This is a genomic window from Flaviaestuariibacter amylovorans, assembly GCF_039541815.1.
Classification (GTDB): Bacteria; Bacteroidota; Bacteroidia; order Chitinophagales; family Chitinophagaceae; genus Flavisolibacter; species Flavisolibacter amylovorans.
This window is the reverse complement of sequence record NZ_BAABGY010000014.1, coordinates 1-113854: the sequence shown is the minus strand read 5'-3', so window position 1 is coordinate 113854 and position 113854 is coordinate 1. Positions and strand designations below refer to the sequence as shown.

103 protein-coding genes and 1 tRNA gene (1 of these 104 cut by a window edge) are annotated in these 113854 nt (G+C 61.1%); 54 read left to right on the top strand and 50 right to left on the bottom strand.

Features of this window, described 5'->3' with window-relative positions; all coding sequences use genetic code 11:
• Positions 1 to 512: the 5' end (the start) of a sterol desaturase family protein gene (locus ABD937_RS19275; RefSeq protein WP_345257514.1), read on the bottom strand. 721 nt of this gene lie to the left of the window's left edge; 512 of the gene's 1233 nt are visible here — the first part of the coding sequence; the start codon lies at positions 510 to 512; its stop codon lies beyond the left edge, outside the window.
• A 354-nt stretch (positions 513 to 866) separates the two neighbouring features.
• Here ABD937_RS19275 and ABD937_RS19270 point away from each other — a divergent pair, with 354 nt between their 5' ends.
• Positions 867 to 1649: a WecB/TagA/CpsF family glycosyltransferase gene (locus tag ABD937_RS19270; RefSeq protein ID WP_345257513.1), complete on the top strand. Its 783-nt coding sequence runs from the start codon at positions 867 to 869 to the stop codon at positions 1647 to 1649.
• 77 nt (positions 1650 to 1726) lie between these two features.
• Here ABD937_RS19270 and ABD937_RS19265 read toward each other — a convergent pair whose 3' ends face one another.
• Positions 1727 to 2176 carry a helix-turn-helix transcriptional regulator gene (locus ABD937_RS19265; protein WP_345257512.1) on the bottom strand — a complete coding sequence of 150 codons (450 nt, stop codon included), beginning with the start codon at positions 2174 to 2176 and terminating at the stop codon, positions 1727 to 1729.
• Between the two features lie 468 nt (positions 2177 to 2644).
• Here ABD937_RS19265 and ABD937_RS19260 point away from each other — a divergent pair, with 468 nt between their 5' ends.
• From ABD937_RS19260 to ABD937_RS19230, 7 genes are all read left to right on the top strand, one after another.
• Positions 2645 to 2974: an ArsR/SmtB family transcription factor gene (locus ABD937_RS19260; RefSeq protein ID WP_345257511.1), complete on the top strand. Its 330-nt coding sequence runs from the start codon at positions 2645 to 2647 to the stop codon at positions 2972 to 2974.
• A 54-nt stretch (positions 2975 to 3028) separates the two neighbouring features.
• Positions 3029 to 3862 carry an arsenite methyltransferase gene (locus ABD937_RS19255; RefSeq protein WP_345257510.1) on the top strand — a complete coding sequence of 278 codons (834 nt, stop codon included), beginning with the start codon at positions 3029 to 3031 and terminating at the stop codon, positions 3860 to 3862.
• 31 nt (positions 3863 to 3893) lie between these two features.
• Positions 3894 to 4988 (top strand): ACR3 family arsenite efflux transporter, encoded by a 1095-nt coding sequence (gene arsB / locus ABD937_RS19250; protein ID WP_345257509.1) that lies wholly within the window; start codon positions 3894 to 3896, stop codon positions 4986 to 4988.
• 10 nt (positions 4989 to 4998) lie between these two features.
• A complete protein-coding gene (locus tag ABD937_RS19245) occupies positions 4999 to 5775 on the top strand; it encodes a metallophosphoesterase family protein (protein ID WP_345257508.1) in 777 nt (258 codons plus the stop codon).
• A gap of 178 nt (positions 5776 to 5953) precedes the next feature.
• Positions 5954 to 6232, top strand: a complete 279-nt coding sequence (locus ABD937_RS19240; RefSeq protein WP_345257507.1) for an ArsR/SmtB family transcription factor — start codon at positions 5954 to 5956, stop codon at positions 6230 to 6232.
• On the top strand, positions 6229 to 6858 hold the full coding sequence (gene merTP, locus ABD937_RS19235; RefSeq protein WP_345257505.1) for a mercuric transport protein MerTP: 630 nt from the start codon (positions 6229 to 6231) through the stop codon (positions 6856 to 6858). Before ABD937_RS19240 ends, merTP begins: the two co-directional genes overlap by 4 nt.
• Before the next feature lie 10 nt (positions 6859 to 6868).
• On the top strand, positions 6869 to 7078 hold the full coding sequence (locus ABD937_RS19230; RefSeq protein WP_345257504.1) for a GDCCVxC domain-containing (seleno)protein: 210 nt from the start codon (positions 6869 to 6871) through the stop codon (positions 7076 to 7078).
• A 149-nt stretch (positions 7079 to 7227) separates the two neighbouring features.
• Here the strand turns inward: ABD937_RS19230 and ABD937_RS19225 are convergent.
• The 7 genes from ABD937_RS19225 to ABD937_RS19195 form a co-directional block, all read right to left on the bottom strand.
• A tRNA-Asn gene (locus ABD937_RS19225) sits at positions 7228 to 7301 on the bottom strand.
• Positions 7302 to 7839: 538 nt separating this feature from the next.
• Positions 7840 to 8178, bottom strand: a complete 339-nt coding sequence (locus ABD937_RS19220; RefSeq protein ID WP_345257503.1) for a Rieske (2Fe-2S) protein — start codon at positions 8176 to 8178, stop codon at positions 7840 to 7842.
• A 105-nt stretch (positions 8179 to 8283) separates the two neighbouring features.
• Positions 8284 to 9474: a GTPase HflX gene (hflX, locus tag ABD937_RS19215; RefSeq protein WP_345257502.1), complete on the bottom strand. Its 1191-nt coding sequence runs from the start codon at positions 9472 to 9474 to the stop codon at positions 8284 to 8286.
• 198 nt (positions 9475 to 9672) lie between these two features.
• Positions 9673 to 10401, bottom strand: coding sequence for an outer membrane beta-barrel protein (locus tag ABD937_RS19210; protein WP_345257500.1), 729 nt, complete (start codon positions 10399 to 10401; stop codon positions 9673 to 9675).
• 486 nt (positions 10402 to 10887) lie between these two features.
• A complete protein-coding gene (locus ABD937_RS19205) occupies positions 10888 to 11058 on the bottom strand; it encodes a LamG-like jellyroll fold domain-containing protein (protein ID WP_345257499.1) in 171 nt (56 codons plus the stop codon).
• A gap of 184 nt (positions 11059 to 11242) precedes the next feature.
• The gene (locus tag ABD937_RS19200; protein WP_345257498.1) at positions 11243 to 11560 is read right to left on the bottom strand and encodes a TFIIB-type zinc ribbon-containing protein; all 318 of its coding nucleotides are present in this window, start codon (positions 11558 to 11560) and stop codon (positions 11243 to 11245) included.
• Between the two features lie 119 nt (positions 11561 to 11679).
• The gene (locus ABD937_RS19195) at positions 11680 to 13269 is read right to left on the bottom strand and encodes a class I SAM-dependent methyltransferase (RefSeq protein WP_345257497.1); all 1590 of its coding nucleotides are present in this window, start codon (positions 13267 to 13269) and stop codon (positions 11680 to 11682) included.
• Between the two features lie 200 nt (positions 13270 to 13469).
• Between ABD937_RS19195 and ABD937_RS19190 the strand changes: the two genes are divergently transcribed.
• The 11 genes from ABD937_RS19190 to ABD937_RS19140 all read left to right on the top strand — a co-directional run bounded on the left by ABD937_RS19190 (position 13470) and on the right by ABD937_RS19140 (position 26426).
• On the top strand, positions 13470 to 13829 hold the full coding sequence (locus ABD937_RS19190) for a four helix bundle protein (RefSeq protein ID WP_345257495.1): 360 nt from the start codon (positions 13470 to 13472) through the stop codon (positions 13827 to 13829).
• Positions 13830 to 13918: 89 nt separating this feature from the next.
• Complete coding sequence (locus ABD937_RS19185) at positions 13919 to 14611, top strand: NUDIX hydrolase (protein ID WP_345257494.1); 693 nt, start codon at positions 13919 to 13921, stop codon at positions 14609 to 14611.
• A 347-nt stretch (positions 14612 to 14958) separates the two neighbouring features.
• Positions 14959 to 15879: an NUDIX domain-containing protein gene (locus ABD937_RS19180; protein ID WP_345257493.1), complete on the top strand. Its 921-nt coding sequence runs from the start codon at positions 14959 to 14961 to the stop codon at positions 15877 to 15879.
• Entirely contained in the window at positions 15876 to 17342 is a 1467-nt protein-coding gene (locus ABD937_RS19175) for a nicotinate phosphoribosyltransferase (protein ID WP_345257492.1), read from the top strand. Before ABD937_RS19180 ends, ABD937_RS19175 begins: the two co-directional genes overlap by 4 nt.
• A 175-nt stretch (positions 17343 to 17517) precedes the next feature.
• Positions 17518 to 18168, top strand: coding sequence for a hypothetical protein (locus ABD937_RS19170; protein ID WP_345257491.1), 651 nt, complete (start codon positions 17518 to 17520; stop codon positions 18166 to 18168).
• Complete coding sequence (locus ABD937_RS19165) at positions 18152 to 19282, top strand: AAA family ATPase (protein ID WP_345257490.1); 1131 nt, start codon at positions 18152 to 18154, stop codon at positions 19280 to 19282. The genes ABD937_RS19170 and ABD937_RS19165 overlap by 17 nt, the downstream gene beginning before the upstream one ends.
• The gene (locus tag ABD937_RS19160; protein ID WP_345257489.1) at positions 19255 to 20001 is read left to right on the top strand and encodes a hypothetical protein; all 747 of its coding nucleotides are present in this window, start codon (positions 19255 to 19257) and stop codon (positions 19999 to 20001) included. Before ABD937_RS19165 ends, ABD937_RS19160 begins: the two co-directional genes overlap by 28 nt.
• Positions 19985 to 22387 carry a hypothetical protein gene (locus ABD937_RS19155; RefSeq protein ID WP_345257488.1) on the top strand — a complete coding sequence of 801 codons (2403 nt, stop codon included), beginning with the start codon at positions 19985 to 19987 and terminating at the stop codon, positions 22385 to 22387. The genes ABD937_RS19160 and ABD937_RS19155 overlap by 17 nt, the downstream gene beginning before the upstream one ends.
• The gene (locus tag ABD937_RS19150; protein WP_345257487.1) at positions 22362 to 24098 is read left to right on the top strand and encodes a hypothetical protein; all 1737 of its coding nucleotides are present in this window, start codon (positions 22362 to 22364) and stop codon (positions 24096 to 24098) included. Before ABD937_RS19155 ends, ABD937_RS19150 begins: the two co-directional genes overlap by 26 nt.
• 78 nt (positions 24099 to 24176) lie before the next feature.
• Positions 24177 to 25220 (top strand): NAD(P)-dependent alcohol dehydrogenase, encoded by a 1044-nt coding sequence (locus tag ABD937_RS19145; protein WP_345257485.1) that lies wholly within the window; start codon positions 24177 to 24179, stop codon positions 25218 to 25220.
• Between the two features lie 108 nt (positions 25221 to 25328).
• Positions 25329 to 26426, top strand: coding sequence for a hypothetical protein (locus ABD937_RS19140; protein WP_345257484.1), 1098 nt, complete (start codon positions 25329 to 25331; stop codon positions 26424 to 26426).
• A gap of 41 nt (positions 26427 to 26467) precedes the next feature.
• On the opposite strand, the gene ABD937_RS19135 is transcribed toward ABD937_RS19140, so the two are convergent.
• From ABD937_RS19135 to ABD937_RS19115, 5 genes are all read right to left on the bottom strand, one after another.
• Positions 26468 to 26689 (bottom strand): hypothetical protein, encoded by a 222-nt coding sequence (locus ABD937_RS19135; RefSeq protein ID WP_345257483.1) that lies wholly within the window; start codon positions 26687 to 26689, stop codon positions 26468 to 26470.
• Between the two features lie 40 nt (positions 26690 to 26729).
• Positions 26730 to 27677, bottom strand: coding sequence for a hypothetical protein (locus ABD937_RS19130; protein ID WP_345257482.1), 948 nt, complete (start codon positions 27675 to 27677; stop codon positions 26730 to 26732).
• 71 nt (positions 27678 to 27748) lie between these two features.
• Positions 27749 to 28741 carry a type I glyceraldehyde-3-phosphate dehydrogenase gene (locus ABD937_RS19125; protein WP_345257481.1) on the bottom strand — a complete coding sequence of 331 codons (993 nt, stop codon included), beginning with the start codon at positions 28739 to 28741 and terminating at the stop codon, positions 27749 to 27751.
• Positions 28738 to 29973, bottom strand: a complete 1236-nt coding sequence (locus ABD937_RS19120) for an MFS transporter (RefSeq protein ID WP_345257480.1) — start codon at positions 29971 to 29973, stop codon at positions 28738 to 28740. The genes ABD937_RS19125 and ABD937_RS19120 overlap by 4 nt, the downstream gene beginning before the upstream one ends.
• A gap of 189 nt (positions 29974 to 30162) precedes the next feature.
• The gene (locus tag ABD937_RS19115; protein WP_345257479.1) at positions 30163 to 30690 is read right to left on the bottom strand and encodes a hypothetical protein; all 528 of its coding nucleotides are present in this window, start codon (positions 30688 to 30690) and stop codon (positions 30163 to 30165) included.
• Positions 30691 to 30915: 225 nt separating this feature from the next.
• Between ABD937_RS19115 and ABD937_RS19110 the strand changes: the two genes are divergently transcribed.
• The 5 genes from ABD937_RS19110 (at position 30916) to ABD937_RS19090 (ending at position 38826) form a co-directional block, all read left to right on the top strand.
• The gene (locus tag ABD937_RS19110) at positions 30916 to 31524 is read left to right on the top strand and encodes a TetR/AcrR family transcriptional regulator (RefSeq protein ID WP_345257477.1); all 609 of its coding nucleotides are present in this window, start codon (positions 30916 to 30918) and stop codon (positions 31522 to 31524) included.
• A 131-nt stretch (positions 31525 to 31655) separates the two neighbouring features.
• Entirely contained in the window at positions 31656 to 32834 is a 1179-nt protein-coding gene (locus tag ABD937_RS19105) for an efflux RND transporter periplasmic adaptor subunit (RefSeq protein WP_345257476.1), read from the top strand.
• A 102-nt stretch (positions 32835 to 32936) separates the two neighbouring features.
• Positions 32937 to 36110, top strand: coding sequence for an efflux RND transporter permease subunit (locus tag ABD937_RS19100; protein WP_345257475.1), 3174 nt, complete (start codon positions 32937 to 32939; stop codon positions 36108 to 36110).
• Between the two features lie 15 nt (positions 36111 to 36125).
• Positions 36126 to 37538, top strand: a complete 1413-nt coding sequence (locus tag ABD937_RS19095) for an efflux transporter outer membrane subunit (RefSeq protein WP_345257473.1) — start codon at positions 36126 to 36128, stop codon at positions 37536 to 37538.
• 46 nt (positions 37539 to 37584) lie between these two features.
• Positions 37585 to 38826, top strand: coding sequence for a multidrug effflux MFS transporter (locus tag ABD937_RS19090; protein WP_345257472.1), 1242 nt, complete (start codon positions 37585 to 37587; stop codon positions 38824 to 38826).
• A gap of 12 nt (positions 38827 to 38838) precedes the next feature.
• Here the strand turns inward: ABD937_RS19090 and ABD937_RS19085 are convergent, their stop codons facing one another.
• Both ABD937_RS19085 and ABD937_RS19080 read right to left on the bottom strand, forming a co-directional pair.
• Entirely contained in the window at positions 38839 to 39972 is a 1134-nt protein-coding gene (locus tag ABD937_RS19085) for a fatty acid desaturase (protein WP_345257471.1), read from the bottom strand.
• 317 nt (positions 39973 to 40289) lie between these two features.
• Positions 40290 to 40463: a hypothetical protein gene (locus ABD937_RS19080; protein WP_345257470.1), complete on the bottom strand. Its 174-nt coding sequence runs from the start codon at positions 40461 to 40463 to the stop codon at positions 40290 to 40292.
• A gap of 417 nt (positions 40464 to 40880) precedes the next feature.
• On the opposite strand from ABD937_RS19080, the gene ABD937_RS19075 reads away from it, so the two are divergent.
• The 3 genes from ABD937_RS19075 to ABD937_RS19065 all read left to right on the top strand — a co-directional run bounded on the left by ABD937_RS19075 (position 40881) and on the right by ABD937_RS19065 (position 42765).
• On the top strand, positions 40881 to 41876 hold the full coding sequence (locus tag ABD937_RS19075; protein ID WP_345257469.1) for a hypothetical protein: 996 nt from the start codon (positions 40881 to 40883) through the stop codon (positions 41874 to 41876).
• Between the two features lie 137 nt (positions 41877 to 42013).
• Complete coding sequence (locus tag ABD937_RS19070) at positions 42014 to 42454, top strand: hypothetical protein (RefSeq protein ID WP_345257468.1); 441 nt, start codon at positions 42014 to 42016, stop codon at positions 42452 to 42454.
• Entirely contained in the window at positions 42451 to 42765 is a 315-nt protein-coding gene (locus ABD937_RS19065; protein ID WP_345257467.1) for a hypothetical protein, read from the top strand. The genes ABD937_RS19070 and ABD937_RS19065 overlap by 4 nt, the downstream gene beginning before the upstream one ends.
• Positions 42766 to 43771: 1006 nt before the next feature.
• Here ABD937_RS19065 and ABD937_RS19060 read toward each other — a convergent pair.
• Positions 43772 to 44008, bottom strand: coding sequence for a hypothetical protein (locus ABD937_RS19060; RefSeq protein WP_345257466.1), 237 nt, complete (start codon positions 44006 to 44008; stop codon positions 43772 to 43774).
• Positions 44009 to 44135: 127 nt separating this feature from the next.
• On the opposite strand from ABD937_RS19060, the gene ABD937_RS19055 reads away from it, so the two are divergent.
• The 3 genes from ABD937_RS19055 to infB all read left to right on the top strand — a co-directional run bounded on the left by ABD937_RS19055 (position 44136) and on the right by infB (position 49157).
• A complete protein-coding gene (locus tag ABD937_RS19055; RefSeq protein ID WP_345257465.1) occupies positions 44136 to 44609 on the top strand; it encodes an LSm family protein in 474 nt (157 codons plus the stop codon).
• An 86-nt stretch (positions 44610 to 44695) separates the two neighbouring features.
• Positions 44696 to 45943, top strand: a complete 1248-nt coding sequence (gene nusA, locus ABD937_RS19050; protein ID WP_345257464.1) for a transcription termination factor NusA — start codon at positions 44696 to 44698, stop codon at positions 45941 to 45943.
• A 208-nt stretch (positions 45944 to 46151) separates the two neighbouring features.
• Positions 46152 to 49157, top strand: a complete 3006-nt coding sequence (gene infB, locus ABD937_RS19045; protein ID WP_345257463.1) for a translation initiation factor IF-2 — start codon at positions 46152 to 46154, stop codon at positions 49155 to 49157.
• 70 nt (positions 49158 to 49227) lie between these two features.
• Here infB and ABD937_RS19040 read toward each other — a convergent pair whose 3' ends face one another.
• Entirely contained in the window at positions 49228 to 49824 is a 597-nt protein-coding gene (locus ABD937_RS19040; protein ID WP_345257462.1) for a hypothetical protein, read from the bottom strand.
• Between the two features lie 57 nt (positions 49825 to 49881).
• A complete protein-coding gene (locus tag ABD937_RS19035) occupies positions 49882 to 50730 on the bottom strand; it encodes a hypothetical protein (RefSeq protein WP_345257460.1) in 849 nt (282 codons plus the stop codon).
• Between the two features lie 197 nt (positions 50731 to 50927).
• On the opposite strand from ABD937_RS19035, the gene ABD937_RS19030 reads away from it, so the two are divergent.
• On the top strand, positions 50928 to 51899 hold the full coding sequence (locus tag ABD937_RS19030) for an SDR family oxidoreductase (protein ID WP_345257459.1): 972 nt from the start codon (positions 50928 to 50930) through the stop codon (positions 51897 to 51899).
• A 26-nt stretch (positions 51900 to 51925) separates the two neighbouring features.
• Here ABD937_RS19030 and ABD937_RS19025 read toward each other — a convergent pair whose 3' ends face one another.
• The gene (locus ABD937_RS19025) at positions 51926 to 52222 is read right to left on the bottom strand and encodes a hypothetical protein (protein WP_345257458.1); all 297 of its coding nucleotides are present in this window, start codon (positions 52220 to 52222) and stop codon (positions 51926 to 51928) included.
• Positions 52223 to 52817: 595 nt separating this feature from the next.
• Between ABD937_RS19025 and ABD937_RS19020 the strand changes: the two genes are divergently transcribed.
• From ABD937_RS19020 to ABD937_RS19005, 4 genes are all read left to right on the top strand, one after another.
• Positions 52818 to 54197, top strand: coding sequence for a peptidylprolyl isomerase (locus ABD937_RS19020; RefSeq protein WP_345257457.1), 1380 nt, complete (start codon positions 52818 to 52820; stop codon positions 54195 to 54197).
• A gap of 205 nt (positions 54198 to 54402) precedes the next feature.
• Positions 54403 to 56241, top strand: coding sequence for a PAS domain-containing sensor histidine kinase (locus tag ABD937_RS19015; protein WP_345257456.1), 1839 nt, complete (start codon positions 54403 to 54405; stop codon positions 56239 to 56241).
• A 332-nt stretch (positions 56242 to 56573) separates the two neighbouring features.
• The gene (locus tag ABD937_RS19010) at positions 56574 to 58421 is read left to right on the top strand and encodes an amidophosphoribosyltransferase (protein WP_345257455.1); all 1848 of its coding nucleotides are present in this window, start codon (positions 56574 to 56576) and stop codon (positions 58419 to 58421) included.
• A 348-nt stretch (positions 58422 to 58769) separates the two neighbouring features.
• Positions 58770 to 59267 carry a SixA phosphatase family protein gene (locus tag ABD937_RS19005; RefSeq protein WP_345257454.1) on the top strand — a complete coding sequence of 166 codons (498 nt, stop codon included), beginning with the start codon at positions 58770 to 58772 and terminating at the stop codon, positions 59265 to 59267.
• A gap of 193 nt (positions 59268 to 59460) precedes the next feature.
• Here the strand turns inward: ABD937_RS19005 and ABD937_RS19000 are convergent, their stop codons facing one another.
• The 3 genes from ABD937_RS19000 to ABD937_RS18990 form a co-directional block, all read right to left on the bottom strand.
• Positions 59461 to 59862 (bottom strand): hypothetical protein, encoded by a 402-nt coding sequence (locus ABD937_RS19000; RefSeq protein ID WP_345257453.1) that lies wholly within the window; start codon positions 59860 to 59862, stop codon positions 59461 to 59463.
• A gap of 564 nt (positions 59863 to 60426) precedes the next feature.
• Positions 60427 to 61329, bottom strand: a complete 903-nt coding sequence (locus ABD937_RS18995) for a DMT family transporter (protein ID WP_345257451.1) — start codon at positions 61327 to 61329, stop codon at positions 60427 to 60429.
• Between the two features lie 32 nt (positions 61330 to 61361).
• Positions 61362 to 62474, bottom strand: a complete 1113-nt coding sequence (locus ABD937_RS18990) for a glycosyltransferase (RefSeq protein ID WP_345257450.1) — start codon at positions 62472 to 62474, stop codon at positions 61362 to 61364.
• 223 nt (positions 62475 to 62697) lie between these two features.
• Between ABD937_RS18990 and ABD937_RS18985 the strand changes: the two genes are divergently transcribed.
• Positions 62698 to 62940, top strand: coding sequence for a hypothetical protein (locus ABD937_RS18985; RefSeq protein ID WP_345257449.1), 243 nt, complete (start codon positions 62698 to 62700; stop codon positions 62938 to 62940).
• 5 nt (positions 62941 to 62945) lie between these two features.
• Here ABD937_RS18985 and ABD937_RS18980 read toward each other — a convergent pair whose 3' ends face one another.
• The 7 genes from ABD937_RS18980 to ABD937_RS18950 all read right to left on the bottom strand — a co-directional run bounded on the left by ABD937_RS18980 (position 62946) and on the right by ABD937_RS18950 (position 69889).
• Positions 62946 to 64205, bottom strand: coding sequence for a pyridoxal phosphate-dependent aminotransferase (locus ABD937_RS18980; RefSeq protein ID WP_345257448.1), 1260 nt, complete (start codon positions 64203 to 64205; stop codon positions 62946 to 62948).
• A gap of 255 nt (positions 64206 to 64460) precedes the next feature.
• A complete protein-coding gene (locus ABD937_RS18975) occupies positions 64461 to 65045 on the bottom strand; it encodes a YceI family protein (protein ID WP_345257447.1) in 585 nt (194 codons plus the stop codon).
• Positions 65046 to 65394: 349 nt separating this feature from the next.
• Positions 65395 to 65769 (bottom strand): MGMT family protein, encoded by a 375-nt coding sequence (locus tag ABD937_RS18970; RefSeq protein ID WP_345257446.1) that lies wholly within the window; start codon positions 65767 to 65769, stop codon positions 65395 to 65397.
• 171 nt (positions 65770 to 65940) lie between these two features.
• Positions 65941 to 66135 carry a C1orf53 family protein gene (locus tag ABD937_RS18965; protein WP_345257445.1) on the bottom strand — a complete coding sequence of 65 codons (195 nt, stop codon included), beginning with the start codon at positions 66133 to 66135 and terminating at the stop codon, positions 65941 to 65943.
• Positions 66116 to 66829: a tRNA (guanosine(46)-N7)-methyltransferase TrmB gene (trmB, locus tag ABD937_RS18960; RefSeq protein ID WP_345257444.1), complete on the bottom strand. Its 714-nt coding sequence runs from the start codon at positions 66827 to 66829 to the stop codon at positions 66116 to 66118. The genes ABD937_RS18965 and trmB overlap by 20 nt, the downstream gene beginning before the upstream one ends.
• Positions 66830 to 67025: 196 nt before the next feature.
• Positions 67026 to 67688, bottom strand: a complete 663-nt coding sequence (locus ABD937_RS18955; protein ID WP_345257443.1) for a sterol desaturase family protein — start codon at positions 67686 to 67688, stop codon at positions 67026 to 67028.
• A gap of 362 nt (positions 67689 to 68050) precedes the next feature.
• Positions 68051 to 69889, bottom strand: a complete 1839-nt coding sequence (locus ABD937_RS18950) for a glycoside hydrolase family 9 protein (RefSeq protein WP_345257442.1) — start codon at positions 69887 to 69889, stop codon at positions 68051 to 68053.
• Positions 69890 to 70066: 177 nt separating this feature from the next.
• Here ABD937_RS18950 and ABD937_RS18945 point away from each other — a divergent pair, with 177 nt between their 5' ends.
• Entirely contained in the window at positions 70067 to 71083 is a 1017-nt protein-coding gene (locus ABD937_RS18945; RefSeq protein ID WP_345257441.1) for a fumarylacetoacetate hydrolase family protein, read from the top strand.
• A gap of 211 nt (positions 71084 to 71294) precedes the next feature.
• Positions 71295 to 73844, top strand: coding sequence for a T9SS type A sorting domain-containing protein (locus ABD937_RS18940; protein ID WP_345257440.1), 2550 nt, complete (start codon positions 71295 to 71297; stop codon positions 73842 to 73844).
• Between the two features lie 525 nt (positions 73845 to 74369).
• Here the strand turns inward: ABD937_RS18940 and ABD937_RS18935 are convergent.
• Together ABD937_RS18935 and ABD937_RS18930 are read right to left on the bottom strand one after the other, a co-directional pair.
• A complete protein-coding gene (locus ABD937_RS18935; protein ID WP_345257439.1) occupies positions 74370 to 75068 on the bottom strand; it encodes a head GIN domain-containing protein in 699 nt (232 codons plus the stop codon).
• A 376-nt stretch (positions 75069 to 75444) separates the two neighbouring features.
• Positions 75445 to 76140, bottom strand: coding sequence for a GIN domain-containing protein (locus ABD937_RS18930; RefSeq protein WP_345257438.1), 696 nt, complete (start codon positions 76138 to 76140; stop codon positions 75445 to 75447).
• 95 nt (positions 76141 to 76235) lie between these two features.
• Between ABD937_RS18930 and ABD937_RS18925 the strand changes: the two genes are divergently transcribed.
• On the top strand, positions 76236 to 77117 hold the full coding sequence (locus tag ABD937_RS18925; protein WP_345257437.1) for a flavin reductase family protein: 882 nt from the start codon (positions 76236 to 76238) through the stop codon (positions 77115 to 77117).
• A gap of 320 nt (positions 77118 to 77437) precedes the next feature.
• Here the strand turns inward: ABD937_RS18925 and ABD937_RS18920 are convergent, their stop codons facing one another.
• The 3 genes from ABD937_RS18920 to ABD937_RS18910 all read right to left on the bottom strand — a co-directional run bounded on the left by ABD937_RS18920 (position 77438) and on the right by ABD937_RS18910 (position 80336).
• Positions 77438 to 78934: a PH domain-containing protein gene (locus ABD937_RS18920; protein ID WP_345257436.1), complete on the bottom strand. Its 1497-nt coding sequence runs from the start codon at positions 78932 to 78934 to the stop codon at positions 77438 to 77440.
• Complete coding sequence (locus tag ABD937_RS18915) at positions 78900 to 79439, bottom strand: PH domain-containing protein (protein ID WP_345257435.1); 540 nt, start codon at positions 79437 to 79439, stop codon at positions 78900 to 78902. Before ABD937_RS18915 ends, ABD937_RS18920 begins: the two co-directional genes overlap by 35 nt.
• 192 nt (positions 79440 to 79631) lie before the next feature.
• Positions 79632 to 80336, bottom strand: a complete 705-nt coding sequence (locus tag ABD937_RS18910) for a DUF4197 domain-containing protein (protein WP_345257434.1) — start codon at positions 80334 to 80336, stop codon at positions 79632 to 79634.
• Positions 80337 to 80675: 339 nt separating this feature from the next.
• On the opposite strand from ABD937_RS18910, the gene ABD937_RS18905 reads away from it, so the two are divergent.
• The 7 genes from ABD937_RS18905 to ABD937_RS18875 all read left to right on the top strand — a co-directional run bounded on the left by ABD937_RS18905 (position 80676) and on the right by ABD937_RS18875 (position 87358).
• Positions 80676 to 81104, top strand: a complete 429-nt coding sequence (locus ABD937_RS18905; RefSeq protein ID WP_345257433.1) for a hypothetical protein — start codon at positions 80676 to 80678, stop codon at positions 81102 to 81104.
• A gap of 54 nt (positions 81105 to 81158) precedes the next feature.
• Positions 81159 to 81569, top strand: a complete 411-nt coding sequence (locus ABD937_RS18900; protein WP_345257432.1) for a hypothetical protein — start codon at positions 81159 to 81161, stop codon at positions 81567 to 81569.
• 68 nt (positions 81570 to 81637) lie between these two features.
• Positions 81638 to 83191, top strand: coding sequence for a lysine--tRNA ligase (lysS, locus tag ABD937_RS18895; protein ID WP_345257431.1), 1554 nt, complete (start codon positions 81638 to 81640; stop codon positions 83189 to 83191).
• Positions 83192 to 83367: 176 nt separating this feature from the next.
• Positions 83368 to 83685, top strand: a complete 318-nt coding sequence (locus ABD937_RS18890; RefSeq protein ID WP_345257430.1) for a hypothetical protein — start codon at positions 83368 to 83370, stop codon at positions 83683 to 83685.
• A 50-nt stretch (positions 83686 to 83735) separates the two neighbouring features.
• Positions 83736 to 85418 (top strand): choice-of-anchor J domain-containing protein, encoded by a 1683-nt coding sequence (locus ABD937_RS18885; RefSeq protein ID WP_345257429.1) that lies wholly within the window; start codon positions 83736 to 83738, stop codon positions 85416 to 85418.
• A 21-nt stretch (positions 85419 to 85439) separates the two neighbouring features.
• On the top strand, positions 85440 to 86390 hold the full coding sequence (locus ABD937_RS18880) for a PorP/SprF family type IX secretion system membrane protein (RefSeq protein WP_345257428.1): 951 nt from the start codon (positions 85440 to 85442) through the stop codon (positions 86388 to 86390).
• Positions 86391 to 86485: 95 nt separating this feature from the next.
• Complete coding sequence (locus tag ABD937_RS18875) at positions 86486 to 87358, top strand: glycosyltransferase family protein (protein ID WP_345257427.1); 873 nt, start codon at positions 86486 to 86488, stop codon at positions 87356 to 87358.
• 228 nt (positions 87359 to 87586) lie between these two features.
• On the opposite strand, the gene ABD937_RS18870 is transcribed toward ABD937_RS18875, so the two are convergent.
• The 8 genes from ABD937_RS18870 to ABD937_RS18835 form a co-directional block, all read right to left on the bottom strand.
• Positions 87587 to 88408, bottom strand: coding sequence for an SDR family oxidoreductase (locus tag ABD937_RS18870; protein WP_345257426.1), 822 nt, complete (start codon positions 88406 to 88408; stop codon positions 87587 to 87589).
• Positions 88409 to 88832: 424 nt separating this feature from the next.
• Entirely contained in the window at positions 88833 to 89822 is a 990-nt protein-coding gene (locus tag ABD937_RS18865) for a potassium channel beta subunit family protein (RefSeq protein WP_345257425.1), read from the bottom strand.
• A gap of 292 nt (positions 89823 to 90114) precedes the next feature.
• A complete protein-coding gene (gene lptC, locus ABD937_RS18860) occupies positions 90115 to 90750 on the bottom strand; it encodes an LPS export ABC transporter periplasmic protein LptC (RefSeq protein ID WP_345257424.1) in 636 nt (211 codons plus the stop codon).
• A gap of 150 nt (positions 90751 to 90900) precedes the next feature.
• On the bottom strand, positions 90901 to 92316 hold the full coding sequence (locus ABD937_RS18855) for a hypothetical protein (RefSeq protein ID WP_345257423.1): 1416 nt from the start codon (positions 92314 to 92316) through the stop codon (positions 90901 to 90903).
• Between the two features lie 13 nt (positions 92317 to 92329).
• Complete coding sequence (locus tag ABD937_RS18850) at positions 92330 to 93133, bottom strand: type III pantothenate kinase (protein ID WP_345257422.1); 804 nt, start codon at positions 93131 to 93133, stop codon at positions 92330 to 92332.
• Positions 93134 to 93351: 218 nt separating this feature from the next.
• The gene (locus tag ABD937_RS18845; RefSeq protein WP_345257420.1) at positions 93352 to 93990 is read right to left on the bottom strand and encodes an LON peptidase substrate-binding domain-containing protein; all 639 of its coding nucleotides are present in this window, start codon (positions 93988 to 93990) and stop codon (positions 93352 to 93354) included.
• 402 nt (positions 93991 to 94392) lie between these two features.
• On the bottom strand, positions 94393 to 95712 hold the full coding sequence (locus tag ABD937_RS18840; protein ID WP_345257419.1) for a TldD/PmbA family protein: 1320 nt from the start codon (positions 95710 to 95712) through the stop codon (positions 94393 to 94395).
• 9 nt (positions 95713 to 95721) lie between these two features.
• Positions 95722 to 97365 (bottom strand): TldD/PmbA family protein, encoded by a 1644-nt coding sequence (locus ABD937_RS18835; RefSeq protein ID WP_345257418.1) that lies wholly within the window; start codon positions 97363 to 97365, stop codon positions 95722 to 95724.
• A 134-nt stretch (positions 97366 to 97499) separates the two neighbouring features.
• Between ABD937_RS18835 and ABD937_RS18830 the strand changes: the two genes are divergently transcribed.
• From ABD937_RS18830 to ABD937_RS18820, 3 genes are all read left to right on the top strand, one after another.
• A complete protein-coding gene (locus ABD937_RS18830; RefSeq protein WP_345257417.1) occupies positions 97500 to 98072 on the top strand; it encodes a pentapeptide repeat-containing protein in 573 nt (190 codons plus the stop codon).
• 56 nt (positions 98073 to 98128) lie between these two features.
• On the top strand, positions 98129 to 98632 hold the full coding sequence (locus ABD937_RS18825; RefSeq protein ID WP_345257416.1) for a hypothetical protein: 504 nt from the start codon (positions 98129 to 98131) through the stop codon (positions 98630 to 98632).
• A gap of 122 nt (positions 98633 to 98754) precedes the next feature.
• Positions 98755 to 99027 (top strand): glycine zipper domain-containing protein, encoded by a 273-nt coding sequence (locus tag ABD937_RS18820; RefSeq protein ID WP_345257415.1) that lies wholly within the window; start codon positions 98755 to 98757, stop codon positions 99025 to 99027.
• A gap of 167 nt (positions 99028 to 99194) precedes the next feature.
• Here ABD937_RS18820 and ABD937_RS18815 read toward each other — a convergent pair whose 3' ends face one another.
• From ABD937_RS18815 to ABD937_RS18805, 3 genes are all read right to left on the bottom strand, one after another.
• Complete coding sequence (locus ABD937_RS18815) at positions 99195 to 100934, bottom strand: ABC transporter ATP-binding protein (RefSeq protein ID WP_345257414.1); 1740 nt, start codon at positions 100932 to 100934, stop codon at positions 99195 to 99197.
• 685 nt (positions 100935 to 101619) lie between these two features.
• Entirely contained in the window at positions 101620 to 102378 is a 759-nt protein-coding gene (locus tag ABD937_RS18810) for a glycosyltransferase family 2 protein (RefSeq protein WP_345257413.1), read from the bottom strand.
• A complete protein-coding gene (locus ABD937_RS18805; RefSeq protein WP_345257412.1) occupies positions 102375 to 103604 on the bottom strand; it encodes an O-antigen ligase family protein in 1230 nt (409 codons plus the stop codon). Before ABD937_RS18805 ends, ABD937_RS18810 begins: the two co-directional genes overlap by 4 nt.
• Before the next feature lie 138 nt (positions 103605 to 103742).
• Between ABD937_RS18805 and meaB the strand changes: the two genes are divergently transcribed.
• The gene (gene meaB, locus ABD937_RS18800; protein WP_345257410.1) at positions 103743 to 104651 is read left to right on the top strand and encodes a methylmalonyl Co-A mutase-associated GTPase MeaB; all 909 of its coding nucleotides are present in this window, start codon (positions 103743 to 103745) and stop codon (positions 104649 to 104651) included.
• A 749-nt stretch (positions 104652 to 105400) separates the two neighbouring features.
• Here meaB and glf read toward each other — a convergent pair.
• Entirely contained in the window at positions 105401 to 106537 is a 1137-nt protein-coding gene (gene glf / locus ABD937_RS18795; protein WP_345257409.1) for a UDP-galactopyranose mutase, read from the bottom strand.
• 320 nt (positions 106538 to 106857) lie between these two features.
• On the opposite strand from glf, the gene ABD937_RS18790 reads away from it, so the two are divergent.
• Both ABD937_RS18790 and ABD937_RS18785 read left to right on the top strand, forming a co-directional pair.
• Positions 106858 to 107931 (top strand): glycosyltransferase family 4 protein, encoded by a 1074-nt coding sequence (locus tag ABD937_RS18790; protein ID WP_345257408.1) that lies wholly within the window; start codon positions 106858 to 106860, stop codon positions 107929 to 107931.
• A 38-nt stretch (positions 107932 to 107969) separates the two neighbouring features.
• Positions 107970 to 109256, top strand: a complete 1287-nt coding sequence (locus ABD937_RS18785) for a glycosyltransferase family 4 protein (RefSeq protein WP_345257407.1) — start codon at positions 107970 to 107972, stop codon at positions 109254 to 109256.
• Positions 109257 to 109453: 197 nt separating this feature from the next.
• Here ABD937_RS18785 and ABD937_RS18780 read toward each other — a convergent pair whose 3' ends face one another.
• The 3 genes from ABD937_RS18780 to ABD937_RS18770 all read right to left on the bottom strand — a co-directional run bounded on the left by ABD937_RS18780 (position 109454) and on the right by ABD937_RS18770 (position 111688).
• Complete coding sequence (locus tag ABD937_RS18780; protein WP_345257405.1) at positions 109454 to 109681, bottom strand: hypothetical protein; 228 nt, start codon at positions 109679 to 109681, stop codon at positions 109454 to 109456.
• Positions 109682 to 109969: 288 nt separating this feature from the next.
• Positions 109970 to 110854 carry a M48 family metallopeptidase gene (locus tag ABD937_RS18775; protein WP_345257404.1) on the bottom strand — a complete coding sequence of 295 codons (885 nt, stop codon included), beginning with the start codon at positions 110852 to 110854 and terminating at the stop codon, positions 109970 to 109972.
• Between the two features lie 219 nt (positions 110855 to 111073).
• On the bottom strand, positions 111074 to 111688 hold the full coding sequence (locus ABD937_RS18770; RefSeq protein ID WP_345257403.1) for a ribonuclease HII: 615 nt from the start codon (positions 111686 to 111688) through the stop codon (positions 111074 to 111076).
• A 338-nt stretch (positions 111689 to 112026) separates the two neighbouring features.
• Here ABD937_RS18770 and ABD937_RS18765 point away from each other — a divergent pair, with 338 nt between their 5' ends.
• Both ABD937_RS18765 and ABD937_RS18760 read left to right on the top strand, forming a co-directional pair.
• Entirely contained in the window at positions 112027 to 113085 is a 1059-nt protein-coding gene (locus tag ABD937_RS18765; protein WP_345257402.1) for a COX15/CtaA family protein, read from the top strand.
• A 460-nt stretch (positions 113086 to 113545) separates the two neighbouring features.
• Positions 113546 to 113854: IS110 family transposase (locus ABD937_RS18760; protein WP_345257401.1), on the top strand; the 309-nt coding region annotated here is incomplete at its 3' end.

Here is a 113854-nt window from a genome sequence, read left to right as displayed (position 1 = left end):
CAGACAATAATACCCGGTCCACCTTCCAGTATTTGGTGAAGCGCATGCCGCTTCTCCCCATTCAGAAAATAGAGTCTTTCGGAGCTGTGGTGAATCGCGTGGAGTGGCCAGAGGACCAGGTATTTATGACTTAAGAGGTGAACGATGTAGAGAAAGAAATCGATGATCGTCAGGGCGAATATGACCTGTATCCATATGGGTGCGTTGACCGGGAACCAATTTAAGACCGGAAGAAAAGCGGATGGCCAAACAAAAAGGTACTGTGCCAGTAGCTTAATTAGGTAGTTCACGATATAATAGGTCAGGTCGAGGTTCCTGTCACCATTGCCTCGGAGCCATTCCTTATCGTATGGAATCCATTTTTCAAGTAGTAGCATGATGATACCAAATGAAAGAATAATGGATAGGCAAAGCCACGGGTAAAGAGGGCCTATCGTCATCCCCCTGACTAACACAATGAACGAAGTCAATACGGCAATCGGATAAAAGGAATATTGTGTGATTTGCTTCATTTCAGCTTTTTAGCAAAGCTGCTCCGATTGAGGAGAAACTACTTGAACAAACCTGCTATTCTTGGTGCAACACTCACACAGTCTCTTTCAAAATAATACCATAGGGCGGTGTCGGACCACACCTTTATTGATGAACTTGGGGCCGTAGCCCGTTAGCGTGATGTTTTTGTACTACCGGTTTCGATGGTATGGGGTAAAATTTGCTCGTTTGTTTAGAGTCTTCTGAAACAAGCCTTCTGCATAGTTCGAAAATAGAAAATGCACAATTATTGTCATTGATCGTTCAGAGAAAACGCAACGTTCTTATTTTGAAGCTCATTGCGAACTATTGATCACTAATTGAAGACCGATCCGATGCAGCAGTATAATATTTTGTCAATCGTCGAGAAAGTGAATTTGTCGGGGTCATGGGAGAATGCCGAAAAGGTGCTCAATCAGGTAATTTCTCAATCGCAGCGGCCTATAGTCCTCTCATTTATCAACGCACATGGTTTTAACCTATGTCATTCTGACCCGGAATATTTTTCAGCTTTACTAAACGCAGATGTTCTTCTGCGTGATGGTAGGGGCATCGAAATGCTCTATAAAGGCATTGGTAAAAACCCAGGCGAGAACTTTTGCGGCACCGATTTTATTCCCCATCTACTAAGGCTTCGTCCTGGCGCCCGTGTCGCTTTGCTGGGGACCCGTCAGCCCTTTCTCGAAAAGGCTGCCCATGAGCTAGAGAAGATCGGGCTACAGGTTGTTTTATGTTGCGACGGTTTCCAGCTAAGCGAACATTATGCTGCTCTCGTACAAAGTCGGCAACCTGATATTGTATTACTGGGGATGGGAAATCCCAAGCAGGAAAAGGTCGCTGAGGCTTTACGGCAGGAGCTCAACTTCCCTGCCTTGTTGATTAACGGAGGTGCTATTATTGACTATCTGGGTGGAAAGGTTGCGCGTGCTCCGTTGCAGATGAGACGTATGGGTTTAGAATGGCTCTTTCGCTTATGGCTGGAACCTCGCCGAATGTTTAGACGGTATGTATTGGGTAACATGCACTTTTTGTGGCGTATGTTCCAAGTTAAACGCATGGTTTCGGCCACCGGAAAGGCCGATGCAGCGAACGGCTCCTTACAACAGCGAGCTGCCTGATCATACCACTTACTGTTCGCGCATTAGTGAGTTTAGTAGCTGTAGACCAAGCTTATCCAACACGAGAATGCCAGGAGTTATTTAAGCACTTCGGAAGGAGCAACACCGAACATATCAGTAAAGGTGCGGCTCAAATGCGCTCCATCCGAGAAGCCCGCTTCAAACGCAGCGTCTGTGAAGTTTGCTCCTTTCTGAATGGCCAGCATAGCCGTTTGTAAGCGGCACCAGAGTACGTAGCGCCGATAAGGAATACCGGTTTGGATTTTGAAAAGATGTGCAAAACGGCTTTCCGAAAGAAAGCATTTTGCTGCTACTGACTTAATTGAAGTCTGGTCCTGCAGTGATGAGCGAATATGGTCTATTGCAACTGTTATTCGGGGATCGACCGTATCGGCAAGAATAGGTTGGTGTCCTGCCAGAGAGTCAAGTAGGAATTGGACAGCTTCGTTCAGCTTCGGAACAACGCCGGGTGCGGTCGAACATGCCCATCCGCTCAAATGATCCATTACTAGATCAACGATGTGCATTGGAAGATGCCTCAAGCCGTACTGTTGTAGTTCTAGTTTTTTGACTAGTCGCATTGCGTCTTCGGTCTCCGCATCAAAATAGATGAAAAGAGTTGGTTCGGGGTTTCCGGTAAACTGGTGCTCAACGTCTGCTGCTATAGCACAAAACTGACTTTCTTCTGGATGGATACCATCTCGTGAAACACGAAAGGGCCGTTAAACGAAAGGATAATTTCAACCGCATGGTGCACATGTAATTGTGTTTTTACATCAGGTCGCGCGTACGCGGCCCAGCCCCCTTCTATGATAAAGTTGAATGGTCGATTCATTTCTCGGGTCGTGGTCTAATGTAAAGGTTTATTAGATCGGAAGGTAGTGAATGGCCTCATTTTCCAAATGAATGTCTGTCGCTCTTGTCTGAAGCTAATATTTAGAAAAAAGTTTTACCGATTTATTGGTATAATGTAATATTGCAATAGAATAGAAAGTATGGGGATCACTAAATCTGAAATGTATACGGCGAAGCAGAACGCTCTGGCAACGATGCTCAAGGCCATCGCGCACCCTGCTCGCATCGCCATCCTTCAGCACCTCATCAAAGCGAACGCCTGCATCTGCGGAGACCTGGTGGAGGAACTGGGCCTTGCGCAGGCGACGATCTCCCAGCACTTGAAGGAACTCAAAGCCGCGGGCCTGATCCAGGGAACCGTGGAAGGGACCAGCGTCTGCTACTGCATCAATCCGAAGGTATGGGGCCAGTTCAAGAAGGAGCTGGACGCTTTGTTCGGCTCGTACAAGGGTGGGGATGGCTGCTGCTGACCCCTTTTTTAAGCTGATCAATCGCAATATTACAATAAATTAAAAATAAACGCTATGCAAACGGAACAAGAACTGAAGAATCTGGTGCGCGAGAAGTACGCCCAGATCGCCGCTCAGGATAAAGATACCAACGCTGCTTCCTGCTGCGGCGCAGGTGGCTGCTCCACGGAAGTTTACAACATCATGTCCGACGATTACACCCAACTCGAAGGCTACAACGCCGACGCTGACTTGGGTCTCGGCTGCGGCCTTCCAACCCAGTTTGCCATGATCACGCCTGGTCAGACCGTGATCGACCTCGGATCGGGTGCGGGTAACGACGCCTTCATCGCCCGCCATGAGGCAGGGGAGAGCGGTAAGGTGATCGGCATTGACTTTACTCCTGAGATGATTGAAAAGGCCCGTCATAACGCAGAGGTCCGCGGCTTCAATAATGTAGAGTTCCGCCAGGGCGACATCGAGAAGATGCCCGTAACGGCCAACACCGCCGACGTAATCGTGAGCAACTGTGTTCTGAACCTGGTGCCCAACAAGGATGGTGTCTTCAAAGAGATTTTCCGCGTGCTGAAGCCTGGTGGCCACTTCTCCATCTCCGACATCGTGCTGGTAGGTAACCTCCCTGCCAACATCCGTAACGCCGCGGAAATGTATGCGGGCTGCGTAAGCGGAGCCATCCAGCGCGAGGTGTACCTGGAGCTGATCAAAGTAAACGGCTTCACCAGCATCCTGGTGCAGAAGGAAAAGCAGATCATCATTCCCGACGACATCCTGCGCAACTACCTCTCCGAGTCCGAGCTGGAGTCCTTCAAGCGCTCCGACGTCGGCATCTACAGCATCACGGTGTACGCTCAGAAGCCTTGTTGCGACCCCGCCGTTGGCTGCTGCTAACCCTCTTATCCTGTCATACTAACAAGCTACCATGTCAGCAAACAACTGTGCCCCCGCCCTCGAACGTAAGCGGTTGGGGTTTCTAGACCGTTACCTCACTCTTTGGATCTTCCTGGCTATGGCCATTGGCGTCGTCATTGGTTACTTTTTCCCATCGTCCTCAGGCTTCATCAACTCCTTTTCGAGCGGTACCACCAACATCCCGCTGGCCGTGGGTCTGATCCTTATGATGTACCCGCCGTTTGCTAAAGTGCGCTACGAGCAATTGGGCCAGGTGTTCCGCAACACGAAGGTGCTGGGCGCCTCTCTGTTCCTCAACTGGATCGTCGGCCCGATCCTCATGTTCGTGCTGGCCATCGTTTTCCTTCACGACTACCCCGAATACATGGTGGGGCTTATCCTCATCGGCCTCGCCCGCTGCATCGCCATGGTGATCGTATGGAATGAGCTGGCCGAAGGGAGCCGCGAGTACGCTGCGGGCCTTGTGGCCCTCAACAGCATCTTCCAAGTGCTCCTGTACAGCGTGTATGCGTACGTTTTCGTGACGGTGCTACCGCCCCTCTTCGGCATCCAGAGCACCGAGGTTAATGTAACCATGGGGCAGATCGCCGAGAGCGTGGCCATTTACCTGGGACTTCCGTTCGTGGCGGGTTTACTCACGCGCCTGATCCTGAAAAAGGCAAAAGGCGAAGATTGGTACCAGAACAAATTGCTTCCCGTAATCTCACCGATAACTCTCATCGCGCTGCTCTTTACCATCGTGGTGATGTTCAGCCTAAAGGGCGAGCTGATCGTGCGCATCCCGCTGGACGTGGTACGGATCGCCATTCCGCTGGTTATCTACTTTGCCATCATGTTCCTGGTGAGCTTCTTCATCGGTAAGAAGATGGGCGCTGACTACTCCCGCAACGCCTCCATTGCCTTCACGGCAGCAGGTAACAATTTCGAGTTGGCCATCGCCGTAGCCATTGGGGTCTTCGGCATCAACAGCGGCCAAGCGTTCGCTGGTGTGATCGGCCCACTTGTCGAGGTGCCTGCGCTAATCGCCCTGGTGAACGTGGCCTTCTGGCTCCGTAAGAAGTACTACCACTCCGACACAACCGAACCTATTTCTACAAAAGCATAATTCAACGACCATGAGAATAGCTCTGTTCAGTGACATTCACGCCAACCTCCCTGCGCTGGAAGCCTTCTTCAAAAGTGTGGAGGACCAAAAGCCCGACGCCATTTACTGTCTCGGTGACCTGGTGGGGTACAACATCTGGCCGAACGAGGTGGTGAACGAGATCCGCCGCCGCGGCATCCCCACCATCGCAGGTAACTACGATCAGGGTATCGGCCTCATGAGCGACGAGTGCGGCTGCGCCTATAAGACCGACACCGAAAAGGACATGGGTAAGATCTCCATCTCCTATACCAACTCACTGGTGAAGCTCGAGGAGCGCCGCTACCTGCGAACCCTCCCCGCGCACATCCGTGTGGAGTTCCGGCTGAGCGAAGGCAAAAAGCTAAACCTGGTGCTGGTGCACGGGTCGCCCCGCAAGATCAACGAATACCTATTCGAGGACCGCGACGAGAAGAGCCTCCTGCGGATCATGGAAGGTGCTGACGCCGACATTATGTGCTTTGGCCATACGCACAAGCCCTACCACCGCATCCTGCCGACGGAACCAGGTGATCAACCCCACTACCGTCATGCGATAAACATCGGCTCCGTCGGTAAGCCCAAGGACGGCGACCCGCGTGGCTGCTACGTGATCCTTACTATCAACCCCGACAGCTCCATCGCTTCGAAGGCGACGGTGCAGGTTGAGTTCGTGCGCTTTGAGTACGACGTAGAGAAGGCGGCTAAGGCTGTTGAGGACAGCCCGCTACCGAATGAGTACGCGGACATGTTGCGTAAAGGATACTGATCCCACGAAACACTTAAAATAGGCAGGCAAACGCTATTCAAGGAAACATTTAAGCAAATGCTTAAATGTTTTTTACTTTTGCGTCATGGAATCGACGTGTATAAGACTACTTGCAGACCAGGAGCAGATCCAAGCCTGTAGAAATCGCTTAGAATCCGTACGGCCGTCGCTTCAGGGTATGGCTTCGATTCTGGACCTTGTTGGCAATGAGGTTCGCCTGAAGATTCTGTTTTTGCTCGGAGAAGAGAAGGAGCTTTGTCCCTGTGACCTAGCCGATATTCTGAGTATGACCGTGCCCGCAGTGTCGCAGCACCTGCGTAAGCTCAAAGACGGTGGATTGGTTACTGCCAGAAAAGATGGCCAGACGATCTTCTACTCACTCATTGAGAAACACCTTGCTGTTCTCAATCCGCTGTTCGCACTGATCACCAACCCCGAAAAACTGGAAACCGTATGACCTCAACGAAATCCCGCGGAACAATGCTGGGCGCTGGCGTCTTATCCGCCCTGGCAGCGTCGCTCTGTTGCATTACGCCGCTGGTGGCACTACTGGCGGGAAGCAGCAGCATTGCTGCCAGTATCTCTTGGATCGAACCAGCAAGACCGTATCTGATCGGCTTGTCCGTCCTGGTGCTGGCATTGGCCTGGTACACGAAGCTGAAGCCCGCAAAGCTGGCTACGGACGACTGCGGGTGCGTTGCGCCGACGAAGCCCACCTTCTGGCAGTCAACGGCCTTCCTTGTGCTGATTACCGTGTTTGCCGCAGGGATGATGGCCTTCCCGATGTACGCTTCAACGTTTTACCCAAAAGCCCAGTTGAAGCCATCCGCTGCAGCTACCGCATCTACCAAACAGGTGAAGTTCATGATCGCGGGGATGACTTGCGCTGGATGTGAAGAGCATGTCAACGTGGAACTGGCCAAAGTGAAAGGGGTCACTGCTTTCACGACATCCTATGCGTCCCGCAGTAGCCTGGTAACTTTCGATCCCGCTCAGACCAACGAAGATGCGGTTGCTGAGGCAATAAAGCGCACGGGGTATAAGGTTAAAGGCTACGAAGCGCTCTCGCCAACCAAAAATTAAGCGGAATCAAATGAATGTTGTATTAGAATCAACGATAACATGCCCTAAGTGCGGAGCCTCTAAAACAGAGACCATGCCGATGGACGCTTGCCAATACTTCTACACCTGTACCAGCTGTAGGACCCACCTGAAACCGCAGCCAGGTGACTGCTGCGTGTTTTGCAGCTACGGAACGGTAAAGTGTCCGCCGATCCAACAGAATCAGTCCTGCTGTGGGTAGGAAATCCAGGATTTTTGATCAATTCATAGGCGTGGTGCATTGCCAATAGTATCAATCGAGGAGTAATACCACATGCGTCACTGTGGTGCAAATTGTGGTGCAAATGAAAAAAGGTTACCGCTTTTGGCGTGTAACCCTTTGATTTTCAGCTCCCCCTTCAGGACTTGAACCTGAGACCCTCTGATTAACAGTCAGATGCTCTAACCAACTGAGCTAAGGAGGAATTTCCCTCATCTTTCAGCACCGTGGAGCCGGTGCCTTCCGTTTCGGGACAGCAAAAATAGGGGTTTCTGAATTTCCGGAACGCTGCCGCGTAAAATTTTTTTCTAACCCCCTCAGCCGGAAGGCCTTGCAGGCCAGACCCACCCCTCCACCAGCCGCCATAAAGAACCCCCGGCCAAGGCCGGGGGCAAACTTCGTAGTACGGTGTTTCAGGTTGCATTTTCAGTAGGGACGGTCGGGTTCTTCAGGACTGGATCTTCGGTTTTCGGTTAGGATCTGGACAGGTCTTCATCGGATACAGGAGCGGATTTCAAAGGATTGGATCGGTTCTCAAAGGATAGGATCGGTCTTTTCAGGATTGGATCGGCTTCATCGGCATTGGATTCTATAACAACATACGGAGCACACGGATTTTGGTTTTTGCTTCCCGCAACTTTTTGCGGCCACTAATGAAGAATACTTAGTGTTGGAACATGGAAGCCGTAAAAAAATAGGGGCAGCCGCCCCTAAATCTGGTTTTCCCATCGCCGAAAGATGACTCAGCCCAAGCCGAACAGGCCCTTCTGCATCCCGACATACACGCCGTCGTCCCGCACCTCCACCGGCCAATGCTTGAGGTAGTAGCCCTCGCCACTCACATTGCGCCCGTTGGCCAGGCAAAATTTATAGCGGTGGAGCGGACACACCACGTTGCCCTGCCCGTCAATGGCGCCGTGCACGAAGCGCCCCGAGGCGTGCGGACATTTCGGCGCCACGGCAAAAAGCTTCCCGTTGTGGCGGGCCAGGCAGAACGAGCGGCCCGCCGCCTCGATCTCCACCAGGTTGCGGTCGTTCCAAAGGAACTCGTCAGGTGCCTCGGCGATCTTGATCCATTCCATGAAATTAAAAATTCAAAAGTCAAAATTCTTCTCGTGCAGGCGTCCTTCCGGTTTGTACCCCGCGTTCAGGAAAGTAGCGAGGCTTCTTCCGTTTTGCCTTTTTGATTAATAGAAGAACTCGGTCTTATACGGATACCGGATCCGGTACAGCTCCCGCACCTTCTGCAGGATCGTTGCGCGCAGCGCCTCCAGGTTCGTGCGCTCGATGGCCGAAATGAACAAGGCGTTGCCGTTGGTGTCGCGCTGCCAGCGCTCCTCGAGGTCGCGGAGGATCTCCTTTTTGGTGTCTTCCTCCAGCCAGGCGTCAAAGGTGCGCTTCACGTATTCATCCAGCTTGTTGAAGATGACGAGGATCGGCTTCTCAAACGATTTAAGCTCCTGCAGCGTCTTGTTGACCGTACCCATCTGGTCCTCGTATTGCGCATGCGAGAGGTCCACCACGTGCAGCAGCAGGTCGGCCTCGCGCACCTCGTCGAGCGTGCTCTTGAAGCTCTCCACGAGGTGGTGCGGCAGCTTGCGGATGAAGCCCACCGTATCGGAAAGCAGGAAGGGCGTGCCCTCGTACACGATCTTGCGCGTGGTGGTGTCGAGGGTGGCGAAGAGCTTGTTCTCGGCCAACACCTCGCTCTTGCTGAGCAGGTTCATGATGGTGCTCTTGCCCACGTTGGTGTAGCCCACCAGCGACACGCGGATGAACTCGCCGCGGTCCTTGCGCTGGGTAAAGGCCTGCTTATCGATCTCCTTGAGGCGCTTGCGCAGCAGCGAGATCTTCTCGCGCACGATGCGTCGGTCGGTCTCGATCTCGGTCTCACCAGGGCCGCGGGTACCGATACCGCCACCGAGGCGCTCGAGGTGACTCCACATGCCGCGGAGGCGGGGCAGGATGTACTGGTACTGCGCGAGCTCCACCTGGGCCTTTGCCTGCGCCGTTTTGGCGCGGCGGGCGAAGATGTCGAGGATGAGGTCGGAGCGGTCGATGACCTTGCACTTCACTTCCTTCTGCACGTTGCCGATCTGGGCGCCCGTCAGCTCGTCGTCGAAGATGATGACTTTGATGTTATGGGCCTGCACATAAAGGCGGATCTCCTCGAGCTTGCCCTTGCCTACGAAGGTGCGGGGCTCGGGGCGTGCCAGCTTCTGGATAAACCGCTTTACGGTAATGGCTCCGGCCGTTTCGGCCAGGAACGCGAGCTCGTCGAGGTACTCGGTCACCTGCGTCTCGGTCTGCTCCTTCTGCACAACGCCTATCAGCACGGCCGTTTCTTCTTCCTGGATCTGGTTCTGCTTATCGATCATAAGACTCAAAAGTAAGCAAACGTGGGGCCGGGGCGGTTGCATTTCGCGCAAAGCCGCAAAGAGCGCGAAGCACGCAAAATCCTGTTTTCCTACTTCTGTCGCGCGGGAAGGCAGGTGAACATGAAGAAAGCCGCACGGAGTGCGGCTTTCTGATATGCTTTGCGCTTTTTGCGTGCTTTGCGCCTTTGCGTGAAACCTTTACAGGCCGCTGATGGAGAGGCCGATGCTCAGCGGGCGCACGTCGGGACCCATGTTCTCGCGGAAGACGCGGGAGAGCTGGTAGGCGCCGAAGAGGCTGAAGTGGCCGTAACCGATGCGGGCGGTGGCCACGAGGCGGTTGCTGTTGAAGAAGCGCTTGCTGTATTGCTTTTCCTTGAAGTCGTTGATCGCCTGGTCGGCGGCATTCTGCAGCTCCTTGTTCTTGACCTTGGCCTGCAGCAGGGCGCCCACTTTCACGCCGATGGCGAACTTGAGGCTATGGGCGTCGTCCTCGGGCTTCGCGCTGTAGCGCAGCTCTACGGGAACTTCGAGGTAGTCGGTGGTCAGCTTGGTCTTCTTGAAGTGGTTCGTATCGGATACGTCGCGGAAGGCGATCGAGGAGGCCACGTCGCGGATGCGGATGTCGGTCTCTTTCAGGAAGATATTATCGGAGCCTACCCCTACGCCAATGGCAGCCGACAGGCGCGGGTTGGTGCGGAAGGGGAAGTTGATCATGAAGTAAAGGTTCAGGGAGCGGGAGATACCGCCGGTGTTGAGGGAGTCGGGGCGGTTCATCCATTGCGTTACGCCAAACTGCACCATCAGGTGGTCGTTGCCCTTGGGAAGGCTCCGCGGGGTCAGCAGCCCGCGTTTTACGGTAGAGTCCGATTGGGCCATCACGATTCCCGAGGTCAGCAGGGCCAGGGCCACCAAAAGCGATTTTCTCATAATAATTGTTAAAGGCAACAAATGTAAACGGCGAAGGGTTAATGAAAGGTTAAGTCGCCGCGGCCGCGAAGATACATAAATCGCGCCGACGGGCCGTTGGCGCGGGATCTCAGGTCTGCGACCGCAGATCTGAGATCTCTTCCTGGCCGGTCCCTCTTTGCGCGCTGGGGAGGCATAATAAGGTGTAGAAGGTGTTTTTTACCGCTAAGAAAAGAAGAGGCTAAGGTATTCGCTAAGGAGAAATCGTCTATTGGCTTATTGGTCTATTTGTAATGGTCGTTTCTGCGCCATACCTTATCGTACTGACAAGTCGTACCTACGCGCGACCCGCAGACGCGGATTCTTTAGACGGCAAGCCACTATCCGCGCCAATCGTATTAAATCTGTATAATCCGCGTTCTTTCTCTTCCTTGCCATTCCGGCAACTAATGCCCACAAAAAAGGAGGGAATCCCGTCCCTCCTTCTTTATTCAATATTCTGCTGTGCTACAGGTTATTCAGGTTGATGTGCCGGATCTCGTCATCGCGGAGCGCGCGGTTGTAGATGCGGATATTATCGAGGCGGCCGTTGAAGGCGCGCCGGTCCTGGGCCCACCAGATGCCGAAATACATTGGTGCCGTGTTGCAGACGCCGAAGTTGAGGTTCGGGGTGTACATGGCCGACGGGTTGTTCGGCACCGGTGTCGGTGCGGCGTCTTCGGAGCGGCTGCAAGCGGCAAAGAACGCTCCCGCTCCGAGGAAGGTGGCGAGGGGTATGCTCCTGGTCAGTAGTTATACGGTAAAGGTGCGGGTTGGCGGTACGGGCCGATCAGCCCGCGCCTTTCCGTGCCGAGGCGGCGTATCAGTCGAAATCGAAGAAGTCGCCGAGGAAGCCTTTCTTTTTCTTGTGCTTGTAGTGCGGATCGTAATACGGGTCATGGTGCTTTTTGCCGTAGGGGTCGTAATAGGGGTCCTGCTTCGGGTAAGAGGTGTGTGGAGGCGGCGGGGGAGGCGGCGGAGGGGGCGGCGCAGCACGCTGCTCGTTCTCGGCGGCACGCTCGATGATCTTGTCGAGCTCGCCGCGGTCGAGCCATACGCCGCGGCACTGCGGGCAATAGTCGATCTCCACGCCCTGGCGCTCCGCCATCACCAGCGTCGCGTCGCAATTGGGACATTTCATAGCAAAGGGTTTCACGCAATTTACGGAGGAGCGAAAGGTTTTGAAAGGTTTTGTGGGTTTTGAAGGTTTTGTTGGTTGGCGCTCGACGTTAAACTACAAACACCAAGCTTCAAACCGCGTCAGCTTTTGACACCGATCAGCAGCATCGTGGTCACCGGGAAATCGAGGGGCTGCAGGTCGTCACCCTCCCTTGCATACAAGGCCGCCTTTCCTTCCCAGCGCTGGGCGCGGATCCAGTCGTTGGTGTAGGCCTTCGAGTCGGGGTGGATGCGGAAGCCCGCCTCTTCCAGCGCTGCCTTCCATTCGCTGAAGCTCCAGAAGCAATACGTCTCGTGGAGCTCGCTGTCCCAGTTGTCGGTGTAGTCCTTATGCAGCAGGTACTCGGCTGCGTCGCGCAGCGACAACTCGAGGTAGTGCCTTCCCGCCAGCGTTACTTCCTTGTATGCAAGCGAATACCCTTTGTCGCGCCGGAAGCCGGCGGCAAAGCGGAAAAAGCGGGCACGTGTCGAGAGCCGGTCGAGTACCGCCTTCTGCTCCCGGCGGTCGCCGGCCACCGGGGTCGCATCGTCCCGATCGCCGTCGCTGTCATCGAGCCAGAGCCATACCGTCCGTTCCTTGTCGTCCGGCCCCACGGGGTCGCGGTTGATCCACACGCCGCCGGGCGCGAGCTCCGCGTGTCGGTTGCGGATGAACTGCAGCAGGTCGGCGCGGGAGCCGTAGGATTCGATCTCGTGCGTGAGCGAGGAAGTATGGATCGTGTTCATGGAGCCCGCTTCGAAGGAGAGGCCCGTGACCGCGTTGCGCTGTGCAAAAAAGACGAAGGGGTTGGCGAATTCGCCGTTGCTCTTCCGCTGCAGGCAGATCTCGTAGAGTGGGCGCGACACTTCGATCCCGTAGAAATCCGATTCGCGGAAGCGGTCGTCGGCGCAGGCCTGGCGGATCCAGGAGCCCACCGCGCAGCCGATGTCGCCAATGCGGCCGGGCTGGATGAACGGTGCCGTATCGCGGTACTTCATCTCCGCGATCTCATCCATCTGCCGCACGTATACATTATAGTCGCGCGTGGCCGTGAGGTCGCCGTCGGAGCCGATCATGGCATCGCGGAAGAGGAGCTGCACCTTGTCGCCGAGGCCGTAGTTCCACCACACGCGCCAGGAGGCGGGGTGCACCTGCTGCGGCAGCCCGGGATCGCGGCGCCAGTCGGGGCAAGCGGCGATCCGCTCCACGAGGTCCCAGGGCATCTCGGCGTGGGTGCGGCCCGTGGCGGCGTCGGCGAGCTCGGCGGGCAGGATCGGGAAGCCGAGGTCGCGGTAGCCTTCAAGCACCTGCGTGGAGCAGACCACCGCGCTGTTTGCCGGGCTGAGGTCGAAGCGGCCCTCGCTCTCGTGGCGGATGCGCTTGAGGGTGTAGTCCGCGAAGTTGGGCAGGGCGCCCACATCGTCGACCCCGTAGATATACGTAGGGATGCCGAGGGCGGCACCGAAGGCTTCGAGCGCGATGGCACGCAGGTAGAAGGGCAGCGGGTTGCGGCGCGTGTTGGAATGGTTGGCCGATGTCACGGCAAAGATGAGGGCCTGTACCTCGCCCAGGTCGCGCAGCGGCTGCCCGTCGAGGCCAAGCGGCGCGATGCCCTCATGGATGATGAGCTGCAGGTACTGGAACTGGAAATTGGTGAGCAAGTGGTGGCGGCCCGGGAAGAGGAGGTACATGGATGTGGCTTGGCGGTGATCGTGCGGGCTAAGGTAAGCGCTGCAGGGAAATCGTGAGCGGGGGAGCAGGTGAGCAGGTGAGCAGGGCAGCGGGTGAGCATCGTGGGAATAACAACAGGAACGGGCGGGAAAAAAGCCGTGAGGTGCGAAGGATCGCATAGGGTCAACGACACTGGAGGCGCTGGCTTGGAGTAAAAAATATGTTCCTCAACTCCAAGCACGAAAACCTCGAAGTTTATAAGGCAAGCAGGGCGTTCACCATTTCATGCTACCGAGCGTCAAGGTTGCTTCCGCCCGAGGAGCGGTTCCATATGACCCGACAGCTTCGGCGCGCAGCCCTTTCCGTCCATTTGAATCTTGCAGAAGGCTGTTCGCGCCGCACAAAGCCAGACAGAAAACGTTCTTTCGAAATCTCGCGCGGCTCCGTTACCGAGATCGATGCACTGCTGGAAATCGCCGTTGATCAATCCTACTTTCAAAAAAAGCAGCTTTCTGAACCCGGCGAAACGATGACAAGCTGCTACCGGCTACTCTGCCTGCTCATCTCTTCCAACGAATGAGCGCCGCTCACCCGCTCACCCGCTCACCTGCTCACTCGCTCACCTGCTCACCTGCTCACCTGCTCACAATTTCCGCTTACTTTGCCCCCATGTCCACAAAACGATCCGGGATCCGGGTGGCGGTGGATGCCGTCGTGTTCGGCTATGCGAAGACCGAAGGCGTGTCGGTGCTCCTCATCCGCCGCAAGTATGCTCCTTTCCAGGAGGGCTGGGCCCTGCCCGGCGGCTTCTTGCACGACGACGAGTCGCTGGAGGCCGCCGTGCGCCGCGAGCTGGAGGAGGAGACCGGCATCAGGGCGCCCTACCTCGAGCAGCTCTATACCTTTGGCGATCCCGGCCGCGATCCGAGGCAGCGCGTGCTCTCGGTGGCCTACTTCGCCCTCGTGAAGAGCAGCCGCTTCCAGGAGCTGAAGGCAAGCACCGACGCCGCCGATGTGCAGTGGTTCCCGATCGGCGCCCTGCCGAAGCTGGCCTTCGATCACAAGGAGATCGTGAGCGCCGCCATCGCGCGGGTACGCGCCAAGATCCGCTACCAGCCCATCGGCTTCGAGCTGCTCGACAAGACCTTCCCCTTTGCCGACCTCGAGCGCCTCTACAGCGCCCTGCTCGACCGCCCCATCGATCGCCGCAACTTCGCCAAGAAAATGCTCGCACTCGGCATTCTCGACGAAACGCAGGAAGTAGCCAAAAGCGAGGGCAAGGGGCGCCCCAGCAAGCTGTTCCGGTTCAACAAGAAGCGCTACGAGCAGCTGCAGAAGGAAGGCATGAACTTCGAGATCTAGTTTCGTGAATCGTCAATCGTGAATCGGCAATGGGGCGGTGTGGCGATAAGGATGCAGCTCTAACAGGAGTTGTTTTTTGAGCCGGATGAGTGTCCGGGCGGCCGCAGTGCTCACTGCGTTTTCAGCATATAAATGACATTGGTGAAAGCGGGTTACCCGTTTCTTTTCGTCGCGGCGTTGCGCCGTAGCGCCGTCGCGTGATGAGGCCGCCTGCGGCCTCTGTGCTACAGCTTCCGCGCCAGCGTGCCGGGCAGTTTCAATTTGCTAAAAAAATAAAATGCGTAAAATAGACGCAAAATTTGGCGCGTAACGTGTCCCGTTCTAGATTTGTGTAAAATATACGCAAAATGAACGCCGCCGCAGTCATCGTAGCCCGCTTTCAAACGCCCTACCTCCATGAAGGACACCGCTACCTCCTCGAAGCCGTCGGTGCCCGCCACCGCAAGGTGATCGTGGTGCTGGGCGTGTCGCCGGTAAAAGGCAGCCGCCGCAACCCCTTCGACTTCTTCACCCGCGAGCGGATGCTGAAGAGCGCCTATCCTTCGCTGCTGGTGCTGCCGCTGGCCGATCACCCCTCCGATACCGCCTGGTCCGGGTCGCTCGACGCGCTCCTGCAGAGCGCCTTTCCCGGCGAAGCCTTCCTGCTCTACGGCAGCCGCGATTCTTTTCTCCCCTACTACTCCGGCAGCCTGCCCGTGACCGAGCTTCCCGTGCAGGGAACCCACTCGGCCACCGGCCTGCGGCAGGAGCTGGCCGACGAGGTGCGCGACTCCGAAGACTTTCGCTGCGGCATCAATTACGCCTGTCACAACGCTTACGTGCATGTGTATCCTACGGTCGACATTGCGCTCTATAAAGACGAGCGCCGCTGCCTGTTGCTGGGGCAGAAGCCGGGAGCGGCGCAATGGCGGCTGCCAGGCGGCTTTGCCGACCCCACCGATCCCTCCTTCGAAGCGGCTGCCCGGCGCGAGCTCGCCGAAGAGTGCGGCCCGGTGGAAACAGGCGCCCTGCATTATGTCGGGTCCGCCCGCATCGACGATTGGCGCTACCGCCGCGAGGCCGGCAAGATCGTGACGCTGCTCTTCGCCACCGACCTCGTATACGGCACTCCTGAGGCGGCCGACGACCTCGCACGCGTTGCCTGGTTTCCCGTAGAAGCACTGCCCGCGCTCTGCGCCGACGGCAGCATCAGCCGGGAGCACGTTCCGCTGATCGGATTGTTGGCTGCCAACGAATCTCCCTCACTCATCAAAAACCTTTCTATATGAAAACGCAAGAGAACCTGTTGCTCCTGGCCGATGCCTACAAGTACTCGCACCACCGCCTCTACCAGCCCGGTACGAGCCGCATCTACTCCTACCTCGAGAGCCGCGGCGGGCGCTTCGACAACACCGTATTCTTCGGGCTGCAGTATTTCCTGAAGCACTACCTCGAGGGGGCCGTGGTCACAACGGATAAGATCGAAGAAGCCGCCGAATGGATGCCCGAAGTGTTCGGTCGCAACGACGTCTTTGATCCGTCGCTGTTCCGCTACATCCTCGGGCGCCACGGCGGCCGCCTGCCGGTGCGCATCCGTGCGGTGCGCGAGGGCAGCCTCGTTCCCGTACACAACGTGCTCCTCACGATCGAGAACACCGACCCGGCCTGCTTCTGGCTCACCAACTTCCTCGAAACGCTATTGATGCAGGTATGGTACCCGTCTACGGTGGCCACCCTGTCGCACGAGGTACGCCGCGTGGTGGAGCGCTATTACCGCGATACGGCTTCGGCAGCTGCGGAGGGCGACACCGGGTACGTGCTCAACGACTTCGGCTTCCGTGGCGTGAGCTCGGTGGAAAGCGCTGGCCTCGGTGCCGCCGCGCACCTCCTCAGCTTCCGCGGCTCCGACACGATTGCGGGCTCGGTGCTTGCGCGCCGCTACTATGGTGCCGACAAAATGTGGGGCGGCTCGGTTCCGGCCACGGAGCACTCCGTGTGCACACTGCTCGGCGAGGCCGGTGAGCTCGATGTATTTCGCCATGTGCTCGAGACCTACCCCACCGGCATCGTGGCCTGTGTGTCCGACTCCTACGACATCTTCCGCGCCTGCGCCGACTACTGGGGCGGTACGCTGAGGGACCAGGTGCTCGCGCGGGAGGGTACGCTCGTGATCCGTCCCGACAGCGGCGATCCCGTATTTACCCTGTTGCGCGTGATGGACATCCTGCTGGAGAAATTCGGGTACACGGTCAACGAGAAGGGCTACAAGGTGTTGCCGCCGCAGGTGCGCGTGCTGCAGGGCGATGGCGTGGACCTCGACTCGATCCGGGCCATCTACGGCGCACTGCAGGTCAACGGCATCTCGGCCGAGAACCTGGTGCTGGGCATGGGCGGCGCGCTGCTACAGAAGGTGGACCGCGACACGCAGCAATTCGCGCTCAAGTGCTCCTGGGCCGAGGTGAACGGCGCCGGCACCGAGGTGCGCAAGCGCCCGCTGGAGCTTGATGGCAGCGGCCGCCTGCACCGCTCGTTCAAAGGCTCGAAGGGCGGTCGCCTCAAGCTGGTGCGCGCCGCCGACGGCTACCGCACGGTGGGCGAAGCGGAGTACCCGGAACGCGCCGACGAGCTCATCACGGTATTCGAGAACGGCGTTCTGTGCGCGGAGCAATCCTACGATGAGATCCGCGAGCGCCTCGCGGCCGAGCGGAAGCGCCTCGAAGAAAAGGTTTTGAATGGTTTTGAAAAGTTTTGATGGGTTTTGCAGGGTTAGGGCGGAATGATTGCTGCGCAAAAGGACCCTGCCTAGTCGATCCGTGATCCTGAACCTTTCAAACCATCCAGAACCCATCAAAACCACCCAAAACCTTTTCTCTTTCTTATCTTGTTTCCCAAACACCCGGCCCTGTTCAACCCCGGAACCGTGCGATATGGAGAACTACCTGCTCAAGACCCTGCACCACCTGCGCTACTACGAGGAGTTGCTCCTGTTCGGAAGGGTGTTGGAGGTGTCGGCCGGCCACCGGCAGGAAGCGGTTGTCTGGCTGGGAAAGGCCTACAGCTCCGAAAGCAGCACCTGGCCCCATGCGGTGCCGCCGTTTGCCCCGGATGCCGCGCTCTGGGCAGCGCAGCTCCTGTACACCGCCGCGCAACTGATCCTGCACCGCGAGCTCCGCCCCAGGGATGCCGCGGCGCTCTTGCCCGCATATACCGGTACGCCTTCGCCATCCGAAGTGCTGTCGGCCGATCTGACGCTGCGCTTTCTGCCCGACGTGCTCACGCAGCTGCGCCTGATCGATCCCGAAGACGCGCTGCTGCCCCTGCTCGAAGACCGCCTGGCCCACTTCCATTTTTCGGGTGTCGGCTACGCGTTGCCGCCGGAGCGCCTCAACTGGACGTCTGTTGCGGAGAGCCCTTGCCTCCGCGCACTCTATGCCGACCGCGTGATCGCTCGTGGCGCCCTTGTTCTTGCCTCCACGCCTGCGCTGCGGCCTTCTGTGGAAGCGGCGCTGGGCCTCTATGCTCCGGAACTCTGGCCTGCTTTTGTCAACCAAACACACGCACATGACCCCCATCGATAAACTGAACGCCGTACTCACGCACGTGAAGTCCGCCTTCGTCGGCAAGAACGAGATCGTAGACCTGCTGGGCATCGGCTTGCTGGCCCGCGAGAACGCTTTCCTCCTCGGCCCGCCGGGAACGGCCAAGAGCGCCCTCGTACGCACCCTGTCGCAGAGCATCGACGGCGGCCGCAACTTCGAGTACCTGCTCACCCGCTTTACGGAGCCCAACGAGATCTTCGGGCCCTTCGACATCCGCCGCCTCAAGGAGGGTGAGCTTGTGACCAATACCGAGGGCATGATGCCCGAGGCGGCCCTCGTGTTCCTCGACGAGATCTTCAACGCCAACAGCGCCATCCTCAACTCGCTGCTCATGGCGCTCAACGAGCGCGTCTTCCGCCGTGGCAAGGAAACGCGCGACCTGCCGGCGCTCATGTTCGTATCCGCCTCCAACACGCTGCCCGAAGACGAGGCGCTGGGCGCCCTGCTCGACCGCTTTCTGATCCGCGTGCGCTGCGACTACGTGGATCCCGACCTGCTGCCCGAGGTGCTGCTGGCCGGCTGGCGGCTCGACGGGCGTATCGATACGAACAGACCCATGATCACACCCGAAGAAATACGGGCCCTGCAGCAGCAATGCCGCGGCGTGGACCTGGCGCCGGTGCGCAAGACCTTTGTTGACCTCGTACATACGCTCCGCAATACCGGCATCAAGGTGTCGGACCGCCGGGCGGTGAAATTGCAGCACCTGATCGCCGCGTCGGCCCTCATCTGCGGGCGCAGCGAAGCCCTGCGCTCGGACCTCTGGGTGCTCAAGTACATCTGGGATACGGAGGAGCAGGTGGAGATCCTGGCCGGCATCGTCGACAAGCTGCTTGAAGGAGCGCCCGCCGCGTCGGCGCACCCACAGGCGCTCGGCAACGGCGCGCCCAATGCCGAGGAGCTGATGAAGGAGGTGGAGCTGCTGCGCGGCCGTTGGGCCAGCGCCGGCCTTTCCTTCGAGGAGCAGAACGTGATCAAGGACAAGCTCCGCTATGTGCAGACCCGCACCCATTGGGTCCGCAACGGGGAGCACCAGCAATACATCCAGTCTCAAATCGAATCGCTATGGCAGTCGATCCTGCAAACGGTGTAGGCTATTACCTCTGCATCGCTGGGGAGCACCGCGACCTGCTCGGCGGGCTCCGCGGGGCCGCGCATCTGAAGGTGGGAACCGAGGAGGGGCTCATCTGGGTCCGGGACCTCAGCGTAGCGGAGATCGAATCGGTGGCCGTAAAAAGCATTCCCTACAAGAAGCTGTACACCGCCGCGGATGGCCTGCTGTTCCCGCTGGGTAGCCGCCTGCCGGATCGGCGCCTGCCTTCGCTGCTCTGGACGCCCATCGACCGGGCGCTGCCCGTGACGCTGCCCCGGGGCAACCATAATTATTTCGGCGTGCCCGATACCGTAGATATACGGCTGGTGCCCACGCACACGGAGCAGGCGCCGCAGGCACTGCTGGCGCCGCTCCCTTCGCTGGCGGCCTATATGGAAGGGGCGCCCGCCGTGCGCCTCGCGCCGCTGCGCTGGCTGCTGGTGAGCGAGCGCGCCGCCCTCATCACCGGCACGCCGCTGCTGCCCCTGCCGGGCGTTGCCTTCTGGCGCCGCGGCAACCTGCTGCTTCCGGCCGGCAGCGACCTCGAGTTCCCGGTGCTGGCGCCCGCCCTGCAGGCCCGCCTCGATCCTTCGGGCGGCCACTGGATCCTGTTTCCACCCGAAGGCGGCTACTGGCTTGCCGACAAGACCCTCTTTAAGCCGCTCTCCATCGGCTCTTTCCGCAATACCCAAAATGCCGCGCATGCCGGAGGCCGCTGACCGATACCTGCAAGGCGGCGCCCACTACTTCTGGTGCTGGGAAGAAGGCGGCGACGTGCTCTCGCTGCGCGATGGGGCCACCATTGCCTACCGCGACTATGTACAGGAGGTGCTCGACTTCCTGGCGCCGCAGGGGCTGCCGCCCTTCGGGGCGGTGCTGTTGGCCCTCGCCGCCACCAACCCGCAGGGGAGCGAGCACGTGGCGCATACTTTCCGCCTGGTGGAGGCACAGCTGCATGCGACGCATGGACACCGCGTGCTCCTACCGCCGGTGCGGGCCTTCCTGGAGCGGCTCGCCGTGCTGCCCCGGCAATACCGCGAAGGCCGGAACCGCCTGCTCCTGCTGCAGGCCATCTTTGGCCAGGTGCACAATGCGCTTTCGGTATCTAACGCCCGCGCGGTGGCGCAAGGCTTTACAACCGCAGCGCTTGCCGAAGCGGAGCGCGCGCCCGATGCGGGCTTCCCGCGTGCCGTGTTTTACAAGGACTTTCGTGCCATCGGCCTCCTCGACCGGCGCTTCCCCGATGAGCCCTCCATCCTCGATGCGCTGACGGCCCTGCCGCAGGTACCCGTAGAAATACAACCGGAGCCCGGTCCCGAAGGGCCGTCGAAGGACCTCCTCGACGAGCTCTTGGAGGAGCCGCGCACCTTTGCGGTGGCGGCCCTCGTGAAGCGCCTCTGGAGCGGCTTGCAGATCCCGCATCACTACAGCCTCCCGAGCCAGCAGCCGATCGGGGGCGTATCGGACCTTACCAACAAGGGCCCCTTCGACCGGCTGCTCATTACCGAATTCGCCTACGACGACGACCAGTTTGCCCTGCGCGTTGCCAACAACGAGGCGCTCTACATCAACCGCGAGGTGCCGCCGGAGCACAACGACCGCGAACGCATCCTGCTCATCGACACCTCGATCCGCAGCTGGGGCACGCCCAAGGTGCTCGCCTATGCGCTGCTGCTCGCCATTGCCCGGCACCCCAAGACCGATATCCCCTGCCGTGCCTTTGCCATTGGTAAGGGATATGGGGCCATTGCCTTCGACTCGGTAGCGGGCCTCATCGATGCGTTGCAGGTGCTGTCGCCCTGCGCGGATGCTGCCGAGGGGCTCGCCGCCTTCTTCCGTTCGGGAGAGCTGCACCGCAACAGCGAGGTCTTCTTCATCTGCGCGCGCGATGCCGCCGCGCAGCCGGGCGTGCACAAGGTGATCCAGGAGCATTACACCTCGTTTCAATACTGGCTGCATACGGATGCCGACGGCTCGGTGGATCTGTACCGCCGGCAGCACAACGCGCGGAAGCTGCTGCAGCAACTGCGGCTTCCGTTGAAGGAGCTGTGGGCCGCGCAGCGTCCGCCCGCGCAACAGGAAGCCCGCCCGCAGCGGCTGCCCGCGGCCGACGCGGCCTTCGCGCGGTACCCGGTACTCTTTTCCAAGCCCCTGCGCTACCGGCACCTGTTTGCCCTCGACAAGGCGGAGCACATCGTGATCACCCGCAGCGGGTCGGTGCTGGTGGATACGGGCGACGCACGCCCGGAGCGCCAGTCGAAAGGCATGTACCTGATGCTCGAGGGCATCCCCCCGCAGTTGCGGCCGCTCGCAGCAGGGCGTACCACAAGGGGCGAGCACCTGTTGCTTACTTATGAGCGGAAGCAAAAACTGATCGTACTCTTTCATCTCGACAACGGCGAGCAGCGCAGCGCGCCCATTACCGAGGCCGACTTTAGCCGCGTGCGGGGCGTGATCTTCGAGAAAGACCGCTTCTATATGGCCGGCGGCGCCCATGGGCAGACGGTCTTCAGCATTGGCTGGGGCGAGCCGGTGTGCAAGAAGCTGGAACAGGTGACGCATCATTTGCAGCCGCGATTTCACCGTCCGTACGAACTCGCCGAGCGAACTGCCCAGGCGAAAGCCGCAGTGCAGGCAGCGACCGCTTCCTACTATCATGCGGGCAACCTGCTGACCCGCCCTAAACGGGTGTGGATCAGCACGGAGGGCGCCCTGCAGCTCAACGACCTGGAGTTGAAGATGACCGGTCTTTTTGGACGCAGCCAGCAGTGGGTAGGATTGGAGCCGAACTACCGGGCCGAGCACGCCGTATCCGCGGAGTGGTCGGGCAACCAGGAATTCCGTTTCCCGGACGGAAGCACCGTACGTATCCATCCCGACGGGATGGCGGTACTTCAAAGCGCAGAACCCAGCCTGCCGGCGATCTACTTCACCACGATCCTGCACGTGACCACCGCACTCGCCACCGAGGAAGTATGGACGGGCGATGCCGGCTTTGCGGCGCCGCACCTGCGCTACATCGATCCGCCCACGTTTTTCAAGCATTACATCGCTAAATTCATCCACCGCATCCTCACCCATGGAACTACGGATCAAACCCGCTGACCGCAACCTGTACCCGCTCGCCGGCCTCCTGGTGAAGGGCGCCTCCGTGCGCACCTGGGCTGCTGCCCTGCAGGCCCTCGGTCTGTCGGTGGAGGAGGCTACCGTATTTCCACTGCCCGGCGCCGTCGCCAACTCGGTATGGGGCTGCCTCATTGTTCCGCCGCCCGGCGCCTGGCCCGACGACCCGGGGCCCTTCGAGGCCCTGCAGCTGGCGGGTGGCCTTCTCTACCTGCCGGCGCGTGCGCAGCTCTACCCACGCCTTGCCGACGGGGAGCTCACCCGCCTACTGGCCGGCAAGCCGCACCTGATGCACCCCGACATGGGCTTCGTGGAGCTGGAGGCGCCGGTAGACTGGACCGCACTGCTGGCCCTGCCCGAACCGGCAAGCCCGTTGCTGCGCGAGCCTGCGGCATCCGTATTTATACCGATGCGGGTAAAGACCCTCCAGGTGGCGCCGGTGCCGGCCGACGATGTGATCAGCAACATGGAGCAGCAGGCGTTCCCGAAGCGCGCGTCGCTCGACGAGAAACCCCTCAACCCGTTGGAGAAGGCAAAGCTGTTTTTTTATAAAGGATTGTTCGGGAAGCACACCGGCACCGCTGCTGAAGGGAGCGGCACCGAACCCAGGCCGCTGCTGGGCGCACTGGCGCGGCTCCGCGGGCTCCTGGGCGGCAAGGAAGACGGCTGGCAGCAACGAATGCAGGAAGACTTCGAAAGCCTGCAGCGCCGCAACCAGAAGCAGGTAGACCGGTTGCTCGAACTGCTCCGGAAAGATCCGCTCGATGCGCTTCGCTATGCCGTGCCGCTCGACGAGGGCGGCGTTGCGCGCGGGGGCGACGGCGGCAGCTTCAGCCTGCTGCCCCGCTGGCTCGACTTCTCGCTGCTCGGTAACCTGATCGGCGGCAGCGGCGGCGGTGGTGGCTTTTCCCTGGAGGCGAGTGCCTACCAGCGCCTGCAGGAGCAATACCGCAACACGGCGCAAGAGCTCATCCGGCGCGGCGAATACCACAAGGCCGCTTTCGTTTACCTAAAGCTCCTGAAAGATTACCGGCAGGCGGCGGCCACGCTCGAGCAGGGCGGGCATTACCAGGAAGCGGCTTCGATCTACCTCAAGTTCTGCAACGACCGCAAGGCCGCCGCGGAGTGCTACGAAAAGGGCTGCATGACGGCCAGCGCCATCGAGCTGTATAAGGAGCTTGGCCTGCACGAAAAGGTGGGCGATCTCTACCGCGAGCTGCGCCAGGAGAAAGAGGCGTTGCATTATTACCAGCTGGTGGTGGATGCGCACATCAACACAGGGCGCTACCTGCAGGCGGCACACCTGCAGGCGGCCAAGATGCTCGACGATGCGGCTGCCAACGCCACCCTGCTCCGCGGCTTCCGCGCGGGCCGGGAGTCGGAAGCCTGCCTGCGTACCTGGTGTGACCGCGCTGCCGACGACCGCGAGCTCGCAACTAGTCTTGCCGACCTCTCACGCCAGGACGTCGGACCGCAGAACTACGAGGTGTACCTGCGGGTGCTGGAGCATGTGTTCGGGCGGAGGCCCGCACTGGTGTCGCCGGTGCGCGCGCTGGCCTATGATGTGGTGCTCCGGTACGTAGACCGGAACCCGGCCATCAGCTCCGCACTTCACGGCTTCAACCCCGGCGACAAAGAGCTGGTGAAAGACACGATGCGCTTCCAGCTCGGGCGTCGGAAACGAGGAGCCTGAGTTGCCGCTCCTGCTGAAGGGAGATGCGGATGAACGCGTCTGGCCCGCGGTTACATTTGTCGTAAACCAACGATTCACATGAGCACAACAAAAGCATATGCGGCATATGACGCGCAATCGCCGCTGCGCGACTTTAGCCTCGAGCGCCGCGCCACAGGCCCGCACGACGTACAGATCGAGATCCTCTACTGCGGGGTCTGCCACTCCGATATCCACCAGGTGCGCAACGAGTGGGGCAACTCCATCTTCCCCATGGTGCCCGGCCACGAGATCGTGGGCCGCGTGACCGAGGTGGGCAGCCACGTGAAAAAGTTCAAGGTGGGCGACCTTGCCGGCGTGGGCTGCCTCGTAGACTCCTGCCGCGAGTGCTCCAAGTGCCAGGATGGCCTCGAGCAGTATTGCGAAAATGGTTCCGTCGGAACCTACAACGCGCTCGAGCGCGACGGCAAGACCGTGACCTATGGCGGCTACAGCAAGCAGATCGTGACCACCGAGGAGTTTGTGCTGAAGGTGTCGGAAAAGCTGGACCTGAAGGCCGTGGCGCCGCTGCTCTGCGCCGGTATCACCACCTGGTCGCCGCTCCGCAAGTGGGGGGTGGGTAAAGGCCACAAGGTAGGCGTGCTGGGCCTCGGTGGCCTGGGCCATATGGCGGTGAAGTTTGCCGCTTCCTTTGGCGCCGAAGTGACCATGCTGAGCGGATCGCCCTCGAAGGAGGCCGACGCGAAGCGCCTCGGCGCGCACCGCTTCGCCCTCACGAGCAACGAGGAAACGATGAAAGGCCTCTACAAGTATTTTGATTTCATCATCGATACAGTGTCGGCACCGCACGACTACAATACCTACCTCAACCTGCTCAATACCGATGGCGTGCTGATCTGCGTGGGCGCACCCCCGGCGCCGGCACAGATCCCGGCCTTCAACCTCATCATGGAGCGCCGCAGCATCGCCGGCTCGCTCATCGGCGGCATCCCCGAAACGCAGGAGATGCTCGACTACTGTGCCGAGCACAATATCGTGTCCGACGTCGAGCTCATTGCCATGAAAGACATCAACGAGTCCTATGAGCGCATGATGAAGGGCGACGTGAAGTACCGCTTCGTGATCGACCTCGCCACGCTCTGACCCTTATCCGGATATCAGGTAAGCCGCGCCCTCCAGCGCGGCTTACCCGTTTGTGGCGGGCGCCTGCCGGGCAATATGCCCAGGCCTATCTTCGTTACACACCCAACCATGCTGAGATCCCTGTGCTCCCTTATTGCCGTACTCACCGCTGCCGGCGCCGCCGCGCAGCAGGAACATGCTTACGGAAGCTTTCTGTCGACCGATACCACCGTGCGCTGGGCCGCCGAGGCCGACAAGGTAGTGGCCCTCCTGCCGCGGGTGCTGCCGCAAAGCCTCAACCGCCTCTATGCGCGGCAGCTCGACTCGGGCCGGCTGCGGACCTACCGGGTGCCGGGCACCGACCTGCGCGTGCGCGAAGCGGGTCCGGTATCGCGCGCGCAGCTCTCGGAGCGGGCTTCCGGCGATGCGCTCCCCGATTTTACACGGGCGTATAAAGATCTTCCCCCCACCGTGCGCCGCCGCTTCGACAGCACGCAGGCCTATCGTTTCTACTGCGATACCTGCCGTGGAGCCGACCTGGAGCTGTTTCAACTCCGGCAGCTCGTATACCTGAAGGGCGGGCGGTTCTATGTCGACAACATCCTGGTTTCGCCGCTGGAAGGGGCGCCGGATTCTTCGGGCCGCGCGCAGTGGGCGCCCCGCTTCAGTACCTCCTTCTACAAGGGGGGCGCAGCACCGCGCTCCAACCCCAAAGACCGCATCTACCTCGGCACGGTTATCATCAATTACCAGTTCGCATTCGACGGCCTCCGCGGCCCGGCCGACGACCGTATTCTTACGGTACAGGAGCCCAACCCGGTCTACCAGCTGCTGGAAGCGGCGCTCAAGGGAAAGGTGAAGCTGCGCAACGAGCTCAATCCCGATACGCGCAAGCCGTTCATGAACCCGCGCACCTTTTTCGCCGACTTTGGCGCTACGGATACGATGGCGGTGTATGACGTGAATGATCCGGGCCGCGTCCGGGAATACGTGGTGACGCGGAGCAGCCTGGGTGCCGAGAAGCTGGCCGTATACGGCATCGAGCAAAGCTTTTATTACGATACGCGCCTGCAGGTGCTTTTCTCCGAGGTGCACAAGGTCACGGTGAAAGCGCACGTGTATAACGACAATGGCACCATCCGCGGCCGCCGCGCAATGGCTTCGGTCACCTATTCGCCGCTCCCTTCCTCGGCAAGGGGGCGGGTGGAGGCGCTGCAGCAAGACTGACCTTCATCCGTTCAACGATAAGGCCGCACCCGGGTGCGGCCTTATCGTTTGTAGTGGCGTCTTCTCCGGCTTGACGCCAGGTACTGTTGCCGCGCCTCCGCCAGCAGCCTTTTCCGTTCCTGCTCTTCCTTTTCTGCAGCGGCCTTCAGCGCATCGAAGTCCGGCTCCTTTTCATACAGCAGGCTCCAGACCAGGAGCCCGGGCAAAACAACCAATAAAACAAGGACTTTGGCGATCGTGTACAGTCCGTAGAGCAGGAGCATGCGTCAAGTTACGAAATGCGGCCGGACGGAAAGCGGATGCTTACAGCTGGTCCAGGAGACGCCGGATGGCCTTTTTTACGGAGGGGAGGTCGGTGCAGATCCGCGGATCCATGAGGTTGCCGCCGAAGTCATCCTCTTCGTCCGTTGCCGTTTCTTCGAGTTGCTGCAGCCTGCTTTTAAAATCTTTGGGATCGGGTCCGAGGGCCCTGAGGCACATCACCTGCACGAAGCCCCGGTAGGTGCTGTCGCCGACCACGGCCAGCAGGGCGCCCCGGGCACTGCCCGTAGGAATACTGCCCAGCGCGCGCGCCCCGGAAACCTGGTTGTGAAAGTTCTTGCGGTCGCGGAGGAAGGGCAGCAGCAGAGTTTCGGGCACCTGCAGGCGCAGGTGGTATACGGTCTCGAGCGCCGCGTGCTGCCGGAAGAACCGCCCGAGCTCCTGCTCGCCGAAGCCTGCCGGCGGCTGGCCCAGTTGCTCGAGCACGAAGGCGCGGACCGCCGCCGCGTCGTAGGAACGGCCGTGGTAGTGGTTGAAAATGGCGCCCATCGTAAGCTCGTAGGCCGCCACTGGCACCTGCGCCTGGTGGTAGCTGTGGCGGTAGGTGCCGATCACCTGGCCGTCGAGCACATAGTCGAAGCCGGTGGTTGGCGTGGCAATGCTGAAACGCTGGTCTGCATCTTCGTACAGGAAGAAATAGCAGCTGTCTGTTTTCTGGATGCGGAACTCGGGTACGTCGCCGGAGTTGCTGCAGATACGCAGGTCGTAGAAGCCGCTGATCAGCACCGTGTCGGGGACGGGCTTGCCGCCGAGGGTGCGGAACACCTGTATCCGGATGCCGGTGCGCGGATCGCTGGAGAGTACGTTGCCGAGCACGAAAGAAGACGACTTCCGGATCACGCTGTCGGCCCAGGGCTCGTCCCAGGTAAGCGCGCGGGCGGGGCTATTGCCGAAAATGAGCAGCACAAGCAGCAGGAGCAGGGGGCGCATAAGCATCGGTTACCGCATCAAGATAGGAACTTCCGCAATGCGCTGCGCCAGGAGAGCAGCGACCCGCCTACCTACAGCAAGCGCCAGTACCGGATCCAGTCGATGACGCGGCTTGTGTAGCCGTACTCGTTGTCGAAAAAGGCGAACAGCTTCACGAGGCGGCCCGCGGCGGAAGTCAATGTGCCGTCTACCAGCGCGGAGTGCGGATCGCCCTTCACATCGAGCGATACGAGCGGCTCTTCGGTGTAGCCCACGATGCCTTCGTGCATGCTGTTTGCCGCCGCGCGCAGGTGTGCATTGACGGCCGCCGCGCTCGTTTCCTCCTTCATCAGGAACGTGAAGTCGCCGAGGGCGCCGTTGGCCACGGGCACCCGGGTGCTGACGGAGGCCACGCGGCCCTGTAGATGCGGGAACAGGCGCAGCAGCGCATGGTCGAGATCGATGGGTACGGGGATGATGGATTCGGCGGCGGCGCGGCCCCTCCGGAAGTCGGCGTTGGGTCCGTCCACGAGCTCCTGCCGCGAGGTATAGGAATGCACCATATGGATCTGCACCGACTCGATGCCGAGGCCTTCCATGATGGCGATGAGGTTGGTGGCACAGTTGGTCATGCAGCCGCCGGGGGAGAGGAGCGTATCGGCGGCGCGCAAACCCTGTTGGTTGTGTCCGTAGATATACAGGGGCACGTCGTCGGAGCCGGTGGTGGAAAGGAGCACGCGCCCCGCGCCGGCCGCCAGGTGCTGCTCCGCCTTTTGCCGCGTGGTGAACCGCCCCGTGCATTCGAGCACGAGGTCAACCCCCAGGTCGTTCCAGGGCAGCTTTGCCGGGTCGGGCTCCTGCAGGTAGGGGATCGGGGTGCCGGCCCCGTGGAGTGCGCCCTCTTTGAAATCGAGGCGCAGCGGACTGTTGCCGTAGATCGAGTCGTGGCGCAGCAGGTAGGCACAGTTGGCGCCGTCCATCAGGTCGTTGACGGCTACGATGCGGATATCGGGGTCCTTCATGAGGCGCCGGAACAGGAGGCGCCCGATACGGCCCATGCCGTTGATGGCGATGCGGGTGGTCATGCGGAAGCGGTGCGGAGCGGCACTTCGTGCCGCGCCCTTTGGTAAAGGAAATAGAAGCCCCATGCCGCAAGGAGCAGGAGCGCAAACACGAGGATCCAGAGCAGGTTATAGCCCCAGCGCTCGGCGAGGAAGAACCCGCCGGCGGGCCCGATCACCTGCGCGCAGCTCCAGCACAGGGTGTAGCCGGCGGCGTATTGCCCGCGGTTGTGCTCCGAGGTGCGGCTGATCACGAAGGTGTTGATGAAGGGCAGCGCGAACATCTCGCCGATGGTGAACAGCAGCATCGACATCAGGGCGCCGAAGAGGGCCAGGGCTACCGGCAGCGCCAGGAACAGGTAGGAGGCGGCAAGGAAGAGCGCGCCGGCAATGACGTATTGCAGGGGCGGGCGCCGCTGCTCGAGGCGGGCGATCAGCACCATCTCGAAAAGGGCGATGAAGACGCCGTTGAAGGCCAGGAGGAGGCCGATGGTGCCTTCGTTGAGGTGCCATTCTTCCTTGAAGAACACCGGGCCGATCCGGAACAGCAGGAAGAAGCAGGTGGCAAAGAGCGTGGTGAGCGCCATGAAGCGCAGGAAGAGCGCGTCCTGCCAGGGCCTCCGCGTGACCACGCCTTTCGCCTTCTCTTTCAGCTTGCGCATCGCGCCCCGGGCCCGCGGCAGCAATCCCATCACGGCCAGGCCAGCAAGGATGCTGATGCCCCCGTCAACGAGGAAGATCAGCTGGTAGTCGACCAGCGCCAGGAAGCCGCCGAGCGAGGAGCCCACGGCCCAGCCGATGTTCATGGCGAGGCGGTTGAGGGCATAGGAGCGGGTGTTGGTGCCGGGCTTCGCATAGGAGTGTGTGGCCGCGAAGTTGGCCGGGCGGAACGACTCGATGAAGAAGGAGATGACCAGCGACAGCACGCAGAGGGTTGCAAAGTGCGTTACGTAGGCGAAAAGCAGGAACAGGATGCCGCCCGCGATGAGCGAGTTGATCTGCACGGGGCGGTGGCCGATGCGGTCGGTGAGGGCGCCGCCCACCGCTGCGCCGGCGATGGAGCCGATGCCGAAGAGCATGATGATGAGCCCCGCGTCGGAAGGCGATCGGTGCAGGTGCTGCGTCACGTACAGGCTCATGAAGGGCACGGCCATGTAGCCGCATCGGTTGATGAGGATCACCGTGGCGAGCAGCCAGGTCTCGCGGCTGAGGCCGGAGAAGGAGCGCCGGTACGTATCGATGATGGAGCGGAACATGAGGAGCCGCAAAGCTACCGCTATTTGTGCCGGCGGTACCGGAACAGTTATGGCCCGATGTGCCGACACAGCTGGGAGCGGATCTTTTGCGGAAGTCAAAATTCAAAATTCAAAAGGCAAAATGCCCGGACACGCAAGCGCTAGTCTCGTATAAAGCTTTTGACTTTTGAATTTTGACTTTTGGCGGCATCAACGACCGGCAAGGTAAGCGGCCAGGCGCAGGCCTGCGAAGGGGAGGCTCCGGTTGTGCCAGGTGCCTGCGTTGCTCCCTTCGATGCCGCGCGTCCATTGCAGGAAGGCGCCGAGTTGAAAGCGCCCGGGGCTGTACCCCGTTTCGAGCGTGCCGAAAAAGGCGGCTACGGAAGAGCGCGCCCAGTCGCCGCCGATGTCGATGCGCCCGTTCATGGCGCCGATGCCCAGCCGGGGCTGCAGGTAGAACCGGTGGAACTGCTGCCGGTAACCGAATTGCAGCGATAAGAGCGTGGTGCGGTCGTCGCCTTTGATGCCCCCGTCCGAAAGACGCAGGACGCCTGCGGAGAGGCTGAAGGCGCCGCCGTGACGACTGCTGCGGTAGCCTTCGAGGGAAAGCCCATAGCCGAAGCCGGCCTGCCGCAGCGACGATCCGAACAGCGTGCCCAGCGAAAGGCTTTTTCGTTGCGCGGATACCTGTTGGCAAAGCACGAAGAGGAGGAACAGGAGGACGGATCGTTTTTTCATGGGTTGCATCTTGATATCTATACGACACCAGCACATAGGTGGTTGGTTGGCGCGAAGGTGCTTTTTTTTAAGGCAGTGCCCGTTTAACAATCATCCTAAACGATTGATTCATAGCCCGAAAGGGCCCGGCGGCTAAAAAAAGGGACGCTGCAGGGAAAAAAAGTTTTCGCGGGAAAATAAAACGCTCCTATTTTTGCTAACGCTGTTAGGTTAATCGACACCACTATGGGAATCGTAGATCGCAGGAAAAGACAGAAAGAGGAAGTGCGCGCCGCCATTCTCTCCACCAGCTGGCAAATGGTGAAGAGCGAGGGCTGGCAGGCCCTGTCGATCCGTAAGATCGCCGAAGCCATCGAGTACAGCGTGCCGGTGATCTACGACCACTTCGCCAATAAAGAAGCGATCCTCTTCGAATTCGCGAAGGAAGGCTACCGCCTCCTCGCCGCCGAGCTGGAAGTGGCCGCAGCGAAGCACCCCGCGCCGGAAGACCAGATCCGCGCGATGGCCGACGCCTACTGGCATTTCGCGTTCCGCAACCAGGAGCACTACCAGCTGATGTTCGGCATCGGGATGGCGACCTGCGAAGTGGAAAAGTGCATGCCCGAGAAAGCCGCCTTCCGCGACAAGCTGGTGGCGCCGATCCTGACCCTCCTGGAAAACAAGCCGGCGGCGACCGATTCGACCTCCGTCTGCCTGAAGTACCATACCCTGTGGTCGGTGATGCACGGACTCGTGTCCATCAAGATGATGGGCTCCTCCGACGTTTCCGACGAGCTCAACAAAATAGTGCTGGACGATGCGGTCAACGGGTTCATCCGGAACCTGAAAGGGTGACCTTTTTTTTGCCCTGAAGTCTAACACTGTTAGGAAACATAGTAACGTTATTTAATCTGAAAAAACCGGGTGCTCCTCCGGGCGGCACCTTATTGTCTCACCGGGAGCCCCGCTCCTCAAACTCCACTGCTATGCGTTTTAATTCCATCCTCAACGGCGCGCCGGTAATCGTAGGCCTCATCGCGCTCCTGCTGCTCCTCAACTCCTGCACCTCCTCTTCTGCCTCTCCCGCCGGCCCCGGCGCCCCGCCTCCGCCCGCCCTCCCGGTAATCACCGTGCAGGCCGCGCCCGCCACCATCTACCAGGAATACTCTGCCGCTCTCGAAGGCTCCAGGGACATCGAAATCCTGCCTCAGGTGGAAGGCATCATCGAAGCCATTTCCGTAGACGAAGGCGCCCGTGTGCGCCGCGGCCAGCTCCTCTTCCGCATCAACGACCGCGTATACCGCGAGCAGCTGAACACGGCCCGGGCCGCGCTTGCCGCCGCCCGCGCATCGCTTACTTCCGCGCAGATCCATGTTGACCGGCTGAAGCCCCTCGTGGAAAAGAACGTGGTGTCTGACGTGCAGCTACGCAGCGCGCAGGCCGCCGCCAACGCCGCCTCGGCGCAGGTGGCCCAGGCCGCCGCCGTTGTGCGCTCCGCCGAAGTGAACCTCGGTTATACCCGCATCACCGCACCTGCCGACGGATACATCGGCCGCATCCCGATGAAGGTGGGCTCGCTCGTAGGTGCCGGCACGCCGGAGCCGCTGACGGTGCTCTCCGAGCTGAAGACGGTGTACGCTTACTTCTCGCTGGGTGAGGAAGAATTCCTGCGCTTCAAGGAGCGGTATGCCGGTGCCACCGTGGAGCAGAAGATCCGCGGCATGGCGCCCGTAGAATTACGGCTCCCCGACGGCACTTCGTACACGTACAAAGGCAAGGTGGAACTCGTGACGGGCCAGTTCTCCGGCAACACGGGCTCCATCGCGTTCCGCGCCGCCTTCGCCAACCCCGACGGGCTGCTGCGCTCGGGCAATACCGGCACCGTGCGCCTGCCCGTGCAGCTGCCCGCAGCCGCCGTGGTGCCGCAGGAGGCCACCTTCGAGCTCCAGGATAAGGTCTTCGTGTTTCGCCTCGCCGACAGCAACAAAGTAGTGAGCGTGCCAATCGCACCCGCCGCCACTTCCGGTACGTATTACCTCCTGCAGGAAGGCGTGAAGCCCGGCGACCGCCTCGTGTACACCGGCCTCGATCGCCTCAAGGACGGCGCCGTCATCCAGCCGCAGCCGCTGCCGATGGACAGCCTCCTGAAAGTGCGCCCGCTATAAGTATTTCTACGGTACTGCGCCCGCGGTACACCTGTCCGGTAGGGCAGGACCGGGCGCCCCTTGTCGCAACCCAATCCAACAATCGCCTCAAAAGGTTTCCACATGCTCAAGACATTCATCCAGCGACCGGTGCTCTCCACCGTCGTGTCGATCATCCTGACCCTGCTCGGCGTGATCGCGCTCTTCACCCTCCCGGTGACCCTGTTTCCCGACATCGCGCCGCCCACCATCCAGGTCACGGCCACCTATCCCGGCGCCAATGCCGAAGTGGTGGCCCGCGCCGTGGCCACGCCCATCGAAGAAGCCATCAACGGCGTGGAGAATATGACCTATATGTCTTCGACCTCCTCCAACGACGGCACGCTTGCCATCAACGTGTACTTTAAAGTGGGCACCGACCCCGACCTCGCGGCGGTGAACGTGCAGAGCCGCGTGTCGCGCGCGGTGAGCCAGCTGCCGCAGGAAGTGGTGCAGGCCGGCATCGCCACGCAGAAGCAGCAGAACTCCATGATCATGGTGCCGCTGATCTACAGTGAGGACACGACCTACGACGAGACCTTTCTGCAGAACTACGCCAAGATCAACCTCATTCCGGAGCTGCAGCGCGTGCACGGCGTAGGCCAGGCCCAGGTGTTCGGCGCCAAAGACTACGCGATGCGCATCTGGCTGAAGCCCGAGCGGCTCACGGCCTATAACCTCTCCGCGCAGGAAGTGCTGGCGGCGATCCGCGAGCAGAACCTCGAGGCCGCGCCCGGCCGCCTCGGCCAGGGCAGCTCCGCTTCGTTTGAATATGTACTGAAGTACAAAGGCAAGCTGTCGAAGAACGAGGAGTACGAAGACATTATCCTGAAGGCTGCGCCCGACGGATCGGTGGTGCGGTTGAAAGACGTGGCCCGCGTGGAGTTTGGCTCCTTCGCCTACAGCGCCAACACCCTCATCGAAGGCAAGCCGGGCATCGGCATCGCCCTGTTCCAGACCGCCGGATCCAACGCCAACGACATCCTGAAGGAAGCCGGCGAGGTGATGAAGAAAGCTTCGGCCAACTTCCCCAAGGGCGTGCACTACTTCAATATGTACAACGCGAAGGAGTTCCTCGACGAGTCGGTGTACCAGGTAGTAGAAACACTGCTCATCGCCTTCGTGCTCGTGTTCCTCGTGGTCTACCTCTTCCTGCAGGACCTGCGCTCGACACTCATCCCGGCCATCGCGGTGCCGGTAGCGATCCTGGGCACGTTCTTCTTCCTGCAACTCTTCGGATTCACCATCAACCTGCTCACGCTCTTTGCCTTGGTGCTCGCCATCGGCATTGTAGTAGACGATGCCATCGTAGTGGTGGAAGCGGTGCACTCCAAGATGGAGCGAACGGGTATGCCGGCGCGCGCCGCCACGATCCAGAGCATGGGCGAGATCTCAGGCGCCATCATTTCGATCACGCTCGTGATGGCCGCGGTGTTCGTACCCGTAGGGTTCATGCAGGGGCCCGCTGGCGTGTTCTACAAGCAGTTCGCCTTTACGCTTGCCATCGCCATCCTTATCTCCGCGGTCAACGCCCTCACGCTGAGCCCCGCGCTCTGTGCCCTGCTGCTGCGTAATCACTCCCATGACGCAACCAACGGCAAGCGACCCGGTTTCAAGGCCCGCTTTTTTAAGGCCTTCAACGCCGGCTTCGATGCGACGTCGCGAAAGTATACCCACTCGATCCGCTTCCTCGTACGCCGCAAGTGGATCGCCATCACCGGCCTGCTGGTGGTGAGCGCCGCCACGCTCTGGCTCGTGCGCAAAACGCCTTCCGGCTTTATTCCCACCGAAGACCAAGGCTTCATCGTATACTCCGTGAACCTGCCCGCCGGCTCCTCGCTCGACCGCACGCAGAAGGTGATGGAGAAGATCAACATACTGCTGAAGGAGATGCCGGTCGTAGAGCGCGTGGGCGCCGTTACGGGCCTCAACATCGTGGCCAACGCCAACTCCTCCAACTACGCCGTGGGCTTTATCCGGATGAAGCACCACAAGGACCGCGGCGAGGTAAAATCCATCGACGCCGTGATGGGTGCCATCAACCAGAAGCTCAGTGTCATTACCGAGGCCAGCGTGTTCCTCTTCGTGTTTCCCACCGTGCAGGGCTTCGGCAACACGAGCGGCTTCGAGTTCATCGTGCAGGACCGCAGCGGCGGCCCGCTCGACAAGCTGGCGAACACCTCCTACGGGCTCATCGGGGAACTGATGAAGCGTCCCGAGATCGCCTACGCGTTCACCACCTTTAATACCGGCAACCCGCAGTTCAACCTCGAGGTGGATGATGCGAAGGCCAAGCAGCTCGGTGTATCGGTGAGCGACCTCCTCGGCACGCTGCAGGTGTATTTCGGATCCGCCTTCGTGTCGGACTTCAACCGATTTGGTAAATTCTACCGAGTCGTAGCCCAGGCCGACATCGCCTACCGCGCCGACCCTACCGCACTGGAGAATGTGTTCGTCAAGAACGCAACCGGCGGTATGGTGCCGGTGAGCGGACTCGTGTCGCTGAAGCGCGTGTATGGACCCGAGACGGTGACGCGGAACAACCTGTTCAACGCCGTTACGATCAACGGCATGCCGAAGCCGGGCTACAGCTCGGGCGACGCCATCAAGGCGATCCAGGAAGTGACGGCTTCCTACCTGCCGCGCGGCTATTCGTATGAATGGTCAGGCATGACGCGCGAGGAGATCGGCGCCGGCTCACAGCAGGGACTCATCTTCGCGCTCTCGCTGCTCTTCGTGTATTTCCTGCTGGCCGCGCAATACGAGAGCTACCTGCTGCCGTTCGCGATCATCCTCACCATCCCGGCGGGCATCTTCGGCGTCTTCGCCTTCATCAACCTGTTCGGGATCGACAACAACATCTACGTGCAGGTAGGTCTCATCATGCTGGTGGGCCTGCTCGCCAAGAATGCCATCCTCATCGTGGAGTACGCGGTGCAGCGGCGAAAGGCGGGACTTGCACTCGTGGCCGCGGCCCTCGAGGCGAGCAGCCTGCGCCTGCGCCCCATCCTGATGACCTCCTTCGCCTTTATCGTAGGACTGCTGCCGCTCACCTGGGCTTCCGGCGGATCGGCGCTGGGCAACCGCTCCATCGGCACCGGCGCCCTCGGCGGCATGCTCACGGGCGTCGTACTCGGCGTCTTCCTCATCCCGGTCTTCTTCGTCATCTTCCAGTACCTGCAGGAGCGCGTAGGGGGCGGACCGAAGCTCAAAGCCATCGCCAAAAAACAACCCCGCGAACTCGCCATTGCCGAATAACCAAACTCAACGATCATGAAACAGATACGATACATCGCCCTGCTCCCGTTGCTGACCCTGCTGCTTTCCGCCTGCAGCACGGCAAAGGAATATGCACAGCCCGAACTGAAGCTCCCCGCGCGCTTTGCGGCTACCCCGGTAGGGGACACGAGCAGCATCGCCGACCTCGAGTGGGCGCAATTCTTCACCGACCCACAGCTCCGCGAGCTGATCAACAAGGGCATCGCCGGCAACTACGACCTGCAGCTCGCCGCCAACCGCGTGGCCATCGCGCAGCAGGCGAGCCAGCAAGCGCGCTACCTGTTCTACCCCGACATCAACCTTGGCGTGACGGCGCAGTACAACCGCCCGGCCAACAACAGCCTGAGCGGCGTGAGCACGAAGGCCTTTCTCGGCGCCCGTCATATCGAGAACTACCAGACGCTGCTTTCGGCCTCCTGGGAGCCCGATATCTGGGGCAAGCTGAAGGCGCAGCGCGGTGCGGCCCTCACCGGCTACCTGCAATCCTATGAGGCAAAAAAGGCCGTGCAGACGGCGCTCGTAGCCGGCATCGCACAGGGCTATTACCACCTGCAGATGCTCGACGAGCAACTGGCCATCGCCCGCCGCAACCTGGCGCTCAGCGACTCGTTCGTGACCACCACGCAGCTGCTGAAAGAGGCAGGTATGAGCCACGCGCTGGCGGTGCAGCAGGCAGAGGCGCAACGCCAGGGCATCCGCATCCTGCTGCCGCAGCTGGAGGCCGAGATCGCCCGGCAGGAGCACGCCTTGCAGCTGCTCCTGGGAGGACTGCCCGGCCCCATCGCACGGGGACGCGCGGTTGATGCACCGGCGCTGCCGGCCCAGTGGTCGACGGGGCTGCCGGCCGCGGTGGTGAGCCGCCGTCCTGATGTACGCGCCAACGAGCTGGCGCTGATGATCGCGAATGCGCGGGTCGGCATCGCAAAGGCCGATATGTACCCGGCGCTCAACATCACGGCGGGTGCGGGCCTGGAGGCCTTCCAGGCGTCGAACTGGTGGAACCTCCCGGGCTCCCTGTTCGGGATGGCCGCCGGCTCGGTGCTGCAGCCCGTGTTCCGCAAGAAGGCTCTCCGCACCCGCTATGCGGTGGCGCAGTTGGAGCGCGACGGCGCCGTGGTCCGCTTCCGGCAGTCGGTACTCGGGGCCGTAACGGAGGTGAGCGATGCGCTCGCCGGGCTGCAGAAGCTGCGCGAAGAGGAAGAGGCGGCCCGCGCGCAGGTGGCTGCGCTTCGCGACGGCATCACGTCTGCGCGCCTGTTGTTCCGCAGCGATTTGGCCACCTACCTCGAAGTGCTCAACGCGCAGGCCAACGCCCTGCAGGCCGAGCTGGGCCTCGCCGCCCTGCAGCGCCGCAAGCGCGCCGCGCAGATCGAATTGTACCGGGCGCTCGGCGGCGGCTGGAAGTAATGCACCTTTGCGCCGTTGCACGATCTATGATCTTACTTGACACCATATGAAAGCACCTTCCTCCACACTGACCATTGTTCTGCTCGGGCTCCTGACCGCCATCGTGCCCTTCTCGATCGACATGTACCTGCCCGGCTTTACGGATATCGCCCGAACCTATGAGACGAGTGTAGCGCGCGTGTCGCTCACGCTCTCCTCGTTCTTCATCGGCATCGGGATCGGGCAGCTCGTATACGGTCCCCTGCTGGATCGCTTCGGCCGGCTCCGCCCGCTGTACATCGGGTTGCTGGTTTATTGCGCCGCCTCGGTGGGCTGCGCGGTGGCGCCTTCGCTCGACACGCTCATCGCCCTGCGCTTCCTGCAGGCGGCGGGTGCCTGCTCCGCTTCGATCGCCGCTACGGCCATGGTGCGCGACCTGTTTCCGCCGCAGGACAATGCGAAGATCTTCTCCTACCTCATCCTGGTGCTGAGCGTGTCGCCGATGCTGGCCCCAACGATCGGGTCGGTGTTGTCGGCGGCGCTCGGCTGGCGCAGCATCTTCATCGTGCTGGCCGGGCTCATTGTGCTTATTGCGCTGGGCGTGCGCCTGTTCCTGCGCGGCTCCAAGGGTCCGGATGTGCATTATTCGCTACGGCCGGCCTCCATCCTGCGCACTTACCGGTCGGTGCTTCGGGAGCCAGTATTTCTACTGTACGCGGTGCTGAGCGCCATCGGGCTTGCCGGCCTGTTCACCTATATCGCCTCGTCGCCGGGTGTGTTCATGGAGCACTTCGGGCTCAGCCAGCAGCAGTACGGGATCCTGTTCGCCTTTCTCGCCTCGGGGCTCATCATCGCCGCGCAGGTCAATACGGTGCTGCTGCGCCGCTTCCGCAGTGCCGTCATCATCCGCTGGGCCTTCGGCGCGCAGGTGCTGCTGGCCGCGATTTATGTATTGCTGGCGGCAGGTCAGCGCGATGGCCTCGAGGTAAGCATCGGGCTTCTCTTCTTTTACCTCGCTGCGGCCGGACTCATCATGCCCAATGCCACGGCGCTGGCGATGCGACCGTTCAGCACACATGCCGGCAGTGCCTCGGCGCTCCTCGGCTTTGTGCAGATGGGGCTCGGGTCGGTAGTAACCGTGGTGATCGGGCTCCTGGCCATCCGCTCGGCGCTGCCCATGGCGGCCTGTATGCTGGGTGGAAGTGTCATCGGGCTCCTGTTGCTGCTGCTCGGAACGCGGGCACAGCGGCAAAAGAAAAGCGCCTCGCTGACGGTGCAGGAGGCGCTTGTTGCAGAAGATCAGATGTAGTGTCGGGAATCGTTAAGCCCGCTCTTCGAGCTTGCGGCTTTCTTCCTCGAGCCGGCGGCCTTCCTCTTCGAGCTGCGCGCGGGTATAGGCGGTGCCGCTGAGGGGCTTCATATCGCGCGCGTGGCCTTTAAGGGCGTACTTGCGCAGGAATTCGGCCTTCGAATCTTTATAGGAGCTTACGAGCTTCAGTTTATACAGGCTGTAGATATACAGCCAGGCGAGGTCGAGCTGGCCCTTGAGGAAGCCGGCGCGGGCGCTGCCCGGGTAGAGGTGGTGGTTGTTGTGCCACTCGCCGGCGAGCAGTCCGGGGCGGCTCTGGTTGATGGAGAGGTTGCTGCGGTCGAAGTCGATGCCGTCCTTGTGCTTTACTTCACCTTTGCCGTGGCCGGTGTAGTTGAAGGCGCGCACGCCGATGTACCAGAGCAGCGCGCCGCTGAAGAGGGCGGTAGCGAGCGCGTGGCCGCCGATGAAGTAGAAGGCCGTGTACCAGAAGGCCCAGTTGATGAGCCAGGTGAACACGGTGTATTGCGGCGTGGCGATCGAGGCCCAGCGCTTGTATTGCTCGTAGCTGTTGATCTGCACGCCGGTGTGCTGCATAAAGCGCGCGGCCTTGGCATAATGCGCCTCGCAGAGGTTCTTGTTGATGCTGTGGTGGTTCGTTTCGGAGAGCATGCAATACATCAGGCCGCCCTGTGGGTTGTAGGGGTCGCCGGGAAGGTCGCTCTTGACGTGGTGTACGTGGTGCGAGATCACGTACATCTCCTCGGGGAAGGTCTTGATCACGAGGTGCTGGGTGAGGATGCGCACGATCGGGTGGCGGAAGGTGTAGGCGCGGTGGGTGCAGTAGCGGTGGAACCAGATGGTGCCGTGGGTGCCCATCACGACCATGCCGTAGGCCACGGCGCCGATGGCGAGGGGCCAGGAGAAATAGTTGGCGCCGAAGGCCACTGCGAAGGGGATCATACAGATCATCATGATCACCGAGATGGCGGAAATCCAGTTCTTGCGGGTACGGAAAATGTTGATGCGCCGGGCGGCCTCCGCCCAAAGCTGCTTCGTGGTAGGAATGATGAGGCGTCCTTCCGCGTCCTGCCATCCGTAGGACGGGGTTTCCAAAAGATTGTCGATAAATACGTTCTTGCTCATAGGGAAAGTGTACAAAAAAATGCGGCCAGACGGGCGGTTACGCCTTGCTGCTGGGCGGCCGCACAGTTAAGGGCTATATCACTAATTTACGGTGAATATAGAATTTTTTTGCCGGTGTTTGCGCCGCTGAGTTGCCTGGTTTAACAATGCGGGCGCTACGGCAGAGCATTGGTTCCACAGAGCCGGGCCGCTTCACGAACCGGCGGCGGCTCGCGTTTTATGAGAAAGCCCCGCGCGGGCGGGGCCTTGGCAATGGCGGGTGAAGCGGGTCGGGGGCGGGTGGATGGTGGGTGAAGCCGGTGGTGTCCAGGCACATATCAGCGGGGAGGCGGTTGCCGTAGTCCATGCTCCAGCGCCTGCAACTGCTCGCGGAGTTTGCGGATCTCTTCCCACAGGTAGCGCAGGGTGGCGCCGCTCATGTTCTCGGCCAGGCATTCGGCATAGAGGTGCTCGCAATCGCGCAGCCGGGTTTGGATTTCTTCTGGGCTCATAAGAATACTGGTGCGGTATATACGGGCGCGGGCCGGTTCCGGATTGGCGTTACTCACCGGGGGAATCGCCGCTTGTATCCGGAAAAATCCGCTTTTGGCCACCCTGCTTGCATTTTGTTTGTAAAATGACTACTATTGCAGTGCTAAGCAAATGGCAAACCCGTTTGTCATGCAGTTAGTTTTGGTTACGAGCTCCTGTGTCTACGGGGGCTTTTTTGTTTTTGGGAGCCCTGGGCCGGACAGGTATTTTAGGATGTGCGTTACCGGTGGTTGCTGCCAATTTTGCACCAACGCAAACATTAGGCTCGATGATCTGTGCCTGTCCCGCTATTTATGCTGCGGCGGCGGGTGATTTCCGATCTTTTGTAATTTGTCGGGAGCCGGCCATCCGGATACCGGTGTTATCAAAATAAAACGATGGCAGAAAACACAACGATCACCGGCGAAGCCCTCGTTGCCCTGATTCAGGACCATTTCCGGAAGGGCGATACACCCGTCCTGGAGCTCTTTCGCTACGAGGTCACCTCCGGCTTTGAGCTGCTGCTTTCTGTGCCCGCGGGACAGATGGCTTTTTTGTCGTTCAACTGGTGCACCTTCCATGGCTCCGTGAGGGTGCAACTGCCTCCGGATACCGAAGGCGATGTGGAATTTTACGAGTGTCAATTACCAACCATCGAGACAAGGGGAGGCTCTGCAAAGATCTCGCAGTGCCGTGTCGAGAGGGTCGTTTGCGAGGGGCGGGGCGGCACGCTGGGTATCGATGGCACACGCATCGAAGGAGGGATCCGGGTCTCGGGCGCGTGGGAGCGGGTATCGCTGAACGACCAAGGCGCAACGGCGCCGCTCGACGTTTGCCTGGAGGACCTGCAGGCCGACCGGCTCACCGTCATCCGCTGCCGGCTCGGCACCGTCCGGCTGCACCGGGTAGAGCTGAAGAGCCGGTTCTGGTTCTGGGATAACGAACTGTTGTCGCCGGGGCGTATGGGCTTCGAGATGAACGACTGCGTGCTTCATTGCGACCTGTTCTTTGACGACAACCGCCTGGAAACGGAACTGCGTTTTTCACAGGTCCGGGCGCATGCGGCCACCGATTTGAAGAACGGCACGGGCAACCCGATCTTCCGGTTCGATACCTGCCGGTTTGACGGAGCGCTCACGATCGAAGATGTACGTTTCGACACGTTGCATTTCCGGGAGACTCTGTGGAATGCCGTGCATTGGGAACGGCTGGAAACCGGGCGCCTGCTGCTCGAGCGTCCATCGCCTGTACGACAGCTTGTTTTCAGCGACGTGAAGATCAGCAGCGCGGACGCGCAGGCGCTTCGCTACCTGGCGGAAGCCTTGGAGGACCAGGGCTACGCGGAGCTCGCCGGGGAATACCGGCTGCGTGCGGCGCAGGCGCTATTGGTGTGAATGCCGCTTTCCTTGGTGATATCCGAACGCAGCAGCCTGCCCTTGCCTGATCGCGTCACGATCGCCGGTTCACCTGAATAGGATCACAGTATATTTAATATTGTTAGCCAGTTGGTTTTCCACCACTTCATCGAAACATGACACCTTTCAAGCCTTTCGTACCGGAGCTGCACAAAGAGCAAAATGTACAGATCGATTTCTACCGGCATGAGCAGAAGAGCATCATGCTGGTCACGTTGAAGGGCGATCTTCCCGACGGCAGCGGTGCCCGGCTGGACTGCGATTATATTCATCAGGAGCTGGCGATCAACCTGCTTGCCATGCGCCCCATCGCGCTTCTCCTCGATCTGTCGCTGTTGAAATACTCCTTCGGCAACTCGTTGATCCATGCGTTCAGCCCTCTCTTTGAGCTGCAGCTGTTCGAGAGCAAATTCGATATCGCCTTTCTGCTATCCGACCTGAATAAATACGGCCTGGCAGGCCTGTGGAATTTCGACGTCGATGGGCCGCCGGAAAATATTTTCTACCGGTACGAAGAAGCAGTGCAGTATGCTGAACTGGTTTATGATCGCTTATGAAGATGTACATTCTTGTAAAGGAGGACGTTCCTGATCACCTGGTGCCGGTAATCGCGGCACACGCCTCCCTCGCGTGTTTCCGGAAATACGAGCACGATGCCGATATGCAGCGCTGGATAAACTCCGTATTCAAAAAAGCCGTTTGCAAAGTGACCGGGACAGAGTTCGAAGGGGCAAAACAGGTAGAAAAGAACGTCCTGCTGACGGAGTCCTCGCTGAACGATCAGGAGGTGTGTCTGTGTTTCTCACCGCGCGACGAATACCCGAAATCCTTCAAGTTCTTCAGGCTGTGGCGGCCAACTGCCGGATAAGGAACCGCTGATACCGTTCCGCAAATGGTCGTCAGCTTATTGCCGAACATCCTTATAAGATATGAAAAACCCTGCAGCACTGGTGCTGCAGGGTTTTTCCGTTTGCTTGTGGATCCTGAGGGACTTGAACCCACGACCCGCTGATTCACTTTCCTCCGCTTTCGCGAAGTAGTTGGACTATCTCACCACCTTTTATCCCGCCCGAGGCGGGACAGTCAGGTGAGGGGCGTTAATGGAAGCTTATTGGCTGGTTTCCGCACTTCCTAGTCTCTGCACCTTCGGAACTACGCTGCTAACCATTCGTTCCGCTTGGCTCAGGATTACCATCTTCCCGATTTCCCAAGAAGGAAGGCTTCCCTGAATTAACCCCTATCCCATCCGGCAATTTCGTACCGGCGGCACCGCTGACCATTTTTTGAATATTGCTTATCTCTAACTCCGGATGATGTGTCTCCGCATGGCAGTTGGAGCAAAGCAACCTGCATTTTTGAGATTCCTCTACAATTGCATCCCAATTCCTGTTCGATAGTACGCGAACGTCAAGCTTAAACGCTTTATCATTCGGATCGATGTGATGAAAATGAAGTGCTGCAACATTTCGGTCGTAGCCGCAGCGTGCGCACTTTCCGCCAAACATCGATACTAATTGCAACTTCCGTCGAAGCGATCGTAGCGTCTGCGAATGATACGTATTGGTTTGCTGTCTAACCCTATGATAGTGGTCTTTTTGTTTACATGCATTGCTGCAGTATTTCATCTTCTGTCCACTAATCGATACAGCGCAGACAACACAGGCTCTGGGAACCATATTCGAGGCTTTTCTCTAAAATACAGATATTCAAAGAACAATCCTTGATGAGTCAGCCGCTCTAACCAACTGAGCTAAGGATCCAATTGGGGATCTCAGATCTAAGATCTCGGATCTGCGATCTGAAGTCCCGGCCCCTACATCTGAGATCAAAGATCTGCGATCTGAGATCCCGGCTGGGGCGGCAAACGTACGATTTTACTTGATCTCCTCGAAATCGATATAGTCGTCGTTGGACGCCTTTTTTGGGGAGGACACCTTCTGGGCCGCGGCCGCCTGCTGCGCCTCGGCACGCTGCTGCGCCGCGCCGAACTGCTCGTTCATCTGCTTGAAGCTCCGCCGTACCTGGCGCGTTGTACGCACCAGCGGCACCACGAAACTGAAGATGAACCGCCACAGGAAATAGGCCAGCAGCACATAAAAGACATATTGCATAACTCCTCAAAGGTAGCCGCCCCATTTTCACAAAAACGGATTTTGGCCGTATTTAACGCTTTTCTTACCTTTGTTCCGGATTTGACGCAAGAAGGGAACGTGCTCGTTCCCTTCTTCTTTTTACACTATGCAAACGGAAACCCTGATCGACACGCTGAAGGAGCAGCTCCAGCAGCTCATTACCGACCCGAAGCACTTCCTCGTAGAGGTGCGCGTAAAGCCCACCAACAACATCAAGGTCTTCCTCGATGGCGACGAGGGGCTGCCCCTGTCGGACCTCGTGAGCTATAACCGCAAGCTCTATAAGGCCCTCGAGGAAAGCGCCCTCTTCCCCGAAGGCGACTTCTCGCTCGAAGTGTCGTCGCCCGGTATCGACGAACCCCTCAAGCTGCACCGCCAGTACGTTAAGAACGTGGGCCGCTACGTCGAGATCACCCGCACCGACGAGGCCGCCACCAAGGTGGAAGGCAAGCTCCTTGCGGCCACCGAAGAAGGCATCACCGTAGAGACCGAGACCGGCAAGGGCAAAAAGAAGGACGTAAAGCAGGAGACGATCCTGTTCACCGACATAAAAACGACCAAAGTTCAAGTTAAATTCTAACCAATGAGCGCCTTTGACTTCGCTCAGGCGGACAAGTCTTGTCACCCTGAGCCTGCCGAAGGGACTCATCAGAAAAAAGCAGAAATATGGCCAGTATCAACCTGATCGAAGCCTTCCAGGAGTTCAAGGAGGCGGAAAACATTGACCGCCCGACCCTCATGCGCGTGGTGGAAGACGTGTTCCGTACCCTGCTGCGTAAAAAGTATGGCTCCGACGAGACCTTCGACGTGATCGTGAACGCCGAGAAAGGCGACCTCGAGATCTTCCGCCGCCGCACCATCGTGGAAGACGGCGATATCTACAACACCCTCGAGGAGATCGAATACAGCGACGCCATCAAGATCGAACCCGACTACTCCGTTGGCGAAGAACTTTATGAAGAGGTAAACCTCGAAGACTTCGGTCGCCGCGCCATCCTCGCCGCCAAGCAAACGCTGGCCTCCCGCATCGCCGACCTGAAAAAAGCCATCCTTGCCAAAAAATACGGCGACCGCGTCGGCGAGATCATCTCCGCCGAGGTGTACCAGGTGTGGAAGAAGGAAGTGCTCCTCCTCGACGAGGAAGGCAACGAGCTCATCCTCCCCAAAAGCGAGCAGATCCCGCAGGACTACTTCAAGAAAGGCGAGAACATCCGCGCCGTGGTGCGCCGGGTGGACATGAAGAACAACAACCCCGTCATCATCCTGAGCCGCACCGCGCCGGAGTTTCTGGCAAAGCTTTTGGAAATTGAAGTACCCGAGATCTTCGACGGCCTGATCGTGATCAAGAAGATCGTGCGCGACCCGGGCGAGCGTGCCAAGGTGGCCGTGGAATCCTACGACGACCGCATCGACCCCGTGGGCGCCTGCGTGGGCATGAAAGGCTCCCGCATCCACGGCATCGTGCGCGAGCTGAAGAACGAAAACATCGACGTCATCAACTGGACCAATAACCTGCAGCTGCTCATCCAGCGCTCCCTGACCCCCGCCCGCATCACCACCATGGAGATCGACAACGAGGGCAAGCGTGCTTCGGTATACCTGAAGCCCGACCAGGTGTCGCTGGCCATCGGCCGCCGCGGCGTCAACATCAAGCTGGCCTGTGAGCTCACCGGCTACGACATCGATGTGTACCGCGACAATGAAGGTGAAGTAGAAGAGTTTGATATCGACCTGGAAGAATTCAGCGACGAGATCGAGCCCTGGATCATCGAGGCCCTCAAGAAAGTGGGCTGCGATACCGCCCGCAGCGTGCTGGACCTCAACACCGCCGAACTGGAACGCCGCACCGACCTCGAGAAGGAAACGATCGAGGAGATCCGCAAGGTGCTGCAGGCCGAGTTCGACCGGGGATGATGACGTGAATCGTGAATCGTCAATCGTGAAAGATTGGCGGCGCACGGCAGGGTTACCTTTTCAGGAAAACAGTATTGGAAATGGTAACCTGAACAACCGGTGAAATTTATGGTGACACCGGTTACGCTGCCCGAGCCTGGCGACGGCGGCGGCGAAACACCCCAGAGGGGTGTCCGCTTGGTAGAGACAATTGGCATAAAAAATATTAATGGCAGAAATTCAAACACCCAGGTTAATGGCTGCGGCCAAGGAGTTCAACATCGGTAAAGAGACCCTTGTGGAATTCCTGGCGGCCAAAGGGTTCAACAGGGACGACCTGAAACCCACGGCCAAGCTGACCGAAGACATGTACCGCGCCTTGCAGCAGGAATTCAACAGCGACAAGGTGGCGAAACACAAAGCCGAGCTCATCGACCTTCCCAAGGGCGCGATCGCGGAAGCGAAGAAGCGCAAGGAAGAAGACGAGCTGCTGGCCCGCCAGCGCGAGGAGCGCAAGGCCGCGGCCGTGGCGCCGGCACCTAAGAAAGAGGAGCCTGCTCCCGCACCCGCGCCTGTAGCGCCCCCCGCCCCCGTGGCGGAAGCCCCCGCGCCCCCACCGGCTCCCGTAGCCGAGGCGCCCGCCCCCGCCCCCGTGGCGGAAGCCCCCGCGCCCCCCGCGCCGGCGCCTGACCCGGCGCCCGTAGCGGAACAGCCCGCGCCCCCGGCGCCCGTGGCCGAGGCCCCTGCGGCACCCGCCGACCCCGAGCCGCCCGCGGCACCGGCCGCACCTGCCGCCGCTCCGGCTACCGGTATCGAAGGCCCCAAGATCCTCGGCACCGTAGACCTTTCGGCCATCGACTCCTCCACGCGCCCCAAGAAAGGCGTAGCGAAGAAGGAAGAGGCGCCGAAGCCGGCACCCGCCGCACCGGTTGCTTCCGAGCCGAAGCCCGCTCCCGTAGCGGAAACGCCGGCACCTGCGCCCGTAGCGGAGGCCCCGGCCACGCCGGCCGAGCCCGAAAAGCCGGCAGAGCCCGTCATTGAAAACATCCGCGCCGAAAAGCTCGAAGGCCCCAAGATCCTGGGTAAGATCGAGCTGCCGGTGGATAACGATACCCGTCCGAAGCCGGACGAGAAGCGCAAGCGCAACCGCATCCCGATCAAGAAAGCCCCGACCGATCCCCGCCCGAGCGTACAGCCCGGACAAGGTGGCGGCGGCCGCTTCGGGGTGACCCGCGCCGGCGACCGCGGCCGCAGCGGCAACCAGCCGGGCAACCGCCCCGGCCAGCGCAGCGGACCGGGCATTCGCCGCGACGACCCGAACCGCCAGATCGACGAGAAGGAGATCCAGCGGAAGATCCAGGAAACGCAGGCCCGCATGTCGGGCGGCGGCGGCAAGAAGCTCTCCAAGGCCAAGCGCCGCGAGCGCCGCGGCTCCGGCGACGACTCCATGGACAACATGGGCGATACGAAGCTGCAGGTGACCGAGTTCATCTCCGTGAGCGAGCTCGCCAACCTGATGGACGTTTCCTTTGCCGAGGTGATCTCGAAATGTATGGGTCTGGGCATCATGGTGTCCATCAACCAGCGCATCGACGCCGAGGTGATCGAGCTCGTGGCCTCCGAATTCGGCTACGACGTGGAGTTCATCGACATGGAGAAGCAACTCGAAATGGATGAAGAAGTAGAGGCCGATACCGAAGACGAGCTGCAGCCGCGCTCGCCGATCGTGACCATCATGGGTCACGTTGACCACGGTAAGACCTCGCTCCTCGACTATATCCGGAACGCCACCGTAGTGGCCGGTGAGGCAGGTGGCATCACCCAGCACATCGGCGCCTACCAGGTGCACCTGCCGGGCGGAAAAGACATCACCTTCCTCGATACCCCGGGTCACGAGGCCTTCACGGCCATGCGTGCCCGTGGTGCCAAGGTCACCGACATCGCGGTGATCGTGATCGCGGCCGACGACGCCATCATGCCCCAGACGCGCGAGGCCATCTCGCACGCCCAGGCCGCCAACGTGCCGATGATCTTCGCCATCAACAAGATCGATAAGGACGGAGCCAACCCCGCCAAGATCTACGAGCAGCTTGCCGGCATGAACCTCCTCGTCGAAAGCTGGGGCGGTAAGTACCAGAGCCAGGAGCTCTCGGCCAAGAAAGGCATCGGCGTCGACCTCCTGCTCGAGAAGATTCTCCTCGAGGCCGAGCTGCTCGACCTGAAGGCCAACCCCGACCGCGAAGCCTCGGGCTCCGTGGTGGAAGCCTCCCTCGACAAGGGCCGCGGCTACGTGGCTACCGTGCTCGTGCAGAACGGTACCCTCAACAACGGCGACATCGTGGTCTCCGGCCAGCACTACGGCCGCGTGAAGGCGATGTTCAACGAGCGCAACAAGAAAATGAAAGAGGCCGGCCCCTCCGCGCCGGTACTCATCCTCGGCCTCAACGGCGCCCCCCAGGCCGGTGAGAAGTTCAAGGTATACGAAGACGAAGCCGAAGCCAAAGAGGTGGCCAACCGCCGCGCGGTGATCCTCCGCGAGCAGGGCATGCGTGCCAAGAAGCACATCACCCTCTCCGAGATCGGCCGCCGGATTGCCCTGGGTACCTTCAAGGAACTCAAGGTCATCATCAAAGGCGACGTGGACGGCTCCGTGGAAGCCCTGTCGGACTCCATGCAGAAGCAATCGACCGAAGAGATCCTCGTATCGGTGATCCACAAGGGCGTGGGCCAGATCAACGAAAGCGACGTGAGCCTCGCCGAGGCCTCCGACGCCCTCATCATCGGCTTCAACGTGCGCCCCTCGGTGCAGGCCAACCGCCTCGCCGAAACCGCCGGTATCGAGATCAAGACCTACTCGGTGATCTACGCCGCCATCGACGACCTGCGCTCCGCCATGGAGGGCATGCTCGAGCCGAAGACGCAGGAGAAGATCGTGGCCAACGTGGAGATCCGCGAGGTGTTCCGCTTCGACAAGGTGACCGTTGCCGGTTGCGTGGTGCTCGACGGACGCATCAAGCGCGACAACAAGATCCGCCTCATCCGCGACGGTATCGTCGTATACCCGACCGGCGAAGGCGCCACCGCCGAACTCGGCTCGCTGAAGCGCTACAAGGACGACGTGAAGGAAGTAATCGTTGGTATGGAATGCGGTCTGACCGTGAAGAACTACAACGACATCAAGCCGGGCGACATCGTGGAAGCCTACGAGCTCGAAGAAGTGAAGCGAACGCTGTAGTAAAGACGCATTCATATGCGTCTCCGAGATACATAACCAAGGCCCCCGCACTGTCGGGGGCCTTGGTCGTTTAGGTCCGGGGGCGCGCCTTTTCCAGGATGGCGGCGCCCAGCTGGTCGAACGCCAGTGGTGGGGCCAGGGAGTTGAGCGACTTCAATGTGATCGAGTGCTGGCTGCGCCGGTATGCGTCGAGTTCCCAAGTTGCCAGCACGTAGAACGTCCACTGGTTCAGGTCCAACGGGTTGGCAGTTGCTTTGTCCTGATGATGCAGGAGGCAGAACACATACACATCGGCACTCCTCCCGGCCACCTTGGATTGCAGGTTGGTAGCGCTATCCCAATACAGTGCCGCCCGCGTGCTGAAGGAGATCCTCGAAAGCGCCCGTTGAAACCAGGATTGCACATAGGCTGCCGATTTTACTTCCAGCTTTATGCCCTCGGGCGTCTCGAGGTTGAATGCGCTCCATTCGTCGCGGCAGGCCGTCACGTCTACATGTGCGGCCCTGGCTACGATGAACTCGGCGAGCCGGCCCCGGGTGGCATTGCTCAGGAGGTCAGAAACACTCCAGCGCCAAAAATCAAGCAGCGTGACATCGAGTGGCTTGCCGTTGAACAGCAGCGGCTCCTTTCCAGACTTGAGTGTAGCGGGTATGCGGTCAAGCGACATGTTTACTTTATGATTGAAGTGATGTACCGTCTGCAGCGGCAAGGAGGGAGCAGGCGCTCAATAAAAACGCGCGAATCTGATCCCGGCCACGACCTGCCAGGCACCCATGCCGGGACCGGGCTCGAGGGTGGCGCCCTTATAGCGGAAGCGGTCTTTCCAGAAGGGCCGGTTAACGCCGCCCTTGACGAACAGGATCGCGGAGCGGCGCTCGTTGTTGCGGGGGCGAAGAAGCACGTCGATGCCGGCGCCGGCCGCATAGCCCAGGCGGCGCGACTTCACATCGACCCGACGGTTGATGACGAGGTCGGTGACATCCGTGGCATCCCGGTTCACCTCCTCCGGGCTCTCGTAGGAAAGCCGGGCCACGCGGTAGGAGAGGCCCGCGTAGGGAAACAGGCTCACCCCCCGCGCCGGCAGCAGGTCCACCCCCAGCTCCACGGCAAAGGCATTGAGCAGGGAGGCCGAAATGGTGCGGCCGTCGCGCTTCGAATGAAGGCCACCGCCCGCGAAACCGATGTCCAGCAATAGGGACCCATCGCGCATGCCGAGGCCGATTCCTACGTATGGCATCAGCGATCCAACCGTAGGAAAGCCCTCCCGGGCCAGTAACGCATTGAAACGGGCAGGCTGGGCGTGCGCCGCACCGGCAAAAACGGTGAAAGATCCATAGCCCTTTCTCCCCCGGGCGCGGGCAGTGCGGGGCTCCTGTTGCGCCCGCCTGAGGCCCGCCACTGCCTGTTGGTAGGCCGTATCGGCCCACAGCAGGCTGTCGTAGTATTGGGTAACGCGGTGGTACTGCGCCCGGTAATAGCCGAGCGAGTCCGGTGCGGCGGCGCTGCTGTCGGGCGCCTGTGCGGCGGCCTCCAGGGGCAGCGCGGGGATCAGCAGGAGCAAGAGCTTTTTCATAGATCGTTTTGGTTCGTGGAACGCGGGTTAGCGTTGTGCGGTTAAAATACGAAGGGTGCGGGAAACGGGCGACACATTTGCCCGGGTATGATCAGCCTTTGTCGGCTCCCGCCGGGGCCTTGTTCAACAAACGGGAACCGGACGACCACCGTGGGCTTCCGGCCTGTTTGTTGCGCCATACCGGGAAAAGCCAGGACATGAAAAACGAAGGGATCGAAGGCAAGGTGGTGGTGATCACAGGGGCTTCGTCGGGTGCGGGGCGCGCCATCGCGGTGGCCTTTGCCGAAAAAGGCGCGCGCCTCGTGCTGGCCGCCCGGCGCAAGGAGGCATTGGACGAGGTGGTGCAGGAATGCGTCGCCCTCGGCGCCATCGCCATCGCCGTGCCCACCGACGTGCGCGAAGCATCGGAGCAGGCGGCCCTCGCGGAGGCCGCCCGGCGCTGGGCCGGGCATGTGGACGTATGGGTGAACAATGCCGGGGTGCTGGCGGCCGGGGCGCTCGAAGACATCCCTTCGGAAGTGAATGAAGCGGTGATCCGCACCAACCTGCTGGGCTACGTGCATGGCGCCGCCGCGGTGCTGCCGCTCTTCAAGCAGCAAGGCTACGGGTTGCTGGTCAACAATATCTCGGTGGGCGGCTGGATCCCGACACCCTATATGGCGGCCTACTGCGCCTCCAAGTTCGGCCTGAAGGGCTTTTCGGAAGCGCTGCGCGGCGAGCTAACGGCGTACAGGAACATCCACGTGTGCGACCTCTACCCGGCCTTTCTCGACTCGCCCGGGATCCAGCACGCGGCCAACTATACCGGCGCGGTGCTCCGGCCGGCGCCACCCCTCTACGATCCGCGCCAGGTGGCCCGGGCGGTGCTCCGCCTCGTACGGCACCCGAAGGACCGCTCCACGGTGGGCGCTTTTCCGCACTTCCTGCATGCCGCCTTCGCGCTGCTCCCCGGCCTCACGCGGCGCATCACCGCCGGCCTTATCGGTACGTACCTCAAAAAGGCGGAAGCCACCGTGCACACGAGCGGCAACGTGCTCGACCCCGTTGCCTACGGCACCGGCATCGACGGCGGCTGGCGCAGCACGGGGCTAAAACCCACGCCTGCCAAACAAGGTCTTTTCGCTGCCCTTTGGGTCGCAGCGGCGATTCTGGTCTTAAGGAGGTTTTGAGAGGTTTTGATGGGTTTTGACGGGTTTTAGTAGGTTTTGAGGGTTCGTAAGGTGCTGATGGTTTTGGGGAAGAAGGAGGCTTGGATGTTGCAAAAAGCCGGGTGTTGTTGCAAAATGGGAGCTCCGCACTCAAAAACCCCTCCTCCGCACTCAAAAATCCCGGCTCGGAAGGAAAAAATCCGGTTTTGCTGTTGCAAAATGAGCGCTCGTTGTTGCAAAAATTCATTCCGTTGTTGCAAAATCGAAGCTTCGTGTTGCAAAATCGGGTCTCCGCCTGTCAAAATTGCAACTTGGGGCGCCAGAATTGCAATTCCCGAGGCCATTAAGAGGGTTTGGAACCCATTTCCTGCATAAACGTTTGAAAATGAAGGGCTCGCTCGGTCGCTAGCGGCATCTATTCGTGATCCGGGCCGCAAATGGGTGGCGATTTTCGGTTCCCATAGCTTCCTTCGGCAAGCTCAGGATGACAAGATGGGCTGGTGTTGGTACCGGGGCAATCGATCCCTTCGCCAAACCCACCGGAAAACAAGGGCGCCCCCTTGTCCATACCATTGCTCCGGCCCGCCTGCGGGCCGAAGGGGCACGCGGATCCCGAAGCTTCGGGACGCAGAAAGCGCAGAAGAAAATCCTTTCAGGAGGCGATTCCTTATTTGTGGGCAACTATGCCCCCGCCCCTAAACCAGCCCGCCCCCGAACCAGCCCGCCCGCGGGCCTTCCGCGTATTCTAAAAAAGTTTCCAGTCCGACACGCGTCGCTACCTGTAAAGTCGCCACCAGTAGCATGTTCCGGAGTCAGAAAACGCTTCCGAAAAATCTTCCGCGTTTTCCGTGTATTCTGCGTGCCCCTCCCCACATTCTGTTAAAATCCAGCGCCCACGGCCGCGCCTGCGCCCGATGCCCTATTTTTGGCGATACGCGTATGAAACGATCCATCTTCCTCCTCGCCTTTTCGGTGCTGGCCGCGGCCGGCGCCTCCGCCCAGGGTGTCAAGAAAGTAGTGGCCGACCGCATCCTCGGGGTGGTAGGCGACCGCATCATCCTGGAATCCGACGTCAAGAACACCATCGCCGACGCCCAGCGCCAGGGCCAGCAGATCCCGCCGAACCCCGAATGCGCCATCATGGAGCAGGCCCTTGTATCCAAGGTGCTGATGCTGCAGGCCGAGCGCGACTCCCTCAAGATCGACGACTCCGAAGTGGAGGCCGAGCTCGACCAGCGCGTGCGCTACTTCATCCGCATGTACGGCACCCAGGAAGAACTGGAGCGCGTCGCCAACAAGACCATCTACCAGATCAAGGACGACGCCCGCGAGTCGGTGCGCGAAAGCAAGCTCGCCCAGCAGATGCAGCGCAAGATCGTGGAGAGCGTGCGCATCACCCCCACCGAGGTGGGCGCCTACTTCAACCGCATCCCGAAAGACAGCCTGCCCTTCTTCGAGAGCGAGCTCGAGATCGGCCAGATCATCCTCTACCCGAAGGCCTCCCGCGACCTCGAGCAGTACGTGATCTCTGAAATGAACAACTACAAGCGCCAGATCGAGGGCAAGCAGGTCACTTTCGAGGAGCTCGTGAAGCGCTACTCCGAAGACCCCGGCTCCAAAGAGCGCGGTGGCCAATACCAGGTGAACCGCACCGACAAGATCTGGGATCCCGCCTTCCTGCAGGGCGCCTTCCGCCTCAAGGAAGGAGAGATCTCGACCGTGATCCGCTCCAAATCGGGCTTCCACCTGATCCAGATGATGCAGCGCAACGGCGATGAGGCCGTGGTGCGCCACATCCTCCGCAAGGCACCCGTTACCGACGCCGAGCTCAAGTCCGGCCTCTCCCGCCTCGACTCCGTGCGCGCCAAGATCGTTGCCGGCAACATGGATTTCAACACCGCCGCCGGTAAGTACAGCGAAGACGAAGCCGCTAAGTTTTCCGGACCCTATATCACCGGCCGCAACGGCTCCTACGTGGCCATCGACGAGCTCGACAAGGAAGTGGTGACCCAGCTCGGACCCCTGAAGGTGGGCGACATCTCGCAGCCGGCCGCATTTACCAACGAGCGGGGCGACAAAGGCGTGCGCATCCTGTACCTCCGTAACCGCACCGAGCCGCACCGCATGAACCTGCGCGACGACTACAACCGTATTTCTACCGCCGCCCTCGAAGAGAAGAAAATGCAGGTGCTGGAGAAGTGGCTCGCCGCCCACATCACCGATTACTACATCATGATCGAGAAGGATGTGGAGCACTGCGCCCAGCTCAAAAAATGGTCGGCAGGCAGCAACGTGGCCGATGCACAAAAAACATTCTGACCAGCCTCCCTGGTAACAAAGCAAAGACCTCTGACGTACCGTCGGGGGTCTTTGCTTTTAGCCCCTGTTGACGCCGCGGCGCCTCCCTTCACCTGTTGTTTTAGCTGCTCCAACCCCGGAATTGCCCTTCTGGCACCCCGCGCCTTCCCCGCTGGGCTTTTGTGTCGTACCTTGCCCGCAGACCGCGTCGATCTAAATCGTCCTCATGTATCCAATATCCTCCATCCCGGCCGGCGATGGCGCTCCTTCCGAGGGGCTGCAGCAGGCCTTTATCCTCGACCAGGTCGACGATATCATCGTCAGCACCGATCCCGCGCTGGTGGTGCAGTGGCTCAATAAGGCCGCACTCCGCTTCTTCCCCGGCGGCACTGCCGGCCGCTCGCTGGCCACGCTTGCCGGCAACACGCAGCCCGACGGCTTCTTCGAAGCCCTCTATGGCGCCCTCCTCGCCACCGGTACCGGCCACGGCGAGCTTTCCCTTGCCGGCGAAAGCGGCGCTCTGCACCTGTTCTCCTTCACCCTGCGCTCCCTGCCCGGCCAAAGCGGCTGCCTCCTCATCGGCCGCGACGTCACGGGCGAGCGGGCTGCCCAGCAGGAGCTGCGGCACCGCGAGCGCTTTTACCACGGGCTCATCAACGATTCCCTCGACGGGATCCTCGTGATCGACCCGGCAGGAAGGATTCATTTCGCTTCCCCGTCGGTGCACCGGGTGCTGGGCTACCCCCCTGCCGAGATCCTGGAGCGCAATGCCTTTGACTTCGTGCATCCCGACGACCATGAGAAGACCCGGGAGGCATTCGAGCGCGAAGTGGCGCAAACGCCCGAGATCAAGTTCGTGGAGGTGCGCGTGCGCAACCGCACCGGCGGCTGGACCCCCTGCATGGTACGCGGCCACAACCTGATGGCCCATCCCGACGTGCAGGGCATCGTGGTGTACCTGCACGACGACCGCCTGCGCCGCGAGGCCGGCGCTGCCCTCCGCGAAAGCGAGGCCCGCTTCCGAATGCTGATCGCCAACCTCCAGCAAGGCGTGCTGCTGCACGATGCCGAGGCGCGCCTCGTATTGAGCAACGAAGCGGCCAAAGGGCTGCTGGGGCTGCCGGCGTCCAACCCCGGCCTCGCCTGCACCGACAGCTTCTGGAACGACGTCATCGACGAGCAGGGGCGGTTCGTATCGACCGACCGCCTGCCGGTGCCGACGGTACTCCGTACCGGTACGCCCGTCTGGAACGCGCTGCTTGGCCACCGTCACCCGGACACCGGCCACCGCACCTGGATGCTGGTGAGCTCAACACCCGTGCGGCACGACGACGGCACGCTGGCCTACGTCATCACCTCGCTCACCGATATCTCGGAGCGGAAGCGCCTCGAGGAGCAGCTGCTTTCGGGGCAGATCGCTCACCAGCGGCAGCTGACGCAGGCCACCATCGACTCGTCGGAAAAGGAGCGCGCCGCCATCGGCAAGGAGCTCCACGACAACATCGGGCAGCAGCTCACCACCATCAAACTGTACCTCGACCTCGCCCGCTCCACTGCCGACGAGGACACCGCCGAAATGGTGGCCCTCGCCACGCGCAACGTGTCGGACGTCATCAACGAGATCCGCAGCCTGTGCCGGGCGCTGGTGCCTTCCACCCTCGGCGACCTGGGACTCGTGGAGTCGGTCAACGACCTGATCCATGCCTTTACGCGTACGCGCCACATGCAGATCCGCCTCGACGTCGATGCCTTTGATGAGGAAGACGTGCCGGAGAACCAGAAGCTGATGCTGTTCCGCATCCTGCAGGAGCAGCTCAACAACATCGCGAAGCACGCCGGCGCCGAAGCCGTGACCGTGACCCTGGAGAACGAAGCCGGCCCCCTGCGGATGACGGTGACCGACAACGGCAAGGGCTTCGACCCGGCCACGGTGCGCCGCGGCCTCGGGCTCACCAACATGCAGAACCGCGCCGAGACCTGCGGCGGCACCTTCCTGCTCGACTCCGCGCCCGGCGAGGGCTCCGTGCTGATCGTGGAGGTGCCGAGGGAGAAAAAGGGTTCTTAGGGTTTTGGAGGTTCTGGGGGTTTTAGAGGTTGGTAGTTGGGCCGGGTGCTCCTTCATTGTTCCCTGTTCCTTATTCCCTGTTCGATTGTTCTGCGCCGGTGGCCCACGACTAAAGTCGTGGGCTGGTACATTTCGAAAACCCACGGCTAAAGCCATGGGCTGGTTGAAACCGAAAACCCAACGGCTTCGCTGCGGGATGACAATATGGGCGGGCTTCCCAACCTTCCTGAACCCTCCTAAACCCCTCTGAACCTTCCTGAACCTTTCTAAACCTTAAGAACCTCCAAAACCCCCAAAACCTTTCTCTTACCTTTGCGTCCTCATTCCGATCTATGAGCGATGCCATCAAACACGAATGCGGGCTGGCCTTCATTCGTCTGCGTAAGCCCTTCTCCTGGTACCAGCAGCAATACGGCACGGTACTCTGGGGCCTCAACAAGCTCTACCTCCTCATGGAAAAGCAGCACAACCGCGGCCAGGACGGCGCGGGCGTGGCGGCCGTGAAGCTTGACGTGGAGCCGGGCTATCCGTTTATGAACCGCCTCCGCAGCGCCAACACCGGTGCCATCGCCGACCTGTTCCGGCAGATCGGGGAGGAGTTCAACGACCTGCAGAAGTATAACCCCGACATCGCGCAGCACCCCGGCCTGCTCAAAGGGCACCTGTCGTTCCTGGGCGAGCTGCTGCTGGGCCACCTCCGCTACGGCACCCAGGGACGCAACAACGTGGAGTTCTGCCATCCCTTCATCAAGCGCCACACCATCCCGGCGCGCAACCTCGCCCTCGCCGGAAACTTCAACCTCGTGAACACCGAGGAGCTCTTCGAAAGCGTGGGCGTGGAGCCCGGTGCCTTCCAGAAACAGAGCGACCTCGCAGCCCTCATGGAGGTGCTCCACCACTTCCTGGTAGAGGCCGACGAGGCCGCACCCGGCGCCACCGACATACTCAACGTGCTCCGCAAGGCCATCCCGCTCTTCGACGGCGGCTTCCACGTAGGGGGCATCACCGGCAACGGCACGGGCTTCGTGTTCCGCGACGCGCACGGCATCCGTCCCTCGTATTACTACATCAACGACGAAGTGATCGTGGCCGCCTCCGAGCGCGCCGCCATCCGCACCGCCTTTAACGTAGCGGAGAACGAAGTGCAGGAGCTGATGCCCGGGCAGGCACTCGTGGCCTGGCCCGACGGCACCTATGTGATCGAGCAGGTGGTGCCCGCAAAAGAGCGGAAGGCCTGCTCCTTCGAGCGCATCTACTTCTCGCGCGGCTCCGACGAAAAGATCTACAAGGAACGCCAGCAGCTGGGCTACAACCTCAGTAAGCCCGTGCTCGAGCACATCGGCTACGACCTCAGGAACACCATCTTCTCCTTTATCCCGAACACCGCCGAAGTGGCCTTCTACGGCCTGCTGAAGGGTGCGGAGCATTACCTCAACCAGATCAAGATCGAGCGCATCCAGAGCTGGGGCGCCGACGTGGACCCGGAGCGCCTCACGGAGATGATCAACCGCAAAGTGCGGATGGAGAAGATCGCCATCAAGGACGTGAAGATGCGCACCTTCATCACCGAAGACGCGAGCCGCTCGGAGATGGTGCAGCACGTATACGACATCACCTACGGCACCGTGCGCCGCGGCGAGGATACGCTCGTGGTGATCGACGACTCCATCGTGCGCGGCACCACGCTCCGCGAAAGCATCATCCGGATGCTGGCCCGCCTCGAGCCGAAGAAGATCCTCGTCGTTTCCTCGGCCCCGCAGATTCGCTACCCCGACTGCTACGGTATCGACATGAGCAAGCTCGGCGACTTCATCGCCTTCAGCGCGGCCGTAGAACTACTGAAAGAGCGCGGACAGGAAAGCCTGCTGCAGGAGCTCTATAACGAGTGCGTGTCCCTGCACGAGCGCAACGAATTGCACACGCGCAACGTGGTGAAGAGCGTCTACAAGACTTTTACGAACGAGGAGATCACGGCCAAGATCGCGCAGCTCATCACCCCCGCCGGGCTCGACATCCCGGTAGCCGTCATCTACCAGACCATCGAGGACCTGCACGCGGCCTGCCCCGGCAACCTCGGCGACTGGTACTTCACCGGCAATTACCCTACCCCCGGCGGCAACCGCGTGGTGAACAAAGCCTTCATGAACTATATGGAAGGAAAGAACGCGCGGGGGTATTAGGCCCCCTGTCCCCCGTAGGGGGAACTTAGGCCGGAGATGCTTTTTATTATGACCTTTTCCCAACATTGTTTTGTACGTAAGCCCCGACACCGTCGGGGCTTTCTACGTGAAGAAGGAGAACAAATGAATACATGAGCAAATGAATACAGGAAGTTGAAGGGGACGGTACCGTCGCCACAAAGGCCCACTACTTCATTTGTTCATTTGCTCATTTGTTCATGTATTCAAATTCCTGATTAGAGGAGAGCTCCTTTTTGTAGGAGGATTAGCCCCTACGGACCTTTGTATTTCCTGTTTGGCTGTCCACGCTTACTTTAGCACATTAGCACATCAACTCATTAGCACATTATGAAAACCCTCCTCCTCGTTCGCCACGCCAAGAGTTCCTGGGACGACATCACGATGAAAGACTTCGACCGGCCGCTCAACGATCGGGGCAAGAAGGATGCGCCGGAGATGGCGGAGCGCGTGAAGGAGCACGGCGTGAAGGTGGAGCACCTCGTATCGAGCCCGGCGAAGCGCGCGAAGCGCACGGCCCGCTACTTTGCCGAGGCCTTCGGCTTCGGTAAGGACGACATCCAGCTCGTCGACAACCTGTATGAGCCCACGCAGCAAGCCTTTACCGAAGCAGTAGCGGCACTCCCCGACGGCAAGAGCGTGGTGGCGCTCTTCGCCCACAATCCCGGCATCACCGAGTACGTCAATAGCCTCAGCACCGTGCGCGTCGACGATATGCCCACCTGCGCCGTGTTTGCGGTGAGCACCGACGCCAAAAGCTGGGCAGACTTTGCCAGCTCCGAGAAGAAGTTCCTCTTTTTCGATTACCCGAAGAATCCGTTGGGGTAGTTTGATGTTTGAGGTTTGACGGACTTTGCATCAAATAGGGCGATCTGTTCTTGTCTGTTCGTGTGTCGCCGTTGAAGCAACCACCCGGACGCGTCGATCTGTTGATTCGCGCGGGCAACGCGTATCCGACCGAGGTGAAGCAGCAGCCGGATCAACCGGTTACGGCAACTTCAACCCCCAAACATCAAACCCGCTATGGACGCGCGAAGCGCAGTTCCACGCCGGCCCGTGCGAGCGTGAGCGTTGTGGGCGTACAGCTTTTCACTTCCCATTCGTTGTGAAGCAGGGCGATGGCGGCGCGGCCATCGATCAGCTGCAGGCGCAGCGAGCCGGTCTCTACCCGGCGCTGCCATTGCCAGGTGCCGCGGCTTTCGGTGGCGTCCTGCAGGCAGGTCAGCGTGCCATCGTTGCCGAAGCGGAGGCGGTACGTGCTGTGCGTGCCGGTGGCGGCCGTGCCGTGCACGGACGTAACCTGCCACTGTCCCTGCGTGAGGGCGGCGGGCTGCTCGGTGTTAGCTGCGATCGAGTCTTTTTTGCATTGGGTGAAGAGGAGGGGGCACAGGAGGAGGCCCAGGAAGCGGGTTGCGATTCTCATGAGGAGTGGATTTTGGAATTCCAAGATAAGGCGAATTGCTGAAAATCCAAACCTGATAGCAGCGATTCATACGTGAACGGGAAAGGCGTTTTAAGGAGAAGAAGGGATTTTTACCGCTAAGAAAAGAAGGGGCTAAGGTTTTCGCTAAGGAGGGATGTCTATTGGTCTATTGGTAATGGGGCGTCTCTTTGCAACATACATTATCGGATCGAAAGATCTTACATGCGCGAGGCTTTCCAGGATGCGCTCCCGGGTTACAGAGCGGGGGGCGTCGTTTTGGTCTGGCATACTTTATCGTACCGAAACATCTTATGGTCGGAAGGGGGGGCGGACAACAGGATTGAACCTACTTAGGCGATCATCAGCGGAAATCGTATAGATAGTAAACCATCAGCGTTCCTTCTGTCCGGTCTCCGCTTCGCAGGCAGTGTCCGCCTTTAAGCGTGCGGCGCTACTTCCGTGTTCCCTGTTTCTTGTTCCCTGTTCGATTGTTCTTCTCCGCCGGCGGGAGTCCACGCCGCCACTCTGCCTGATAGATCCCACATCTGAGATCCAGCTTGCGCTCTACGAACTTCTCTCCCCCGAAGCTGGCTTCCGGTTCACCAAAAACACCCCGAGGAAAATAAGCGCCGCGGCGCCGGCCTTGGCCCAGGAGAAGCCTTCGCGGAGGACAAGGGTGGCGATCAGCACCGCGAATACGGGCTGCGTGTAGATGTAGGCGCCCGTGATGCCCGCACCGAGCTGCCGGATACCGTAGGCGTTGAAGGCATAGGCCAGGAAGGTGCCCGTGAGCACGATCGCCGCCAGCGCCACCCAATCCATGGCACCGAAATCACCGAAGGGCACCTGCACCGCGTCGGCCGCACCGAAGGGCAGCATGAACACGAAGCCCGCGGTAAATACCCAGCGCACCACCTCGATGGGCGTATAGCGCTGCATCAGCGGCTTTACGAGGATGAAATAGAAGGAGTAAAAGATCGCGTTGAGCAGGATGAGGGCGTCGCCGAGGAGCGGGTTGCTGGCTTCGGCGCTGGCGCTACCGCCCGCGATGAGCCAGGCCGCGCCGCACACGCCGAGGAGCAGCCCGGGCACCTGCGTGCGCGACCCTTTCTCTTTGAGCACCAGGCGCGCGAATACGGTGATGAGCAGCGGCGTGGTAAGCATCAGCAGCGCCGCGTGGATGCTGCTCGTGAGCGTAAGGCCGCGGATGAACAGCATCTGGTTGATGGCCACGCCCGTGAGCCCGCACCACACGATGCGCGCCCGGTCGGCCGGGGCAAGGGGCGTCTTGCGGGGCGAGAAGAGCCAGAGGATCCAGAAAAGCAGCAGCGACACACCTACACGGTAGATGTTGAGGCCGAAGGGGGCCACGAGCCGCGGCGAGATCAGCTTCACGAGGCTGAAGTTGGCGGCGAAAAAGAGGTTGGTGCCCAGCACGGCCGCGTGCGCCTTGAGGGTGTTGTTCATTCGGGCCGCAAGATACGACAGCCCGCGCGGGTTCAGGAAGCGGGCAGGGTGGCGAGCCATTCCCGGACGGTGCGTTCGAGTGGCGCCGGGCCGCCAGGTTGCGGGATCCGGTAGGGAAAGCGCTCCGCGGCTGCAAGGGCCGCCGCGAGGTCGAAGTCCTCCTGCCGGAACGCAGGGGCGAAGCCTTCGGATTGAAGATGGCGCCCGAGGTATTCCTGCTCGGGCTGCCCCGGTGTGGGCACCAGGATGCCGCGGACGCCGAGGGCGGCGAGGTCCATCACGGTGCTGTAGCCGCTGCGTGCCAGCACGAAGGAAGCAGCGGAAAGCTCGGTATGCAGGTCTGAAGAAGAGAGGTGATCGAGCACCTGTACGTGTGCCGGCAGTTGCAGCGCGCTGCCCCCGCCACGGGGCAGCCCGCGCACGAGGAGTACCGGTGTCCCGTAACCGGGAAGTTGCGCGCAGAGTTGCCGTTCGAACAGCGACCGTTGCGGCTCGGGGCCTGACAGCAGCAGCACGAGGCGCTTCGGGCCGGTAGCGGGGCCGGCCGGCGCGAAGCGCGAGAGCGGCCCGATGTACCGCGTGGGCACGGGGGGCAGGTTCCGCGGGTGTGCGAGCGCGCCGGCGAGGTTGGGCGCCCCTTCGTGGTCGGGCACCCAGCAGGCGGAGAAGCGGCCGATGAGGCGGTAGTGCCACCAGCGCAGGATGTCGTTGCCAACACGCCCCAACGGGGTCCGGATGGAGAGCTGGTGGGTGATGAGCACGGAGCGCACACCGGGGTGATGAAGGCCGTAGCGGTTGTCGGAAATGACCCCGCGGATTCCCTCTTTGTTCAGCAGTTGGTGCAGCCAGCGGTTTTCGGCTTCCACAACTTTCCGGAGCTTCGGCACTTGCAGCAATATTTTCCACAGCAGCGCATGGCGGCTGCGGGCATAGTGAACCGAAGTGGCGGGCAGCTCGTTATAAGGCAGGTCGGGGAACTCCAGGCGCAGCAGCGCACCGGAGGGCCCACTGCCGGCGAGGCGTACGGCTACGCCGGCGGCCAGCAGGCAGCGGATGATTGGAATACAGCGGGTTGCATGGCCCAGGCCCCAGTCGAGCGCGGCTACAAGCACGGTGGGCGGGTCGGGTCGGGGCGCTGCAGTCATGTTAAATTTTGCGGAGGTCGCCAACGGGTGTACTAAAAGGGTAGTAATTTAGTTCGTTTACAAAACGATTCTATGAGAAAGCTCTCCATGCTTGTGGCACTCTGTTTGACTGTGGTACTAATGACGACCAGCTGCAACCGGAATTATTACTCCGGCAGCGGCCGCGGAAGCAAATGCGGCTGTCCTGGTGTTCGCGGGTAAGAAACCACAAAAACGGGAATGTATGGAAAACGGTAAGCGCGACCTCTTGGTCCTATTGAAGGAGAACAATCAGAGCCAGCAAGCCCTGAACGAGACCGTGGAATGCCTGAACAAGATCCTGACGCAGGTGGAATGCAACGAGGTGTTCTGCCGGGCGCACGAGCTCGTGGCGCGCAACTCCATCACCCGCAAGCCGCGCAAGATCCTGAAGGCCGTGGAAGCCAGCGAGCTGAAGCCGTTCTACTTCCTGATCAACCGCAATTAGTCCGCTCAGCGCAGTCCGCGCAGCGCAGTGCCCAGCTTCCCGATCATCTCCCCGATCTCCTCTTTCCGGCAGGTGCCCACGCTCAGGCGATACCAGGGCGATCCCTTCGGGGCTCCGAAGGCATAGAACGGCACCACCGCCAGCTTTGCTTCATTCAATATATACGACGTCACCTCCGACTGGTTCTGGAGCACAGCCCCCGCGGGCGTAGTGCGGCCCACCCCGTCGATCTTGATGGTGAGGTAAATGGCCGCCTCGGGCGCAACCGCGTCCACCGGCAATCCTTCCTGCTTTAATGCTTCAAATCCCTCGTAGATGCGCCGCAGGCGCTCCTCGATTTCGCGCTTGAACCCGGCGAGGTAGCTGCGGATCGCTTCCGGCTGCGCCAGGTAGCGCGCCACGGCCTTCTGCTCCGCCATCGGCGCCCAGGCGCCCACATGCGAGAGGATCGCCTTCATCTTGTTGAGGATGAACGCCGGTCCGAGGCTCCAGCCAACGCGCACGCCCGTAGCGGCAAACACCTTGCTCACCGCGTCCACGAACACGGTGTAGTCGCGCATCCCGGGCACGAGCGACACGGGGTCGCAGTGCTCGATGGCGCCGTAGGTGAGCTGCCAGTACATCTGGTCGAACAGGACATAGAGTTTCTTTTCGGATTCGCCGCGGCGCTTGTTCTCGGCCACCACCAGCTCGCAGATGGCCTTGAGCTCCTCCGGGCGGAAGGTGGTGCCCGTGGGGTTCTGCGGCGAGCAGAGGGCCAGCAGCACGGCGCCGGGGAGGTGCGGGGCGAGGTCGGCCGCGGTGGGCATGAAGTTGCTTTCGGCGGTCGCTTCCACGATCACGTGCTCGCCGCCGATGAAATGCGTATAGTGGTTGTTGTTCCAGCTCGGCGCGGCATAGATCACCTTGTCGCCTTTGTCGCAGATGGCGCGGTACAGCGCGTAGATGAGCGGGCGGCCGCCGGAGGCCACGAGCACCTCGTCGGGGGCATAGGAAAGACCTCCCTGGAACTCCTGGTGGAAGCGGATGATGGCCTCGCGCAGGTCGAGGTTACCTTCGGCGATGGGGTAGTTGGTGAAGTGCTGGCGATAGGCCTCCACGATCTCGTTCTCCAGCTCTTTCGGAATGGGGAAGATGGCGGGGTCGAAGTCGCCGACGGTGAAGTTGTAGATGGTCTCCCCCTGGCGGATGCGCTCGCGGATCTCTCCGCCCAGCTTCACGATCTCGGAGCCGATGAGGGTTTCTGAAAGGTGGGACAATTTCATGCTTACGGGATTACGGCAAAAGTAAGGGGTAACGTGAATCGTGAATCGTCAATCGTGAGCAGGTGAGCAGGTGAGCAGGTGAGCAGGTGAGCGGGTGAGCTACGTAAGATAGGTATGGACCAGGAACACCCCGCGTAACCTTCGGGTCGCCCAGGACAGGCTTACCAGTAATGACTGTGGCTCCGTAAACGACCCTTACTAATAAACCAATAAACAAATAGACCAATAAACCAAAAGCGCCCCGAAGGGCGCTTTTTACTTGGCTTGTGCGAATTCCAGTTTGAGGTCGATGTCGATGTCCTTGCCTACAACGGCGCCGCCGGCTTCGGTCATCGTGTTCCACTTGAGGCCGTAGTCGAAGCGGTTGACGCTGCCCTTGGCCTTGAAGCCGGCTTTCGTATTGCCCCAGGGATCTTTTACCGTGCCGCCATAGGTCACGTCGAAGGTGACGGGCTTCGAAACGTTGCGGATGGTCATGATGCCGGCGAGCAGGTATTTATTGCCCGATACCTTTTTGAACGACGTGCTCTTGAAGGTCATTTGCGGGTATTGTGCGGCATTGAAGAAGTCGTCGCCCTTGAGGTGCTTGTCGCGGCCCTCGTTGTCGGTGTTGATGGAGTTGACGTCCACGGTGAAGTTGATGGCGGCATCGGTGAAGTCAGGCTTCGTGTGCGCGATGTTGCCTTCGAACTTGCGGAAGGAGCCTTCCACCTCCGAGATCACGAGGTGCGATACGGTGAAGCGGACGTTGGAGTGCGACGCGTCCAGGTTCCATTTGGTCTGGGCAAAGACGCCCGTGGACAGGAGGGCGAGGCCGGCGGAAAAGAGGATCTTTTTCATCTGTGTTCGGTTTGTGTGACGCAAAAATAGCCGCGCAACAATGTTCGAACATTGATATAGGATAAGAAAAGCCCCCTGTCCCCCCAAGGAGGCACTTAGGCTGGGGCAGTTCTTTTTCTCATTAACCCTTCCTTGAGTTGGGAACAGGAAAGGAAATACATCATTACATGAATTCGAATAAGAGTCTGCGCCGGCCCACTTTAATTGCTCACTAATCCTTTGTTCGGATCCTTCCTTTTGACACCGAAAACACGCTCGTTAGGCTTGGGCTTTGGAATGAAGTGCTTTACGAAATGTTCGTTTTACGAAAACAGTTTCCACCTAAGTGCCCCCTTGGGGGGACAGGGGGCTAGAGCTCCTGTGCGGGGTCCCAAAACTTTTTCGCGAAGTCCTGCACCTGGTCGTTGGCCACGCGCACGCCTTCTTTTTCGAGGAGTTGCTGCATGCGGTCGGGATCGCCGAAGTGCATCTTGCCGGTGAGGAGGCCGAGGCGGTTCACCACGCGGTGCGCGGGCACCTTGGGCGTCAGCTGGTGGCAGTTGTTCATGGCCCAGCCCACCATGCGGGCGGAGCCGCGGGTGCCGAGGGCAGCGGCGATGGCGCCATAGGAGGTGACGCGGCCCTTCGGGATCTGCCGCACCACATCGTAGACCTGCGCAAAAAAGGTCGCATCGTCGTCGGCGCGGCCCGAGGGCGTTACTTTCTTCAGCGGGGGCTTTTTCATGAGGGGAAGGTACTACACGTGAATCGTCAATCGTGAATCGGGAATGGCGTGCTGTTTTCGGCAGCTTTCTTTCCGGCGGACTTGCGTAAGGCGGACACGGATAGAACGGATCGGGCAGATGGGGACAAATCCGTGCTTACCCGCGGCATCCGTTCCATCCGTGTTCTTTCTCTATCCTTCGTGCTCTGCCCGACCTTCGAGGAGCTCGGTGCGGCGCGGCTCGGGCACGGCCTCGTAGTGGTAGGGGCAGTGCAGGCAGCCCATGCCGCAGCAGTAGCCGCGCTTCAGGTGGTGCCGCTCGCTGAGCACCACGTAGCCCTGCTCGTTCCAATAGTAGTCCTCGCCTTCAACTAAGGGGTTGCTCATCGTGTTTCAGTTCTTCCTGGAGCTGCGCATCCAATTCGGTGCCGGGCAAGGTATCGGGCAGGGTGAAACACACGTAGTGCACGCGGGCCGCGCCGGCGATGTCGAGCGACTCGTAGTACGTGCGGATCTGCAGGTCGGGCTTTACTTCGGCCTGCGCATACACGTTGTCGGAATGCTCCAGCACGGTGCAGCCGTACATCCGGCACACCTTCATCGTAAACTGGTACAGGTTGGGCGAGTCGGTCTTTAGATGGATCTTTCCGCCGGGCTTCAGCAGCCCCTGGTAGCGGCGCAGGAAGCGCGGGTGGGTGAGGCGCTTCTTGGCCTTGCCCGTGCGGAGCTGCGGGTCGGGGAAGGTGATCCAGATCTCTTCGACCTCACCCGGGGCAAAGAACCCGTTGATGCCTTCGATGAGGATGCGCAGGAAGCCCGCATTCGTGAGCCCTTCGTCGAGCGCTTTTCGGGCGCCCGCCCAGATGCGGTTGCCCTTCAGGTCCACGCCCAGGAAGTTGCGCTCCGGGTAGCGGCGCGCGAGGCCGAGCGTATACTCGCCCTTACCGCAGGCAAGCTCGAGGGTAAGGGGATGGTCGTTGCCGAAATGCGCTGCCCACCTGCCGGCGATCCCCTCGGGATACTGCAGCACGTTGGGAAAGTTCTTGATGGCTTCGAAGCGGATCAGTTTTTTGTGGCCCAAGGGAAAATGAATGGGGTAATGGGGTGATGGGAGAATGGGGGAATAAGGTTCAGAAAGGTTTAGGAGGGTTCAGGAAGGCTTAGAAGGGTTGGAGAAGAACGGGTTAAGAAAGCCGGCGCTGTGGCCGGCTCGAATTCGTTAGGAGGCGGGCGCCGGATGGGATTCTCCCATTACCCCATTCTCCTATCACCCCATTCTACTTCTGGAACATCAGCTCCTTTACCTTCTCCTTGTCTTCTTTTTCCTTGCTCAGGTCGAACATGGTGCCGAAGACGCGGTCCCAGATGGTGGTGCTCACCCCGTAGCCCTTGCCCTCGTCCTTGTAGTGATGAAGGTGGTGGTTTCTCCAGAGGGGCTTCATCCACTTGAAGGGCGGGTTCCAGGCATGGATGGCGTAGTGCATCGTGCCGTACATGAGGTAGCCGATCATGAAGCCCGGGAAGAACACGAAGGTGCTGTTGCCGAGGGCGAGGTGCTGCAGGCCGAAGATGGTAGAGGCCAGGATGAGGCTCGGTACCGGCGGCATGAAGAGGCGCTGCTTGTCGCGCGGGAAGTGGTGGTGGTTGCCGTGCATCACATACACGATGCGCTGGGCGCGTCCGCTTTCGGCGATGGCATGAAAGAGGAAGCGGTGGGCCAGGTATTCGAAGAGCGTCCAGAAGAAGGCGCCGCCGAGGAACAGCGCGGCCACGCGCGACAGCTCGAAGCCGAACTCACGGGAGGCATAGATCGGGAAGCCGATGATGACCGGGAGGTACATGCCCCAGATCACGAGCGGGTGCGCCTTGGTGAGCATTTCCAGCACCGGGTTGCGGAAGAGCTGGGCCTGCCCCTTGTTATGGATCTTTTCGAATTTCATACTACACGGTGTTTCAGGGGGTCAAATTTAGGATTTTGAACGTTGCGGGCGGCGCTTTCTGGCCGGGCAAAGCGCCTTTGCCGTTGAGCAGGCATTTTTTTAACGTTTGGCTTCCGCCCCGGCCCCCGGCCCCCTGTCCCCCGGAGGGGGAACTTAGGCTGGGGCTGTTCTATGGGTAGCTGTTACTCCGAAAGCAGATAAATGCTCCATATTCAATGCTCAATGTTCAATTTTCAAAGGGTGCTGCTTGAGCATTGTACATTGAATATTGAAAATTCTGAAGTAGAAAGCCCCGACGGAGTCGGGGCTCTCGTATAAAAGTGCTCTGAGAAAAGGTCCAAGTAAGAAAAGTAGGTCCCACTTTAGTTCCCCCTTCGGGGGACAGGGGGCCGGGACAGAGGGCTGCTTTCCATGGCCGCCAGCAGGTACACGAGCGCGGCGGTGCCGTCCATCGTGGGCTCGTTGGTACTGTAGTCGCCGAAATCATCGTGGTAAACGCCCTGTGGGCTCTGGAACGGCGCATACGCATCTTCCTTGCTGAGGCGCAGTCCTTTCAGGCTGTTGAAGATGGAGGCATACACGGGGCCGTCCACGAGCCCGCCATCGATGGGATAGCGGTTGAGGTGCGTGAAGGCCGAGTGGGGGTCGGTGGGCGTATCGCCGCCTGCCGGCAGCCCGTATACCATGGAGGTGCCCCAGGGATTGCAGCCGAAGAGCCAGTCGAAGGCGGCGGCCTCCAGCTGCTCAAACTGCCGGTCGCCGGAGAGCGTGCGGTACCAGTAGCACTGGATGGCAAAGGCAGTAGTGAGGTTGTTGCTGCACCAGATGGCGGGCACGCCGCGGTAGAAGGCATTTCCCCGGGCCTTGTCCCACACCCGCCGGATGCCTTCGCGGTAATGGCCGATGAGCGCGCGGCGCTTCTCGCCGTAGGTAACGTCGAGGGCGCGCACGGCCGGCAGCGCCAGTGCGCGGGCAAGCTCGTAGTGCCCGGGGTTGACGAAGGGATACCACTGGTAATGCCGGGCCGTGTCGGCGCCCAGCCAGGGTGTTACGGGCTCCACGGCGGCGGAGCGGAGGGCAGCGTCGAGGTATTCCTTGTAATAGGCTTTGCCCATCAGCATATGGGCAACGGCGGCGGAGGCGAGCTCCTCGTCGTCGGCCCAGTTGTCTTCCTCGTAGAAATACGGGGCCCGGCCCGGGGCCGTCTGCGCCGCGCCGCGCTTCTTCCGGCTGTATAGCTCGGCGGAGAAGGCCTTCTCCCAAAGACGGATCCCGTAGTCGCGGTCGCGGTCGCGGAACAGCAGGTTGCCGAGGGCGAAGGCGCTGGCGAACTTGGCCGCGGTTGACGATACGCCCGTTGCGCGGTTCCGGTATTGAAAAAGGCCTTGCGGCTCGCCGGTGAGGAAGTAGACGGGCCGCTCGTAGCCCCGCCCGTAGAAGGAGTCTTCTTTCGGGATGCGGAAGCCGCGGTGGTCGCGGTCGTCGGCCACCTGGTGGTACATGCGCCCGGCGTCGGGATGCAGCTTGCGCAGCCAGTCGAGACCCCACCGCGCCTCGTCGAGCACGTCGGCATAGCCGTTGGCGCCGTCGAGGCCACGGGCGTTCTTCGTATCCGTGAACACCGCCGGGAAGTCGCGCGCCGCCATCAGCAGGTGGTAGGTGGCGTTGGCCGAGGTGGTGGCGTACTGCAGGTAGTCGGAGGCGTCGTGCCAACCGCCCACCGCGTCTACACGGCCCTCGCCGTTGGGGTCGTATACGGTGTAGCCGTCGTGGGTATGGCAGCTGTCGTTCAGGAAGGGGTTGAAGCCACAGCGCTGTTGGCGCAGGTAGCGCAGGCAAAAGTCGGCGGTGCCGGCGTACACATCGCCGCCGATGCGGAATTCGGGCGAGCGGACGCCGCCGCCCTCGAGGTAATAGCGGCCCGGCTTCGCGGCGTTGGAGAAGTCGAGGCGCTGCGCCTGCGCAAAGGGGCCCCAGGCACCGAAGGCGCGCGAGGCGCGGGCGCTGAGCACGGTCTTCTTCGTGGCCGCGTCCACGAGGCGGAAGCTTTTGACGGAGTCCGCGTTTTTGCTGCACCATACGGCCACCTTCGGCGCGGCGGGCTTATAGCCCAATTGGTTGACGCGGATCCAGGACGACTGGGCGCCCGCGCCCGCGGCGGCAAGCAGGAGCACGAAGAGGAGGTTGATCTTTTGGCGCATAAGGGTAAGCTCGGGGATGACCGGAAACTTCGCTAAAGCTACACCCCCCAGCACCCGAACCACTCCAAACCTTTCTGAACCCTCCTGAACCCTCCTGAACCTTTCTGAACCCCCTAAACCCCCTGAACCCCCTAAACCTTCTAAACCCTCTAAACCCCCTAAACCTATCTTTGGCGCATGAAGCTCGTTTCTTACCTCAAAGACGATAGCGACCAGCTCGGCGTACTGGTCGACGGCTATGTATATGACATGGAGACCCTGCACCCCGATCTGCCCGGCACCATGAGCCTCTTCCTGCAATACTGGGAAGAAGTGCTGCCGGTGGCGCAGGCCGGCGTGGAGATGATCGAGGAAGGCCGCATCGGCCAGGGACGCGGCCAGAAAGTGGAAGACCTGCAGCTGCTCGCCCCCGTGCCCTACCCCACCTCCTGCCGCGATGGCTATGCCTTCCGTCAGCATGTGGCCGCCGCCCGCCGCAACCGCAAGGTCGACATGATCCCCGAATTCGACCAGTACCCGATCTTTTACATGACCAACCACCTCGCGGTGTATGGCCCCGGCCCGGTGCGCTGCATGCCCGACCACTTCGAGAAGCTCGACTTCGAGCTCGAGGCGGCCATCGTGATCTGCAAGCGCGGGCGCAACATCCGCGCGGAGGACGCCGACGAATACATCGGCGGCCTCATGATCATGAACGACCTCTCGGCGCGCCGCCTGCAGATGGAAGAAATGCTCCTCAACCTCGGCCCCGCCAAGGGCAAGGACTTCGCTACCACCATCGGGCCCTGGCTCGTGACGCTCGACGAGCTCGCCGCCTTCGAAACCGCCGCCAAGGAAGGCCACGTGGGAAAGAACTGGAACCTCAAAATGACCTGCAGCGTCAACGGCGTGCGCGTGAGCGAAGGCAACCTCGGGGATATGGACTGGACCTTCGCCGAGCTCGTGGAGCGCGCCTCCTATGGCGTGGACCTGTACCCGGGCGATGTGATCGGCTCCGGCACGGTGGGCACCGGCTGCTTCCTGGAGCTCAACGGCACCGGAAAGCTCAACGACCCGGCCTACCCCGAGCAGTGGCTGCAGCCCGGCGACGAGGTGCTGATGACCATCGACGGCCTCGGCAACCTGCACAACACAATGCAGGCTGAAGCCACCGACTGGAGCATCCTCAAGCAAAAGAAGGGAACGGGAGCATGACGCTTTCGCACAAACGAATAAAGGCGCCCTACAGGCGCCTTTATTCGTTTGCGGAGCCGGTGTTGCAAATACAGGGGCAAATGACTAGCTTCGGAAGACAAAGCCGGATCCCGCGAAAACAAAAAGCTGACCGCCGAACGATGCCCCTGTCTTCATCCTTCGCTCATCAAAACCAAAACATATGAGAAAACAGTACTTAAAACGCCTTGTTATGCCCTTATGCGCCGCCGTGCTGCTGGCGCTTCCCGGCGCTGCCCAGACGGGGGGCAACCTGGACTCCTCCTTCATGCCGAATATCAGCGGCGGCGGACCCCTCGGAGCCGTGAAAGCCCTTCCCGGCGGCAAAGTGCTGGTGGGCGGCAGCTTGATTGCCGGCGGCGTGGGCGCGCCGGTGGAAGGCGTTACCCGCCTCAACGCGGACGGCTCCCCCGATCCGGGCTGGAACGGGGGCAGTTGGGGCGGCTTTTCCAGCGCCTACCCCACCGGCGTACAGCACCTGCTGCTGCTGCCCGGCGGCAAGCATATCGCTGCCGGCACGGGCAACAACGCGTTCTTCCTGATCCAATCGGATGCAACCGGAGCGTACGACTTCGCTAATTTTAACGTCCGCTTTTTCGAATCGGGTACCCTGCTCACCATCGACCGCCAGAGCACCGGGCAAGTCCTGGTGGGTGGCCTGGTGCAGCCCGGTACCATTTTCGAGAAAGGCCTCGGGGCGATGAGCAGCAATGGTACGCAGATTAATTTGCTAACCGGAGCCGGCATTTCGCTCGAAGCCACTTTCCGCGGGCACGTGGTCGCCCCCTCGCCCGCAAGCGTCACGGCCATTGCCGTACAGCCCGATAACAAGATTATCGTGGCGGGTAACTTCACCCACTTCGGCGGGATGGAGACCGGCAACATCATCCGCCTCAACGCCGACGGCACGTTCGACAACACCTTCGACGCGGGCTTTGGCTCCTTCGACACGGCGGCGGGCCATTTCGTAGCGGTGCACGACCTGGCCCCCGCGCCCGGCGGCGGTGTATACGCAGCCACTTCGCTGCCGTCGATCAGCACCAACGCCAACCGCATCGTGCGCCTGACGGCTACCGGGGCACATGATCCCGGTTTCGTTAACTTCTTCGTATTCGGCGGCGACGTGCGCAGCATCGACGTGAACATGGCCGGCCAGGTGCTCGTAGGTGGCCCCTTCGTGGTGGCGGGCTCCCCGTCGGCGGCCGGCATCGCCCTGCTGGAGCCCAACGGCCTGGTGAACCCTGAGTTCCGCGGCGGCATGGGATCGGGCTTTGCCGCACCCGGCTTCGCCGGCATTTCCAGCGTCGACTTTACGCTGGATGGCGCCAAGGCACTCGCTGCGGGCAGCTTCTCTTTCTACAACGGCGCGGCGATTCAGAACCTCGCACGCATCCACGTGTCGTTGAATCCCTTCGTGCTGCCGAACAACGAGGTGGTGTGCAGCGGCACGGTGGTAAGCGCCGTATCGGTCGGTACGCCTCCCCCCGGTTATACCTATACCTGGACCAACTCCGATCCTTCCATCGGGCTGGCTGCTTCGGGCTCGAATATGGTGCCCTCCTTTACTGCCGTGAACAACGGCATGACGCCGGTGACAGCCGAGATCCGGCTGACGGCTACGGAGACTGCGACCGGCATGGCCAAAACCTACGTGTACCGGATCACGGTGAAACCGCTCCCGACCGTCAACGCGGTTTCCAACCAAAGCCTGTGTGTTGGCCAGACCGGCAGCGTATCGTTCAGCGGCTCGCTGAGCGGCACCACGTATAAATGGACCAACAGCAACACGGCCATCGGTCTCTCCGCCGTCGGCACCAACGATATCTCGTTTACGGCCATGAACCCGGCCAACACCGACCAGCTGGCCAACATCACGGTTACGCCGCTCAAGGACGCCTGCACGGGTGCGCCTGAAACCTTCTCCATCACCGTTTCCCCCACGGCCGGCTCCATTTCCTACGGTCAGTCGTCGTATTGCCAGGGCGGCTCTGCCTTCGTGCGCATGACCGCCTCCTCACGCGGCGGTATCTTCTCCGCTACGCCGGCAGGTCTCGTCATCGATGCCAACTCCGGGCAGGTGAGCCTTGCATCGTCCGCCGCCGGTACCTATACGGTGACGTATACGGTGAATGCCACTGCGCCCTGCACCGCTACGGCTACCACGCAGCTCACGGTGAAGCCGCAGGTGAGCGTGAACGCTGTGGGCAACGAGGACCTTTGCGTGGGTGTGCCCAGCAGCCCCATCGTATTTACGGGTAACGCTACCTCGTATACCTGGACGAACGACAACACCGGCATCGGCCTTGCGGCTTCGGGCACGGGCAACATCGGCTCGTTCACGCCCACGGGCGCCGGTATCGGCGTCATCTACGTAACGCCCCAGGGCGATGGCGCCAGCACCTGCCCGGGCAAGGCCAGGGTGTTCCGCCTGCGCGTGGACAACTGCACGGTTACCACCCCCGGCGACACCGGTGGCGACGCCGGCAACGCACGCGTCAACCTGCTGGCCGTGAGCCCCAACCCGGCCACGAACAGCACGATGGTACAGTACAACGGTACCGAGAGCGGGCCCTTCGTGCTCGAAGTGGTGAATGCCTTCGGCCAGCCGGCCCTGCGCCCGCTGCAACTGACCGGCAAGACCGCCCGCCTCGACCTTTCGGGCCTGATGCCCGGCGTGTACCAGCTCCGCCTCGTCAACACCCGCACCGGCACCGTGAGCCAGAAGCAGGTGATCAAGCTGTAACGATCGTTTTTGTACGACATACAAAGGCCTCCCTTGCGGGAGGCCTTTTTTGCTGCATAGTCCCGCCGCAAGCGGCTGGCATTCTTCAAAGAAGAACCAGGGTTTCTCGCGGAGGCGCAGAGGCGCAAAGACGCGGGACATTTTCTGCAGTTATGGAGCACCCACCTAGGGCGGCATTGTTCCGACGGCGGCGCGGCTTACATTACGCGGAGTAATTGCGACCTGTCGTCTTTGCCTCTGCGTGCTCCGCGCCTTGGCACCTCCGCGTGAGCCCCTCATAGTGCTTTCAGAACAGCAAGCCGCTTGCGGCGGCAAGTAAGGGGAAAATGTCGCCGTGCCGCCGTGCCTCTGTGCCGCCGTGTGAAACGACGAACCCGCCTCGGCGGGGACGGGTTTCTCCTCCTTCTCGTTGTGAAGCATCGGGGAGAGGCTTCTCCTTCCTTCCCCTTGAGAAGGGCCGGGGATGGGTCATCGAAAAGGGCGCCCCTCGCGGAACGCCCCCTTCTTTCCCTCAATGTAACCGTCTTAAATAACTTCCTTCTTGTGCATCCGGGCAGCGCCGCGGTTCTTCACCTTACCCAGGAAGGAGTCTTTTACTTTCAGCTCTTTTTCGGCGTTCACTTCCGCGCCGCCGACGCCGTCGTTATCGATGCTTACGCTTTGTGCCTGCAGGTCGCCGGCGCGCAGGGCACCGACCCCATCGTGGTGGAACACCGCGTTGGTGGCCTTCCCGCTCAGCACCACGTTGCCCACGCCGTCGTTGTCCACGTCGATGCGGTCGGCACTCAGCTTCAGGTCCACGTTACCCACGCTGTTGTTCTTCAGGTTGATGTCGTTGAAGGTGAGTTGGCCCTCGGTGCGCACGTTGCCCACCATGTTCAGCTCGAGGCGCTTCAGCTGGCGGAAGGTCACGTATACGGTCATGCGCGAACCTTTCTTCAGGTTGAGGCCGCCCTTTCTTTTCTTCATGTCGATCACGAGCTGCGACCCTTCGTTGCGCACCTCGAAGAGGGCCTGCAGGTTCTCGTCGGCCTCGATCTTTACCGATTCGGCGCTGCCCTGCGCGAGCTTCAGCTCGTACACGCCGCTGGCCTTCAGCGCGTCAAAGGATTTTACGGGTACGTCGGCGGTCACGGTCTTGCCGTTCCCGGTGATGGTTTCGTTGTCTTGCGCCGCTGCGCCGAGGCTGAGTACGGAAAGGGCCGTTGCTACCAGGATTCTCATCGTGATTGGTTTTTTATGGTGATTCAATTTATGACGAATTCCTTCGTAGAACGGCGGAGCGCCTCCCGTGTTACAGGAAACCGGCTTTTTTGGTACGGGCGGTGTTAAGGGGCGATGAAAGGCGACTTCGCCAAGGCTTCGTCGCCCGGAGAGCGTGAACCCGCGCCGAAGCCTTGGCAGAGGCGTGAGCAGAAGAACTCGGTAAGATTATAGATCGGCGGAAGTAAGCACTCCGCGTAATGGGGGACCCTTCGGCGAGCTCAGGATAACAAAGCTTCCCTTCGTTCGCAATGGCCTTCAGTCTTTGCAATGACTTTTGCTCTATGAACGATTTCTTACCAATATACCAGTAAACAAATAAACCAATAAACCCCTCCTAGTTGCGCTTCACCGCCGGGGCCGCGCCTACGTTGCGCACCTTGCCCATGAAGGAATCCTGGTATACGAGCTGCTTGCCGGCGTTGACGACCACGCTGCCCATGCCTTTGTTGGCGACATACAAGGTGTCGATCACGAATTCAGAAGCCTTGATGGCGCCCATGCCCTCGTGGCGGATGGCGGCTTCGGTGGCGCGGCCCTTCAGCGTTACGGAGCCCATGGCCTCGTTGAGCAGGTCGAGGCGGTCGGCCGTGAGGTCGAGCTCGATCGATCCCATGCTGCTGTTACGGATCCGGAGCTCTTTGAATTTGAGGGTGCCTTCGCTCCGTACGCGGCCCATCGTGCTGAACTTCATGGAAGTGAGGTCGCGGAAAGTGAGGTGCACCGTAAGCTTCTTGTAGCCACGCAGGTTGACCCCCTTGGTACCCTCCTGCATCCATACGCGGAGGGTGCCGTCGCTCACTTCGGCTTTCACCAGGTCCTGGAGGTTGTCGTCGGCCTCCACGGCCACCGCTTCCTTATCGCCCTGGGCCATCACTACGGCGATCATACTGCCCACTTCGAGCTTCGTAAACCCGGTTACCGGCAGCTCGCGCACGACCACATTGCCGCTGCCTTTGATGCCTTCGTTTTTCTGGGCGAGGAGCGGGGCGGCAAACAGGAGGCAGAGAAACAGGGAAAGTAGTTTTTTCATGGGGGTTGTTTTTGGTACGCTGAAGATACCGAACCGGGTGGAGATTCGGGCAGGTGGCGGCTTGCCCGCACGCGGAGAAGCCCTTTCTTTGCGCCATGATCTTCGACCTCAAGGACCTGAAGGCCTCCGAGAAGCAGTACTACCTGCAGCACCTCGTGGCGCCGCGCCCCATCTGCTTTGCCTCCACCGTAGATGCGGAGGGCAACGCCAACCTGAGTCCCTTTTCCTTCTTCAACCTCTTCTCCGCGCAGCCGCCCGTAGTGGTGTTTTCGCCCGCGCGCCGCGTGCGCGACAACACCATCAAGCACACACTCGAGAACGTGCTGGCCGTGCCCGAGGTGGTGATCAACGTCGTGACCTACGACATCGTGCAGCAATCCTCCCTTTCGAGCTGCGAGTACCCGAAGGGCACCGACGAGTTCCTGAAGGCCGGCTTCACGAAGGAGGCGGCTTCGGTGGTGCGCCCGCCGATGGTGAAGGAGGCAAAGGCGAAGATGGAGTGCCGCGTGCTGGAGGTGAAGTCGCTCGGCGAGGAGGGCGGCGCGGGGCAGCTCGTGATCTGCGAGGTGCTGGTGGTGCACATCGACGACGCCCTGCTGGACGCCGAGAAAAAGATCGACCAGCGCAAGCTCGACCTGGTGGCGCGCCTCGGCGGCGACTGGTACACCCGCGTAACGCCCGAGAGCCTCTTCACGGTGCCGAAGCCCAACACGAAGCTCGGGATCGGCATCGACGCGCTGCCCGAAAGCGTGCGCGGCAGCCGCTACCTCACGGGCAATCACCTCGGCGCCCTCGCTAACGTGCACGAGCCGCCGGTGCTGGAGCCGGGCTTCGACGACGACCACCTGAAGCAGATCGTGCAATACTACTCGCTCAACCCCGCCGACATGGAGCGCGAGGTGCACACCTACGCCGCGAAGCTGCTGGATGCGGGCAAGGTGCACGAGGCCTGGCAGGTGCTGTTAACAATGGGGTAATGGGAGAATGGGGTAATGGGGTAATGTGCTGATGGGGTAATGAGAGACGGGTTCAGAGCGGTTTAGGAGGGTTCGGGAAGGTTATGGGATAAACAAACAGTAAAAGGTTGTTCCCATGCAACGGCCTTTTTCGTTGGGCAGTAATATTACTGTAGGAGAGAAGCAGGGCAGAAGGCAATCGTATTTCTATCTTAAAGCAGCACGCAGACCGCATTGCCTGGATGTGCCTGGATCAGAAAAGTTTATTGAGCAGCGATGCATCTGCGCCAATCGTATCAATCATAATAATCTGCGTGCTTTCTCTCTGCGTCGCCTGAAGGCTACATCCACTTCCGCTCCTCCGATTCCACTTGATACAGCGCATGATCCACCACGGCCTGTGCTTCCCCGAGCGGCAGCCAGAGCAGCCGGATGGGGCCCGCGGCGGTGTGCAGCGTCACCGAGGCGAGGTCGTGGCTGCGCTGGTAGGGGCTCTGGTGCAGCGATACCGACTGCACCTTGTACCATTTAAGCAGCGTGAAGGATTCGCCGAGTGTGCCGCCGCGGAGCAGCAGTGCCTCGTTGTGCAGCCATGCCCGGAACTTGCGCCGCCGCAACGTGGCCATCGCCCAGATGAAAGGCGGCCAGAGTACGAACGCCAGCGCATTGGCCCCGAGCCACCACCAGAGCAGCGGCGCCAGCACGAGCAGGGGCAGTACGCCTACGATCAGCAGGCGCCGGGCCACATAAGACGGGTGGATATGCAACGGTATGCCGGCTTCGGTAGCGGGTACCTGGTGATAGGCCGCTGCAAAGGGTGCTACCTGCGCGGGGCTCGTAAGGGGTACTTCCGTTTTTTGCTTTTGCTTCAGCTCCGTTTCGCCCACTGCGCCGAGCTCCAGGATCCAGAGGCCGAAGAGGCGCCGCAGCCAGCTCGCGCGCCAGTGCAGGTACTGGATCTTCTCGAAGCCCACGAGGCGCTGCCTCCGGTCGAGGAGGCCATGGCGCAGGGCGAAGCCGCGGTCGTTCTGCACGGCCTCGTAGCCGTAGAAGCGCAAGATGACCCGCGCCGTGGATACGATGAAGGTGACGACGAGCACCATCACGGCAAGGCCGATCATGGCCGCCATGCCGGCCATCACGAGTGCTTCCTCGCCGGGCAGGATCCGCGTGGCGATGGGCCGCAGGTCGTCGTACAGGCTCCACGAGAAGGTGAGGAGCAGCACGAAGGCCTCGAGGTGGTTGGCCGTGAGGCTGAGGCGGAGCAGGTCGGTGCCGGAGAGGCGCAGCACGGTGGTAGCGGGCGGTGGTGGAGGAGCCGCATCCGTGTCGGCGGATTCTGTAGAAATACGGTCTTGGAGCAGTGTGGCGCGCAGGGCTTCGGCCATCGGGCGCCGCAGGGCGTCGATGGTGGCTTCGGTGTTGGCGGTGCCGGCCGTGTCGATGGTGACCTTCACGATGCCGAGGATGCGGTGGAGGAGGCTTTCCTCGATCTGTACGGCCTGGATGTTGGCGAGCGGGATGGAGAGCGCCACCTTCTTCAGCCAGCCTTTACGGATGTGGAGCTCGCCGTTGGCGATGTAGAAGCGAAAGAGCCAGAGGCTGAGCCCGCTGAGCACGAGGAGGAGCACCAGGATGCCCAGCACGATGAAGAGCGCTACCTGTCCGCGCGCCGCGGCGCCCTCGGGTTTTTCGGGTGCGTTGAAGAGGCGCAGCAGCAGCACGGGCCAGATAAAGCGCACAAGAAAGCCGATCACCTTGATGAAGGTGAGCACGAAGCCGGCGGGCGGCTGCCGCTGGGGCTTAGTCCAGTCGATGGGCGCTGCTGTCGGTTCCATGGATTCGCTGAAGGAGGTGTTGCTGCAGGCGCTCGGCTTCGTTGAGCGGGAGGCCCGGGATGCGGATGTCGGCGCCGTCGGCGCCGGCGGTGTAGAGGCGCAGCGTGGCGAGCCCGTACTGGCGGTCGAGGGGGCCGCGGCTCAGGCTGCAGTTCTGGATGCGCACTACGGGGCATACCTGCAGGCGGCGAAAGAGCCAGCCGGCGCGAAAGGCCACGTCGTGCTCGCGCACCGCGTAGCCGGCCCAGGGCCACCCGAGCTCGATCGTGAGGTAATAAAAGACAAGCAAGAGGGCAAGCCCGCCGCCGGTGGCGCCGTAGGCCGCGGTGCCGCGCCATTCGGGCACCCAGTAAAACAGGAGGGCGGCGAGCCCGAACCCGAAGAGCGCCGTGAGGCGCCACTGCAGGCGCAGCAGGCGGCGGTAGGCGGGCGCGAGCGGCTGCAGCTCCAGGTCGGCCGTCTGCGGCAGCTCCGAGGGATCGATGGCCAGGTTCGAAAAGGGCATGACCAAATATAGACCGAAGTGTTCCTACAGCATCGCGCATTCGTTGATAAGAATGTGCTAATGGGTTAATATGCTAATGTGCTAATGAGGAATGAGGTTGAAGGACTGACAGCGTAATCAAACGCAAGGGCCCGGATCGCTATGCGATCCGGGCCCTTTTTTAGCACATTAGCATATTAACTAATCAGCACATTAACGTGCGGCATAGCCGAACACCTTGCGCAGTACGTCGGTGGTGCGGGCGGCTACATTGGTGCGGATGTTGGCTTCTTCCTGCGCCACCTGGTCGAAGAGGGCGGTGACGGCCTTGTCGGTGACGTAGGCGCCGAGGTCGGGGTTGAGCTTTTGCTTCGTCGTGGGAAAGCCGTTGTAGATGCTCACGAGCTCGTCGTAGTACTTGGTGGCATTGAGCTGGGTGAGCGTGTTTTTGATGATGGGGGAGAAGGCGGCCACCAGCTGGGCGCTCGTCTTTTCGCGGAAGAAGTTGGTGGCGGAGTTCTGACCGCCGCGCAGGATGCCGATGGCGTCGGCGATGCTCATGTTGCGGAGCGCCTGGCCGAAGATCGGGCGCGCCTGCACCACGGCCTCCTCGGCGGCGCGGTTGATCTGCAGGATGGCGCGGTCGACCATGGAGCCCATCCCGAGCTGCCGGAGCGTGGACTCGACACGCTGCGCCTCGGGCGGCAGCAGCAGCTTGTAGGCGCTGTTGCCGAAGAAGCCGTCCTTGGCGTGAAGGAGCGTCACGCCGCGGTCGATGCCTTTGTCGAGTGCCTGGCGGATGCCTTCGGCGGCCTCGGCCTCGGTAGGAATGGTGTACTGCTGCGCCACCTGTTGCAGCGTTTCGCAGGAGCCGAGCGCCGTGCAGGAAAGCGTAGCGGCAAGAAGATACTTATACATGGGGCTGTTTTGGCCGCAAGGTGCAAAAAAGAGGCCAGAGGAGGATGTCAGATCTCAGATTTTATGATCTCAGATCTGGGATGTCTGATGTCTGATTTCAGATTTCAGATTTAGGCTGGCGCACGCCAGGGAGGATTTCGGATTTAAGTTTACCCAGGCCGGGAAGATCTTAGCCCCTGGATCCGAAGGCAGATATCACGTGGCGGCTTTTCTCCTTGCTATCGGCGTCAGCAACAAATCCCAAATCTGAAATCCGAAATCTGAAATCCCCCCGGGGGTACAAATTGACTATCACGACAAATCCCCTTGTGGCGTTACTTTGGCCGAAACCAGGACGTTATGAAGGCATTACTGCTGCTGATCTGTATGTTTCTTTGCTGCGCCGGCGCCTCCGCGCAGCTGGCCGATAGCACCGCGCCCGCACGCGGCACCGCCGCCTGGCACTTGGGCAAGGCACGCAGCCAGAAAACGGCTGCCTGGATCCTGCTCGGCGGCGGCACCCTGGTGGGCGTCATCGGACTGGGCAACAGCATCAATATGTCGGGCGGCTACCTGGGGCCCGCATCGGAGGAGGAGAAAAGCAAGCAGCGGGTGGGCGAGGTGATGTTCCTCGTGGGCGGGGCCGCCGTTCTGGGCAGCGTGCCCCTCTTCCTGGCGGGCGCCCGCAACAAGCGCATTGCCCTCGGTATGAAGCGCCAGGCCAGCTATCTGCCCGATCCCGGCCGCCAGCACTCCTTCGCCGCCCTTTCGCTGCGCCTCCCGATCTAGAGCGCCAACCGCGCTTTTGTATCCGGCGTGTTACCTTCCCGCAAACCAGAACCGATGCGCACCTCCCTCTTCGTCCTGTTCCTGCTCGCCGCTTCCTCCTGCTTCGCCCAGTACGACCCGGCCAACGACCCGGAGCGCGGCACCTACGACTGGCACCGGCGGCGCGGCACGAGCCAGGTGGTGGCCGGGAGCGTGCTGACGGCGGGCGGCGTGGCGCTGGTGCTGATCGGGCAAAACCGCGTGCTGCAGTCGGCCGACGTACAAGGCAGCACCATCAAGGCAAAAGGCGGCGGCTTCATCGCCGGCGGCATCCTCGCCGCACTTGTAGGCATCCCCGTATTCATTTCCGGCATCTCCAACGCCCATAAGGCCAAAGTGCTCCTGCGCACGCAGGCGGCCCTGCTCCCCGGAGGGCCGCAGGCCTTTCCGGCGCTGGGCCTGCGCGTCGCGCTCGGGAAGCGCTAGCGGCCAATCTTCCCGCCACCGCCGCCGGTGCCGTACATTTGCAGCACTTTTTCCGAAAACGAGCTGTAATGACCCATCAACACCTTTCCGAGCAGGAGCTGATCCGCCGCGAGAAGCTCGCCGAGCTCCAGCGCCTCGGCATCGATCCCTATCCCGCTGCCCTCTACCCCGTAAGCCACTATTCGACGGAGATCAAGAACGTATTCACCGACGATACCAAAGACAACTTCGCTTCCGTGTGCCTCGCCGGCCGCATCATGAGCGTACGCGACATGGGCAAGGCCGCCTTCGCCGAGCTGCAGGACGCACAGGGCCGCATCCAGGTGTACGTGCGCCGCGACGACATCGCCACTGACGGCAATACCTCCCTGTACGACGATGTGTGGAAGAAGCTGATCGACCTCGGCGACTTCGTGGGTGTGAAGGGCTTCGTATTCCGCACCAAGGTGGGCGAGATCTCCGTGCACGTGCAGGAGCTCACCTTCCTCGGAAAATCGCTGCGCCCGCTCCCGGTGGTGAAGGTGGCCGAGGGCCAGACCTTCGACGCCGTCACCGATCCGGAATTCAAGTACCGCCAGCGCTACGCCGACCTCGTGGTGAACCCCTCCGTAAAAGAGACCTTCCTGAAGCGCACCAAGATGATCAACGCCATCCGCGACTTCCTCAACGCGCACGGCGCGCTCGAGGTGGATACGCCGGTGCTTCAGGCCATCCCCGGCGGCGCGGCCGCGCGACCCTTCATCACGCACCACAACGCGCTCGACGTGCCTTTCTACCTGCGCATCGCCAACGAGCTGTACCTGAAGCGCCTCATCGTGGGCGGCTTCGACTGGGTATACGAGTTCAGCCGCAACTTCCGCAACGAGGGTATGGACCGCACCCACAATCCCGAATTCACCATCCTCGAGTGGTATACGGCCTATAAGGATTATTTCTGGATGATGAACGTGACGGAGCAGCTGCTCGAGCGCACCTGCATCGCCGTCAACGGCAGCGATGAAGCGGTAGTTGCCGACAAGACCATTTCCTTCAAGGCGCCCTTCGCGCGCGTGCCCATCTATGATGCCATCAAAGAGCATACGGGCTTCGACGTGAGCGGCCTCGACGAGGCGGGCCTCCGCGACGTATGCGGCAAGCTGGGCCTCGAAGTGGAAGCCTCCATGGGCAAGGGCAAGCTGATCGACACCATCTTCGGCGAGCGTTGCGAGCACCATTATATCCAACCCACCTTCATCACCGACTATCCCGTGGAGATGAGCCCGCTCACGAAGAAGCACCGCAGCAAGCCGGGCCTCGTGGAGCGCTTTGAGCTCATGATCAACGGCAAGGAGATCGCCAATGCCTACTCCGAGCTCAACGACCCCATCGACCAGCGCGAGCGCTTCGAGGAGCAAATAAAGCTGATGGAGCGCGGCGACGACGAGGCCATGTTCATCGACTACGACTTTCTGCGCGCCCTTGAGTACGGCATGCCGCCCACGGCCGGCATCGGCATCGGCATCGACCGCCTTTGCATGCTCCTCACGGGCAACGTGTCGATCCAGGACGTGCTGCTGTTTCCGCAGATGCGCCCCGAGAAATCCGACGACGTTCCGGCCACGGAGGAGACCCCTGCCGGCTGATCGCCTGTACCGAAATAAAAGGACCGCCCCGGCGGTCCTTTTTCGTTTTTGGTGGGGCGGAAAAGCGGTTTTTGGCCCCTTGCGCGGTATTCGGTAATATTGGTTCGGGTTTTAGGTCTCCCGCGCCCGCGGCGGCACTGCTTCCCGATGAGAAAATAACCAAAAAGTACTGTCTTATGAATCTGCTCTCTGCACGCGCGCTCCGCTGTGCCCTGCTTGCTTCAGGGATGATCTTCGGAGCCGCCACGGCCAGCGCCCAGCGCCCTGCGAAGGTCGCGAAAGCCGCCCCTGGCGCCCCTTCCGCTTCCGTTTACCGCGTCAGCGCCCACCAGCGTCCCGACAACAGCTGGGGCTTCTCCGTGTACAAGAACAACGTAATCGTGCACTCGCAGGATAAGGTCGAAGGCCTGAGAAAGGGCTATGCCGACAAGGCCGCCGCCGAAGCCGCTGCCGGAGCATACGTAACCCGTCTCAAATCCGAGGAGAAGCACTAAGCGCCGCTCCGTTCAATAACCGCAACCACTCATTGTAAATCCATTCCAACATGCGTATTTTCCTGCAACGGGCGCTTGGACTGCTGCTGCTGGGCGCCGGCGTTTCCGGTACAGCAACCGCCCAGGCCATTAACGAGAACTTCGACAACGTGCCCGGACTCTTCACGTCCGGCTGGTCGCAAAAGAACAACAGCTCGCCGCTCGGCGCCAGCACCTGGGTACAGGGCTCCACCGCCACCTTTCCCTCCTTCAACGGTGCGGGCACTTCCTACATCGCCGTCAACTTCAACAGCACCACCGGCACGGGCACCATCAACCAGTGGCTCTTCACGCCCGTCCGCGACATCAAGAACGACGACTCCGTCATCTTCTACACCCGCATTCCCGCCGGCACCGTATACCCCGACCGCCTCGAGCTCCGCCTGAGCACGGCAGGCGCCAGCACCGACGTAGGCACCACGGCCACCTCGGTGGGCGATTTCAGCATCCTGGTCACCTCGGTGAATCCCAACCTCAGTTCGTCTACTACCTACCCGGCCGGCTACCCCAACGTCTGGACCCGCATCGGGGCAAAGGTGACCGGACTGGCCGGCCCCGTAAGCGGCCGATTCGCTTTCCGCTACCATGTGACCAACGGCGGCCCCAACGGCGCCAACTCCAACTACATCGGCGTCGACGCCTTCCAGTTCAAGCCCTTCGTATCGGGCTGCCCCGCCGTCACCATCGCCACCCCGGCTAGCACCAACCTGTGCCCCGGCACGCCGCTCCTGCTGTCGGCATCGGCCGCCACCGGCAACCCGAGCTTCCAGTGGTTCCTCAACAACAACCCGATCGCAGGTGCTACCTCGGATGCCTACATCGTGACCGCAGGCGGCGCCTACACCGTGCGCGCTACCTACGGTGCGCCGCAGTCGTGCGTTTCCACGTCCAACCTCGTTACGATCAACACGATTCCGAAGCCGACGGCCAACTTCAGCTTCGACTCGTATTGCGTAGGCCGGGCCACGATGTTCTCCAACACCACTACGGTTACGCCTGCGACGACCCCTGTGGCGTATCGCTGGAACTTCGGCGCCGGTGGCCGCGACACGGTTATCGCCGGCAACACCTCCTTCACGTACGGCACCACCGGTGCCCGCCAGGTGAAGCTGGTGGCTATCCCCAACGGCTGTCTTGCCCAGGCCGACTCCATCACCAAGACCATCACCCTCGAGACGCCGCCCGCCGGCATGCGCCTGCCCACCGTGAACGTCAAGTACGACACGCCCACGGAGCTCATGGCCCGCACCCTCCCCGGCGCCGCCCTCGAGTGGAACCCGCCGGTGATGATCTCCTCCGCCACCATCGTGAACCCCACCGTGCGCGCCGTGCGCGAGCAGGACTACCGCATCTTCTACCGCTACGCCTCGGGCTGCGAGACCGTGGATTCGCTGCTGGTGCGCATCTTCACGGAGAACAACATCTTCGTACCCACGGCTTTCTCGCCCAACGGCGACGGCCAGAACGACCGCCTCCGCCCGCTGCTCGTCGGCATCACCAACTTCCGCACCTTCCGCGTGTATAACCGCCTCGGCCAGGAGCTCTTCTCGACGGGAGACGCCATGACCACCGGCTGGGACGGCACGTACAAAGGCCAGGCGCTGCCCGCCGACACCTACATGTGGGTGACCGAAGGCTACGACCGCAACGGAAACTTCATTCGCAGGAACGGCCAGGTTGTGCTGGTTCGCTGATTCATCCTCTAAACAATTCGCATGAAAAAGATATTGCTCTCCGCGCTCCTGCTCCCCGCCCTCCAGGGCCTCGCGCAGGATGCCAACTTCTCCCAGATCCAGAACACCCCGCTGCTCCTCAACCCCGCCCACACCGGCAACTTCGACAAGAGCTGGCGCATCAACGGCGGCTACCGCAACACCACCTTCAGCGGCATGCGCTCCTTCAACACCGGCTACCTCTCCGCCGACGCCCGCATCAAAGGCAAAGGCATCAGCGAGAACGACCGGCTCGGTATCGGTGTCTACGGGTTCCTCGACGCCAATGCCGGGGGCTCGCTGAAGAGCAACTATTTCGGACTCTCCCTCGCGTACAACAAAGCGCTCGGTGCCGGCACCCGCCTCGGCGTCGGCGCCCAGGCCGTGTACGCCGCGCAGCGCCTCGACATGAGCAAGCTCGTGTTCGAAGACCAGTTCGGCTCCGGCGGCTTCAGCGGCACCTCGGTGGATGCCGGCCGTATGAGCGGCTCCGAAAACTACTTCGACCTCAACGTGGGTCTCATGCTGTCGCACGACGCGGGTGGCCGCTGGGGCGGCGAGATCGGCGCCACGGCCATGCACCTCACCAAGCCCAAGGCCTCCTTCCTTGGCACCGACTACCGCGTGCCGGTGCGCTACCAGGCCAACGCCTCGGCCTGGATCCGCCTCAAAGGCAACGACCGTATCCAGCTCCAGGGTCTTTTCGTAACCCAGGACAAGGCTGAGTACGTACAGGGTGGCTTCATCTTCTCGAAGGCGCTGAAGCTCACCGCCACCGAAACCTCCCTCGACCTCGGCGTGCTGACGCGCAACACCAACGTGGTGATCCCCTATCTCGGTCTCGGCTGGGGCCGCACGAAGGGTGCCCTCACCTACGACGTCACCACCAACAAGAGCAAGATGGCCGGCCTCAACCGCCAGAGCCTCGAGATCTTCCTGACGCACACGTTCTGATCGCACAGTCCGTAGAAATACTGAAGGCGGCCCCGAGGGGCCGCCTTTTTGCTGCCGGCCCGCAATGGTGGACCGCATCCTTTAATTTTGCCGTTATGAAAGTCGTGGGCTTCACCTTCATCCGAAACGCGGTGCGCTACCAGTACCCGGTTGCCGAGGCGATCCGCTCCATCCTGCCGCTTTGCAGCGAAGTGGTTGTGGCCGTGGGCTGCAGCGACGACGGCACCCGCGCCCTCATCGCGTCGCTCGGGCCGCAGGTACGCATCCTCGACACGGACTGGGACGAGTCGCTCCGCGCGGGTGGGCGGGTGCTGGCCGACGAGACCAACAAGGCCTTTGCCGCTATCGGTCCCGACGCCGACTGGTGTATCTACATCCAGGGCGATGAGGTGCTGCACGAGGATGGGATCGAGAAGCTGCGCGCCGCAATGACGAAGTACAAAGACCAGGCGGAGGTAGACGGCCTGCTGCTGCGCTATAAGCATTTCTACGGGTCCTACGATTACGTGGGCACCTCGTCGCGCTGGTACCGCCGCGAGATCCGCGTGGTGCGCAACAACCGCAGCATCTTCTCCTACCGCGACGCGCAAAGCTTCCGCAAGGGCGATAACGAGAAGCTGCGCGTGAAGCCCGTGGATGCCTGGATCTATCATTATGGCTGGGTGCGCGAGCCGAAGGCCATGCAGGACAAGATGAACGAGTTTCACCTGCTGTACCACGGGCACACTGAGGCCAACCCGGAGCAGAAGCTGTACGGCGGCCCCTTCGATTACAGCGGCGTGGATGCGCTCGCGAAGTTCGGCGGCCGCCACCCGGCGGTGATGCAGGACTGGATCGGCCGTATGAACTGGAAGTTCGAGCACGACCTGAGCTTCAACCGCATCAAGCCCAAGGACCGCTTCAAGAATGCGGTGGAGTGGCTCACGGGCCGTCGCCCATTCGATTTCCAGAATTACAAGATCATTTAGGGGTTTAGAGTTTAAGGTTCGCTTTCCGACGCGTTCCCTAAAGCCCGCTCGCGGGCTACACCTATTGCGCTCTTGAAAAAAGATCGGGACTGCAGGCGGCGTCGATGCCTGTATTCAGCCGCGCTGTACTTTAAACGACCCCAGGCTATGAACCTTGCACCTTAGCGTAAAAAAAGAAAGGCTGCAGGTGACTCCTGCAGCCCATAAATAGTACCCTGGGGCGCCGCTTTACCGCACGAACAGATCCTTCTGCAGCTCGTTTTCGGGGTTGACCGCGTAGTGCGCCAGGTCGGTGATGCCTTCCTGCGCCAGCACTTCCTCGTCGATGAAGAAGTTGCCCGTGCATTCTTTCGAGGAGCGCGAGAAGATCGCATGCGCGGCGTCGGCCACGATGTCGGGGGTGCGGCTGCGCTGCACGAGGTAGTCGCCGCCCAGCAGGTTCTGCACGGCAGCCGTGGCGATGGTGGTGCGGGGCCAGAGCGCGTTGGCGGCGATGCCGTGGGGCCGTAGTTCTTCGGCAAGGCCCAGGATGATCATGCTCATCCCGTACTTGCTCAGCGTATAGGCGAGGTGTGGGCCGAACCAGCGCGGGTCCATATCGAGCGGGGGGGAGAGGTTGAGGATATGCGGGTTCTCCGCTTTTTTGAGATACGGGATGCAGGCCTTCGACACGAGCAGCGTGCCGCGCACGTTGATGCCGTGCATGAGGTCGAAGCGCTTTGCCTCGAGCTGCTCGGTGGGCAGCAGGTTGATGGCGCTCGCGTTGTTGACGAGGATGTCGATACCGCCGAAGTGCTCCGCCGCCTGCCGCACCGAGGCCTCGATCTGGTCGTCGTAGCGGATGTCGGTCTGCAGGGCGAGGGCCCTGCCGCCGGCCGCTTCGATCTCGGCGGCTGCGGTATGGATGGTGCCATCGAGCTTCGGGTGGGCCTCGGCGGTCTTGGCGGCGATGGCGATGTTGGCCCCCTCGCGCGCGAGCCGCAGCGCGATGGCTTTGCCGATGCCGCGGGAGCCACCGGTGATGAAGACAGTTTTTCCTTTGAAGTTCATAAGTTGTAGAAAGGTAAAGAAGGTTTTCTTACCGCTAAGAAAAGAAGAAGCTAAGGGTTGCGCTAAGGGATTGTTTATTGGCCCTTCGGCAAGCTCAGGATGACATGGGTCGCCTTAGAGCTACACTTTTCCAGGGTAGCATTCTTTTTCTGTTATTCCTCGGCCCAAGGCTAAAGCCATGGGCTCTTTTGAATCGAAAACCCACGTCCCTCGACAAGCTTGGAATGCCGGCGCCCCGGCCGGCATTCGATTGTTCTCGAATACCAGCGGGCGCCCTTGCGCCACCTGCGACCTACACAGATCTGAAATCCCAAATCCCAGATCTGAAATTAGAAAGGCCGCGCGTCAGCGCAGCCTTTCTTAGCGAATACCTTAGCCCCTTCTTTTCTTAGCGGTAAGAATCCCTTGTTTTACTTATTATGCCTTAAAAATCCGGCATTTTAGGCGCCGTACCCATGACGTCGTCGATACGTTGCATCACTTCGGGCGTGAGCTTCGGTAGTACATCGAGCGCTTCCAGATTTTGCAGCAGTTGCTCTTTACGCGTGGCGCCGAGGATGGCCGTGGTCACGTTGGGGTTGCGGATGCACCAGGCGATGGCCAGGGTAGCCTGTGAGGTGCCGAGCTCGCGGGCAACGTCGCCGAGGGCGCGCACCTTGGCGAGCTTGTCGTCGGCAATGAGCTTGTCGCGGAGCCAGTCGAAGCCTTCAAGGGCGAGGCGGCTGCCATCGGGGATGCCGTTGTTGTATTTGCCGGTGAGGAGGCCCGAGGCGAGCGGGCTCCAGATGGTGGTGCCCATCCCCACGGTCTTGTAGATCATCGCGTATTCCTTCTCCACCTTTTCGCGCTCCAGCAGGTTGTATTGCGGTTGCTCCACCGAAGGCCCGATGAGGCGGTAGTCGGCGGCTACGCGGTGCGCTTCCATGATCTCGACGCCGCTCCATTCGGAAGTACCCCAGTAGAGGATCTTGCCTTGCTGGATGAGGGTGTTCATCGTCTGCACCACTTCGGCGATGGGTACGTTCTTGTCGGGGCGGTGGCAGAAGTAGAGGTCGAGGTAGTCGGTCTGCAGGCGCTGCAGGGCCTCGTGGCAGGCTTCGGTGAGGTGCTTGCGTGAGAGGCCGGTCTGGTTGGGCTTGTTGGCCTTGCCGCGCCAGCCGAAGAAGGCCTTGGAGGATACGGTGTAGGAGGTGCGGTCCCAGTGCTTGCGCCGCAGCACGCGGCCCATGAGGCGCTCGCTTTCGCCTAGCGCATATACCTCGGCGTTGTCGAAAAAGTTGATGCCGTGGTCGTAGGCGATGTCCATCAGCTCGTCGGCGAGTCCCTCGTCCACCTGCTTATGAAAGGTGACCCAGCTGCCATAGGAGAGGGCGCTGAGCTGCAGGCCGGTAGCGCCCATTCTGCGGTATTCCATGTTCGTCTTGTTTAGGCAGACAAAATAGGGAATTGCCAGTTGCTTTGCTGGCGTGGTTCGCTTCGCTCACGCTCAGGGAGCACACGGCGGCACGGTGGGTTCGTCCTTTCTCTATCGTGGCCGCGAGCGGCCTTGCTTTTCTTACAGGTCGATGCGGGTTTCACGCTGAGGCGCCAAGACGCAAAGGCGCAGTGATGCTTGGGCATTGCCAACCGGAGTTCACGAACTCATTCGCCATGCCTCCGTACCACTGTGCCGCCGTTTGAAAATTAGGGCCGCTTGCGGCCGCCTGCTACAAGGGCTTGATCGGCGCTACGGGTGGTGGCGTGCCGGCAGGCGCGGGCGATGCCGGTGCCGACGTGTCGGCGGGTGGGGGCGCGGCAAACTGCTCGTCCTTCACGTCCATGATGCCCGTGGGGAACTTGATCACGTACCACGACATGTCCTGTGCCGCTTCGAGGCCGCGGCCGCCGCGGATGCGCTTGTCGGGTTGCACGATCCGCACCACCGAGTCGGTGTAGAAAACGCGGGCGTTCTGGTCCCACCAGAGTTCTTGCGTACGGAGCGTGTCGCCGCGTACGTTGATGACCCGCACCGAGTCGCGCAGCAGCACGAGGTTGCGGTGCTCGGCATAGCGCGCATAGCGGGCATCGAGGTAGCTTTCCACCTTGCCGAGCGAGTCGTAGAAGTCGACGTGCAGCATCGTCGGGAATTCGATCACCGTCGAGTCGCCCACGTGGCGCAGCATGCGCGGCGATTTGAGGATGGCCTTCAGGCGTCCGTTCTGGCTGAACTGCGTGGTGACGTCGATCGCCACTTCCACCTGCGCTTTCCTGTCTCTCCGCTCAAATACCTTATCGTCGTCGTTGCCGCATCCGGCGAGGACGGCGAGCAGGAGCAGGGAAAGCAGGAAGGAGCGGGTGCGCATGAAGAAGGTTCTAGATTGAGTGGAGCGTGCCGGGCAAAGGTCGGGTTACAGGGGAGTTCAGCCGCTTTTGTTTTCCTTAAAATTTCGGCAGCCGGCACATCCTGGTGTGGGCACCTAAAGAAAAAGGCGCCCCGGGGCGCCTTTTTCATCTTAATCATATCTGCGTTTCACGAACCAGAAGTCGCTCAGGTTGAGCCCCAGGGAAAGGCGGAAGTTGTTTTCCTTGAGCGGGTTCTGGTTGTTGCCGCGGTTGTTGTATTCGAAGGCCAGGTTCACCGTCGTGATCTGGTTGCGCGTCAGGTTGCTGAAGTTGCCGAAGGGAACGCCGAGGCCGGCGCTCACGCCCCAGAGCGGCATGTTGCCACCGGCGCTGATGTAGTCTTTGCCGGCATGGAAGCCTGCGCGGTAGGTGATGCGGCTCAGGTAGGCCTGCGTCAGGTTGGGGCGGATCTGGCCGCCGACGCGCACAATCATGTTGTCGGCCACGGCATCGCTGGCGCCGAAGTAGCGGTATTGGCTCCACTTGTTCATCACGAGGTCGGCACCGATCTGCCAGAAGCCCCAGCGCTGGTTGCGCTTCTCCACGGCCTCGGGTCCCGGCTTGATCAGGTCGCCGCCGAAGAGCACGCCGAAGCTATAGCTCGCGGGGTACACGATGGTGCCGCGGTCGTTGCTGCTTTTGTACACCGTGTCGGTGAGGGCCGTGTTGGGATCGAGGGTAAAGGTGCCGATGGTGACGCGCTGCGTGGCGTTGAGGTTCTGCTTCAGGTTGCCCGTGGCGCCGAGGCGCAGGAACTGGCCGCGGGCCTTATTGAGCTGGATCGTGTATTGGGCGCCGAAGTCGAAGTATACTTTCCCGAAGTTGCTGTTGGTACGCTGCAGGCCGTGGTAGTACACCACGGTGTCGTTTTCGAAGTAGCGTACCGTGCTGGCCTCGCGGCTGCCGAACAGGTAGCCGATGTTGGCGCCGATGCTCAGGTCGCCGATGGCGAAGCCCGTGCCGATGGTGGGCAGGAACGAGCCGCCGTCGCCGCTGTACTCGGTGTACACGGAGTCGATGTTGTTGCCGCCCTGGGCCGGGGGATTGAAGATGCGGCGGCGGTCTTCCACCATATAGCTCACGCGGGTGAGGGGGCGCAGGCCGATGGCGAGGCCCCAGCCTTTGCGCAGGGGAATGCCGATCTGGAGGTAGGAGATGTTGAGGTCGGAGGAGGTGAACTTGTCGGCGCGGGACGGCTCGCGGAGCGTTTTGTTCTCCAGGTAGGTGCCTACGTCGAGGAGCACACGGCCGGAGGCGAGCTTCTTGGGGTTGCGGGCCTGGCCGAAACCGAAGAAGGAGGAATAGGATGCCGGGTTGCTGAAGTTGACGCGGAGGCGGTCGCTGTAGCGTACGTCCTGCGGTTGGTTGGCGTCGGCGATCGATACGCCGCCCATGCCGCGGTTCACGATGTGGGTGTTGGGTGCTATGTCGCCGAGGCCGAAGCGCGAGTAGGGCGAGTTGCCCTGGGCGCCGACGGCGGCGGCGCTGAGCGTGAAGGCGGTGATTCCTGCGGTCCGGGCGAGCACGATTCGTTTTCTCTTAAGCAGTGTTGACGCGGCTGATAGCATAAAGTCCTTTAAAAATAAGTTCGGGGTCTGCAAATATCTTGTTTTTCAAATGAGGGCTGACCCCCCCTGTGTCCCCCCCGGTTAAAAGGGCGTTAAAGTTCCCATAACGCTCCCGGTAGGCGTTGATGAAGCCGTCGATCTCGAAGGCCATGCCCAGCACCACACCGCTTTGCAGGTTGGTGGCGGTATCATAGCCTACGAGCGGCACGTTGGGCGTTCCGGCCACGAGCGGGAGCTTCGCCGTGTATTCGTGCATCGCGCGGAAGCGCATGGCCATGCCCGGGGCGATGGCGCCCCCGAGGAAGGCGCCTTCCTGCGCAATGAAGTTGTAGGTGATGCAGGTGCCCAGGGCGATCACCAGGTTGTGCCGGCCGGGAAACAGGTGCACGGCGGCGGCGGCAGCGGCGATCCGGTCGGCGCCCATCGTTTCGGGCTTGCCCACCGGGATCGTGAACGGCAGTTTCGATTGGCTCGACAGGCGGTGGTAGCGCGTGCGGTCGGCGAGCAGGGCGTCGATGGCGGGGTCGTGGTCGATCACGGAGGAGAGGATCGCATGCCCGGGGCGATGCGTGTCGAGGAGCTCCGTGAGGTGTGCGGCAGCGTCGGGGCGCAGGTAAACCACCTCGCGGAGCACATCCCCGGTAAAGAGGGCCGCCTTCAGGCGCGTGTTGCCGAAGTCGAGGCAGAGGGTGGACCCGGCCCCAGCCCCCGCCCCGGCCCCCTGTCCCCCGGAGGGGGAACTTAGGTTGTTGCTTGCTTTTGTTGATTCGATCATTTCTCAGGTCGGCGCTTCAGTTGGGAAGCGAGGCAAGATACGCGAAGCTGCGGAACAGGGATATGGAACAAGGAACAGGGAACAAGGAATAGGGAATAGGGAATAGGGAATACAGAACAGGGAACAGGAATAAAGAATAGGGAACAAGGTCCACCGCAAATCTCAAACCTCAAATCTGAAATCACAAATCCGAGATCCGAGATCCGCGATCCCAGATCCTACTGCAGGTTGAATCCCTTCTGGTTCTTGAAGTGTCCGTTGAGCTTGATCTTTTCCTTCAGGTTTTCGAGCTCGGCCACGAGGGGCAGCACCTTGGAGAGGTGGCGCTTCAGGTATTCGAGACGCTGGCGCTCGTCGAAGAGGTGCAGCAACTCGTACTCTTCCTCGAGGGTAAGGCCAACGTGGTGGGCGATGTCGAAGGCGCGGAGGGCATCGTCCTCTTTCTTGAAGTCCTTGGTGACCTTGAGCATCCGGTGGAGCTCGCGGATCGAGTCGAGAATGCGCTGCAGCAGGGCGGGGATACCGGCTTCGAAGGTGCTGGGGTAGTTGACGATGGCGCCGCTGTACAGCTTGTCGGGCACTTCCTGGATGACCTCCAGGATGCGGAACACGCGCTCGCCCTCGGTCTTGATGTCCATTTCGCCCGATTCATACACCTTGCTGAGCTCGGTGATGCGCACCACGGTGCCGAAGTCCTGCATGCGGTCGTTGATGACGGTCGGGATACCGAAGGCCCGCCCTTGTGCCTGACACTCGGCAATGAGCTGCTTGTAGCGCGGCTCGAAGATGTGCAGGTTGAGCTGCTCGCCGGGATACACGACGAGGTTGAGCGGGAAGATCGGGATGAAATTGGTCATACGGGTGCGTCTGCAAATTTAGTGCAGGTCCGGTTCGGGAATCGGCAATCGGGAATCGGCAATCGGGAATCGGCAATCGGGAATCGGGAATCGGGAATCGGCAATCGGGAATCGGGAATGGGGCGGTGTAGCGATGAGTGCATCCATCCTGGCGACCTAGACTTGGTGACGGGTCGTCCTTTTCTGAAAGACTTGAAATGGTTTTTTGAGAAGCAGATACCAGGATCCTGAGCGCATAGGCAAGGTTGTGTCCTTTCCGATCGAAAATAAAGCAACATCACTCCGGAACGATAAATACCTATCGCAAATGGGCACTTCTCGGGTTCTGAATACCACTACGCCCACTGCACCTGATCGACCTAAAAACGCTTTTGCCGATTGCCGATTCCCGGTTGCCGCCTCCTACACAGCATCCGACAGGGAGCTGAAGTTGAAGTCGCGCACCTTGAGCGGCGGCACCAGCGAAGCGCCCACGCGCTCGGCGCGCCCGAGGTCCTCGAGGTTGCGGAACAGGTTTACCGGGCTTTCGTTGAAGCGGAAGTTCTTCACGGCGTGCGCGATCTTCCCGTTCTCGATCCAGAACACGCCGTCGCGCGTGAGGCCGGTAACGAGGATGCTTTGCGGGTCCACGGAACGCATGTAAAAGCAGCGGGTCACGAGTATCGTTTTGTCGGAACCCTTGATGAGGTCTTCAAGCGAGCGGTCGCTGCCCTGCAGAATGAGCGATTCGGAGGTGAGGGGTACCGCCTTCACTCCCTGCTTGCCGGCCCAGTAGCGGCTGTAGTGGAAGTTGCGGAGCACGCCCTGCTCCACCCAGGCGGTTCGCTCCACGGGGCGTCCGTCGGCAGCGAAGGGCCGGCCTGGAACGCGCGCGTTGAAAGGGTCGGTGTAGAGCGTGATGCCGTCGGCAAAAAGCTTTTCGCCAAGCCGGTTGCCGCCGCCCTTCTTTCCGAAATAGGAGCGTCCCTCGTCGGCATTGCGGGCGTCGAGCGCCGAGAGAAAGAACGGAAGGAAATCAGCCACGGCGGCGGGCTCCAGGATCACCGTGTATTTTCCGGGCGGGAGCGTGCGCGCGTTGCGCGAGGCGAGGGCCTTCTGCGCGGCCATACGTGCGGCCGCACCGGCATCGAGCTCCGATACATCCGTATACGTACGGGCGGCGTAGCCCGACCCGGTGCCGTCTCCGGTGCGTGCGCTCGCCGTGAATCCGGCCACCGTGCCCCGGTTGTAGGCGAAAAGGCCGCGGCTGTTGCCGAGGGCGGTAAAGCTCGTCGTGTCTTCGAGGTAGCCCGCGCCGGAGAGGGATCCCGACCGCGTCACGTTCAGGGCGGCAAGCGCCAGGGCGGCGCGGCGCGCCGGTGTCATGGCCGCCGTGCCGGCGCTGAAGTTGGCGGCGGTACCGTAATTCTGCGGTCCGGGCGCCGGGAGGAACTCGGGGTTTTCGGGTGCGAGGCGTGCCGTCTCCTCTGCCTGACGCACGGCGGCCCGCAAGGCGTCGTCGGTCCATTCGTTGGTGCTGGCCGAGCCGCTGCGCTTGCCGAAGGCCACGGTAATGGTGGCGACGCGGTCTTCCTTTTCGCCGCTGGTGGTGACGCTGTTGCGCGCATACCGGATATTGCCGGTGCGCCCGCCGCTGAGGGTCACCGAGGTTTCGTCGGCTGTGGATAGGGCAAGGATCTTATCGATGAGGGCCCGGGCTTCGGGCTCGGAGAGCAGGAACATAGGGATCGTTTAGTTGGAGGTGCGGGTATTGATGACGTTGATGGCGTTGAAGCGGGTGGTGGCACTGCCGTGCGACACGGCGCTTGCCTGCCCGGGCTCGCCTTTGCCGTCGTTGAACGTGCCGAAGGCGCGGTAGTCGGAGGCGTCGCAGATCGCCGCGCAGGCATTCCAGAATTGCTGCGTGTTGGCCTGGTACGCCACATCGTCGAGCATGCCCGCGATGGCGCCGTTCCGGATCTCGTAAAAGACCTGTCCGCCGAACTGGAAATTATAGCGCTGCTGATCGATGGAGTAGGAGCCGCGGCCGGTGATGAAGATGCCTTTCTCCACGTCCCGGATCATCGCGGCCGGCGAAAGCGTTCCGGTGCCGGGGCGCAGCGATACGTTGGGCATCCGCTGGAACTGCATGTTGGCCCAGGAGTCGGCGTGGCAGCATCCGTGCGAGGTCTTCCTGCCGAGGATATGCGCCTGGTCGCGCGTGGCCTGGTAATCCACGAGGATGCCGTTCTTAATGAGGTCCCACGACTGCGCGGGCACACCGTCGTCGTCGTACCCGATCGTGTTGAGCAGGTAGGGTTGCGTGCGGTCGGCCACGATGTTCACGATGGGCGCGCCGAAGCGGAAGTTGCCGGAGCGCCATTTGTCGAGCGTAGCGAAGGAGGTGCCGGCGTAGTTGGCTTCGTAGCCCAGCACGCGGTCGAGTTCCAGCGGGTGGCCTACCGACTCGTGGATGGTGAGGCCCAGGTGCAGCGGATCGAGCACGAGGTCCCAGGTGCCGGGCTCCACCGAGCGGGCCGACAATTTTTCCTGTGCGTGGCGCGCGGCCTGCTGCGCGTCTTCCACCATATCGTAGCGGTTGCGGTACAGGATGAGGCCCGCGGGTCCCTGGATCTTTTCCGAAGGATCGGCGTCGAGGTATTCATAGCCGCGGCCCATCGGTGCGCTGAGCGCGTCGCGCGTCTTGAACCGGTTGCTGCTGCGGTCCACGGCCGTTGCGGTGAACGTAGGCCAGAGCCGGTGCAGGTCCTGCTCAATGTAGGAGCCTTCCGTGTTCGCGTAGTATTTCTGCTCGTTCACGAAACTCAGCGACGAGGTGATGAAGGAGGCCCCGGCCTTCAGCGCTTCGCTGTTGACGCGCAGCAGCAGGTCGGTCTTTTCTTTCACGGGCACATCGAAGGCGTTCTTTTCGATCGGGGTGCGCCAGCTCTTTTCGCCGAGTCCTTTTTGCGGCGTCCAGCGCACGGGCTCGGTCTGCAGCAGGGCGTTGGCGCGGGCGATGGCGATGGCGTTGGCGGCGCAGCGGGCGATGCTTTCGGGCGAGAGGTCGTTGGTGGCGGCAAAGCCCCAGGTGCCGCGCACGAGCACGCGGATGCCCATGCCGTAGGAGCCGTTGTTGGAGATGCCGAGCACGCGGTTCTCGCGGGTGCTGATCGCCTGCTGCAGGGTGCGGGCGATGCGTACGTCGGCATAAGCGGCGCCGCCCCGGCGCGCTGCAGTAAGGGCCCGGTCGGCGAGGGCTTTTTTGGCGGCGGTGTCGGGGCCGCCTTCGCGGAAGCGATCGGGGTCGACCGGCGCGGCAAAGGCGAGGTCAGGAAGAAGCAGGGCGCCGAGGCTTAGGGTACCGGTAAGCTGGAGAAAGTCTTTTCGTTGCACAGGGGGGTGTTGAAAAACCAAAATACGACATCGAACGCTCGCGCCGCCATCTTTCCTCGTGTATTCGACTGCTCCTGTTGCTATTCCCGATTCCCGATTCCCGATTGCCGATTCCCGATCCGTACCTTGCCCGCATGGAACGCACGTACTTCGACGATCTGCTTTTTGAGCAGGAGGACTTCACGAAAACGCCCTTCAGCGCAGGGGAATACGACCAGTGCACCTTCAGCCATTGTCACTTCGCCGCGGTGGCGCTATCGGGATCCGTCTTCGTCGATTGTACCTTTACCGGCTGCGACCTCTCGAACGTCGGCTTGCAGAAGACCGCTTTTCGCAATTGCACGTTCACCGACTGCAAGCTGCTCGGCACACCCTTCGACCACTGCGATCCCTTCCTCTTCTCGATCCGCGCCACGGGCTGCAACCTCGAGCTGGCCTCCTTCTCCGGCCGCTCGCTGAAGAAGACGGTGTTCCGGGCCTGCTCGCTCCGCTCCGCCGACTTCACCGACGCCGACCTCTCGGGGAGCATCTTCGATGCCTGCGACCTGCACGGCGCCCTCTTCGCCAACACCAACCTCGAAGGCGCCGACCTCCGCACCGCGTTGCATTACTCCATCGACCCGGGCCGCAACCGCGTGCGCAAAGCCCGCTTCTCGCTGCCCGCCGTTACGGGCTTGCTGGATGTATACGGCGTGCGCATCGATTAGGCAACACGGATCCGGATCCTTCGTTATGATCCTATCTATTATTGAAACCATTGCTCATGAAACTCATTTACTTCCTGTTGTTATCGGTACTCCTGATGCACTGTAAGAAGAGCGGGGGGCACATCGATGCCTCGTCGATCACCCGCACCGACGGCAACGGCGTCCTGATCGCTACCGACCCCGACGACTGGCAGGTGTATAGCGGCTTCCCGGCAGGCACGCGCGCCCTGTTTACGGAACTGCCGGCAGCCGATCTCGCAGGCGCGGTCCGCGCACAGGTTTCGGTGCAGCCGGTCTTCCCGAACCCTACCGATGGAATCTTTCGTTTCACGATCAGCGGTACGTTGCGTACCGCCGTACAGGTGGTTGTAGTGGACGAGGACCTAAATGTGAAGGACCGGTACAGCTATGCTATGACGCCCGGGGGCTCCGCCCGTTCCTTCCTGCTCAGCCGCGACAGCTACAGCAACGGCCGTTACTACCGTGTATATTATGGGTTTTTCAGCGAAAGCGAAGGCCTGTATGCAGGAGGGCACGGCAATATCCTGGTGCAGCGCTGAAGTGTAAAAGCTTTCTGAAAACACATTCCCTTCCCCTTCGTTACGGCAGAGGCTGCCAGGGTTTTGGCACATTCTTTAACTCCTGTATCCCGGGTCGTTCACGGCCTCAAAAACGGAATACTATGAAAAAGATCATCTATGGAACCTTCCTCGCGCTGGGCCTAGCCGGCTTCACCGCCAGCGAAGTGAGTGCACAGAAAGTAGAAACGCGTAGCCGTTCCCGCAAGAACGCGGCCATCGGCGCGGGCGCAGGCGCTGCCACCGGCGTCATCGTGAGCCGCAACAACTCCAAGGGCGCCGTGGTAGGCGGCGTCGTAGGTGCCGGCGCAGGCTACCTGTGGGGCAAAAAGCAAAACAAGAAAAAAGGCCGAAAGGTCGTGGTGAAGAACGATTGATCAAAATCCCCGTCCAAAGACGGGGATTTTTAATGTGCTAATGGGGTAATGTGCTAATGTGCTCATGAAGTGATGAGAGATACGATGGGGCACCTTTGCTCTTTAATGGATGCGGCCGTTGTACCGCACTTCGATCGGCTCTTTCGACATTCAAGATTCGCCATTCATTATTCGATATTCCCCACTTGTTGCCGCCACAGGGCATAATACAATCCTTTCTGCGCCAGCAGCTCCTCGTGCGAGCCCTGCTCGGCGATGCGGCCTTTCTCGAGCACGTAGATCGTATCGGCATGGCGGATCGTGGAGAGGCGGTGCGCAATGGAGAGCACGATCTGCCTGCGCTCGGCGGCAATGCCGCTCAGCGTAGCCGTGATCGATTCCTCCGTGATCGAGTCGAGCGCAGCGGTGGCCTCGTCGAAAATGAGGATGCGCGGGTCGCGGAGGAGGGCACGGGCGATGGAGAGGCGCTGCTTTTCGCCGCCTGAGAGGCGGGTGCCGCCTTCGCCGAGCAGGGTGTCGAGGCCCGCGGGGCCACTCACCAGGTGGGCCGCCGCAGCGCGCCGCAGCGCCTGGTGCATCTCTTCGTCGGTGGCCGTCGGCTTGATGAAGAGGAGGTTCTGTCGCACCGTGCCGGCGAACAGCTGTGTGTCCTGCGTCACGAAGCCGATCTGCCGCCGCACGCGGTTGTAGCGGATGGAGCCCACTGGCACATCGTCGAAGAGGATCTCGCCCTCCTGCGGGGTATAGAGGCCCACCAGTAGCTTTACGAGCGTCGACTTGCCCGAGCCGCTCGGGCCTACGAAGGCGATGGAGCCCCCGGTGCCGACCGAGAAGGACAGGCCGTCAATAGCGTTGCGCGTGCCGGTGCGGTGGCGGAACTTCACATCGCGGAACTCGAGCTTCTGTACAGGTCCCACCTCGATCGGGTCCTCGGGCCGTGTTTCTACGGGTTTCTGCATCAGCGCGTCGAAGTTGTGCAGCGAGGCTTCCGCCTCGCGGTAGGCGAGGATGATGGTGCCGAGGTCCTGTATCGGTACGAAGATGTAGTTCAGAATGAGCTGCATGGAGATGAGCTCGCCGGGGCTCAGCACCTTGCGGAAGATGAGCCATAGCAGGATGAAGAGGATCGACTGCTTCAGGAGGTTGAGGGTGACGCCTTGCAGGAAGCCGAGCGTGCGCACGCGCCGCACCTTCTGCATCTCGAGGTCGAAGATCTGCTGCGTGAAGGTTTTGAGCCTCCGGATCTCGGGGTAGGTAAGGCCCAGGCTTTTGACGAGCTCGATGTTGCGCAGCGACTCGGTAATATGCCCTGCCAGCACGGCGTTCTGCCGGAAGATCTTGCGCTGTACGGTCTTGATCTTTTTCGACAGGAGCCCGGTGAGCCCGCCGAGCAGCAGCACGCCCACCAGGAACACGGGCACCAGCAGCCAGCTGCGCGTGATGGCATAGTACGTCAGGAAGCCGACCCCGACAAGCGTGGAGAAGAGGATGTTGATGAAGGCCGTGAGAAAGCTTTCCGTGTCGCGTCTCGTTTTCTGCAGCACCGACAGCGCCTCTCCGCTGCGCTGCATCTCATACTCTTCGAAGGAGAGGCGCAGGGTTTGCTTGAGGCCTTCGTCGAATACCGTTTGCCCGAAGCGCTGTACGAGCAGCCGCAGCACGTACTCCTGCAGCGAGCGGGCCGCGCGGGCGGCAATGGCCACGCCAACGAGGAGGGCCAGCAACCTGCCGGCGCCACGCACGAGGGCTTCTTCGTTTTGCGTGCGGGGGTGGATGACATACTGGTCGAGGATGCGGCCGAAGAGTACGGGATCGAGGAAGGTGAGGGCCTGCGCAAGCGCGGCAAGGCCCATGGAGGCCCACATAAGGCCCTTGTAGGGGCGGAGGTATTTCCAGAACAGGTGCACGGCGGGAGGGCTGAAAAAATGGGACCACGGGATCGTGAGGCATGAGGCGTCAGGCGTGAATCGTCGCCCGATGCTTCGGCGTGTGAATGGTGATGGGGGCCAGGGCGGTTTCTCTCTCGCCCCCGGCTCTTACAAGGTGAGCGGTCCCATAAGAAGTGAAAGCCAAAGCGAAATTGACCAAGGGCTTTTCATCCTCCTGCGCTCTGCCCGGCTTGCAGTAGGGGAGGGGTTCCTCGCGCCAGCCTTACATCCGGGGCGTCTGCGCCAATGGCTTCGGCGCAAGGGATGTGCGTTACCAAAGAAGGTGGTACCAGCATGATGATCCAATGGAAAGGAATGTTTCGGGTGCCGATCAAAGGTCAAGGATGATGCGAACCATCATTTGCCTGGTTGACCCTTCCGCAATTCCTATAACGAGCACCCCTACGGGGTGCAGGGAGCTCATGCGGATCATGCGCCGCTTGCAGTAAACATCATATTCGGAAGTGCGCATCTCTTGCATCGGCAAAGCCTTGGGCGAAGACACCCAGGGGCTCTTAACCGCTACCGAAAGCTTTTTATAGGGATGGCGATCAGCATGAAAGTTCTGTTTTTGGAAAGGCTGCTATCATGGCAGGCACATCCCAACAAAAAGGCCCTTTCCCCGTACTGAGCTATTCACGATTGACGATTCACGATTGACGATTCACGCTCCCCGCTCCAGCTCCCCCAGCCACTTATACTTTTTTCGTGTATACCCCGCCGTAGCCACCGAGATCTGCCAGCCGGCGCGGCCTTCGAGGAGCCCGAGCTTCAGCACGTAATTCTTGAAGAAGGTATAGAGCGGCGAAAAGTAACGGCGTACGAAGGTGGCTTCCTTGCCTTCGCGGTGATACTGCTCCGCGGTGAGGCGCGCATAGGCGTCGAGCTTGCGGCGGTAGTCGGCCATGGAGGCGGCGGTGCGGTGGTGGATGGTGCCCTGCAGGTGTACGATGTGCGTACCGTGCGCGAGCTGTACTTTTTCGTGGATGGGCGCCTCGCTCCAGTTGCCCGTGCCGCGGTGAAAGAGGCGGGTGCGGCGGTCGGCGCCCCAGGCACCCCAGCGGATGTAGCGGGCGCCGAGGTGGTTGCGCAGGCGCACGGCATAGGCGGTGCCGGGTTGCGGCGTAAGCGAGCTGAGCTCCCTTCGCAGGGCTTCCGAAAGCGATTCGTCGGCGTCAACGCACAGCACCCAGTCGTGCCGGGCAAGGCCCGTGGCTGCGCGGCGGGTGGCGCCGTAGCCGAGCCAGGGACCGCGGTGCGGCACGATGCCGGCGCGCTCCACCAGGGCCAGGGTGCCATCGGTGGAGCCGCTGTCGTACACCACGATGTCGTCGCTCAACCCACGCACGCTTTCGAGGGCATGCCCGATCCGGGACTCCTCGTTCTTGCACACGATCACGATCGAAAAGGTTGCTTGCATCATTCGGCCTGGCCGGTTTCGGGTGTCAGCCATTTCCACCACCACAAAATAAGGAACACGTACCCGTACACTCCGTACTGCACCTCCAGCCCAATATCGAATAAAAAGCTGAAGGCGGCGCCGCAATTTAGGACGAACCAGAGAAAGCTGCGGCGAATGCTGCGGTCGAGCAGGGGCAGCGCCATCGATGCCGTAAAGAGGAGCACGCCGATCCACCCGGCGCCGAGTCCGTACATGAGCCACTCGGAGCTCGGGAGAAAGCGGTCGGAACGGATCATGCCGGGCACATGCGCGTCGAACCAGGCGTTGCTCGCGGGTTGTATGTCGCCGAAGCCGATGCCGCCGGGGTGCTGCCGCAGCAGGTCGATGCCGGCGCGGATGGAGAGAAAGCGGTTGCCGTCGTTAGCGCCCATCTGGTAGGAGCCGTTGAGCACATTGGGCAGGTCGTAGCGGATGTAGGCCACGCGGTTCTGGAAGCTCGGAAGAAAGCGCAGGGCCAGCAGCGGCAGGGCCACAACGGCGATCCCTGCGGCAAGCCCCAGCTTCCAGGAACGCTTTTGAAACAGCAGGCGCAGCGCCGCCATGCCGAGCAGCAGGTAGAAGGCGCCGAGGCCGGTGCGCGCCGACAGCACATGCAGGTATACGGTTAGGAAAAGCAGTAGCGTTCCGTAGCACCAGCGCTGCACCCGGCTCCCATCCTTCCACAGGGCCAGCAGCGTCAGCTGGGCCACGGTCACCAGCCAGGAAAAACGTACGTGGTCGCTCTCTAGCGGCGTGGAAAAAGTTTTGGCCCGCAGGAAGCCCTCGTTGTGGGCCGCGGCATTTTCGAGGTAGAGGCCGAGGCTCCCCGCGGCGCCGAGGCTTACGCAGCCGGCGAAGAACAGGGCCAGGAAGCGCCATTGCGCCTGCGTGAGCTGCCAGCTGCCGGCAAACGCGAGCGGAAAGAAGAGCAGGGGCAGCTTGATGCGCACGGCGCCGGCCCATCCCCCCGTGTCGTCGCTCCAAAGGCCCGATACGAGCGGCACGGCGAAGAGCAGCGTCATGCCGAGGAGCGTCGGGTTGGTAACGACGCGGCGGAGCTGCGCACCGATACCGCGGTGCAGCGTCGTAACGGCCACGAAAGCGATCATACTGATGGAAAGACCCGCGCGCGACACGAAGAGGCTGAACACGGAAAGCAGTAAGAGTCCCAGCAGCACGGGCTGCCGGTACTTCAACGGAAGGAGCATAACCGTAAAGCTAGGGAAAAGGTTCAGGAGGGTTCAGAGAGGTTCAAAAGGGTTCCGTGGACTGCAGCCCAACCTTCCTGAACCTTCCTGAACCTCTCTGAACCTTTCTGAACCCTTCTCAACCTTATTTTCGCTGCCATGCAACCGAGTTGGGCCCCGCTTTTCGAATCCTTCCGCTCCGGCGACCCGCGCGCGCTGGCGCGCCTGCTCTCCTTTGTGGAGAACGCGCAGCCCGGCTACCGCGCGTTGCTGGCGGCGCTCGCCTGTCCCGACGACGTGCGCGTGGTGGGCATCACCGGCCCGCCCGGAGCAGGCAAGAGCACGCTCACTGATGGCCTCATCGGCACGCTCGTGGCCCGCGGCAAACGCGTAGCGGTGCTTTGCGTCGACCCCTCGTCTCCCTTTAACCTCGGCGCCGTGCTCGGCGACCGCATCCGCATGAGCCAGTGGTACACGCACCCCGACGTGTTCATCCGCTCGCTGGCCACGCGCGGCTCCATGGGCGGGCTGCACCCGCGCATCATCGAGCTCACCGACGTGCTGCGCGCCGCCCGCTTCGATTACGTGCTGGTGGAAACGGTGGGCGTGGGCCAGAGCGAGATCGAGATCGCCGGTCTTGCCGACACGACCCTCGTGGTGCTGGTGCCCGAGGCCGGCGACGAGGTGCAGACGATGAAGGCCGGCCTCATGGAGATCGCCGACATCTTCGTGGTCAACAAAAGCGACCGGCCCGATGCGGCGGCCTTTATGAAAAACCTGCGGCAGATGCTGGCGCCGGCGTTCAACGCCGCCCACACGATCCCGATCCTGGCCACCGTGGCCCAGGAAGGCAAAGGCCTTGCGGAGCTGGCGGCCGCCATCGAGGCCGACCGCGCGCACGCGCACAACGCAGAGCGCCGGCTCTGGCTGCGTGCCGAGAAGGCCTGGCAGCTTATTCAGCAGGAGCGCATGCGGGACCTGTCGAAAGAGCAGCTCCGCGACGAGCTGGCCACAGGAGCGAACCTGTATAAGGTGGTGGAGCGCTATGTGGGAATCTCAGATGTGTGATCTGGGATCTCAGATCTGTGATTTCGGATTTCAGATTTATTGCTGACGCACATAGCGGTATCCCGGATCTGCGGTCGTGGATGTCTGATCCCGGAGCTATGATATCGGTATTTCCTTAAATGATCCGGCGACGAATGCATCCCGGAGGGATGCGCGCTTGGCGGCCCGGCATGAGATGCCGGGCAAGGCAGAATCATCGATACACATTCAGGTCAGCATCCCGGAGGGATGCGCTACCCAAAAGGCGACATTAAAGAAGATCCGATAGAAGAAGGATATTGCCCTTGCCGACGACGGGCGTGATCGCTCGGGATCGCTGGTAGCTCCGCCCCGTGATACCTTCAGCGAGCACTCCTGCCGGGTTCCGGGAACTTCACGCCCATCTTAACCCCCCGCGTAACGCACGATTTCCGGCAACGCGCATCCCTCCGGGATGCTGACGTGGATTTTCATTATCGACCCCGGCATTTCATGCCGGGCTACCGAACGCGCATCCCTCCGGGATGCATTCGTTCACCGTGGATCCCTTGCTCCCACCATGGATCCCTTGCTTCCGCAGCAGATCCCCTGGCACAGAAGCCCGGTATGCATGCGGCGTCGCGAACTTGCGGATGCGAAAAGCCCCGGCTTTACGCCAGGGCCCTCATCGTCCTTCAATAGCACTTGAAAGGAAAACATTCACCTATGTCTTCGTGATCTTCATCTGTCTTCTATTAGCACATTAACCCATTAGCACATTAGCACATTGATCAAGCGCGATTCTCCAGGCGCGGCAGCTGCAGCTCGTCGCGGGCCTTCACGAGCGCCGAGCCGATCACCTGGTGCATGTCGTAGTAGCGGTACTCGGCAAGGCGGCCGCCGAAGATCACGTTCTCTTCTTCCTCGGCGAGGTTGCTGTACTGCTTGAAGCGCTTGTTGTTCATCTCGTCGTTGAGCGGGTAGTAAGGCTCCATCCCTTTCTCCCAGGTAGCGGGGTACTCGTAGGTGATCACCGTATGCTTCTGTGTGCCGAACTCGAAGTGCTTGTGCTCGATGATCCGCGTGTAGGGAATATGCGCCTCGGTATAGTTCACCACGGCGTTGCCCTGGTAGTTCTCGATCTCGAGGTGCTTGTGCTCGAAACGCAGGCTGCGGTACTCGAGCGCGCCGAAGCGGTAGTTGTAGTATTCGTCGAGCGCGCCGGTGTACACCAGCTTCTCGCCAAGCCCGCGGAAGTATTCGGGATCGCCGAAGAAGTCGGTATCCAACCGCACTTCAATGCCTTCGAGCAGGCCTTCGGACAGCTTGTTGAAGCCGCCTACCGGGATGCCCTGGTACTTGTCGTTGAAGTAGTTGTTGTCGTACGTGAAGCGCACCGGCAGGCGCTTGATGATGAAGGCCGGCAGCTCAGTGGCCTTGCGGCCCCACTGCTTCTCGGTGTAGCCTTTGATCAGCTTCTCGTAGATGTCGGTGCCCACGAGCTTCAGCGCCTGCTCCTCGAGGTTGCGCGGCTCGGTGATATTGAGCTCCGCGATCTGCTGCTGGATCCTGGCCTGTGCTTCTTCGGGAGTGGTCACGCCCCAGAGCTGGTAGAAGGTGTTCATGTTGAAAGGCAGGTTATACAGCTTGCCTTCATGGTTCGCGAGCGGCGAGTTGGTATAGCGGTTGAACTCGACGAAGGAGTTTACAAAATTCCAGATCGAGCGGTCGTTCGTATGAAAGATGTGCGCACCGTAATAATGCACGTTGATCCCATCCACATCCTTACAGTAGATGTTCCCGCCGATGTGCGCGCGCTTGTCGATCACCAGGCATTTCTTTCCGGCCTTACGGGCCTGGTAGGCGAAGGTGGCGCCAAAGAGCCCGGCGCCCACGATCACATAGTCGTATTGTTTTGTCGTCATCATCACCCGTGTTGAGTTTAAAATAGATTGTTGCAGAGGCAAGCCCCCGATCCCCTTGGTTCCCCATATTCATACAGCAAGCGGGCGACAGATCTGTCCCGGTACCACCGGAGTCGGCTTCTAGAAATTAAAAAAGCATGCCATTGCGAACAGCCGTGCTGGCCGCGCGCGGCGGCAGCGCTACGGCCGGGCAGCAGCGCCGGCGGGTGCATTCCGTTTGTGGAGGATATTGCCGCAGTTCCCGATACGCACCGCTTCCGAAGCCCGGCCGCGAAAGTTGTCCCCATTGCCTACATTTGATCCCTCTGCACCAAACTCATTTTGTGACGCCCCGCCGAACGCCGCTGGTCCTGCTCGATTGTGAACGGATGAAGTACCCGCATACGGGGCTGTATCACTTCTGTCTGCACCTGGGTCGCCAGCTGGCCGCTACGGCACCCGGCAACCGCCGCCTCTGCTATTATACGCCGTCATCGGCGCAGGGGCTCTTCGGCGCGGATGCCTGCTACCGCGCACAACACTCGCTGCAGAAGTTCCGCCTCCCCGCCACCGGCGACGTCGACATCTGGCACAATACCTACCAGGGCTCCAACTACTACCCGCTGCGCCGCCGGCTGAAGGTGCTGCTCACCATCCACGACCTCAACTTCATGCACGACGAAGGCAAGCCCGACGCACGCAAGCAGCGGCACCTCGACAAGCTGAAGCGGAAGGTGGAGCGCGCCGATCATATCGTGGCCATCTCGCAGTTCTCGCTCAGCGACGCGCGGCAGCACCTCGACCTTACCGGCAAGCGTACGACCGTCATCTACAACGGCTGCAACATCGAGCCCATCACACCACTCACGACGCCGGCCTTCGTTCCGTCGGCACCGTTCCTGTTCACCGTCGGCACCATCATCGACAAGAAGAACTTCCACGTGCTCCCGGGATTGCTCGCGGGCAACGGGCGACAGCTCCTCATCGCCGGCATCACGCAAAGCGAGGCGTACAAGGCGCGCATCGTGGCGGAGGCGGAGCGGCACGGCGTGGCCGACCGTGTGCACTTCACCGGGCCCATCTCTGAAAGCGACAAGCAGTGGTACCTGCAGCAGTGCGAAGCCTTCGTCTTTCCCTCGCTGGCAGAGGGCTTCGGCCTCCCGGTTGTAGAAGCCCTGTACTTTGGCAAGCCGGTATTCCTCTCCACCTGCACCTCACTGCCCGAGATCGGCGGCAGTGCCGCCTATTACTTCAGCAGCTTCGATCCCGAAGAGATGCGGCAGACGCTCGGGGAAGGCCTGCGTCATTTCGCGGCGCACGAGCGCGCCGGAGAAATGAGCGCACGCGCGGCGCAGTTCAGCTGGACCGAGGCCGCGCGGCAGTACCACGCGGTATACGACGAGCTGCTCCGTTCCTGAGCGCGAAAGATTCGCTTACTTTGCCGCATTCCCAACACATGAACGAGTTCCCTTCCGGAGCGTCCGCTCCCCGCCGCAAGATCGGCATCATCGTACAGCGCTACGGCGTACAGGTCAACGGCGGCGCCGAAGTGCATGCCCGCATGGTGGCCGAGCAGCTCGCGCAGCGCTACGACGTAACGGTGCTCACGAGCCGCGCCCTCGACTACAGCGATTGGAAGCCCTATTATGCCGAGGGCCCGTCGGAAGAGAACGGCATTCGGGTGCTGCGCTTCAACAACAAGATGCGCGAGCCGCGCAAGGTGCAGGGCTACTACGGCCGCAAGGCCCGCGGGCGGCACCTCGTACAGAAGCTGCACCGCGCATTGGGCGCGCCGGGCTGGTTCACGAAGCTGTTTCCGAACGCAGCCATCACCGACGAAGACGGGATGCGCTGGCTCGAGGCGCAGGGGCCGGCGATGCCCGACCTGCTGACCTACCTCAAAGAAAAGGAGCAGGAGTATACCGCATTTATTGCGTTCACTGCATTGTATTATCCCGGTGCGCTCTCGGTGCTGACGGTGCCGCAGAAAAGCATCTTCATCCCGACCATGCACGACGAGAAGGCCGCATACATCCACTTCTACCGCAAGGTGATGGCGGCGCCCGCCTGGATCCTCTTCAACACGCGCGCCGAGCAGGTGTTCTCGCAAAAGCTCTTCCCGATCGCACAGGTGCAACAGCGCATCGTGGGCGTCGGCATCGACCTGCTCCGCGACCGCCTGCAGCCCGACGCTTCGGTACTGGGCGCACTCAACATAAAGCGCCCCTACCTCGTCTATGTTGGGCGCATCGATTCCGCGAAGGGTTGCGATGTGATGATCGAGTACTTCCTGCGTTTTCTGAAGGAGACGGGCGCCGGCCTGGAGCTCGTGCTCGTAGGCAAGGAGATGATGCCCGTACCGGAACATCCCGCAATTATACGGACCGGCTTCATCCCCGACGAGCGCAAGGATCAGCTGATGCTGCAGGCGGGCGCGCTCATCATCCCCTCGCTGTACGAGAGCCTGTCGCTCGTGCTGCTCGAGAGCTTCGGCTGCGGCGTGCCCGTGCTGGCCAACGGACGTACCGAGGTGCTGCACGATCACATCGAGGCGAGCAAGGGCGGCTGGACGTTTACGGATTACGACACCTTCAAGGCAGCCCTCGAGGACGTGGTAGCGCAGCGGGATACAAAAGAAAAGGGCGAGGCGGGCTACCGCTACGTGCGCGACCGCTATTCGTGGTCGACCATCCTGGGTTACTTCGATGAGGCCATCAGCGATATCGAAGCCAGGAACAGGTAATGTACGGATGGGTTAATGAGAAGGAACGCAGATTTGATACGATCGATACGAAGAGCGCCGATCGTGCATTTGGATGCAACTGGTTTTTACCCCTGTACAGCCAGTAAGATTGATTGGTACGATACCTGAAAGGAAAACACGCCTTGCGCATCGCTCACTTCGCTATTCAATATTCCTTGTTCGGTATTCGATATTCCCTACCCATTGAACTCGCCGCGGTTGCGGCGCCACCAGAAGTAGCCGACGCTGCCGATGATGAGCAGGGGTGTCATCATCAGGTAGATGATGCCGGTGTTGAGGCCTTCGGCCGGCTTCTCGCCAAGCTGCTGGGCAGTCTTGGTGCATACCGAGCACTGGGCCTGCGCGGCCGGTGCCGCGGCAGCGAGACTGAATGTAAGCAGGAAGGTGTACAGCCCTTTTTTCATAGCGGCACAAAGGTAGGGCAGGCCCTGCTGCCGGCAGCTTTGTCGGGAAATTTTAACGAGTGGGCAAACAACTTCACGAGTAACCCGCCGCAAGCCGCTTGCTTTTCGTAAAGTGGTAGCGGGTTTCGCGCGGAGTCGCTCCCGAAGCTTCGGGACGCTCCGCTCGCAATGAAAATCCCTCTGCGTAGCGCATCATCCTTTGCGTGCTCCGCGCATTGGCGCCTTTGCGCGAAACCCGCGTTGTGCTATAGGAAAAGTGAGGCCGCCTGCGGCCGTCAAACCAGCAGTCTATCGTGTCACCTGCGGCAGCGAAGCGCCCTTGTTGAGCGCGCCGCAGTCTTTGCCGAAGTTGGTCCGGATATGCCCGGCTAGGCACTCGGCGCGGGCGTCGGAGAAGGGGTGGGTGCGGAAGAAGTCCTCCACCTTGTTGTACGGGTTCTCGCGGCTCGCCATCTCCTTCCAGAACGTGACCACGGTGCAGAGGTCGAAGCCGAGGCGGTTGGTGAGGTTGATGCCGTAGTAGTCCGCCTCGAGCTCGTTCTTCTGGTTGAAGGAGGCCGTGAGGAGGCGCTTCAGCTCGAAGAAGGTGGTGCCGTTGTTGCCGAAGAGCTTTTCGGAGAGGGCCATATCCTGGATCGTGGCCTTGATGTGCCCGGCTTCGGAGTGGCCCACCTCGTGCCCGATGATGGCATAGAGCAGGGCTTCGTCCTGCGCCACGCGGTTGAGCATGCCGCGGGTGATGTAGATGCGGCCGCCGAAGGTGAAGGCGTTCACCACCGTGTCTTCCACGGCATAAGCCACGTAGCGGATGCCGGAGGGATCGGTGCGTTGTTCGAGGAGGCGGTGGAGCGCCGTGTTGAGGCGCGTGTCGAGGGCCGCGTCCCCGATCAGCTTCATGCCGCCCTCGGCGAGCATATCCCGGTGAAAGGCTTCGCCATAGGTCGTTTCGAGGCTGTCGGTGATGGTCTTTTTCGACACCGCCAGGTCGCGGATGACGTTGGTGGCCCGCTCGATGGTGCGGCCCGTGCGGTTGCCGGCCAGCGAGGAGTCGAGGCAGGCGTACGAGTAGTTGGTGGCGTCTTTGCGTTTGCTGTCGTCGTTGCCGATCGCCCGGTCGATCTGGTTGCAGGCGGCCAGGAGGAGGAGCAGGAAAATGGATAGGATGCGTGCCATAAGCGCAAAGGTGCAAAACGAAGGCCAAGGGAGGATCTCAGATCTGTGATCGCGGAACTCAGATCTGGCTGACGCACGCCAGGAGATCTCAGATTTCAGATTTCGGATTTCAGATTTATTGCTGACGCCGGGGATCTCGGATGTCGGATCAGTGATCTCAGATCTATTGCTGATACACGCTTTATTCCTTGGGTGGCCCCATAGATCACAGATCCGCGATCACAGATCTGAGATCCCCGCGGCTGAAGCCGCGGGCGAGTAGTCGAGGCGGAAGGAGCGGCGGTGGTGGAGGCAGGGGCCGTGCTGGTTGAGGGCTTCCTGGTGTTCCCGGGTGCCGTAGCCCTTGTTGCGGTCCCAGCCGTAGTGCGGGAATTCGTGGTGCAGGACCTTCATGTGATCGTCGCGGTAGGTCTTGGCCAGCACCGATGCCGCTGCGATCGAGGCGTACTTGCCGTCGCCGCCTACCACGCAGTGGTGCGGGATGAACTCATAGGGCGAAAACCGGTTGCCGTCGATGAGCAGGAGTTCGGGTACCACGCTGAGTTGCGCCACGGCGCGGTGCATGCCCAGGAAGGCCGCGCGCAGGATATTGACCCGGTCGATCTCTTCGGGCTCCAGCGCCGCCACGGCCCAGGAGATGGCGGCTTCCTCGATGACCGGGCGCAGGCTGTAGCGCTCCTTTTCGGTAAGCTGCTTCGAGTCGTTGAGCAGCGGGTGCGCAAAGTCGCGCGGCAGGATCACCGCGGCGGCGAACACCGGTCCGGCAAGGCAGCCACGGCCGGCCTCGTCGCAGCCGGCCTCGAGGAGCACATCCTGGAAATAGGGGAGCAGCATGCCGCGAAGTTCGGATTTCGGAAGGGCACCGCGAAGCGGGCCGTCAAAATTAACGAAGTGCTGCGCCCAGGTACTGCCACGCGAAGGCTATCGGGAGCAGGCGGCAAAAATGCATCGTCGGCATCTGCAATCACGGCGCAGCGGTATGCTGTTTTCCTAAGTCGACCGGGCTCACGGCAGCCTGCGGATTCTTTCTACAACTCCCGAAGCGAAACATTGAACAGGGAGACCAGTCGGTGGTTCTGCTGCTGCGGCGAATGTGCGCAAGCGCTCCTCGTCGCCCTGAAAAAAGACGCAGGAAAAAAGTTTTTGGCTGGCGCCCTGCTAATTTTGCGGCCATGAAAGGAAGGCACTCGTCGCGGCCCGTAGCCATCTGGCTGCTCGTCGGCGTAGCAATGGTGATCGTGCAGGTGATCCTCGGCGGCATTACCCGCCTTACGGGTTCGGGCCTTTCCATTACCGAGTGGGACGTCATCACGGGCTCGCTGCCGCCGCTCAACGAGGGCCGGTGGGCCGAGGAGTTCCGGAAATACCAGCAAACGCCGCAGTACCGCCTCCTCAACTCCGACTTCACGCTGTCCGACTTCAAGTTCATCTTCTTCTGGGAATGGTTCCACCGCTTCTGGGCCCGCCTCATCGGCGTCGTGTTCGCCATTCCGTTCATCATCTTCCTCGTGCAGCGCCGCTTCCGGCAGGATATGATCCGTCCGCTCATCGTGCTCTTTATCCTCGGTGGCCTGCAAGGCGCCATAGGCTGGATCATGGTGGCCTCCGGCCTCGAGGGCGACGCCATCTACGTAAAGCCGACGCGCCTCGCCCTGCACTTCATCTTCGCCCTGGGCCTGCTGTGCTACGTGTTCTGGTTCGCGCTGCAGCTCCTCACGCGCGAGCAGGACAAGGTCACCGGCCCGCGCCTCCGCCGCAGCACCTGGTGGCTGGTGGGACTGCTCGGCGTACAGCTCATCTTCGGCGCGCTGATGGCCGGCCTGCGCGGCGCGCCCGCAGCGCCTACCTGGCCCGACATCAACGGCACGTACCTCCCGCGCCTCTTTCCCGACGGGCTGAAGAGCCTGGCCGAAGACCGCATCACCATTCATTTCGTGCACCGCAACCTGGCCTACCTGCTCACCGTGCTCATCGCCGTGTGGACCTTCTCGGCGTTCCGGCTCCGGCCGACGCGGCTCTTCGGCCGCGCGCGCTGGCTGCCCTTCGTGCTGGTGCTGCTGCAGGTGGCGCTCGGCGTGGCCACGGTGCTCACCTCGGTGCACATCCGCCCTGCCAAATGGAACGACTTCGAATGGATGGCGCAGCTGCACCAGTTCGTGGCGATGCTGCTCCTCCTGTCGCTCGTGGCCAATGCGTTCCTGCTCCGCGATAAGCGGCCGTCGGTGCTGTAGGCGGCGGGTACTGCTGGTTATCCCGGCGCAAGCGCCTGGCAATCATTAACGTTCGACGCGGGTTTCACGCAAAGGCGCTAAGCACGCAAATGCAGGGTCCTGCCCTCGGCAGGACGTTTTGACGCGACGGCGCAACGGCGCGGCGACGCGACGAATACAAGTAACGTCTGCGTGTGCAAAAGATCCTCCGCGGCTTGGCGTCTCCTATGTTTGCTTTTTGGTTGTTTGATTAAGTTAGTGTGTTATTTATGAAGTGAGAGGCGGGGGAGCGATTTGCGTCCAAGTAGCTCAGGAAGCATGCTGTCGCAAAGAGTTCGCCCCCCGCTTTTTTCCTGCCCGGAGTCTGAACAGAATGTAAGGGCCTGCCTTTTGTGGCCGGATCCTGGATACCGCATCGGGAGAAAAGGCGTCAGGTGGGTATACACTTCATCTTTTACCAACCCTTTCATCCTTATTTCTTATGCAACACGTACTCAAGCAGGCCTGCGGCATCGATGTCAGCAAAGACGAACTCGTGGTCACTTTAGGAAGACTCACCGACACCCTGAAGGTGGAGCTCTACGCCCGCAAGACCTTCCCCAACACCGGGACGGGCTTCACGGCGCTACAGCACTTTGTAGCCAGGCATACCCTCGCCGATCTTCCCACCCGCCACGTGATGGAGGCCACGGGCTGCTATCACGAGGAGCTCGCCTTCTTCCTCCACGACAGGGGTGCGGAGGTCTCCGTGGTGCTGCCCAACCGCATGTCGGCCTACCTGCGCACGTTG

Coding starts and splice junctions, on each gene's coding strand:
- ABD937_RS19205 (WP_345257499.1), bottom strand. CDS start 11,058: ATGTACACCCCGAACCTCAACTTCGGCGTCTGCAACACGGCACCAATG.
- ABD937_RS18995 (WP_345257451.1), bottom strand. CDS start 61,329: ATGAACAACACCCTCAAGGCGCACGCGGCCGTGCTGGGCACCAACCTC.
- ABD937_RS18900 (WP_345257432.1), top strand. CDS start 81,159: ATGCGCACCTCCCTCTTCGTCCTGTTCCTGCTCGCCGCTTCCTCCTGC.
- ABD937_RS19200 (WP_345257498.1), bottom strand. CDS start 11,560: ATGAAATGTCCCAATTGCGACGCGACGCTGGTGATGGCGGAGCGCCAG.
- ABD937_RS19260 (WP_345257511.1), top strand. CDS start 2,645: ATGGGGATCACTAAATCTGAAATGTATACGGCGAAGCAGAACGCTCTG.
- ABD937_RS19060 (WP_345257466.1), bottom strand. CDS start 44,008: ATGCAATATGTCTTTTATGTGCTGCTGGCCTATTTCCTGTGGCGGTTC.
- ABD937_RS19035 (WP_345257460.1), bottom strand. CDS start 50,730: ATGAAAAAGCTCTTGCTCCTGCTGATCCCCGCGCTGCCCCTGGAGGCC.
- ABD937_RS19270 (WP_345257513.1), top strand. CDS start 867: ATGCAGCAGTATAATATTTTGTCAATCGTCGAGAAAGTGAATTTGTCG.
- ABD937_RS19020 (WP_345257457.1), top strand. CDS start 52,818: ATGAAACGATCCATCTTCCTCCTCGCCTTTTCGGTGCTGGCCGCGGCC.
- ABD937_RS19015 (WP_345257456.1), top strand. CDS start 54,403: ATGTATCCAATATCCTCCATCCCGGCCGGCGATGGCGCTCCTTCCGAG.
- ABD937_RS18905 (WP_345257433.1), top strand. CDS start 80,676: ATGAAGGCATTACTGCTGCTGATCTGTATGTTTCTTTGCTGCGCCGGC.
- ABD937_RS18785 (WP_345257407.1), top strand. CDS start 107,970: ATGAACGAGTTCCCTTCCGGAGCGTCCGCTCCCCGCCGCAAGATCGGC.
- ABD937_RS18865 (WP_345257425.1), bottom strand. CDS start 89,822: ATGGAATACCGCAGAATGGGCGCTACCGGCCTGCAGCTCAGCGCCCTC.
- ABD937_RS19150 (WP_345257487.1), top strand. CDS start 22,362: ATGGAACTACGGATCAAACCCGCTGACCGCAACCTGTACCCGCTCGCC.
- ABD937_RS18850 (WP_345257422.1), bottom strand. CDS start 93,133: ATGATCGAATCAACAAAAGCAAGCAACAACCTAAGTTCCCCCTCCGGG.
- ABD937_RS19175 (WP_345257492.1), top strand. CDS start 15,876: ATGAAAACGCAAGAGAACCTGTTGCTCCTGGCCGATGCCTACAAGTAC.
- ABD937_RS19005 (WP_345257454.1), top strand. CDS start 58,770: ATGAAAACCCTCCTCCTCGTTCGCCACGCCAAGAGTTCCTGGGACGAC.
- ABD937_RS18765 (WP_345257402.1), top strand. CDS start 112,027: ATGAAAGGAAGGCACTCGTCGCGGCCCGTAGCCATCTGGCTGCTCGTC.
- nusA (WP_345257464.1), top strand. CDS start 44,696: ATGGCCAGTATCAACCTGATCGAAGCCTTCCAGGAGTTCAAGGAGGCG.
- ABD937_RS19130 (WP_345257482.1), bottom strand. CDS start 27,677: ATGCGCCCCCTGCTCCTGCTGCTTGTGCTGCTCATTTTCGGCAATAGC.
- ABD937_RS18945 (WP_345257441.1), top strand. CDS start 70,067: ATGAAGCTCGTTTCTTACCTCAAAGACGATAGCGACCAGCTCGGCGTA.
- ABD937_RS19170 (WP_345257491.1), top strand. CDS start 17,518: ATGGAGAACTACCTGCTCAAGACCCTGCACCACCTGCGCTACTACGAG.
- ABD937_RS19065 (WP_345257467.1), top strand. CDS start 42,451: ATGAAGATGTACATTCTTGTAAAGGAGGACGTTCCTGATCACCTGGTG.
- ABD937_RS19000 (WP_345257453.1), bottom strand. CDS start 59,862: ATGAGAATCGCAACCCGCTTCCTGGGCCTCCTCCTGTGCCCCCTCCTC.
- arsB (WP_345257509.1), top strand. CDS start 3,894: ATGTCAGCAAACAACTGTGCCCCCGCCCTCGAACGTAAGCGGTTGGGG.
- ABD937_RS19110 (WP_345257477.1), top strand. CDS start 30,916: ATGGGAATCGTAGATCGCAGGAAAAGACAGAAAGAGGAAGTGCGCGCC.
- meaB (WP_345257410.1), top strand. CDS start 103,743: ATGCAACCGAGTTGGGCCCCGCTTTTCGAATCCTTCCGCTCCGGCGAC.
- ABD937_RS19195 (WP_345257497.1), bottom strand. CDS start 13,269: ATGTACCTCCTCTTCCCGGGCCGCCACCACTTGCTCACCAATTTCCAG.
- ABD937_RS18985 (WP_345257449.1), top strand. CDS start 62,698: ATGGAAAACGGTAAGCGCGACCTCTTGGTCCTATTGAAGGAGAACAAT.
- ABD937_RS18920 (WP_345257436.1), bottom strand. CDS start 78,934: ATGGAACCGACAGCAGCGCCCATCGACTGGACTAAGCCCCAGCGGCAG.
- ABD937_RS18965 (WP_345257445.1), bottom strand. CDS start 66,135: ATGAGCAACCCCTTAGTTGAAGGCGAGGACTACTATTGGAACGAGCAG.
- ABD937_RS19075 (WP_345257469.1), top strand. CDS start 40,881: ATGGCAGAAAACACAACGATCACCGGCGAAGCCCTCGTTGCCCTGATT.
- infB (WP_345257463.1), top strand. CDS start 46,152: ATGGCAGAAATTCAAACACCCAGGTTAATGGCTGCGGCCAAGGAGTTC.
- ABD937_RS19085 (WP_345257471.1), bottom strand. CDS start 39,972: ATGAGCAAGAACGTATTTATCGACAATCTTTTGGAAACCCCGTCCTAC.
- ABD937_RS19125 (WP_345257481.1), bottom strand. CDS start 28,741: ATGACCACCCGCATCGCCATCAACGGCATGGGCCGTATCGGGCGCCTC.
- ABD937_RS18890 (WP_345257430.1), top strand. CDS start 83,368: ATGAATCTGCTCTCTGCACGCGCGCTCCGCTGTGCCCTGCTTGCTTCA.
- ABD937_RS19155 (WP_345257488.1), top strand. CDS start 19,985: ATGCCGGAGGCCGCTGACCGATACCTGCAAGGCGGCGCCCACTACTTC.
- ABD937_RS19070 (WP_345257468.1), top strand. CDS start 42,014: ATGACACCTTTCAAGCCTTTCGTACCGGAGCTGCACAAAGAGCAAAAT.
- ABD937_RS19030 (WP_345257459.1), top strand. CDS start 50,928: ATGAAAAACGAAGGGATCGAAGGCAAGGTGGTGGTGATCACAGGGGCT.
- ABD937_RS19160 (WP_345257489.1), top strand. CDS start 19,255: ATGGCAGTCGATCCTGCAAACGGTGTAGGCTATTACCTCTGCATCGCT.
- ABD937_RS18810 (WP_345257413.1), bottom strand. CDS start 102,378: ATGATGCAAGCAACCTTTTCGATCGTGATCGTGTGCAAGAACGAGGAG.
- ABD937_RS18910 (WP_345257434.1), bottom strand. CDS start 80,336: ATGTATAAGTATCTTCTTGCCGCTACGCTTTCCTGCACGGCGCTCGGC.
- ABD937_RS18780 (WP_345257405.1), bottom strand. CDS start 109,681: ATGAAAAAAGGGCTGTACACCTTCCTGCTTACATTCAGTCTCGCTGCC.
- ABD937_RS18875 (WP_345257427.1), top strand. CDS start 86,486: ATGAAAGTCGTGGGCTTCACCTTCATCCGAAACGCGGTGCGCTACCAG.
- ABD937_RS19135 (WP_345257483.1), bottom strand. CDS start 26,689: ATGCTCCTGCTCTACGGACTGTACACGATCGCCAAAGTCCTTGTTTTA.
- ABD937_RS19210 (WP_345257500.1), bottom strand. CDS start 10,401: ATGAGAAAATCGCTTTTGGTGGCCCTGGCCCTGCTGACCTCGGGAATC.
- ABD937_RS18950 (WP_345257442.1), bottom strand. CDS start 69,889: ATGCGCCAAAAGATCAACCTCCTCTTCGTGCTCCTGCTTGCCGCCGCG.
- ABD937_RS19080 (WP_345257470.1), bottom strand. CDS start 40,463: ATGAGCCCAGAAGAAATCCAAACCCGGCTGCGCGATTGCGAGCACCTC.
- ABD937_RS19240 (WP_345257507.1), top strand. CDS start 5,954: ATGGCTTCGATTCTGGACCTTGTTGGCAATGAGGTTCGCCTGAAGATT.
- ABD937_RS19165 (WP_345257490.1), top strand. CDS start 18,152: ATGACCCCCATCGATAAACTGAACGCCGTACTCACGCACGTGAAGTCC.
- ABD937_RS18955 (WP_345257443.1), bottom strand. CDS start 67,688: ATGAAATTCGAAAAGATCCATAACAAGGGGCAGGCCCAGCTCTTCCGC.
- ABD937_RS18885 (WP_345257429.1), top strand. CDS start 83,736: ATGCGTATTTTCCTGCAACGGGCGCTTGGACTGCTGCTGCTGGGCGCC.
- hflX (WP_345257502.1), bottom strand. CDS start 9,474: ATGATCGATAAGCAGAACCAGATCCAGGAAGAAGAAACGGCCGTGCTG.
- ABD937_RS19230 (WP_345257504.1), top strand. CDS start 6,869: ATGAATGTTGTATTAGAATCAACGATAACATGCCCTAAGTGCGGAGCC.
- ABD937_RS19090 (WP_345257472.1), top strand. CDS start 37,585: ATGAAAGCACCTTCCTCCACACTGACCATTGTTCTGCTCGGGCTCCTG.
- ABD937_RS18830 (WP_345257417.1), top strand. CDS start 97,500: ATGGAACGCACGTACTTCGACGATCTGCTTTTTGAGCAGGAGGACTTC.
- ABD937_RS19055 (WP_345257465.1), top strand. CDS start 44,136: ATGCAAACGGAAACCCTGATCGACACGCTGAAGGAGCAGCTCCAGCAG.
- ABD937_RS19180 (WP_345257493.1), top strand. CDS start 14,959: ATGAACGCCGCCGCAGTCATCGTAGCCCGCTTTCAAACGCCCTACCTC.
- ABD937_RS19140 (WP_345257484.1), top strand. CDS start 25,329: ATGCTGAGATCCCTGTGCTCCCTTATTGCCGTACTCACCGCTGCCGGC.
- ABD937_RS18925 (WP_345257437.1), top strand. CDS start 76,236: ATGATCTTCGACCTCAAGGACCTGAAGGCCTCCGAGAAGCAGTACTAC.
- ABD937_RS19220 (WP_345257503.1), bottom strand. CDS start 8,178: ATGGAATGGATCAAGATCGCCGAGGCACCTGACGAGTTCCTTTGGAAC.
- ABD937_RS19095 (WP_345257473.1), top strand. CDS start 36,126: ATGAAACAGATACGATACATCGCCCTGCTCCCGTTGCTGACCCTGCTG.
- ABD937_RS18880 (WP_345257428.1), top strand. CDS start 85,440: ATGAAAAAGATATTGCTCTCCGCGCTCCTGCTCCCCGCCCTCCAGGGC.
- ABD937_RS19105 (WP_345257476.1), top strand. CDS start 31,656: ATGCGTTTTAATTCCATCCTCAACGGCGCGCCGGTAATCGTAGGCCTC.
- ABD937_RS19120 (WP_345257480.1), bottom strand. CDS start 29,973: ATGTTCCGCTCCATCATCGATACGTACCGGCGCTCCTTCTCCGGCCTC.
- ABD937_RS19255 (WP_345257510.1), top strand. CDS start 3,029: ATGCAAACGGAACAAGAACTGAAGAATCTGGTGCGCGAGAAGTACGCC.
- ABD937_RS19100 (WP_345257475.1), top strand. CDS start 32,937: ATGCTCAAGACATTCATCCAGCGACCGGTGCTCTCCACCGTCGTGTCG.
- ABD937_RS18840 (WP_345257419.1), bottom strand. CDS start 95,712: ATGTTCCTGCTCTCCGAGCCCGAAGCCCGGGCCCTCATCGATAAGATC.
- ABD937_RS19115 (WP_345257479.1), bottom strand. CDS start 30,690: ATGAAAAAACGATCCGTCCTCCTGTTCCTCCTCTTCGTGCTTTGCCAA.
- ABD937_RS18935 (WP_345257439.1), bottom strand. CDS start 75,068: ATGAGAATCCTGGTAGCAACGGCCCTTTCCGTACTCAGCCTCGGCGCA.
- ABD937_RS18820 (WP_345257415.1), top strand. CDS start 98,755: ATGAAAAAGATCATCTATGGAACCTTCCTCGCGCTGGGCCTAGCCGGC.
- ABD937_RS19245 (WP_345257508.1), top strand. CDS start 4,999: ATGAGAATAGCTCTGTTCAGTGACATTCACGCCAACCTCCCTGCGCTG.
- lysS (WP_345257431.1), top strand. CDS start 81,638: ATGACCCATCAACACCTTTCCGAGCAGGAGCTGATCCGCCGCGAGAAG.
- ABD937_RS19145 (WP_345257485.1), top strand. CDS start 24,177: ATGAGCACAACAAAAGCATATGCGGCATATGACGCGCAATCGCCGCTG.
- ABD937_RS18770 (WP_345257403.1), bottom strand. CDS start 111,688: ATGCTGCTCCCCTATTTCCAGGATGTGCTCCTCGAGGCCGGCTGCGAC.
- ABD937_RS18975 (WP_345257447.1), bottom strand. CDS start 65,045: ATGAAAAAGATCCTCTTTTCCGCCGGCCTCGCCCTCCTGTCCACGGGC.
- ABD937_RS18775 (WP_345257404.1), bottom strand. CDS start 110,854: ATGGCACGCATCCTATCCATTTTCCTGCTCCTCCTCCTGGCCGCCTGC.
- ABD937_RS18940 (WP_345257440.1), top strand. CDS start 71,295: ATGCCCTTATGCGCCGCCGTGCTGCTGGCGCTTCCCGGCGCTGCCCAG.
- ABD937_RS18930 (WP_345257438.1), bottom strand. CDS start 76,140: ATGAAAAAACTACTTTCCCTGTTTCTCTGCCTCCTGTTTGCCGCCCCG.
- ABD937_RS18825 (WP_345257416.1), top strand. CDS start 98,129: ATGAAACTCATTTACTTCCTGTTGTTATCGGTACTCCTGATGCACTGT.
- ABD937_RS19190 (WP_345257495.1), top strand. CDS start 13,470: ATGTTCCTCAACTCCAAGCACGAAAACCTCGAAGTTTATAAGGCAAGC.
- ABD937_RS18805 (WP_345257412.1), bottom strand. CDS start 103,604: ATGCTCCTTCCGTTGAAGTACCGGCAGCCCGTGCTGCTGGGACTCTTA.
- ABD937_RS18845 (WP_345257420.1), bottom strand. CDS start 93,990: ATGACCAATTTCATCCCGATCTTCCCGCTCAACCTCGTCGTGTATCCC.
- ABD937_RS18870 (WP_345257426.1), bottom strand. CDS start 88,408: ATGAACTTCAAAGGAAAAACTGTCTTCATCACCGGTGGCTCCCGCGGC.
- ABD937_RS19025 (WP_345257458.1), bottom strand. CDS start 52,222: ATGGCCTCGGGAATTGCAATTCTGGCGCCCCAAGTTGCAATTTTGACA.
- ABD937_RS19010 (WP_345257455.1), top strand. CDS start 56,574: ATGAGCGATGCCATCAAACACGAATGCGGGCTGGCCTTCATTCGTCTG.
- glf (WP_345257409.1), bottom strand. CDS start 106,537: ATGATGACGACAAAACAATACGACTATGTGATCGTGGGCGCCGGGCTC.
- ABD937_RS18990 (WP_345257450.1), bottom strand. CDS start 62,474: ATGACTGCAGCGCCCCGACCCGACCCGCCCACCGTGCTTGTAGCCGCG.
- ABD937_RS19265 (WP_345257512.1), bottom strand. CDS start 2,176: ATGCACATCGTTGATCTAGTAATGGATCATTTGAGCGGATGGGCATGT.
- ABD937_RS18970 (WP_345257446.1), bottom strand. CDS start 65,769: ATGAAAAAGCCCCCGCTGAAGAAAGTAACGCCCTCGGGCCGCGCCGAC.
- ABD937_RS18915 (WP_345257435.1), bottom strand. CDS start 79,439: ATGCCCTTTTCGAACCTGGCCATCGATCCCTCGGAGCTGCCGCAGACG.
- ABD937_RS19040 (WP_345257462.1), bottom strand. CDS start 49,824: ATGTCGCTTGACCGCATACCCGCTACACTCAAGTCTGGAAAGGAGCCG.
- ABD937_RS18980 (WP_345257448.1), bottom strand. CDS start 64,205: ATGAAATTGTCCCACCTTTCAGAAACCCTCATCGGCTCCGAGATCGTG.
- lptC (WP_345257424.1), bottom strand. CDS start 90,750: ATGCGCACCCGCTCCTTCCTGCTTTCCCTGCTCCTGCTCGCCGTCCTC.
- ABD937_RS19185 (WP_345257494.1), top strand. CDS start 13,919: ATGTCCACAAAACGATCCGGGATCCGGGTGGCGGTGGATGCCGTCGTG.
- merTP (WP_345257505.1), top strand. CDS start 6,229: ATGACCTCAACGAAATCCCGCGGAACAATGCTGGGCGCTGGCGTCTTA.